Raw genomic sequence first — 115343 nt, 5'->3', positions numbered from 1 at the left:
GATCGAGCGGGGCGACGTCGTGGTCTTCACCGACCCCGACAACTGGCTGGATGTCACCGAGCCCACCGGCCTGCGCGGCCTGCTCCAGGACACCCTCGAGCTCGTCCGGCTCCTGCCCCAGGACACCGGGCACCACCTCATCAAGCGCGTCATCGGCGTGGGCGGAGACCACATCGTGGCCGATGGACAGGGCTCCCTGAGCGTCAACGGCGTCCCCGTGGACGAGTCCTACCTCAAGCCCGGCACTCTGGCCTCCGAGGTGCCCTTCGACGTCGTCGTGCCCGAGGGGCATGTGTGGGTCATGGGGGACAACCGCTCCAACTCCGCCGACTCCCGCTTCCACCGCACCGACGCCCACGGCGGCTTCGTGCCCCGGGAGAACATCGTGGGCGTGGCCAAGTCCGTCATCTGGCCCATCGATCGATGGGAGGGCCTGGGCGAGGGCCGCGAGATCTTCGCCCAGGTGGACCAGCAGGCCCAGGACGCCGATCCGGCGGCCCAGGAGGGCCAGTGAGCGGGGGCCGGTGAGCCCGCGGGCCCGCCTCCTGCCCGACCGGGCCCTGGAGACCGAGCTGCTGGCGGGCACCGATCTGGTCGCCGGCATGGACGAGGTGGGGCGCGGTGCGCTGGCCGGCCCGGTCAGTGTGGGACTCGCGGTGGTCTCCCGGTCCACCCCCGCCCAGATGCCCCCGGGCCTGGCCGACTCCAAGCAGCTGACCGCCCGGCGCCGCCAGGCCCTGGTGGCCCCGGTGCGCCAGTGGGTGGTGGACTGCGCGGTGGCCCACGCCTGGCCCCAGGAGATCGACGGGCTGGGGATCATGGGCGCGCTCAGGCTCGCAGGCCTGCGGGCCCTGGAGGAGGTCGGCCGGCGCGGGCACCGGCCCGGTGCCATCATCCTGGACGGCACCGCCAACTGGCTGGCCCCACCGTCCGCGGATCTGCTGGAGGGCCTTGATCCCGCCCACGCCCCGCAGGCCGCTGCGCCCGGCGTGCCGCGGGCGGGGCGGGACGACGGCGGTGACGCTGGTGGTGCGCTGCCGCCGGTGCGCATGGAGGTCAAGGCCGATGCGCGCTGCGCCGTCGTGGCCGCGGCCTCCGTCCTGGCCAAGGTCGAGCGCGACGGGCTCATGGAGGAGCTGGCCGACCCCGGCTACGGGTGGGCCTCCAACAAGGGCTACGCCAGCCCCGCCCACATCCGTGCCCTGGCGCGCCTGGGTGCCGGTGAGCAGCACCGCCGCAGCTGGCGCCTGCCCGGCCTGGACGGCCCCTCCCGCTGAGGCCGGGCACTGCTCTCGGGAGGGCGGCGGGACGGGCATGCCGACTCGCCCGAGCAGCCTCGCAGCGGCGGGGCGGCGGGGCGGGCATGATGGCCCGGTGAGCGCTGAAGACCTCGAGGCCTATGAGAACGAGCTGGAGCTCTCCCTGTACCGGGAGTACCGCGACGTCGTCTCGCTGTTCTCCTATGTGGTGGAGACCGAGCGCCGCTTCTACCTGGCCAATGCCGTGGACGTCCAGGTGCGGGGCAACGGCGAGGAGGTCTTCTTCGAGCTGACCCTGGAGGACGCCTGGGTGTGGGACATCTACCGCACTTCCCGGTTCGTCAAGTCCGTGCACGTGGTCACCTTCAAGGACGTCAACGTCGAGGAGCTGACCAAGCTGGAGATGGACATCCCCTCCTAGACCGAGGCCCGGGGCGGGCGCCTGGGGCGCCACTACCGGATTGGCGGTATCCCGCGGTGAGCCGGTCACCCCAGGTCGGCCTGCTGCACCCTTCCTCCACAGGGCCGCTGTCGTCCACGGCACGAGCCGGCGGCCGCGGCCCATCCTGGTGGCGGAGGTGATCACCGTGCCCCTGACCATCGCGGAAACCGTAGAGCCCCGCAGTGCCGAGCGGGCCCGCACCGGGCGCCACGGCGAGGACCTGGCCGCCGCCTACCTCGCCGATATCGGCTGGCGGGTCCTGGATCGCAACTGGCGGCCCGGCAGCGGGCTGCGCGGCGAGCTCGATCTCATCGCCCTGGAGACGAGTCCCCACGGCGCCCGACCATCCCTGGTGGTGGTCGAGGTCAAGACCCGCCGCTGCCTGCGCCAGGGCCCACCGGCGGCCGCGGTGGACGGGCGCAAGCTCGCCCGCCTGCGGGCGCTGGCCGCGGCCTGGGCCGCTGCGCACCGGGTCGACCACTCGGGGCTGCGCATCGATGTCATCTCGGTGCTGCTGCCCGAGACGGGCCCCGCCCAGCTGCGCCACCACCGGGGAGTGGGGCTGTGATGGGCCTGGCACGCACTCTGGCCATCACCCTGACCGGTCTGCGCGGGCACGTGGTCGAGGTCGAGGCCCACTGCGCCCAGGGGCTGCCCGGCTTCACCCTCGTGGGCCTGCCCGACGCCGCCGTGCGAGAGTCGCGCGAGCGGGTGCGCGCCGCCCTGAGCAGCTGCGGCGTCACCTGGGGGGAGCACCGCCTGACCGTCAACCTCTCACCGGCGGACCTGCGCAAGAGCGGCACCGGACTGGACCTGGCCCTGGCTCTGGCGGTGCTGGGCGCCCGCGGCAGGCTCGGTGCGGGGGCCGCCGCGCAGCTGGGGCGGACGGTCTACATCGGCGAGCTCGGCCTGGACGGCTCGGTCCACCCGGTGCGCGGCGTGCTGCCCTGCGTCCAGGCGGCCGTGAGCGCCGGGATCGAGGAGATCGTCGTCGCCCAGGGCGCCGCGGCCGAGGCCGGGCTCGTGCCGGGGGCCCGGGTGACGGCGGTGTCCCATGTGGGCCAGCTCGTGGAGCGCTACGGCGGCCGGCTGCCCGCAGCGCTGGCCTCCACCGTGGCCCGGATCGGGGAGCAGGCGCGGGCCTGTCCGCAGGAGGAATCGGGGCAGCCGGCACCTGAGCAGCCCGATCTCGCCGACGTCGTCGGCCAGGCCGGGGCCCGCCACGCCCTGGAGGTGGCCGCCGCCGGGGGCCACCACCTGCTCATGGTGGGGCCCCCGGGCGCCGGCAAGACGATGCTGGCCGAGCGCCTGCCCTCCATCCTGCCGCCCTTGGAGCAGGCCGACGCCGTGACAGTCACGGCCATCCACTCCGTGGCCGGGACCTTCAACCCCGATGCGGGCCTCATCACCGCTCCTCCCCTGCGCAGCCCCCACCACACCGCCACCCGGGCGGCCGTGGTCGGCGGGGGATCGGGCATGCCCCGTCCCGGGGACATCTGCCTGGCCCACCGGGGGGTGCTCTTCCTGGATGAGGCCCCGGAGTTCAGCGCCGGGATCCTGGACTGCCTGCGCCAGCCGCTGGAGTCGGGGACCGTGACCATCGACCGCGCGGGCGGACGGGCCACCTACCCTGCCGCCTTCCAACTGGTCCTGGCGGCCAACCCGTGCCCCTGTGGGAAGGCGGGGGGACGGGGCCTGGAGTGCACCTGCACCTCCCTGCAACGGCGCCGCTACTTCTCCCGCCTGTCCGGCCCGCTGCTGGACCGGGTGGACATCCAGGTGGAGGTCGAGGCGGTCACCATCGCCGACCTCACCAGGGCCGGCGCGGCCGAGCCCAGCGCCGTCGTCGCCCAGCGCGTGGCCCAGGCGCGCGAGCGCACCAGGCGCCGCCTCGCGGGCACTCCCTGGGCGCTCAATGCGGAGGTACCCGGCTCCTACCTGCGCGGCCCCGACGGCGGCCTGCCGGATGCGCTGGGCAAGCGCCTCATCGCGGCCATGGAGCGCGGCGACCTGTCCCTGCGCGGGGTGGACCGCGTCCTGCGGCTGACCTGGACGCTGGCCGACCTCGAAGGGACCACCACCCCCACTCTCACCCACCTCGGGACCGCCCTGGCCCTGCGAACCTCAGGAGCACGACCATGAACCAGGTACCAGCCGACCTGCCTGACGCCCACCCTTCCGGAATGCCGGTTGGACAGCCTGCCGGGCCGACCGGCGACGATGCGCCGCCCGGTCGGGGTGCGCCGGCCCATCGCGCGGCTCGCCTGCCCTACGACCACCACGATCCCGCCCTGGCCTGTGCCACCTGGTCCCGCCTGGCCGAGCCCGCCGACCAGGCCGCCAGCGCCCTGGTCGGCGCCCTGGGGGCCGCAGGGGCCTTGGACTGGCTGCTGGCCGAGGCCCTGGACGCCCGGGGAGAGCCTCGCAGTGCTCCTCCTCCGCCCCTGCCCGCCGGTGGGGAGGGGGCCCGGGCCAGTGCGCACTGGGCCCAGGCGGTCTCCCGGTGGGCGCCGCGCCTGGAGGGCCTGGACATCCGTCGCGAGCTCGACATCCTCGACAGGCTGGCCGGGAGCCTCATCATCCCCGGTGACCCGTGGTGGCCCCCGGGTCTCGATGAGCTGGAGCACCCGCCCTTCTGCCTGTGGCTGCGCGGAGACCCGGCCCTCCTGGTCAGCGCCCGGGACCTCAGGGCCGCCTCCGGTATCGGAGGGCCCTCCACTGGCGGCCCCGGTTGCGAGGGCACTGATGGCGCCGAGGGCCCCGGGAGTCCCGGGAGCGCGGAGAGTCCTGGGGGTGCCGGGGGCGGTGCTGGTGGCCAGCCGGCCGGCGGCAGTGGTGGAGGCCGGGGCCACGGCACTCCCATGCGGGAGGGCCGTATGCCTGCGGGCCCGGCCAGCGGCAGCAGTATTGCGCTGGTCGGCGCCCGCGCCTCGACGCGCTACGGGGATGAGGCCGCCAGTGCCCTGGCCTCGGGCGTGACGGCGCGCGGCGCCCTGGTCATCTCCGGCGGGGCCTTCGGCGTGGATGCCCGCGCCCACTGCGGCGCCCTGGCGGCGGGGCCCACGCTGTCAGTGGCGGCCGGGGGAGTGGACCGCCTCTACCCGGCCGGCAATGCCGAGCTCCTCCAGGCGGTCATCGCCGACGGCGCCCTGGTGGCCGAGGTCCCGCCCGGCTGCCAGCCGGCCCGGCACCGCTTCCTCACCCGCAATCGGCTCATCGCCGCCATGGCCGGGGCCACGATTGTCGTGGAGGCCGCCTGGCGCTCCGGGGCACTGTCCACCGCCCATCACGCGATGGAGCTGGGCAGGCCCGTGGGCGCTGTGCCGGGCCCCATCACGTCGATGGCCTCGGTGGGGTGCCACCGCCTCCTGCGCAAAGGCGCCGTCTGCATCACCGACGTCGATGACGCCCTGGAGCTCGTGGGCCCCCTGGGCGCCGTCGACGCCGACGCCGCCAGGGCCGAGGACCCGCGCCTGGCGGGGGACGGGCTGTTGGACGGGCTGGACCCTGCCAGCGCCGTCGTCCTGGATGCCCTGCCCGCACGGGCCTCCACCACTGCTGAGGCCGTGGCCCGGGCCAGTGGGCTCTCCGTGCGCGAGGCCACCGCGGCCCTGGGCATCCTCGAGCTCGCGGGACGGGCGGAGCGCGGCGGCAAGGGCTGGAGGCGCCGATCCCCGTGAGGGGCTGCGCCAGCCCCTGGTCGAGGAGCATGAGAAGCATGCGGCCGCCGCGGTCCGCAGATCTCTCCCCGGCACAGCCGCCGCGGCCAGAATGCTGTGATCGGCCCCGCAAGCCCTATACAGCCCGACAGGAGGGTGGGGCGGAGCAACGCCCGGGCCTCGGCGGCGCTGAGCCCCACCGCGGCTATGGTGGGCGCATGACGTCATCCGCCGGCCGGGTGCCAGCCGCTGGCGTGCGCGCCCCCGGCACGCGCGGGCAGCTCCTGGCCGCCTACCAGCGGCACATGTCCCTCCAGCGCGGCATGTCCAAGCACACCGTGCGCGCCTACCTCGGCGACCTGGCGGACCTGCTCGGCTTCCTCGGCGTCGGGCGCCAGGACGAGGAGCCCACCGGCCCCGCCCTAGCCAGCATCGACCTGGCCGACCTGCGCGCCTGGCTGGCCCAGCTCGCCGCCGACGGCCAGGCCCGCGCCACACTGGCCCGCCGCGCCGCCTCCGTGCGCGCCTTCTGCGCCTGGGCCCACCGCGAGGGACTGTTGCCCACCGACCCCTCCACCCGGCTGCGAGCGCCGCGCCCCGACAACCGCCTGCCCAGCGTGCTGAGCACCGACCAGGCCTCCCGGCTCATGGAGACCGCCGCCCGCCTCGCCCGCGACAGTGACCCCGAGACCAGGCCCCTGGCCGTGCGCGACGCCGCCATCCTGGAGACCCTCTACGCCACCGGGGTGCGGGTCTCCGAGCTCGTGGGCCTGGACATCGGCGACCTCGACGAGGGCCAGCGCACCCTGCGCGTCCTGGGCAAAGGAGGCAAGGAGCGCACCGTCCCCTACGGCCTGCCCGCCTCCCGAGCACTGGAGGCCTGGCTGGCCGTGCGCGGCGGGCTGCGCGCCGACGACGCCGGGCCCGCGCTCTTCCTGGGCGCTCGCGGGCGCCGCATCGACCCGCGCATCGTGCGCGAGGTCATCCACCGGCTGTGCACCGCGGCGGGCGTGCCCGACCTGGGGCCCCACGGCCTGCGCCACAGCGCCGCCACCCATGTGCTCGGCGGGGGAGCGGACCTGCGCAGCGTCCAGGAGATCCTGGGCCACTCCTCCCTGGCCACCACTCAGCGCTACACCCACGTCTCGGCCGAGCGCCTGCGCTCCGTCTACGACCAGGCCTTCCCCCGGGCCTGAGGCGGCGGCCAGCCGCCGTCCGGTGGAACTCACCCCTGTTGCCTGGCCAAGCGCCGGGCGATGGACAGGTGGACGGCGAAGGAGCGCCGCATCTGCGCCGTCGAGTGGAAGTTCATCACCACATGGGTGCGCTGCCTGGGGTAGTAGAAGCAGTGCGCGGCTGACAGGCCGATGCCTCCTACCGGTTCGGGCAGGCCCCGCAGGATGAGCGGCATGAACTCGCTGAAGCGGATCGTGGCCAGGCCGGTGCCGTAGTGGATACCCGGGCGCAGCCGCGACAATGGCCGGGCCATGCGCGCCAGGTGCGGGGCGTCGACCAGCCCCTTCTCATGCAGCGCTACCTGGAAGCGTGCCAGATCCTCGGCTGTGGACACAGCGCCCCCGTCTGCCGAGCCCACGGTCAGGGCCCGCATTCGGCTGACCTCATGTCCGCCGATCCACATGGGCGCGATATCCAGGCGGCCCAGCTCCTCATCCGTGGCGGTGGTATGCGGCTGGCCGGTGCGCTCCATGCCCGCCGGCTTGAACACGTGCCTGCTCAGGAGCTCGGTGAAGGGGGCGGCGGCAATCCGCTCCAGGGTGCACAGGATCAGGGCGTAATTGGCATCCGAATAGCTGAAGCGCTCACCCGGCCTGCCTGTGGGTGGCAGGCCGGCGGTCTGCTCCAGGACCTGGGCGGGGCTCCAGTGGCGGTCCGGTGCGTCGATGAAGCGGGACAGGGAGCACTCGGTGCTGTGCCGACGTGGAGGCATGAGCGGATCGGGAAGGCCGGAGCGGTGACTGAGCAGGTGGGCCACGGTCACATCCCGGTGCAGGTTGACGCCGGGGGCCGCGGGCAGCGTGCGGAGGTCGAGCCCGGGCGCGAGGTCGCCAACGGGGGAGTCCAGGGTCAGCAGGCCCTTGTGGGCCAGCCTGGCTGTCAGGGCGGCCACGAAGGTCTTGCCGATGCTTGCGGTGTGGAAGGGCTGGTCGATGGCGCCGAAGGAGAAGCGCACCCCTGGCGCCGCCACCAGCACCTGCGGTGGTGGTAGCCCGCGCCTGCGGGCGGTGGCCTTGACCAGTGCCGAGTGCAGCGAGGTCTCGCACCAGTGCTGGAAGGAACGGTGGGAGTCCGGGTCGGAGCTCATGGTCACCTCTCAAAGACATGTCTATGAGAGATAATATGAACGATCCTTGTCCTCGGGTCAAGGCTCCTGTGGCGAGCTCGGGTTTCGTGGGATGCCGGGGGCGTGCAGGGCCGGTGCCGATTGCAGGTTGTCGGTGGGCCCGGTGATACGCGGACAGGCCGCTGACGTCGTCGGCCGCGCTTAGGATCGCCCCATGGCGAATGTGATCCTGGGGCTGCTCCTCCTGCGCACCATGAGCCTGTACGACCTCGTGCGCGCCTTCGAGGCCGGCGTCTCGCTCTTCTACTCCGCCAGCTCCGGCAGCATCAAGCGCGCCCTGGACGACCTGCTGTCCCGAGGCCTGGTGGAGGCCGAGCCGGTCCGCCCCGGCACCAGGGGCCGCAAGGCCTACCGCGTCACCAAGGCGGGACGGCATGCCTTCGAGCAGTGGATGCTCAGCGCCCCCGCCGAGTCCGACGCCGAGCGGGCCATGCTCTCCCGCCTCTACTTCCTGGGCCTGCTGAAGGCCCCGGAGCGCAGCAGGGTCATCAGCGCAATCCGTACCCGATTGGAGGCGGACCTGGCCCGGCTGGAGGCGGTCAGCCGCCAGGTCGACGACGTACAGGTACCCGCCGACATGGAGGAGGTGGCCCGCTACCAGCGGGCCACCCTGGACTACGGCCTGGCCTCCTACCGCCACGCCCTGGAGTGGGCCCGGAACCACCTCGCGCCCTGAGCGCCCTGCCCGGATACGCGCCGGGCGCAGTGCATCAGAGCCCGAGCCGCCTCACTCCCTGGCTCGTGTGGCCCGCCCCGCTCATCCCTCCGCCGGCTTGAGTCGGATGACCGGGGGCTGGAGCAGTCGCAGGGGATTGACATAGGTCTTGGGACCGGTGCGCGCGCCCCAGTGCAGGGCGCTCACCCCATCGTCTCGGTGCCCGGCCAGCAGGGTCCCGATCACCTCCCCGCGGGCCACTGCCCGGCCTGCGCTCACCGCCGGCTCCACCGGCTCATAGGTGGTGCGGATCCCATCGGCGTGGTCCACCGAGACCACCGGCCGTCCGGCCACCACCCCGGCGAAGGCCACCACGCCGTCGCCCGCGCTGCGCACCTGCGAGCCCTCCGGCGCCGCCAGGTCCACGCCGCGATGGCCGCGCCCCCACACCACCGCCGGAGGGTCGAAGCCCTCCACCACCGGGGCCGGCCCGCCCGTGGGCCAGGAGTAGCGCCCCCGGCCGCGCGGCGCACCGCCCGCGGGAGCCGCCGCCATCGGCCCGCCGGTGCCTGCCACCGCCCGGGTGTGCCACGAGGGCGCGACCTCGCGCATGACGGCGCCGGTCTCCCAGGTCGCGGATGCCGTGAGCGCTGCCGGGGCTGCTGGGGCGCCAGAGGCCGCCAGGGAGCCAAGGGCCGCCGGGGCGTCCGCAGGGGCGGCGCCCGCTGGTGTCATGCCCGCGCAGGCCGCGACCACCAGGGCGACGAGCACGCCCGCTGCGGCTCTGGCGGCTCTGTGCGCCCTGGCCGGACTGGCAGCGCTGGTCGCCCTGAAGGCCGGGGCGCCCCGATGCGCCGGTGCGCGGTGAGGGGGCGGAGCGGAGCTCGGTGCGGCCAGGGGCCGGGCGAGGAGCCCGAGGCGCATCAGCGCAACGGAGAGCAGCGGTAGGACTGGCACGGGGATGATGGAGGTCATGGGCCCACCATCGAGCGCACAGGGCCCGGGTGCACGCCGGCCGATCAGCCCTGTGGACAAGGAGTGCAGGAGTGCCGCCTGTGGTGACCGGGACGACTCCGTATTCCGCGGAAGAGGCCTCCTGATGGCGCCGTGCCCTGTGGTAGCCTCGCCCCCGCAGCTTTCTGCGGGTCGCGCCGGAACTGAATCGGCCGTGGGCCGCAGGGGCTGACTTCGCGTGCCCGCACCCGAGCCCTCGGGATGTCCCTTCCGGATGACGCAGCCGCGGTCCCGCCCTCCCCGGAGGACGGGCGGTTGCGCGTCGCGGGCACCAGGCCCCGCAGCCACCGGGCAGGCCCAGCCTGCCACCGGCGCACCACGCGGGGGCAACCAGAAAACACACCACATGGGACGCCGCCGCTCCGGCGGATCACGTCCCCCGAATGACACGCGCGCCGAGCAACCTCTCGGCACGCACGGAAGGACCGTCATGGCCGTCGTCACCATGCGCCAGCTCCTGGACAGCGGTGTCCACTTCGGGCACCAGACCCGCCGCTGGAACCCCAAGATGAAGCGCTTCATCCTCACCGAGCGCAACGGCATCTACATCATCGACCTCCAGCAGTCCATCGAGGGCATCAACACCGCCTACGACTTCATCAAGGAGATCGTCGCCCGCGGCGGGAACATCCTGTTCGTCGGCACCAAGAAGCAGGCGCAGGCCGCCGTGGCCGAGCAGGCCCAGCGCGTGGGCATGCCCTACGTCAACCAGCGCTGGCTGGGCGGCATGCTCACCAACTTCTCCACCGTGCGCGCCCGCCTGGACCGCATGAAGGAGCTCGAGCAGATCGACTTCGACGATGTGGCCGGCTCGGGCCGCACCAAGAAGGAGCTGCTCATGATGCGCCGCGAGAAGGACAAGCTCCAGCGCACCCTGGGCGGAATCCGCGACATGAACAAGCTCCCCGCCGCCGTGTGGGTGGTGGACACCAAGAAGGAGCACCTGGCCATCTCCGAGGCCCAGAAGCTCGGCATCCCCGTCATCGCCATCCTCGACACCAACTGCGACCCCGACGAGGCCACCTACGGCATTCCCGGCAACGACGACGCCATCCGCGCCGTGAGCCTGCTGACCCGCGTCGTCGCCGACGCCACCGCCGAGGGCCTGCTGGCCCGCTCCGGGGGCCGCGTGCGCACCGGTGAGGAGGCCGAGGTCGCCGCCCCCGAGGCCGAGCCGCTGCCCGAGTGGGAGGCCGAGCTCCTCGCCGGTGCTGAGGCCGCCGACGCCGCTGCCGCCCAGGCCCCCGCCGCCGAGCCGGTCGCTGCTGCTGAGGCTCCCGCCGCCGAGGCCCCCGCCGCGGGCGCCGAGCAGGCCTGAGCGCCTCCCACGCACACCATCCCCGTCACAGATTCTCCAGGAGACATACATGGCGAACTACACCACCGCTGACATCAAGGCGCTGCGCGAGCAGACCGGCGCCGGCATGCTCGACGTCAAGAAGGCCCTCGACGAGGCCGGCGGCGACACCGAGAAGGCCATCGAGATCATCCGCGTCAAGGGACTCAAGGGCATCGCCAAGCGCGAGGGCCGCAGCGCCTCGGCCGGCCTCATCGCCGCCCGCGTCGTGGACACCGACAAGGGCCAGGTCGGCGTCCTGGTCGAGATCAACGCCGAGACCGACTTCGTGGCCAAGAACCAGAAGTTCCTCGACTACGCCGAGCAGGTCCTCACCGCCGCCCTGGACTCCGGTGCCCAGGACGCCGAGGCCCTGGCCGAGGTCGAGGTCGACGGCTCGAGCGTCAAGGACCTCACCGACGGCATGCAGGCCGTCATCGGCGAGAAGATCGTCGTGCGCCGCGTGGGCCGCATCGAGGCCCCCAAGGTCGAGCTCTACCTGCACCGCACCAACCCCGACCTGCCCGCCCAGGTCGGCGTGCTCGTGGGCACCGACGAGGCGGCCGCTGAGGCCGCCCACGACGTGGCCATGCACATCGCCGCCTACTCCCCGGCCTACGCCACCCGCGAGGACGTTCCCGCCGAGGTCGTGGACAAGGAGCGCGCCATCGCCGAGGAGACCACCCGCGCCGAGGGCAAGCCCGAGAAGGCCATCCCCAAGATCGTCGAGGGGCGCCTGGGCGGCTTCTTCAAGGAGAACGTGCTGGTCGAGCAGGCCTTCGCCAAGGACCCCAAGACCACCGTCGGCAAGGTGGTCGAGGCCACTGGCGGCGAGCTCATCGGCTTCGTGCGCTTCCGCGTCGGCGCCTGATCCCAGCCGGTTCCTGACAGGAGCGGGTGAGCACACCTGTGCTCACCCGCTCCTTCAGTCAATGAGGCGTTCTCGCCGAGGGCCCGGCCGCCCGCAGCGCTGGGCCGGTCGAGCGCGTCGGGTGCGGTCGGGCCCCGCGGGGGCGTTCGGCGGCGGCCGAACGCGGTAGGCTGTCCCGAGCGCCTGAGCACCACAGCAACCAGACCCAGGAGGCCCCGCCCATGAGTGAGTCCCCGGAACGCGACGACCGCGTTGCTCACGGACAGCATCCCCGCCGAGTGCTCCTCAAGCTCTCCGGCGAGGTCTTCGGAGGCGGGGCGGTGGGACTCGACCCCGACGTTGTGGCCGACGCCGCCCAGCAGATCGCCCAGGCCGTGGCCCAGGGGGTCCAGGTCTCCGTCGTCGTGGGCGGGGGCAACTTCTTCCGCGGCGCCGAGCTCTCCGCCCGCGGCATGGACCGGGCCCGGGCCGACTACATGGGCATGCTCGGCACCGTCATGAACGCCCTGGCCCTCCAGGACTTCATCGAGAAGGCCGGGACCCCCGCCCGGGTCCAGACGGCTATCGCCATGGGCCAGGTCGCTGAGAGCTACGTGCCGCTGCGCGCCATCCGACACATGGAGAAGGGGCGCGTCGTGGTCTTCGGGGCCGGCGCCGGCCTGCCCTACTTCTCCACCGACACCGTCTCGGCCCAGCGCGCCCTGGAGACCCACTGCGACGAGCTCCTCGTGGGCAAGAACGGCGTCGACGGCGTCTACACCGCCGACCCCCGCAAGGACCCCAGCGCCGAGCTCCTGGACTACCTGACCTACGAGCGGGCCCTGGTCGAGGGCCTCCAGGTGGTCGACGCCTCCGCCTTCGCCCTGTGCCGCGACAACGGCCTGTCCATGCGCGTCTTCGGCATGGGGGAGCCGGGCAACATCACCCGCGCCCTGCTGGGTGAGAGGATCGGCACGCTCGTCAGCAAGGACTGAGGGCCCCGCCCCCACCACCACCAGCCACCACCCACGCGAACAAGGAAGCACCATGATCGACGACGTCATGCTCGAGGCAGAGGACAAGATGGACAAGGCCCTGGAGGCCGCCGTCCGCGAACTGGCCTCCATCCGCACCGGCCGCGCCAACCCCTCCATGTTCAACGGGATCATGGTGGACTACTACGGCGCCCCCACCCCGCTCCAGCAGCTGGCCTCCATCACCATCCCCGAGGCCCGCACCGTCCTGGTCAGCCCCTTCGACCGCTCCGCCATGAAGGACGTCGTCACCGCGATCCGCGAGTCCGACCTGGGCGTCAACCCCACCGACGACGGCACCGTCATCCGCGTCAACCTCCCGGCCCTGACCGAGGAGCGGCGCAAGGACTACGTCAAGCTCGCCCGCTCCCGGGCCGAGGACTCCCGCGTCCAGGTCCGCGGCATCCGCGGCAAGGCCAAGAAGGAGCTGGAGGCCATCAAGAAGGACGGCGAGGCCGGGGAGGATGAGGTCAAGCGCGCCGAGGGCGAACTGGACGCCCTGACCAAGCGCTTCGTGGAGCAGATCGACGCCGCCCTGGCCACCAAGGAGGGCGAGCTGCTGGAGGTCTGAGCCCACCGGCCCGCCAGCACCGAGCACCACCCGCACCCCTGACGATCAGCCCGTGAGCACCATGCTGAGCCCGCGCCCCACGCGCAACCGCGACCCCCTGCCCGCCACCGGCAGGGCCGGGCGCAACCTGCCCGCCGCCCTGGCGGTCTCCGCCCTCCTCATCGCCCTGGTGGTGGTGCCGCTCATGGTCGACACGATCCTCTTCGTCCTGGTCGCGGTCATCGCCGTCTGCGGGGCGCTGTGGGAGCTGGCCGCCGCCTTCGCCCGCAAGGGCATCCGCCTGCCCCTGGCCCCTCTGTGGCTGGGAACCCTGGGGATCGCGGTGAGCGCCTGGCAGGTGGGGGCCGAGGCGGCCTTCGGCGCCTACGCGGCCACCGCCGGGGCCTGCGTGCTGTGGAGCTTCATGGACCAGGCCGAGGCCGACACCGGCACCGCCCTGGAGGAGGCGGGCGTGGACGTGCCGCGCACCGACGCCCACGACGTCGTGCGCCGCTCCCGCTCGGCCTCCGCCGTCGCCTCCGTCTTCGCCGCCACCTACCTGCCCTTCCTGGCCGGCTACGCCGTCCTGCTGACCGCCCAGGACCAGGGGATGGCCAAGGTCCTCCTGCTCATCGGCCTGCCGGTGGCCAACGACACCGGGGGATGGCTGGTGGGGGTGACCCTGGGGCGCCACCCGATGGCCCCCTCCGTGTCGCCCAAGAAGTCCTGGGAGGGATTCATCGGCTCCCTGCTGGCCACCGTGGGCGCCGGGGTGGGAGCCATGCACCTCATGGGCGGGCCCCTGTGGGCCGGCGCCGCCCTGGGCGCCGGCATCGTGGTGGTCTCCACCCTGGGGGACCTGGGCGAGTCGCTGCTCAAACGTGACCTGGGCCTGAAGGACATGGGTACCCTCCTGCCGGGGCACGGGGGCATCATGGACAGGCTGGACTCCATCCTGGTGGCGGCCCCCGTCGTCTACGTCTTCAGCCTCCTGGTCCTTTAGGCCTCCTGGCGGCGCGGGCGCAGGAGCCGCTGGCACCGCGGCCCTGCCCGCCCACCACGACCCCATCCGCAACGGAAAGGAAGCGCCCGTGAGCCCCGCCCGCACTCCGCGCACCGGCCGCCCCGAGCCCGTGGCCATCCGGCGCGCCCCGGCGCGGCCGCGCCCCGGTGAGGTGCAGGTGCTGCCCACCGACCAGCCCCCCGAGGGCGCCACCAGCCCCGACGCCCGCCCCCGCCTGTCCTTCGCGGTCCCCCCGGCACGGGGCAAGGCCCCCCGCCACCTGGCCGACCTCGACCTGGCCGGGCGCAAGGCCGCCCTGAAGGACTCCGGGCTGCCGGGCTTCCGCGCCGACCAGCTCTCACGCCACTACTTCACCCACCTGACCCGCGACGCCGCCGAGATGACCGACCTGCCCGCCGGCCAGCGCGAGCAGCTGTGCGCCGAGCTCCTGCCCGAGCTCATCCACGAGGTGCGGGCCCTGCGCGCCGACGGCGGGCGCACCATCAAGCACCTGTGGGAGCTGCACGACGGCGTGCGCGTGGAGTCGGTCCTCATGCGCTACAAGGACCGCACCACCCTGTGCGTCTCCTCCCAGGCCGGCTGCGGCATGGCCTGCCCCTTCTGCGCCACCGGCCAGATGGGGCTGACCCGCAACCTGTCCACCGCCGAGATCATCGAGCAGGTGCGCCATGCCGCCCGCCTGTCCGCCGACGGCGGCCTGACGGGAGGACCGGCGCGCCTGTCCAACGTGGTCTTCATGGGCATGGGCGAGCCGATGATCAACTACAAGAGCGTCGTGGCCGCCCTCCACCGGCTCATTGACCCCGCCCCCCACGGCTTCGGCCTGTCCGCCCGCGGCGTGACCGTCTCCACCGTGGGCCTGGTGCCCCTCATCCGCAGGCTGGCCGGCGAGGGCATGCCCGTCACCCTGGCCGTCTCGCTGCACGCCCCCGACGACGAGCTGCGCGACGAGCTCATCCCGGTCAACTCCAAGTGGAAGGTCGGTGAGCTGCTCGACGCCGCCCACGACTACTTCCGCACCACCGGCAGGCGCGTGTCCATCGAGTACGCCCTCATCAAGGACATGAACGACCACGCCTGGCGCGCCCAGATGCTCGCCGATGAGCTCAATCGGCGGGGCAGCGGATGGGCCCACGTCAACCCCATCCCGCTCAATCCCACACCGGGCTCCATCTGGACCTGCTCCGAGCCCGGGGTCCAGGATACTTTTGTCGATACGCTGCGTCGTGCAGGCATCACCACCACGGTGCGGGACACTCGTGGCAGTGACATCGACGGCGCCTGCGGCCAGTTGGCGACCGAGGTACTCAACCAGGAGAAGGCTAAGACGCGATGAGCAGCATGTTCCCCAAGTCGGCGCTCCTGCGACCGGGCTACCGCCCCGAGCAGGTCGACCGCTACTTCGAGACGGCCCGTGAGATCTACGACGCCGGTGAGCTCAACGAGATGGACTCTGAGGGCGTGCGCACGGTCGCCTTCGACGTCGTGCCCGGCGGTTACCAGCCGGTGGCGGTCGACGCCGCCCTGGACCGCCTCGAGGCCGCCTTCCTCCAGCGCCGACGCGCCAGCTTCGTGGCCCAGCACGGCCGCCAGGCCTGGATGGACCAGGTCACCCAGCTGGCCACCACCCTCTACCCGCGCCTGCTGCGCCCCATCGGCGAGCGCTTCGCCCCCGCGGGCCGCCAGGGCTACTCCAAGGCCGACGTCGATGCCCTCATGGACCGCATCGCCGGCTACTTCGACTCCGACACCACCCTGACCTCCGCCGAGGTGCGCGGGGCGGTCTTCCGCGCCGCCCGCGGCTCCAAGGCCTACGAGGAGTCCAGTGTGGACCGCTACCTGGCCCGCGTCGTCGAGGTGCTGCTGTCCGTTGAGTGATCCGGCCCCCCACTGTATGACCGATCCCGGCCGCCTGGTTCTGCTGGGCTCCACCGGCTCCATCGGCACCCAGGCCCTGGAGGTCCTCACCCGCCTGGGCGACCGGGCCCCGGCCCTGGCCGCCCTGGCCGCCGGGGGAGGACGCCTCGACCTCCTGGCCGAGCAGGCCGTGCGCTTCGGCGTCCCCCTGGTGGCCATCAGCGCCCCGGGGGGCCCGGCCCAGACGGCAGGGACGGCTGGGGCGGCGGAGGGGGACCTGCGCCGCGCCCTGGCGGCGGCCTCCCAGCGCCTGGGCCGCCCCGACCCGGTCACCACCATCCTCACCGGCCCGAGCGCCGCCACCCAGATCATCGAGGCCGCCGCCCTGGGCGAGGGCGACACCGTCCTCAACGGCATCACCGGCTCCGTGGGGCTCCTGCCGACCCTGGCGGCCCTGCGCACCGGCGCCCGCCTGGCCCTGGCCAACAAGGAGTCCCTCGTCGTGGGCGGGGCCCTGGTGCGCGCCGCGCTCAGGCGCCCGGGCCAGGTGGTCCCGGTGGACTCCGAGCACTCCGCCATCGCCCAGGCCCTGGCCAGTGGGCGCCACGAGAAGGGCCTGACCAGCCCGGTGCTCTCGGGCCGCAGCGAGGTGCGCCGCCTCATCCTGACCGCCTCGGGGGGCCCCTTCCGCGGCCGCAGCCGCCAGGAGCTGGTGGGTGTGGGCGCCGACGCGGCCCTGGCCCACCCCACCTGGGCCATGGGGCCGGTGGTCACCATCAACTCCTCCACCCTCATCAACAAGGGCCTGGAGCTCATCGAGGCCCACCTGCTCTTCGACGTCGACCCCGCCGACATCGAGGTCGTCGTCCACCCCCAGTCCGTCATCCACTCCATGGTGGAGTTCCGCGACGGGGCCACCATCGCCCAGGCCTCCCCGCCTGATATGCGACTGCCCATCGCCCTGGGCCTGACCTGGCCCCAGCGCCCCGACCTGTCCGGCCTCGTGGCCCCCAACGACTGGAGCACGCCACTGGCCTGGGACTTCGAGCCCCTCGACGACGCCGCCTTCCCCGCCGTGGCCCTGGCCCGCCGCGCCGTGGAGGCCTCGGCCACCCACCCCGCGGTGCTCAACGCCGCCAACGAGCAGGCCGTGGCCGCCTTCCTGGCCGGGGGCCTGGAGTGGCTGGACATCGTGGAGATCAGCGCCCAGGTCCTCCAGGAGCACGAGGGCCTGGCCGCCCCGGGCCTTGAGGAGGTCCTGGAGGCGGAGCAGTGGGCGCGCGCCCGCGCCGAGGAGCTCATCGCCCGCACCCGCACGCAAGGAGCCTCATGACCCAGACCCTGGCCTACGCCCTGGGCATCGTCATCCTCATCATCGGCATCGGCCTGTCCGTGGCCCTGCACGAGCTGGGGCACATGATCCCCGCCAAGCGCTTCGGGGTGAAGGTGACCGAGTACTTCATCGGCTTCGGCCCCCGGGTCTGGTCGATCAGGCGCGGGGAGACCGAGTACGGCGTCAAGGCCATCTGGCTGGGCGGCTACGTCAAGCTCGTGGGCATGCTCCCCCCGGAGAACCCCGCGCGCCCCGACAAGCGCGACAAGAACGGCGAGCTGGGAGCGGTGGGCCAGGCCCGCGCCGAGGCCCTGGAGGAGATCGAGCCCGGCCAGGAGCACCGCGCCTTCTACCGGCTCAGTGTTCCGCGCAAGCTCGTGGTCATGGCCGGGGGGATCCTGACCAACCTGGTCCTGGGGGTCGTGCTCCTGACCATCGCCTTCGCCGTCGTGGGCCCACCGGCCCGCACCTCTACCCTGTCCACTGTCGCGCCCTGCGTGACGGCCCATGCCGGGGCCGAGTGCTCCGAGGAGGACCCGGCCTCACCGGCCGCGCAGGCGGGCTTGAGGGCCGGGGACACCATCCGCGCCTGGAACGGCACCCCGGTGACCACCTGGGCCCAGGTCCAGCAGGCCATCGCCGATGGCGGCACCCGGCCCGCGCAGGTCGACATCGAGCGCGACGGCCGCCGGCAGAGCGTGAGCCTCACCCCGGTGGAGGTCGAGCGCCCCCTCCGCGATGACCAGGGCATGCCGGTCACCGACGACTCGGGCGCCGTCGTCACCGAGAAGCGGCCCTTCGTGGGCGTCAGCCCCGTCATCGGCACCCAGCGCCTGCCCGCCTCCCAGGTGCCCGCCGTCGTGGGCCAGGCCGTGGGCGGCACCCTCAAGGCCATCGCCACCCTCCCCGTGGGCCTCTACCACGCCGTCGCGGCGGGCCTGGGCCTGGAGGAGCGCAACGCGGAGGGCCTCATCGGCCTGGTGGGCCTGGGGCGCGTGGCGGGCCAGGCCTCCAGCGCGGAGGCCGGGCAGGGCACGGTGGCCTTCTCCGTGCGCGTCTTCCTCATGCTCAGCCTCCTGGGCGGGCTCAACCTGGCGCTGTTCGCCTTCAACCTCATCCCCCTGCTGCCCCTGGACGGGGGGCATGTGGCCGGAGCCTGCTGGGAGGGCCTGCGCCGCGCCATCGCCAGGGCCAAGGGCCGCCCCGACCCCGGCCCGGTGGACACCGCCCGGCTCATCCCCGTGGGCCAGGTGGTCTTCGGCCTGCTCATCGTCATGGCGCTCATCCTGGTCTGGGTCGATATCGTCGCGCCCCTGTGAGGAGGACTCATGAGCACTGGTAGCGCCCCCACTCCCGGGGAGGCCCCCACTTCCAGGGCTTCCGAGCGCGTCGAGGCCCCGCTCCCGCCCGGCGGTCAGGAGGAGGGCGGTGCCGCCGATGCGGACCGCAGGCCGTCCTGGGCCGAGCGGACGCGCAGCCTGGAGAGATCCCTGTACCTCCTCCAGCTCCCCATGGTGATCCTTCTCGCCATATGGACCGCCGTGGTCCGCGCCGCCATCCCCGGCTGGCTCTCCATCTTCTACATCGGCCTCTTCCTGCCGATGATCGTGGCGGGCCAGCTCCTCATCTGGGCGGTGTCGGCATGGGCCAACCGACGCAAGACGGCCAAGCGGATGAACGCCTCGGCGGCCTGGGGCTACCTGGTCTTCCTCATCTGCTTCTTCCTCCTGCCGCTCATCCTGCCTGACGGCGACGATCAGAGGATGGTGGACTCCGTGCTCACCGCCGTGGGCGTGGACGACGTCGTGGCGTTCAACATCTCCCTGATCGTCATGGCTGCAGGCATCGCGGCTGGGGCGGTAGCCCTGTTCTGCTCCCTGGCCCCTGTCGAGGACCGACCCGAGCCCTCCACGGACCAGTAGCCGGGCCCGCCCGGGGCGCGGGCCGTGGGGACCGATGCCACAGTGTGGTCGCGCCCAGCGGTGCCATGACCCCAGCGCCCTGATGCCATACTGGGGTGCGTGACTGACGCGATCGCTCTTGGCATCCCCACCGTGCGCGCCCAGGCCCCCGTCCTGGCCCCGCGCCGCCCCACCCGCAAGATCCAGGTGGGCCCCCTGGAGGTGGGGGGCGATGCCCCCATCACCGTGCAGTCGATGACCACCACCAAGACCCACGACATCGGAGCCACCCTCCAGCAGATCGCCGAGCTGACCGCGGCGGGCTGCGACATCGTGCGCGTGGCCTGCCCCACGGACAAGGACGCCGCCGCCCTGCCGATCATCGCCAAGCAGTCCCGCATCCCCGTCATCGCCGACATCCACTTCAACCCCAAGTACGTCTTCGCCGCCATCGAGGCCGGCTGCGGTGCGGTGCGCGTCAACCCCGGCAATATCCGCAAGTTCGACGACCAGGTCGCCGAGATCTGCAAGGCCGCCTCCGACCACGGGGTGAGCCTGCGCATCGGCGTCAACGCCGGCAGCCTGGACCCGCGCCTGCTCAAGAAGTACGGCAAGGCCACCCCCGAGGCCCTCGTGGAGTCCGCCACTTGGGAGGCCGGGCTGTTCGAGGAGAACGACTTCCACGACTTCAAGATCTCCGTCAAGCACCACGACGTGGTCACCATGGTCCAGGCCTACCAGCTGCTCTCCGAGGCGGGGGACTGGCCCCTGCACCTGGGCGTGACCGAGGCCGGCCCCGCCTTCCAGGGCACCATCAAGTCCTGCGCCGCCTTCGGCACCCTGCTGTCCCAGGGCATCGGTGACACCATCCGCGTCTCCCTGTCCGCCCCGCCGGTGGAGGAGGTCAAGGTCGGCACCAAGCTCCTGGAGTTCATGGGGCTGCGCCAGCGCCAGCTCGAGATCGTCTCCTGCCCCTCCTGCGGGCGCGCCCAGGTGGATGTGTGGACGCTGGCCGACCAGGTCGAGGAGGGCCTCAAGGGCATCACCGCGCCCCTGCGCGTGGCCGTCATGGGATGCGTGGTCAACGGCCCGGGGGAGGCCCGCGAGGCGGACCTGGGCTGCGCCTCGGGCAACGGCAAGGGCCAGATCTTCGTGCGCGGCAAGGTCGTGGAGACGGTGCCCGAGGACCAGGTCGTGGAGACCCTCCTGCGCCACGCCCAGGACATGGCCGCCCAGATGGCCGAGGAACTTGGCGAGGACGCCCTGGCGGGGACCTCGCCCATGGTCTCGGCGGCGGGCTGAGCCATGAAGGCGCCCCACAGCGGGCCGGCCGGTCGGGCATGACACTGCTGCGGCGCCGTCGGGCCCGGGTGATCCCCGCGGGCCCCGAGCGGCTCCCCGGGCTGCTGGGCCTGTGCTCGGCCGATCCGGTGGCCGCCGTGCCCCTGGCCCACCAGATGCTGCGCTGGAGGAGCTGGGGCCGGGGCGACCTGGTGGCCGTGGGCGATCTGGTCCGGCCCCGGGCGGCGGCCTGGACCACCAGCGGCGTCATGCCCTTCGGCCTGGCGGCGCGCGCGGGCCTGCCCGGGATGAGCCAGGCGGAGGTCATGGCCATGGCCGAGCACTGCCGTCCCCGGCTTGCCCGGCGCGGCTCCATCATGGGGCCGCTGCAGGATGTGGCCCCCCTGTGGCGGCGCCTTGAGGGCATGGGCGCCGCGGCCCGCGAGGAGCGCTGGAACCAGCCCCTGCTGTGTGCCGCCCACGGGCCCGGCGGCCAGGGGCTCCTGGCCGAGCAGCTGCGCCGCCGCCCCGGCCTGGAGTGGGTGGGCAGAGGCCTGCGCCCGGCGGCCGTCGGCGAGGATGAGCAGGTCCTGGCTGCCTCCATCGCCATGTTCACCGGCGAGCTCGGCTACGACCCCACCGAGACCGGGCCCTCCTACGCCCGCCACGTCAGCTGGCTGGTGGCCTCGGGGCGCAGCTACGTGGTCATGGACGACGGCGCTGGTGGCCCCGCGCAGGGGCCCGGTGCCCAGGTGGCCTTCAAGGCCGACGTCGGGGCCCTATGGCCCCATCCCGCCGAGCCCATCGCCCAGATCACCGGGGTGTGGACCCGCCCCGACCTGCGCGGCAGGGGAGTGGGCGCCGTGGCCCTGGCCGCCGCCGTCGACGCCGTGCGGCGCGACCACCTGGGCGGGCGCGGCACCGTGAGCCTCTACGTCAACGACTTCAACGACGCCGCCCTCGCCCTCTACCGCTCGGTGGGCTTCCACCAGGTGGGCACCTTCGCCACCATCCTGCTGTAGACCAGTAGCGCCTCCGGGAGCGGGAGGCCGGCGCCGGGAGACAGCAGGTAGCATGATCAACCCATGGAACCGCAGATCATCAAGCGCTCGGGGAAGAAGGTCATCTGGAGGACCGTGGGCTGCCTCCTGCTCACCGCCGCGTGCCTCTGGGTCCTGCTCCTGGGGGTTCAGCGGGTGCAGGCCGGCGATACGCAGGGCTGGATCACGTTCCTGGCAGGACTCCTGGGCGCCGTGGTCTTCGGCTTCTTCACCCTGACCTGGTTCAGGCTCATCCAGCGCCCGGCCCTGGTCATCGACGATCGGGGGGGGGGGGGGGTGAACGACTCCAGCTGGTTGAACTCCCTCGGCTTCTTCCCCTGGGAGCAGGCGGTGGGCTTCCTGCCCAATGAGGATCGCAGCACCGGGGCCCGGGTCAGCTCCGTCCTCATCGTCTTCGCCGATCCCGCCTGGCCCTGGAGCCGCCTGCGCGGCATTAACCGCCTGTTCAACAAGGCCAATGCCGGCCTGGGGTACGCCCCGGGGCAGATCGGCGTGGACACCATCGGGATGACGGGGCTGGAGCTGGCCGCCCTCCTGGTGGAGCAGCGGCGAGCGCGCCGGCCCGACCTGCCCGTGGCGGCAGGTCCCGTGCCCGGCACCCAGCCGGGCACCTGGGAGGTGGCCGACCCCAACGGCTACCTGGAGCGACTGGGGCCGCAAGCCTCGCCGCCGGCCTGAGCCACGCGCCCGGCCCCGGACAGCGGCGCGGGGGAGCGCGGCGTGGGGGAGCAGGGAGGGGCTCGCCCGACTGGGCGGACCCAGCGCAACGGCGCGTCAGCAAACCTATGGTGAACAGCATCTAGTTGTACTTCCTCGGGAGGTTGTGAACGGGGTGGGTGGTGAGTGAAGGCCTCCGGCAGGATGTGGGTTGACACACTCGCATCACTGACCGGAGGCCTTCATGACCCACGCTAACGCACCACTGACCCCTGAGGGGCGTCGTCGTCTTGCTGTCCTGGTGGTCGAGCAGGGATGGCCCGTGCGCCGGGCGGCTGAGCGCTTCCAGGTCTCGCCGGCCACCGCCAGCCGGTGGGTGGGCCGGTACCGGGCCGGCCAGCCCATGGAGGACCGCTCCGCCCGTCCCCACCACAGCCCAGGGCGGCTGGCAAGGCGCACTGAGCGGCGCATCATCGCCTTGAGGTTCAACCGCCGGTGGGGGCCCCACCGCATCGCCTACCACCTGGGCCTGGCACGCTCCACAGTAGGGCGGGTCCTGGAGCGCTACCGCATGCCCCGCCTGGCCGAGGTGGACCGGGCCACCGGGCTGGCGGTGCGCCGCCCTGCGCCGGTGCGTTACGAAAAGAGTGCCCCGGGCCAGTTGGTGCATGTCGATATCAAGAAGCTCGGCCGCATCCCCGACGGCGGGGGCTGGCGCGCTCACGGACGTGGCTCAGCGCCCGCCCTGGCCGCGGACCGCGCCAAGACCCGCACCCGCCGCCGGGGCGGCCCGGTCGGAGGCTACCGGTACATCCACCACGCGATAGACGACTACTCGCGTGTGGTCTACTCCGAGATCCTGGCCGACCAGACCCAGGAAAGTGCCGCGGGGTTCTTTCAGCGCGCCAAGGCGTTCTTCGAGGACCTGGGCATCACTGTCGGCGCTGTCATGACAGATAACGGGGCCTGCTACCGCTCACGGGCCTTTAACCAGGTCCTGTCCGCAGCCGGCATCAAGCACCGCTACACCCGTCCCTACCAGCCGCAGACCAACGGCAAGGTCGAGCGCTTCAACCGCACCCTGCAAGACGAGTGGGCCTACGCCCACACCTACACCAGCCAGACCCAGCGCGAGACCGCCTACCAGGCCTGGCTCCACCACTACAATCACCACCGACCCCACACCGCCATCAACGGCCAAACCCCCGCCAGCCGCGTTCACAACCTCACAGGGAAGTACATCTAGTGCCCTGCTGGCCACTGGCCTACGATCGCCGAACGTGCACGAATCTGCCCACACAGGCTCCGACAGCACGGAGCGTCAGAACAATATCGAGGTCTGGAACGACCTCGTCTCGCCCAGGGACCTCATCATCTGCCTGGCCGTCTCCGCCGCCTGCGCCGTGGCCGCCGTCCTCCTGTCCTTGCGGGTCGGGGGTGCCCCGCTCTTCTGGGGTCTGGGCGCCTCCGTGGCCGGCTTCGCCGTCAACTGCCTCCTGGTGACCCCCAAGCGCGAGGTCATCATCGTCGACGAGGAGCCGGGCTGCCTCGAGACGGCCGAGGGGAGCGCACGATGACTCTGGAGCTCATCGGCCTCATGCTCGCCGCGGTGCTCGGCGCCGTCGTCCTCTACACCTTCATCGGCTTCATCCCGGGAACCGACGAGACCAGCGTGCTGGCCCCCGTCACCCTGGCGATCATCCTGGCCGACGCCCCGCCCGAGGTGGTGCTCGCCTTCTTCATCTCCGCCGTGGTCACCCTCAACCTCATGAACGGCATCCCCACCGCCCTGGTGGGGCTGCCGGGCGGGGTGATGTCGGCCCCGCTCATGGAGCACTCCATCCTGCTGCGCCAGGAGGGCCTGGCCTCCCAGACCATCCGCAAGATGGCCGTGGGATCGACCATTGGCACCCTCATCGCCATCCCGCTGAGCTTCGCCCTGGCCTTCCTGCTGGCGCCCATCGCCCAGCCCATCAAGGACCAGACGCCCATCGTCCTTGCCGCCGGCGCCGTCCTCCTGGCGCTGCTGGGAGGCAACCGGATCCTCTCGCTGCTGTCCATCATCCCCATGGCACTGCTCTTCCGGGGCCTTCCCGCGCTTTATGAGTCCACCGGCATCATCCCGCCCGGCGCCAAGGTCAGTATCTCCTTCTTCCTGGGCATCACCGTGGGCCCCATGCTGCTGACCCTCCTGGAGCTGCTCAACGCCAAGCGCCGCGCCGCCCTGCCGCACGGGAGCCGGACGGTCTCCCGGCTCTCGCGCTCCGGCTTCGGCCTCCAGCGCCTCCTGCCGGGCGATCTCGTCACCCGCTCCGAGGGCCTGTGGAGCGCGGCCATGGCGGCACTGTCCACGCCCCTGTTCGTGCTCAGCCCTGTGGGCCTGACCTTCCTGCTGGGAGAGGCCTCGGCGAGCCGTATCTCCCACGACCGCGTGCGCCGCTCCCAGCGGGCCGTGACCGTCATGAGCGCGCTGACCCACTCGACCTACCTGGCCGGCGCCATCATCCCGCTGGTGGCGCTGGGCATCCCCATCTCCGGGGTCTCGGCCGGGCCCGCAGGCCCCCTGTTCAACGCCGGGGAGGTCTACACCGATGAGCACAACCTGCACCACCTGCTCAAACTGGAGGGGGCCATCATCCCGGTCACCGTGGGGGCGCTCATCTCGGTGGCCATCACCTACGTCATCGCGGTGCGCTGGTCCTCCCACATCACCTCCTTCGTCATGCGGCGCATCCCCCACGAGGCGGTCCTGGGCCTGTTCACGGCCTTCATCCTGCTGCTGGCCTACCTGGATGCCGGCATCCCCAACATCTTCGGGGTGCTGCTCATCGGCGTGGTCTGCGGATCGCTCAACCGCCTCGGGGTGGGCTACGGCGTGCAGTTCATGACGCTCTACGCCGCCCCGGGCATCGTCACCTGGCTCAGCGCCCTGGCCTGAGGAGCGTCTGAGCCGCTGCTCATCCCTCCGGAGCGCCACCGATCCCCTCGGTGGCGCTCCGACGGCGTCCCGATAGCGGTGCCTCGCCGCCGGGTGGGGCCGGTCGCGGGACGGTGGCGCGACCGCCGGCTGCTCAGGTCGAGCGGCGGGCCAGGGCCCCCAGGTCGATGCCCAGCAGGCGCGCCTGCTCGGCAGTGCGCCCCGTGACCAGCACATCGGTGCGGCGCAGCGCCTCGACGTCGTCGGCCCCCAGCAGGGCCATGAGCGAGCGCAGGTGCTCGCCCCAGGCATCCAGCTCGCGGCGCAGCGCCTCGGGGCCCCCACCGGTCAGGGTGCGCAGGAAGTGCCCCGAGGCCCCCACCGCGCGGGCCCCCAGGGCCAGGGCGCGCACGACGTCGAGGGGATGGCGCACGCCCCCCGAGGCCAGGAGCTCCAGCCCCCGCGGAGCCGCCGTCGCCCGGCCGGTGCCCCGCATGCGGGCCAGATGGACCCTGCCCTCCACGGCGCCCGGCACCATGCTGCCTGTGCCGCCTGAGCCGGCCTTGACGCCCGGGCTGCTGGGGCCGTGCAGCGCCTCCAGCAGGCACAGGACGGCCGACTGCCCCCAGCCCGAGAGGTAGGAGTAGCCGCGCTCGGGGCGGCGCTCATTCTCGATGGCGATGAAATCGGTGCCGCCGCTGCCGGCCACATCCGCGCCGGCCACGCCCAGCTGGGCCAGGGCGGCGATGGTGCGCGCCGAGAGCCCGAAGCCCACCTCCTTGACGATCACCGGCACCGCCACGGCCTCGGCGATCGCCGCGACCTGCTGCGGCCAATCCCGGAAGTCCCGGTCGCCCTCGGGCATGACGATCTCCTGGGCCGCGTTGAGGTGGATCTGCAGGGCGTCGGCCTCCAGCATCTCCACCGCGCGCACCGCCTGGTCGGGGGCCAGCGCGGGCCCCACATTGGCCAGGATGAAGGCGCGGGGGGCCTGGCGGCGGATGACGCGGAAGCCTTCGGCGCGCTCGGGGTCGCTCAGGGCGATGTGCTGGGAGCCGCAGGCGATCGCCACGCCCGACTCGGCGGCGGCCGCGGCCAGGTCGGCGTTGATGCGCGTGGTGGCCGGGGTGCCACCGGTCATGGCATTGATGTAGAAGGGCAGCTCCCAGCGGGCGCCGCACACCGTGGTACTGGTATCCGCCTCCGCGGTGGCCGTGCCCGCCAGGGCGTGGTGCATGAAGGACAGGTCGTCGAAGGCATTGGGACGGTCCTGGCCGTGCAGGCGCAGGGCCAGCTCGACATGCTCGTCCTTGCGGGCCGCGCGCACCGGTGCCTCCTGCGACGCCGGAGCCCCGGGCGGTGCGCCTCCGCCCTGTTCACCGCCCCGTTCGCCACTGCGCCCGGCGCCCGGCAGCGAGCCCTCCCGGGGCCGGTCGGGTCCTGGAGCCCGTGAGCTCATGCCGCATCCCTCCGATCGCCGTCGCCGGGGTGACCGCCCCCGCCGCCCCCATCATGGCAGTGGACCGCCAGGTCCAGGGGCTCGATGCCCCCGGCACGCCAGCGCGCGCGCATGGCGCCGGTGTCGGTGCCCGGCGGGCACAGGGCGATGCCGCAGTCCCCACCGCCGGCGCCCGAGCTCTTGGCCGCCGCCCCGTGATCCTGGGCGATCTCCACCAGGCGCCGCAGGCCCGGGGTCTCGATGGTGATGCCGCTGGCACGGCCCAGGTCGGCCAGCAGCCCCCGGTTGCGGTGGATCTGCGCGCCGATCCCCTCATGGTCGCCCTTACCAACCGCCCGCACCAGGGCGCTGACGCAGTCCTGGCTGGCGGCGAGGAAGGCCGCGTAGTGCGGGCTGTGGGCGGCCCTGGCCCGCACCCCGGCCACCAGGCGGGGGGAGGAGGCCGGGGTGCCGGTCCAGCCCACTTGCAGGCGCAGGCCCGGGGGCTCCAGCCGGCGGATGCTCAGGCAGGGCCAGGGCGTGGTCAGCAGCTCGCCGGTGCTGCGGCGCCGGCGCTCCTGGCGCAGCCAGCCGCGGTCGGGGGAGGAGTAGGCCACCCAGCCGGTGAGGGCGCTGGCGGCGATGTCCCCGCCCGAGCCGATCGGCTCGACGTCCTCACAGGCCAGCAGCGCCAGGCGGTAGACCTCCATGTCATCGAGTTCCAGCCCGTAGAGGCGGGCCACGGCCCGGACAGTGGCCACGGTCACCGCCGAGGAGGAGCCCAGGCCGAGCTTGCGCCCGCTGCCGTGATCGACCAGCTCGCTGACGACCTCCAGGTCGAAGACGACCGGCCTGCCGCCGCGCTCGCGCACGAGCTCCTCCACCACGCGGATCGCGCTGATCACATAGTCCGCGCCCCGCCCATCGACCTGCGCCGCGCCGTCCTGGCGGCGGTGCCAGGTCAGCGCCCGCCCCCCGTAGAGGGCCGAGCGGATCCGGCCCACCTGTTGGGCTGCGGTGATCCTCACCGTGATGAAGCGGTCCACAGCCACCAGTATCGCCTGATGGCCCGGCTCGACGACGGCGTACTCGCCCGCGATGTAGAGCTTGCCCGGGGCGCTGGCGGAGGCCGAGGGGGCCTCGGGGCGGCTCACCGCGCGGCCTGCCCGGCCGGTGGGGCGGCCTGGGGGCCGGTGGGAGCGTCCTCCGCGCAGGATGGAGCCGCCGTCTCGAAGCGCACCCCCGCGCCAGGGCGGTGGACGCAGACCTGCGCCCCGGGCAGGCGCTCGCCCAGGGCCCGGGCGACCTGCTCGGCGCTTCCTCCCGGGGTCAGGACCTTGACATTGGCCCCGGCGTCGATGGTGGCCCAGGCGGGCATGCCCTCCTCGCGCAGGGCCCGCACCGTGTGGAGCGCCTCCACGGTGCGCGGCATCCAGTACATGACGGCGGGCCTGCTGGCCAGCATGGTGGCGTGCATGCCCAGGGCATTGGCCTCCACCACCTCCCCGAGGCCCTGGACATCACCGCGGCGCACCGCGGCCAGGGCCTCGCGCAGGTCCTGGGCGCTGGCCCGGACCCAGGAGGGGTAGAGCGGGGAGGTGGCCATGGTGTGGCGCATGGCCTGCGTGGAGCCGATGGACTTGCTCCTGTCGCTGAGCACGACCACCACCATGGCCAGGTCCGGATCACCGCCGGTGGCGCCGTCGGGCCCGCCACCGGCCAGGCCGGCGGCCTCGACGGGCTCGGCGTAGGAGGACTCCTCGTCGCTGCCGGCCCGCCACAGCACCAGGCCCCCGAAGACCGAGCGCGAGGCGGACCCCGAGCCGCGCCGGGCCAGGCGCGACAGGGCCCGTCCATCGAGCTCCAGGCCGGCCGCGCGCGAGGCCGCGGCGGCCAGGGCTGCGAAGCCCGCGGCCGAGCTGGCCAGGCCCGCGGCCAGCGGCACCGTGGAGGATGATGTCACCGTGGCGGCCCGGCTCAGGCCCGAGCGGCTGCGCACCAGGTCCAGGAAGTGGGTTACCCGGCCCAGGGCGCCCTGGCCGGGCGCGGCGCCGTTGATGGTCACCGCATCGCGGCCCCGGTCCCCGCCGTCGAAGGAGACCGTGGTGGTGGTCCGGGTGCCGCCCAGGGTCAGGGACAGGCTGGAGGTGGTGGGGATCGTCAGCGATTCATCGGCCTTGCCCCAGTACTTGATGAGGGCGATGTTGGTGTTGGCGCTGGCTGTCGCCGTCGGCGCCGCGGGACTTACTGCCACCGCTCGGCCTCCCTGATCTCACTGGTGCGCATCCGATAGGTCCATGTGGTGGCGGCGCCCGCCTGCCGCAGGGCCGAGCCGATGCGGCCCGCCGCGCCCGGATCGCCGGCCAGGGCGATGATGCAGCCGCCCAGGCCCCCGCCGGTGAGCTTGGCGCCCAGGGCGCCGGCCCCACGGGCGGCCGCCGTGAGCCGGTCCAGGACCGGTAGGCTCAACTCGAGCTCGGCCAGGATCGCGTGGGCCTGGTCCATGGCCGCCCCCAGAGCCGGCGCCTCGCCCTCATCGAGGGCCACCTCCGCCGTGGTCGTCAGCTCCCCGAGACGGCCGATGAGCGCGCCGATGCCCTGGGCATCCTGCTCGTAGCGGGCCCGCAGGCCCTCGACCGCCTGGCGGGTCGAGCCGTGGACCCCGGAGTCGGCGATGACCAGGCAGGCCCCCTCGATGCGCTGGCTCAGCGGGGTCATCCGCCCGCCCTGGAAGCGGATGGGCCCCGGGGCGCAGGTGGCCGCCGCATCCAGCCCCGAGGGCCTGCCGTGGGCCACCTGCTCGGCCATCTGGGTCAGGGCGAAGAGCTCCTCAGCGCTGGCGCTGCGGCCGCAGGCATCGAGCACGGCGCGGATGATCGCGCCCGAGGCGGCCGCCGAGGAGCCCAGGCCGCGCTCGTGGGGGAAGTCGCTGCGCGTGGCGATGGCGAAGGACTGGTCCATGCGCCCGGCGAACTCGCGCGCCGCCTCGAAGGCCCGGGCCACGCAGGCGAAGCCCTGGGGGCTGGAGGCCAGGGGGCCGCTGTAGCCCAGGCTCGCCAGGTGCGAGGGGCCGGTGATGGGGGTGGCGGTGGCCTCCATGCGCAGATCGTGCAGGGCCACGGCGATGGCGGGGTGCCCGTAGACCACCGAGTGCTCGCCCAGGAGGATGGCCTTGGCCCAGGTGCGGCCGTGGCCCTCGCGGCCGGGTGCGGAGTGGGGGTCCATGTCTTCGTGCACGACTTCCTTGCCTGGGACCCACGGCCCTGAGAGGCAGTGCCCTGAGCCGGGGGAGGGATCGCGGTTGAGGGTATCGGCCCTGCTCACCCGCCCGCAAGGCGGCCTGGGCGGCCCCGACGGCGGCCGGCGGCGGCTGGCGGCGGACAGTGGCCGAGAGCCGATTCAGGACGCTGCCGGCTCATCGGCGCAGGCGAGCGGCCGGTTCAGGGCGCTGCTCAGGGCGCCGTCAGCCGGCACTGCGCCACGACGACGGCCAGCTGCACCCGATTCCTGACGCCGAACTTCTCCAGCAGTGCCGAGACATGGGTCTTGACCGTTGCGGGGCCGATGCCCAGTTGCTCGGCGATCTCGCTGTTGACCAGCCCCTGCGCCACCAGGATCGCCACCTCGCGCTCGCGCCCGGTCAGGGTGGTGGGCGCCTGGCGCGACGGCGCCGTCATGGCGGTGGTCGTCACCAGCTGCTCCAGCACGGCCGGGGAGAAGGGCCGCTGACCGTGGGCGGCGCTGCGCACCGCCTGGAGGATCTGCTCCGGGGAGCTGTCCTTGAGCAGGAAGCCGACCGCACCGGCCCGCAGGGCCGAGGACACGAGACGATCGGTGTCGAAGGCTGTGAGCACCAGCACCCTGACCTCGGGCGCGAGCTCGCGGATCCGCTGGCAGGCCCACACCCCGTCGCGGCCGGGCATGTGGAGGTCCAGCAGGAGGACGTCGGGGCGCAGGCGGCGAGCCGCGTCCAGTGCCCCCTGGCCGTCGGCCGCCTCGCCCAGGACGCTCAGGTCCGCATCCCCCTCCAGGATCAGGCGCAGGGCGGAGCGGACGAGGGCCTGGTCATCGGCGATGACGACGCGGACCCGGTCGGTCATGGAGGCGGTCATGGGGTCGGTCATGGATCAGCTCCTTCACCAGCCTCGGCCCTGTGGGCCTGTGGGCAGCTCGGCCCGCAGGATGAACCGCCCCGTGGCTCGATGGGTGCTCAGCCGTCCTCCTAGGAGCCGCACCCGCTCGTGCAGGCCGGGCAGGCCCAGGCCGTGGCCGGGCTGCGGGAAGGAGGCCCGCGCCACCGGATTGATGCATTCCACCGCCAGGGCGGTCGCTCCCACCTGGAGACCCAGGTGCGCCGAGTCCTGCGAGCCATGGTGGCGGGCATTGGCCAGCGCCTCCTCGATGATGCGCAGGAGTGCGTGGCGCACGGCCGTGCCCGCCCCGTCGAATGCGCTCCGCCATCCGTGATCGGCACTGACCAGGATCTCCAGACCGGCGTCGCGGTACTGGTCGATGACATGGGTGACGTCCTCCCAGGCGACGGCGGCCTCGTCGCCAGAGCCGTCGTCGTGGAGCACGTGGAGGATCTGGCGCAGCTCGCTGCCGGCCTCGGCCGCCATGGCCCGGATCGTGCCGGCGGTGCGGGCGGCCTGCTGCGCATCGAGATCGGGCCGGCTGGCCAGTGCGGCGGCATGCAGGGAGATCAGGGAGATGCGCTGGGCCAGGGAGTCATGCATCTCGCGCGAGATATGGGCCCGCTCCTGCGACCGGGCGCGCGCCACACGGGCCTCGGTGAGCTCCTGGTGACTGGTGAGCAGGATGCCCAGCAGCACGAAGGCGGCGGTGTAGACCAGGCCCGGCAGCGTCGTCCACCAGCTGGCCCGGTGCTCCGGGAACGGGCTGATGGCCATCCCCAGTGCCGTCCCCACGACCTGCGCCCCCAGGGCGATGGGCAGGGAGCGCGTCTTGGAGCGGGTGCCCAGAAGCGCCGCGGCCAGGCAGGTGGGCCCCTGGACGGTGCCCGGCAGCAGCACGCTGAGGAGCAGGCTGATGGTGGGGCGGACCAGTCCTCCTCCGCCCAGGGCCGGCAGCAGCAGGAGCTGGGCGATCACTGGTGAGGCGATCTGCGTCCACAGCCAGGCGGTCTGCCACCAGCCCTGCTCGTGGTTGAGGCTGCGCAGATCCTGGATGAGGAGGAGGGGCATGTTGATCGTGATGATCGCCGTCGCCGCCGCTGAAGCGCCCCAGAGCAGCCAGTGGATGCGTTGTGCCAGGTCAGGGGTGCTCACGCGCCGGAACTCTACCCATCCTCCCCCGGCGCGCATCCGCCACCTGGGGGAGCGCGCCTCCCCCAGGTGCCCGGTGCGCCCGGATCGGGGGCCGCCTAGCGTCCGGGGCGATCTGAGGAGGTTCCATGCCCACTGATATGCCCACTGACATGCCCACTGAGTCGTCCCCAGAGCTGCCCTTCGGGCCGGCCACTGGGGTATCCACCGAGGCATCCGCTCGGAGTGCCGCGCCCACGAGGAGGCGCAGACGCCGACGCAGGATGAGGAGATGGCTGATCGGCTCGCTGTGCGCTCTCCTCGTGCTCGTCCTCCTGGCCGGGGCGGCGCTGACCGTCGTCATCCGGGCCCCACTGCCGCGCTACGACGGCGCGATCACCTTGAGCGGCCCCAGTGATGAGATCACCGTGAGCCGCGATGGCCGGGGCGTGCCTCACATCTACGCCTCCAGTGACCACGACCTGTTCTTCGCCCAGGGCTATGTCCAGGCCCAGGACCGCTTCTTCCAGATGGATATGAGCCGCCACCTGACTGCCGGAAGGCTCTCCGAGATGGTCGGCGAGGCGGGCAAGGAGTCGGATATCGCGATGCGCACCATGGGCCTGCGGCGCGTGGCCGAGCAGGAGTGGGAGCTCATATCCGAGGAGTCCCGCGGCTTCTACCAGGCCTATGCCGATGGGGTCAACGCCTACCTGGAGGGCAAGGCCCGCTGGCAGGTGGCCAATGAGTATGCGGTCATGGGCCTGAGCCTGCCGGTGGGGGATATCGAGCCGTGGAGCGGCGTCGACTCCCTGTCCTGGTTCAAGATGCTGTCGTCCCAGGGCCTGAGCAGTACACACGTGGACGAGGCCTGGAACATGCAGATGCTCCAGACGCTGGGCAGTCCGGCCGCCGTCGAGCAGTTGAGCCCCGCTCCCGACGAGGCCGCCCGCCGGCCGATCCTGCTCGACGACGGCGCGAGCAACCTGCGGCCGCGCTCCGACTACCCCGTGGCCGACCCGCTGCCGGTGCCCGAGCATGACGCTGAGGTCGTCGACTGCCCCGAGCCCGCCGATGGCTCCGCACCCGGCGAGGCTGCATCGGCGGCCGAGTCCGCCGTCGAGCACAGCGCGCAGGAGAGCACCGCATCCCCGGTCTCCCCGGCCTCCATGGACGCCTTGGGCGGGGCCTCGGGCGCGCTCCAGGAGGCGCGGCGGACCCTCGACGCTGTTCCGGCGATCCTGGGGCAGGGCCCGGGCATCGGCTCGAACTCCTTCGTCGTCTCCGGGAGCCGCACGGCCTCGGGCAGTCCCATCATCGGCAACGACCCGCACCTGCAGATCAGCTACCCGTCGGTGTGGTCGCAGGTGGGGCTGCACTGCACGGCCCTCGATGAGGACTGCACCTTCGACGTCGAGGGCTTCTCCTTCGCGGGCATGCCCGGCGTCGTCATCGGGCGCAACCCGCAGCTGGCCTGGGCCTTCACCAATCTCAGTGGTGATCCGAGCGATCTGGTGGTGGAGCAGAATGCCGGGGATGGCACCTACCGGCGTGATGGGGCCTGCCTGGCCTACACCACCCGCACCGAGTCCTTCGAGGTGGCCGGTGGTGAGCCCTTCGAGGTGGAGGTTCGCGAGTCCGTGCACGGCCCCATCGTCTCGGGACTCTTCGCACCTGATGAGAGCTTCGAGCAGCTGCCCGGGGTGACCGGGGACTTCTCGGTGGCCGTCCAGTGGACGGCGCTGATGCCCAACAGGTCGGGTGAGGCGTGGTTCGCGCTCAACCGTTCCACCGGCGCCGAGGGCATTGCCGCGGCGGCGGCGCTTCTCGCGGATCCGGCTCAGAACATCCTCTTCGCCACTGCCGACGGCGACATCGGCTACCAGGCCTCCGGGAGGTACCCGATCCGTCCCATCAAGGCCCCGGCTGACCAGCAGGCCACGATGACCCATGAGACGGAGAACCTGGGCGCCGATGGCCGCTGGCCGCGTCCGGGCTGGGACTCCAGCTACGACTGGCAGGGCTTCTACGCGCCTGAGGATATGCCCGCGGTGCTCAACCCGCCCGATGGGATCATCGCGCCTGCCAACCAGCCGGTGACCCCTGAGGCCAGCGGCCCGTACCTCGGTCTTGGCCACTACGCCCCCGGGTACCGCTCGCAGCAGATCTATGACGCCCTGGCTCAGATGACCGCCGAGGGGCCGATCACGGTGGAGCAGGCCGGGCAGGCGATGCTCCTGGACCACTCCCCGCAGGCCGATGAGCTGGCCCCGGCCCTGACGGCCGTGGAGCTGAGCGAGCCCAGGCTGCAGGAGCTCCAGCAGGCCCTCGCCACCTGGTACGCCGATGGCGCCCACATGTCCACCGAGTCCCGGGGCGCCGCGATCATGGCGGCGCTGTACTCCCACCTCGGGCACGCCGCCCTCGGCGATGAGATGGGGGATCAGTACGCAACGGATAGCCGGATGCTGGGGAGCCTGGTCGCTGATCCGGGCAGTCCCCTGTGGGACGACACCGCCACCCCTGAGGTGGAGGACGCCGAGACGATCATGCGGCGCGCCTGGGCCGCCGCCGACGCCGATCTCACTGCGCAGATGGGCCTGGACCACACGACGTGGGCCTGGGGCAGGATCCATGTGCAGAAGCAGGCGCACCAGATCCTGGGGGGCGAGGGCGTGCCCTCTTTGGTGCAACGGCTCTTCAATGCCGACTCGCGCCCGGTCTCAGGTGCCGGGGAGATCCCCAACGCCTCCTGGTACGACAGCACCGTCAAGGACGGCCGGGTGGACTACCAGGTGGTCGCCGGAGCCTCCATGCGCATGGCCGTGGACATGGCCGACGTCGACGGCGCGCTGTGGGTGATCTCCTCGGGGATCTCCGGGCATCCGCTCTCACCCCACGTCAACGACCAGTTCGAGGCCTGGGCCGAGGGACGGATGCACCCCTGGCCCTTCAGCCGCCGGGCCATCGAGGCCTCCGCGCTCCACACGCTGAGGCTGCGCCCGGCCTGAGTGCGGCGCTGGCGGGGCGGCGCGGCCCGCACTCAGGTCGCGCCGCCCCGCCCGACCGGATCGCCCACCGGGTCGACGACGTCGGGGAGGCGCGCCGCCAGCGCCGGGTCGAAGGCGATCAGGCCCTCCTGCTCCAGAGCGCTCATCCAGGACTCAGCCGCAGCATGATGCTCGTGATCGGGCACCATCAGGGCGATCGATGAGCACCAGGTGGGTGCTCATTCGCTGTCCGCCAGGAAGTCAGCGGCCTCATCGGCGGTGATGGGGCGTCCTGCGCGCAACTGGGGGAGGCCGGTGACCGGCCACGATGCTGCGGCGTGACCGTCCTTGTTTCCCGCCGGTTGCCCGCCGGTTGCAGCGCGCCGATGCGCAGCACGTAGCATGTGCCCGTGCTGCACAGACTCTCCACCGCCTTCATCCGCACCCTGCGCGAGGACCCGGCCGACGCCGAGGTCGCCAGCCACAAGCTCCTCGTGCGCGCCTGCTACGTGCGCCGGGCCGCCCCCGGCATCTACACCTGGCTGCCCCTGGGCCTGCGCACCCTGCGCAAGATCGAGGCCATCGTGCGCGAGGAGATGGACGCCATCGGCGGCCAGGAGGTCCACTTCCCGGGCCTGCTGCCCGCCGAGCCCTACCAGGCCTCCGGCCGCTGGGAGGATTACGGCCCCACGCTGTTCACCCTCAAGGACCGCAAGGGCGGCGACTACCTCCTGGCCCCCACCCACGAGGAGATGTTCACCCTGGCGGTCAAGGACATGTACTCCTCGTACAAGGACCTGCCCGCCATCGTCTACCAGATCCAGACCAAGTACCGCGACGAGGCCCGACCCCGCGCCGGCATCATCCGCGGCCGGGAGTTCGTCATGAAGGACTCCTACTCCTTCGACATCGACGACCAGGCCCTGGAGGCCTCCTACCGCAAGCACCGCGACGCCTACGAGCGGCTCTTCACCCGCCTGGGCCTGGACTACGTCATCGTCAACGCCATGGCCGGGGCCATGGGCGGCTCCCACTCCGAGGAGTTCCTCCACCCCTCGCCCATCGGCGAGGACACCTTCGTGCGCTCCGAGGGCGGGTACGCCGCCAACGCCGAGGCCGTGACCACCGTGGTCCCAGATCCAGTCGACGCCTCGGGGGTGGGGCCGGCCCGCGTCGTCGACACCCCCGACACCCCCACCATCGAGACCCTCGTGGCCCTGTGCAACGAGGCCTACCCCCGCTCCGACGGGCGCGCCTGGACGGCGGCCGACACCCTGAAGAATGTCGTCGTGGTCCTGACCCACCCCGGTGGGCGGCGCGAGCTGCTCGTCGTCGGCGTGCCCGGCGACCGTGAGGTGGACATGAAGCGCCTGGAGGCAGCCGTGGCCCCCGCCGAGGTGGAGATGGCCGCCGAGGAGGACTTCACGGGCCACCCCGAGCTCGTGCCCGGCTACATCGGCCCCGAGGCCATCGGCCCCAACTCGCCGCTGCGCCGCGTGGAGGTCGATGAGGAGGGCAACGAGCGCCTGGCCGGCTCCGTGCGCTACCTGGTGGACCCGCGCATCGTGGAGGGCACCAGCTGGGTCACCGGCGCCAATGCCGATAAGAAGCACGTCCTGGACCTGGTCATGGGGCGCGACTTCACCGCCGATGGCACCATCGAGGCCGCTGAGGTCCGCGATGGCGACCCCGCCCCCGACGGCTCGGGCCCCCTGAGCCTGGCGCGCGGCATCGAGGTGGGCCACATCTTCGCCCTGGGGCGCAAGTACTCCCGGGCCCTGGGGCTGAGTGTGCTCGATGAGAACGGAAAGGCCCAGGTGGTGACCATGGGCTCCTACGGCGTGGGCGTCAGCCGCGTCATGGCCGCCCTGGCCGAGGCCAACCACGATGAGCACGGCCTGGCCTGGCCCATTGCCGTGGCCCCCTACCACGTCCAGGTGCTGGCCACCGGCAAGGACGAGGAGGTCTTCTCCACCGCCGAGGGGATCGCCGCCGCCCTGGACGCCCAGGGCGTGGAGGTCCTCTACGACGACCGCCGCAAGGTCAGCGCCGGGGTGAAGTTCGCCGACTCCGAGCTGCTGGGGCTGCCCTACACCCTGGTGGTGGGGCGGGATCTGGCCAAGCAGGGGACGGTGGAGATCCGCGACCGCCGCAGCGGTGAGCGCCGCAGCGTGCCGGCCGACCAGGCCGCCCAGGAGGTCGCCGCCCTCGTGCGCGCCGCCCTGAGCGCCTAACCCCTTCCTTTCGACAATTTGCATGAGATCGGCCTTTTCCGGGCCTGGAGAAGTACGATCTCATGCAAATTGTCGAAGGTTAGGCGGTGTAGCCGGGCAGGGCGGGTAGCTGGGCGCCCCAGTCGGCGGCGCGCAGCCCGGCGTCGATGGCCGCCTCGACGGCGGCCCGGCGCTCAGGCGTGGAGGCCTGGGACTCACCGACCTGCTGCACCTCCGCAGCCGCCACATCCGACCAGGCCGACGCCGCCCAGGCGCGATCGGGATCGCCGGCCTGGGCCGCCTGCTCCGGCGGGGCATAGGCCGCCAGCCGCGCATCCTGGCCTCCCGCGGCGATCGAGGCGTTGACCACGATCGTCGCCGTGCGCGCATCGGCGATGGCCTGCTCGCGCACCCCCTCATCCTCGGCACGCGCCCCGACCTCCTCACAGGCGTAGCGGGCGGCGTCGTAGAGCGTGAGCAGCGGGCCGCCCAGCGCCGTCCCGCCCGGGCTCGACGACGCCCCGGCCGTCGCCGGGCTCGGCGGGGCCTGCTGGTCCTGACCCTCCCCGCTGCGCGGCACTCCCTGGAGCGCGCCGGGGGAGACCTCGTCGAGGTAGACGCCCCAGGACACCGCCAAGGCGGCGTAGAGCTGGGCCTCCTGGGCCGAGCCCGCCGACAGTGCCGCCTCGCGCGCCATGCCCACACCCTGCTCCAGGGCGGCTCGCAGATCATCCCCGGTGGCATCCGGTGCCGCCGTCGCGATCGGCGTGGCCGTGGGGTAGGTCGTGGGCACCGCCGTCGCCCACGGCTCCCACACCCCGCCCAGGACCTGGGCCTGGTTGTGGGCATCGGCCTGCAACTGCGCGGGCACGGCGCCCGAGCCCTGGTCACCGGAGGCGACCACCTCCGCGGTGGAGGAGATGAGCACGGCCTGGCGGGCCAGGGAGTCGCGCGTCACCTCGGCCTGGGGCGCCGTCTCCAGGGAGGCCGGCGAGCCCTCACCCAGGCGCAGGCCGCACCCGCCACTGGCCACCAGCGCGGCGGCCAGGGCCGCCGCGCCCGCTGCGCGCAGGAGCCGTGCGGGCCGGCCGGCCCCGGCACGCCGGGCACGGGCCGGTGGCGCCAGGCCGGGCCTGAGGGGGCGTCGGACAAGGCGCGCTGCGGCCCCCGGGCCTGAGCGGCAGGAGGCCGGGGAGCCGGGTGCTCCGGGGCATGGCGGGGGAGGGCTGAGGGTCATCACCCGCCGATCCTCCCACGGCAGGTAGCATGTTCCCGACCTGACCACGCCCCCACGGGCCAGAGGGGAGGAGCCCCCACCATGCCGGAGAAGCCGGAGAAGGCGGACAAGCCCGACGCGCTCGCCGGGCGCCTGACCGAGCTCCTGGAGCCCGTGGTCGACGGCGCCGGCCTCTTCCTGGAGCGGATCGAGACCACCCGGGCCGGGAAGTACTCGGTGGTACGGGTCGTCGTCGACCTGCCCGACGGGCCCGGGGACCTGGACCTGGACCGCCTGGGCGAGGTCACTGCCGCCGTCTCCCAGGCGCTGGACGAGGCCGATCCGGTCAAGGGCCAGTACACCCTGGAGGTCTCCACCCCCGGGGCCGAGCGCGAGCTGCGCACCGCCCGGCACTTCCGCCGCGCCGTCGGGCACGGTGCCCAGGTGAGCACGGATGAGGAGGAGCTCAGCGGCACCATCACCGCCGTTGACGACCAGGTCCTGACCCTCCAGACCGACGCCGGTCCCAGGACCGTGCCGCTGGAGCAGGTCCGCCAGGCCCGGATGGTGGTCTCCGGCCCGTGAGCCGGGGCCCGGCCGCCGCCACCCACGTACCCACCGGTACCCGCACGACCACCACATGTGACCGCAGGGCCGCCTCCGCGGAGGACAGGACCAGAGAGGACCACCCATGGATATCAACATGCCCGAGCTCAGAGGCGCCGCCGATGAGCTGGGAATCGACCTGGACAACCTCCTGCCCGCCATCGAGGACGCCATCCTGGGTGCCTATTCCAAGGTGCCCGGCGCCATCCGCGGCGCCCATGTGGAGATCGACCGGCGCACCGGCCACATGAGCGTCCTGGCGCCGGAGGTCGACGAGGAGGACCAGCCCACGGGGGAGTACTTCGACGACACCCCCGACGACTTCGGCCGCATCGCCCAGGCCACCGCCCGCTCCGTCATCGTCCAGCGCATCCAGGACCGCCGCGACTTCGAGGTCCTGGGGGCCTTCAAGGACAAGACCGGCGAGCTCATCTCGGGCACGGTGGAGCAGGGCCGCGACCCCCGGGTGGTCCATGTGCGCCTCGATGAGGAGCACGAGGGGATCATGCCACCCCACGAGCAGGTCCCCGGGGAGCGCTACCGCCACGGGGACCGGGTGCGCGCCTATGTCACGGAGGTCTCGCGCGGCCTCAAGGGCGCCCAGATCGTGCTCTCGCGCACCCACCCCGGGCTGGTGCGCAAGCTCTTCGAGCGCGAGGTCCCCGAGATCACCTCCGGGGACGTCGAGATCGTCTCGGTGGCCCGCGAGGCCGGCCACCGCACCAAGATGGCGGTGCGCGCCCGCACGCGCGGGGTCAACGCCAAGGGCGCCTGCATCGGCCCCATGGGCCAGCGCGTGCGCGCGGTGATGACCGAGCTCGGCGGGGAGAAGATCGACATCGTGGACTACTCCGAGGACCCCGCGCGCTTCGTAGCCAACGCCCTGTCCCCGGCCCGGGTCTCCTCGGTGCAGGTCATCGACGCCGAGGAGCGCACCGCCCGCGCCGTCGTCCCCGACTTCCAGCTGTCCCTGGCCATCGGCAAGGAGGGGCAGAACGCCCGCCTGGCCGCGCGCCTGACGGGCTGGAAGATCGACATCCACGCCGACGCCGAGACCGGCGAGGTCGCCCCCGGTCGCGTCTCCCGGGCCGACGACGTGACAGGTCCCTCAGAAACCGCGGAGTGATGCGGCCCGCGGCGAGCGGTAGACTTCTCGGCGGACCATAGCGGGGCCGTCACGCCAAGGCGCTCCCGCGGATGCGGCTGAGGACACGGAAGGACGCCTCGACGGTGGTAACCACCCTGCACGTGCCCCAGCGCACCTGCATCGGCTGCCGTGGGAAGGCTCCCCGATCCCAGTTGCTGCGACTGGTCCTGGCCCCGGGCCCCGTGCTCGAGGTCGATGCCCGGGCCACCCGGCCCGGGCGTGGTGCCTGGATCCACCCGGATCCGGGGTGCCTCTCCCTTGCTGAGCGACGGCGCGCCCTCGGGCGGGCCCTGCGCACCAGTGCACCGCTTGATGCGGCGCCGGTGCGCCGATGGCTTGAGCAGAGCCCCTCACCCGGCCGGGTGAGGGATTGATCGATTGCGAAGGCGGGTAGGAAGCCGATGGGCACCCGATGAGTACCCAGCGATGAGCTGCCTCTAGAAGCACCCACCCCTGTCCGGGGTGGGTAACCGGACAGGAGAAAAGTGGCTAAACCACGCGTACATGAGCTCGCCAAGGAGCTCGACCCCTCTGGCAAGAAGGTCACCTCCAAGGTGATTCTGGCCTGGCTCAAGGACCAGGGAGAGTTCGTCAAGGCGGCCTCCTCCACGGTCGAGCCCCCCGTGGCCCGCAGGGTCCGCGAGCACTTCGCCGCCGTGGCGGAGGGCGCGGCCCCCGGCGGCGCCAAGAAGGCTGAGAAGACTGACAAGGCGGCCGGGGCTGCCGACGGCGCTGCGGCGCAGCCCGCGGCCCCCACTCCGGGCCCCAGGCCCGGGGCCAAGCCCGCCGCTCCGGCCGCCAAGCCCGCTGCGCCGGGCGGGGAGCAGCGCCCAGCGCCCAAGCCCGGAGCCCGGGCCCCCCAGGCCGCCGCCCCCACGGCACCGTCGGCCCCCTCCAAGGCCGCCCCCAAGCCGGGAGCCCGGGCCCCCCAGGCCCCGGCCGCCCCCGAGGCGCCCCGCGCGGCGGCCCCGCAGGCGCCCCGGCCCTCCGCCCCGGCTGAGCAGGCCCCCGCGGCCCCGGCGCCGACCCCCGGCCCGCGTCCGGGTGCTCCGCGCCCGGGCAACAACCCCTTCGCCACCTCCCAGGGCATGCCCCGCCCCGGAGGGCGCGGTGGACGCTCGGGGGGGCAGGGCCCGCGTCCGGGTGCCCCGCGCCCGGGCAACAACCCCTTCGCCACCTCCCAGGGCATGCCCCGCCCCGGTGGGCAGGGCGGTCCGCGTCCCGGTGGCCCCCGCCCGCAGGCGGCCGGCTCCGGCGGCCCGCGTCCGGGTGCGCCGCGGCCCGGTGGTCCGCGCCCCTCGGGTCCCCGCCCCAACCCGGGCATGATGCCCGGCCAGTCCTCCATCGGCCGTCCCGGGGCCCCGGCGCGCGGTGGTGGAGGAGGCCGTGGCGGTCGCCCCGGCGGCGGTGGTCGTCCCGGTGGTGGCGGCGGTGGCGGTCGCCCCGGCGGCTTCGGCGGCCCCCGTGGCGGTCGTGGTGGTCGCGGCTCGACGCAGGGCGCCTTCGGGCGCGGTGGCGGCGCTCCGCGCGGGCGCAAGTCCAAGCGGGCCAAGCGCCAGGAGTTCGAGCAGCAGAGCGCGCCGTCGATCGGCGGTGTCATCGTCCCGCGCGGTGACGGCTCCACCCCGGTGCGCGTGCGCCAGGGCGCCACGCTGACCGACCTGGCCGAGAAGATCAACGCCAACCCCGCGGCCCTGGTGACCGTCCTGTTCCACCTGGGGGAGATGGCCACGGCCACCCAGTCCCTGGATGAGGACACCTTCGGCCTGCTGGGCGCCGAGCTGGGCTACGACGTCCAGATCGTCTCCCCCGAGGACGAGGACCGCGAACTGCTGGAGTCCTTCGACATCGACCTCGACCCCGAGGAGGATGAGGAGAACCTGGCGCCCCGGCCCCCGGTGGTCACCGTCATGGGCCACGTCGACCACGGTAAGACCAAGCTGCTGGACGCCATCCGCTCCACCGACGTCGTGGCTGCCGAGGCCGGCGGCATCACCCAGTCCATCGGCGCCTACCAGGTGCGCGTGGAGCTGGGCGGGGAGACCCGGCCGATCACCTTCATCGACACCCCCGGTCACGAGGCCTTCACGGCCATGCGCGCCCGCGGTGCCGAGGTCACCGATATCGCCATCCTCGTGGTGGCGGCCGACGACGGCGTCATGCCCCAGACGGTCGAGGCCCTCAACCACGCCCAGGCGGCCAATGTGCCCATCGTGGTGGCGGTCAACAAGATCGACCGGGAGGGCGCCAACCCGGACAAGATCCGCGGCCAGCTCACCGAGTACGGCCTGGTGCCCGAGGAGTACGGCGGCGACACCATGTTCGTGGACATCTCGGCCAAGCAGCGCCTGCACATCGACGACCTCCTGGAGGCCGTCCTGCTGACGGCCGATGCGGCCCTGGACCTGCGTGCCAACCCCGAGACCGAGGCCCGCGGCGTGACCATCGAGGCCAAGCTCGACAAGGGCCGCGGTGCGGTGTCCACCATCCTGGTGGAGCGCGGCACCCTGCGGGTGGGGGACCCGATCGTGGCGGGGAGCGCCTACGGGCGCGTGCGCGCCATGTTCAACGAGCACGGCGAGGCCCTCCAGGAGGCGGGCCCGGCCCGTCCGGCCCTGGTGCTGGGCCTGACCAATGTGCCCAGCGCCGGCGACTCCTTCATCGTGGCCCCCGACGACCGCACCGCCCGCCAGATCGCGGACAAGCGCGAGGCCGCCGAGCGCGCCGCCCTGCTGGCCAAGCGCCGCAAGCGGGTCTCCCTGGAGAACCTCACCGACGTCCTCAAGGAGGGCAAGGTCGACACTCTCAACCTCATCCTCAAGGGCGACTCCTCGGGTGCGGTCGAGGCCCTGGAGGACTCCCTGCTCAAGATCGATGTGGGCGAGGAGGTCGCGCTGCGCGTCATCCACCGCGGCGTGGGCGCCATCACCCAAAACGATGTCAACCTGGCCACGGTGGACTCCGCCGTCATCATCGGCTTCAACGTCCGGCCGGCCGAGCGGGTGGCGGAGATCGCCGACCGCGAGGGCGTGGACATGAAGTTCTACTCGGTCATCTACAACGCGATCGAGGACGTCGAGGCCGCCATGAAGGGCATGCTCAAGCCCATCTACGAGGAGGTGGAGCTGGGCAGCGCCGAGATCCGCCAGGTCTTCCGCTCCTCGAAGTTCGGCTCCATCGCCGGCTCGATCGTCCGCTCTGGGATCATCAAGCGGGGCGCCAAGGCCCGCCTGGTGCGCGACGGCGTCGTGGTCAACGGCGAGTTGTCCATCGAGACGCTGCGCCGCGAGAAGGACGATGTCACCGAGGTCCGCGAGGGCTACGAGTGCGGTATCAACCTGGGCTTCAAGGACATCACCGAGGGCGATGTCATCGAGACCTGGGAGATGCGCGAGAAGCCGCGCGCCTGATCCGGCGCTCACGGCGCATGACGGCGGCCGGTCACCATCCTGTAGGAGGTGGCCGGCCACCGTCATGCGGTGCCGGGGACGCGGAGGCAGGGCGATGGGGCGGGGCAGGAAGGAGGCGGTCAGACGACGTCGTAGCCGATGCCCGGGGCGATCTCGTGCAGGAGGGCGTGGATCGTGGGGTCAGCCAGGGGTGCGCTCTCCTCGGGCAGGGTGGGGATGGAGTCGGCGGCGGGCGTCAGCAGGACCGTCATGGCCCGCCCGGTCATGGTCGAGCGCACCCAGAGCCCGTCGAGGCCGGGGAGCTGGTCGTGGATGGCCCGCGCCCAGGAGCGGCAGGTGGCGCGCTCCGCGCTGTCCAGGCTCACCGAGGCGCCGTGGCGCAGCGCCCACGGGCCGGTCATGTCCAGCAGCCGCAGGGGCCGGGTGGGCCGCCAGACCTGGAGCACCGGGGCGTCGCTGCGGGTGTCGATGAGCCGGGTGCCGGCGAAGACCTCGGCGGCGCAGGTCGCCAGGTCGCAGGCGGCGTACAGGACCCCGTGGCCGGGGTGCTCCCCGGGTGGGGGAGGGTGGGGGTCCCAGCGGCAATGGCGCACCGGGCCCCAGGTGCGCAGCCGCCCCCAGGCCAGGGCGTGGGGGCTGGTGGTCGGGGCGATGCGCGCCAGGGGCTGGCCGGCCAGGGTGTGGATCTCCTCCTCGTGCAGGTCCAGGGGCCCCGGGGGAGAGGCGGGGTTCTTCGGGCGGGGGCTCACCGGTGGTCGGCCTCGTCCAGGAGCCGGAGGACCTCGGCGGGGTCCCCGCCCTGGGCGAGCCACTGGACGGGGCTGAGGCCGTCGAGGAGCTCGGGGTCCGCCGTGGTCATGCGGGCCTCCACCGTTGTCGGGCTCAGGGTGGTCCGGATGGCGGGGACGACTGTCTCCAGCCCGGGCAGGGGGCGGGCGCCGTCGAGCTGCCAGGTGGGGAAGCGCAGGGAGCGGCCGCGGTGGTAGGCGTAGAGGGAGCGGCCCGCCGCGCGCGTGATGGTGGAGGGGCTGCGGCCCAGGAGGTCCGCCAGCTCCCTGGTGGACAGGGAGCGCGCCAGGTCCCGTGCGGCGCCCAGGGCGCGGTGCTGGGCCGAGAGCTGCTCGGCGTAGGAGCGGTCCTGAAGGATGCGGGCCGCCTGGCGCCCCCGTGCCCCTGTGGGCAGCCCGCGCGACAGGAAGTCCGACATCCCGGAGGTCAGGGGGGCTGCGCCCGCGCGCTCACGAGCCGCCGACTCGCGCAACAGGATCTCGGCCAGATCCTGGGGGGTCAGGGACAGGTCGGCCAGGACGTCGTGCAGGTCCACCGCAGTCATGCCCCCAGGGTAGCGCATCGAGAATGCATGAGCGTGCGTCATCGATGCGCTACCTATGGGGAGGGCGCGTGGGGCGGGCGCGGCAGCCTCAGCCCCTCAGGTGGGGCCGGCGGGCCAGCTGGTGTGCGGCGTCGAGGATGAAGAGGATGACCGCGGCCCACACCAGTACCATGGCGGCCCACCGGGCCGGTGGGATCTCCTCGTGGAAGACCGCCCAGGCCAGGATGAACTGGATGATGGGGCCCAGGTACTGGCTGATGCCCACCACCGACAGCGCCACCCGGCGGGCGCCGGCGGCGAAGAGCAGCAGGGGCACCGCCGTCACCGGTCCGGCCACCACCAGCAGCACGCCCAGCAGCGGTGAGGCCTGGGGGCCCTGCATGACCGAGGCCCCCTGCCAGGCCAGCCACCCCAGGTATCCCAGGGCCAGGGGCACGACCGTCAGCGTCTCGGCGCACAGGCCCGTCAGGGCGTCGACCTGCGCCGCCACCCGCTTCTTGACCAGCCCGTAGAGGCCGAAGGTGAGGGCCAGCGCCAGGGAGATCCAGGGCAGGGAGCCCTGCGCGAGCACCAGCACTGCGACTCCCGCTGCGGCCAGGGCGATGCACAGCACCTGGGCGCGGCGCAGCCGCTCGCCCAGGACCAGGGCCGCCAGGGCCACGGTCACCAGCGGGTTAATGAAGTAGCCCAGGGCGGCGTCGGCGGTGCGCTCGGTGCTGACCCCGTAGACGTAGACCAGCCAGTTGAGGGAGACCAGGAGGCCGCAGGCCGCCAGGGGCGCCAGGAGGCGGGGCGTGCGCAGGACCCCCGCCAGGGCCCTCCACCGGTGGGAGGCGGCGATGAGCGCCAGGCAGGTGATCAGGGTCCACACGATGCGGTGCCCGATGATCTCCACGCTGCCGGCCGCGGAGAGCAGCCGGAAGTAGAGGGGGAAGAAGCCCCACAGCAGGTAGCAGCCCAGCACCATCGCCAGGCCCGGGGCGGTGGAGCCGCCCGCGGCGGGGCTCCCGGCGGGCGTCGGGGTGGAGGGCTGGGCGGCGGGGGAGGGGGCGCTGTGGGGCTCGGGTCGGGGCATGCGGTCTCGGCTCTGTGTCGGCTGGTGTCGGCTCGGTGTCGGTCCAGTGTCGGTCGGGTGCCGCTCCGGGACTCGGCCCGGTGGAGCGGGGCCCGGGGGTGCGCCTGAGATGCTAGCGCTGCCCCGGTGCCGGCCGTGGAAGCCGTCACCCGGGGGCGGGGGCGAGTATGTCGAGGAGGGCCTTGGCCGCCGGCGCGGGGTTGAATGCGCTCCATGCGAGGTACTCGACGCGGGTGGGGCCCGCCGTGACGGGGATTGTTCGCAGGCCCTCGCTGTTGGTGGGGACCACGGCAGGTGAGAGGAGGGCGACGACGAGCCCCTGCCTGACCAGATCAAGGATGAGTCTGGTGCTCATCACCTCGAAGGCGACGTCGCGATGGAGGCCGGCGGCTTGGAATGCGAGGTCGGAGGGCATCCTGCCCGGCGTGCCCGCGGGGAAGTCGACGAACTTCTCCTCCGCCAGGTCGTCCAGCCGCAGCCGGCGCCGGCCGGAGAGTGGATGATCGGAGGCGACGACGGCGACGAGCTGCTCTCTTGCCATGACCCGTGTGCTGATGCCTGTCGGTGGTGCGCCATCTGGCAGGCCGAGGACGGCGACATCCATGGTGCCCGCGGCGATCGCGGCGATGAACTCGTTACTGCCGCCGTCTCTGAGTCGGATGGTCACCGCCGGGTAGGCGGCGTGGAAGCGGCCGAGGCTGGCGGGGATGTCGATGGTGGTCACCGTCGGGATGACACCGATCGTGAGCGTGCCGCGGACCTGGCCGTCCGCCGCCGCGGCGTCAGTAAGAGCGCGCTCGGCAGCGTCCAGGCTCACCCGGGCCTGCGCGACGAATGCCTCACCGGCAGTGGTGAGCTCGACTCTACGGCTGCTGCGGGCGACAAGGGTGACGCCGAGCTCGCGCTCGAGCGCCTTGACCTGGTGGCTGAGCGAGGACTGCACGACGAAGCAGCGCTGGGCCGCGCGGGTGAAGCTCTTCTCCTCGGCGATGGCGACGATGTAGCGCATCTGCTGCAGTTCCATAGGTCTATGGTGACAGTGCATCCGTACTATGGGAACAATCTGTTGGACTCATGGAACAAGGCGGTCCGACGATGGCGTCATGACCGCCTCGACCATCAGGACGCCCGCGACGAGCACGCCACCGCCTGCATCTCGTTGGACGCCGACGCCCACCCTCAGCCGTGCGGGGTGGACGGTGCTGACGGCAGTCGTGCCGATGGTGTGGGGGAGCACCTACATCGTCACCACACACGCACTTCCCCAGGGCCATCCTCTCTTCGCCGCGATGATGCGATGCCTGCCCGCGGGCCTCATCGCACTGCTCATCGCCCGTCAGGTGCCGCATGGGTCGTGGTGGTGGAAGAGCCTGGTGCTCGGCACCTTGAACATGGGCCTCTTCTTCCCCCTGCTGTTCATCGCTGCGCAGCAGCTCCCCGGTGGTGTCGCCGCCACCCTCGGGGCCGTGCAGCCGATCATCGTGGCCCTCCTCGCCGTAGTGATTCTGCGGGAGATCCTGTCCCTCTGGAGGGTCGGATGGGGTGCCCTGGGCATGATCGGTGTCGGGCTCGTTGTTCTCGGCCCCGATGCAGCCCTGTCCCCTGGAGGAGTCGTCGCCGGCCTTGCCGGAGCGGCATCGATGGGCACGGGAGTCGTACTCACGAAGAAATGGGGGTGCCCCGAAGGGGCCAGCCCGGTCGGCCTTGCCGCGTGGCAGCTGACCGCAGCCGGTCTCGTGCTCCTGCTGCCCGCCGTGCTCCTCGACGGGGCCCCGAGCGGCATTGATCACGCGGCCGTGGTCGGCTACGCCTGGCTGGGCCTGATCGGAGGGCTGCTGGCCTACACCGTCTGGTTCGCCGGCATCCGCCGTCTGTCCGTGACAGCCACGGCGCTGCTCGGACTCCTCTCCCCGGTCACGGCAGCCATTCTCGGGGCGGTCCTCGCCGGTGAAAGGCCCACGTGGGCTCAGATGCTCGGCCTCGCCGCCGCCCTGACCGCCATGGTCGCCGGCCAACTCCCCTCCCCGGCCCAGAGGACCACAGCACAGACAGGAAGGACCACATGATGAGAGTCGCAGTCTTCGGTGCCACCGGCATGGCGGGCAGCGCCATCGTCTCCGAGGCCTTGAGCCGAGGGCATCGGGTTATCGCCGCATCGCGGCACCCCTGCAGCACAGCCTCCGGCGATGACCGTCTCATAGTGCGCGCTGTCGATCTCTCCCATCCCGACGAGGCGGGTCCGCTGCTGGCTGACAGTGACGCCGCGATCCTCACGATTCGTCTTGTTCCAGGCCAGGAGCACCGGCTCGCACCGATGACGCAGGGATTCCTCGACGTGGCTGCACGGCACTGCAGGCCAGTGATCATCATTGGAGGCGCCGCGCCACTGCGCCTACCGAACCACCCCGACCGGCTGCTGATCGACGATCCCGCCTATGTTCCTCAGGCGTGGAAGACGATCGCGCGGGCCAGCCTTGAGCAGTACCGAGTCTGCCAGCTGCACCCCTACTCCGGGTGGGTGTATCTCAGCCCACCTGCCGTCTTCGAGTCAGGGGAGCGCAGTGGCCGCTACCGGCGGGGCACCACCACCCTGCTCACCGACGCCCAGGGCATCTCACGGATCTCCGCACCGGACCTGGCCATCGCCGTGCTCGATGAGCTCGAGCGGCCCAGTGGAGACCGCCACATCACGGTCTGCCAGGAGTCCGCCCCTGAGGACGCGAGGTCCTGAAAAGCGCCCTCATGGCAGCCCGGCCACCGCTGTGCTGCTCGTGGAGCGATGCCGTGGGGCGAGGTGCGGTGCGCCATCGTGGCGCCCAGGGCGGGCTGCACGTCTTCAGCGGTGCGCGGCGCGCCGGCTGCGGGCGCATCGGCGTGATGACGCGGATGCGCCCGCAGGCCGGTCGGTGAAGATGTGCAGCGTCGTGCACAATGGTGGCTGCTTCTCGCCCCGACGAACCCAGGAGGCCCCCATGGCTGACGCCGCACGCGCCCGCAAGGTCGCCGAACGCATCCACGAGACCGTCGCCCGACTCCTGGGCGGCCGTATCAAGGACCCCCGCCTGGGCTTCGTCACGGTCACCGATGTGCGCGTCACCGGGGACCTGCAGCAGGCCACCGTCTTCTACACCGTCTACGGATCCCAGGAGGAGCGGGAGAGCTCGGCCAAGGCTCTGGCCTCCGCCAAGGGGCTCATCCGCTCCGAGGTGGGCAAGGCCCTGGGCATCCGCCTGACCCCGACCATCTCCTTCCAGCTCGACGCCCTGCCCACCACCGCCAGGACCTTCGAGGACGCCCTGGCCCAGGCCCGGGCCCGCGACGAGCAGATCGCCCGCAGCGCCCAGGGCGCCACCTACGCGGGCGAGGCCGACCCCTACCGGCACGACGACGACCCGCAGGAGGAGGTGCAGGAGGACTCGCCAGAGGACCCTGCCCCGGGTGCCGGGAGTGAGGCCGATGCCACCGGCGCTCCTGAGGCGCACTCCGGTACCGTGCCCGGCTCCCAGAGCTCCGAGGATCGGTGACCCGCGCCGGGAGGCGCGGCCAGGAAGGTCAGCGCGGCCAGGAAGGCCAGGATCGCGCGCGGCCCCGGGTGGCGCGCGCTGCGGTCAGCGCCGCGGACGGGCTGCTCCTGGTGGATAAGCCCGCGGGGATCTCCAGCCACGACGTCGTGGCCGCCGCCCGCCGACTGGCAGCCACCCGCAAGGTCGGGCACGCCGGCACCCTGGATCCGATGGCCACCGGCCTGCTTGTGCTGGGAATCGGGCGGGCCACCCGACTGCTGACCTACCTGGTGGGCGCCGATAAGGACTACGAGGCCACCCTCCGCCTGGGCCAGGAGACCCTCACCGAGGACGCCGAGGGGGAGATCACGGCCGGCGCCGGCTGCCGCCCCGAGGACCTGACCGAGGTGCGGCTGGGCACCGCCCTGGCGCGCCTCACCGGCGAGATCATGCAGGTGCCCAGCGCGGTCTCGGCCATCAAGGTCGGCGGAGTGCGCTCCTACGCCCGGGTGCGCCAGGGCGAGGCCGTCGAGCTCGCCGCCCGCCCGGTGACCATCAGCGCACTGGAGCTGCGCGGGCAGCCGCGCGCGGCCACGGCGGCGGACGGCACCGCGGTGGTCGACATGGACCTGGGCGTGTCCTGCTCCTCGGGCACCTACGTGCGCGCCATCGCCCGCGACCTGGGCGCGGCCCTGGGCTGCGGCGCCCACCTGACCGCCCTGCGCCGCACGCGCGTGGGGCCCTTCGACGTCGGGGAGGCGGCGACCCTGGAGGCGCTGAGCGCCCAGGTGGAGGCCGACGCCGCCAGCACCCGGCCCCGTGGCCTCAGGGTCCTGGGCCTGAGCGAGGCGGCCCGCCGCTGCTTCCCGGCCGTGGAGCTCACCGGGGCCGAGGCCGGGGCGGTCAGCCACGGCCAGGCCCTTCCCGCCTCCACCCTGGAGCGGGCCCAGGCCCCCGCCCGACCCATCGCACCGAAGGCCGCGGCCGCCAAGGGCGCCGAGGAGGTAGAGGGCACCGGCCCGCAGCCGGTGGTGGCCGCCTTCGCCCCCGACGGCGCCGTGGTGGCCCTGCTGGCGGCCAAGGGCTCACGCGCCCGCCCGGTACTGGTCCTGGCGCCGGCCTGAGGCGCGTTGCACATCAGGGGGACCAGGAGTTCAGGAATCCAGGAATACAGGGGCCCGGCAGATGCTTGATACTGGCGACGACTGTCAGGGACCGGCCACCGCGGCCACGACCACTGCGGCCACGAGCGGGGAAGACCCCGCGCCAGGACCACAGTCCACCCGATCTCAGTCCACCCCTCCATGGAGACCAGGGCACAACCAGGGGAGCCCTCCTGCGCTCAGCGCGGGCGAGGACCCCGAAAGGCGGCATCAGTGAGCCAGACGAGCACCGAGACCACCCAGCAGACCACCCAGCCCACCGGCGAGGCCGGCGGACGCCCCCGCAGCGGTGGCTGCCGCTGCGGCTGCCGCGGGCACGGCCGGGCCCGCGACGACGAGAGGCTCCCTGCCCCCACTGTGGCCCAGCCCATGGCCCCCGGCAGCGCCGCGGCCACGGAGGCGACGGCGTCGCAGGCCCAGACCGGCGGTACCGGTGCCGGAGCCCCCGGCCTGAGCGAGGCTGCGGCCATTGGTGCCGCGGTCGGCGCCGCCATGGGCGCACCGCTCACGGCACAGGACCAGCCCAGTGGTCGGCCCAGTGGCCAGTCCAGCAGCCGGAGTGCCGCCGACGCCGGGGTCGTGCCCGGGCACAAGGCCGGCAACGCCCTGGGGCTCAGGGACGTCTCGGCCCGGCCCACCGGGGGCTGCGGCTGCGGCTCCCACTGACCGCCGCTCCCACTGACCGCCTCCAGCCCGGGCTGGGCGCCCCACTCACCCCACCCGGGCCGGCAGTCTCACACCGACTGGCGCTGGAGGGCCTGGGAGACGACGGACAGGCGCTCAGCGGCCTGGGCGCGCTCGTAGCGCCCTAGGGCCAGGTCCTCGACCACCGCCCCGTCGACGAGCACCAGGACCCGGTCGGCCCGCACCGCCACATGGGCGTCGTGGGTGACCACCATGAGGGTCGTGCCCGAGGCGTGGACCTCCCCGAGCAGGTCGAGGATCTGGGCGGCGGAGGAGGAGTTGAGCGCCCCGGTGGGCTCATCGGCGAAGACGATGCCCGGGTCGTTGATCAGGGCGCGGCAGATCCCGGCGCGCTGGAGCTGGCCCCCGGAGACCTCCGTGACATCGCTGCCCGCCAGCCCGCCGATGCCCATGCGCTCCATGAGCTCGCGCCCGCGGGCCTCGACCTGCGGGCGGGGGCGCTCACCGGCCAGGAACCCCGGCAGGACGATGTTGTCGAGCAGGCACAGCGTGGACAGCAGGTGGGCCTGCTGGAAGACGAAGCCGAAGCGGCGCAGGCGCAGTGCCGCCAGCTCGCGCTCATCCAGGGCGGCCAGATCCACCGTCCGCTGCCCGGGCGCCGCCTGAGCACCCGGGCCATCGGCCTCATCCCCTAGGAGCAGCACCTGGCCGCCCGAGGGCCGGTCCATGCCGCTCAGGCAGTGCAGGAGCGTGGACTTCCCCGAGCCCGAGGGCCCCATGACCGCCACGAACTGGCCGCGCCCGATCTCCAGATCCAGGCCCTCGAGCACCGCGGCGCCCTGGGCGTCATAGGCCTTGCTCAGGCCCCGGGCCTGCAGCACCGGCGGGGTCGACGCCGTCCCCTGCGAACCGGGGGCGGGCGCCGCAGGTGCCTGAGCCGCCGGCTCCGCCGTCACCGGTGCCCGGAGCGCTCCTGCTGCCACCGGGGTGCTGTCACTGCTCCTCATTGCGCGTTCTCCTTACCGTCAGTGTGCTCGTGGTGCTCGTGCTGCTGATCGTCGTGCTTGTGATGCGGATGGTGACTGGGCCCCGGGGCAGTGCCCGGGTCGGGGCCCGTGGCTGTGGTCCTGGGCCGGATGCTCGGCGGCGGGCTGCCCCGCCCACTGCCCAGTCCGATGGGTGACGTCATGGCGGGCCCCCTCACAGCGGACTCGATCCGCGGGAGCGGGGCAGGGCCAGGACGACCGCCCCGGCCACGGCCGCTACCAGGGCTGCGGGAAGGACCAGGCCCACCAGCCACGGATCGGCCAGCAGCTCGACCGTGGGCGCCCCGCGCGAGCCCAGGACCGCGCCGATGGCGGCCTCGCCCAGGGTGAAGGCCAGGACCATGCCCGCGGCCAGGCCCACCGCCGTGATCACCCCGAAGCGGGCGAGGTACTGCGCGGCGATGGCCCGGCGCGTGCAGCCCAGGGCGCGCAGCACCCCCACCGCCGTGCGCTCGCGGGCCAGGACCAGCACCGCGAAGAGCACCGTGATGAGGAAGGACAGTCCCAGCGCGATGATGCAGGCCATGGTGGCGATGAGGCGCACCTGGGAGCCGGTGGCGCCGAAGAACTGGGAGGCGTACTGGCTCATGGCCGTGACCTGCACGCCCTCCAGGCCCGAGCCAAGGTCCTCGGCCACGGCCTGCTCCTGCTGCCCCTGGCCCAGGTCGGCGTAGATGAGCTGCCACAGGGCGGGGGCGCCGTCGTCGAAGGTGGCCTTGGCGGTCAGTCCATTGTTGGTGATGTCCTGGTAGATGCCGGTCACGCTCAGGGAGCGCTCCCCCTCAGTGGTGGTGATGGTCACCGTGGAGCCGACCTGGGCGCCGGCGGCCTGCGCCTGGTTGTAGGACAGCGAGATCTCCTGCGGCCCGGTGGGGGCGCGGCCCGAGAGGTAGGTCATGGGGAAGGCCGTGTGATCCCCGATGTCGATGAGCACCGGCTCCCACTGTCCGCCGCTGGTCTCCATGGTGTACTGGCGGCGCAGCACCGTGGTGTGGCGCGAGATGCGGGGGTCGGCGGCGACCCGCTCCTCCACCGCCCCGAGGTCCTGGACGCCGGCGCGCACGTCGATGCGCAGATCCGCCTGGCCCGAGCCCAGGTAGGTGGCGATCCGGGGGTCGTCCAGGGTGGTGGCCACATTGACCGGCAGCACCATGGTGAAGGTGCACAGCGTCAGCACCCCCACCAGCAGTGCGTTGGAGGGGCGCATCGCCTCGCGCATCCCGAGCCACAGCTGGACGGGAAGGCGCCGGGAGGACGACAGGCGCCAGCGGTGGCGCCGAGGGCGCAGTGCCCCACTGGTCCCGCTGCGCAGCGCCTCGACGGCGGAGATCCTGCCCACGCGCCGCAGCGTCATCAGGGTGAAGCCGATGATGGATCCCGCCAGGGACAGCGTGGCCGCCAGGGGGAGGCCCAGGCTCCAGGCCGTGGTGGGGGGCTCACCCAGGTAGAGGACCGCCGGGGCCTCCAGGGCCCCCGCCAGGGGGATGGCGGCGGCGTAGCCCACCACCGAGCCGACCAGGGCCAGCACCGTGTACTTCAGTGCGTACAGCCGGCGGATCCTCTTCTGGGGCGCTCCGATGGCCTTGAGCACCGCGATCTGGGGCAGGTCAGCCTCGATGGCGGCCAGGACGGTGTAGCGCAGTGCCAGGACGGCCACCACCGCCAGCACCAGGGCCACCACCAGGGCCACCGCGGCGATGAGCATGGTGCTCAGGGCATTGATGAGGCTGATCATCGAGCCGTCGATGGCGATGCCCGTGGCGGGCAGGCCAGCAGCCTTGTAGGCCTCGGTGACCGAGCCGGGACGGGCGGAGTCGGCCAGGTCGAACTCGATGAGGTACTCGGGCTCGGTGATGCGCTCGGCCAGGGCGGAGAAGTCCTGGGGGCTGACCACCAGGCGCTTGGAGGGGACCATGGGGGCGTTCATCTGGGCATCGCGCACGAAGCCCACCACCTCCAGGTCCATGCGCCAGCCCTGGCTCTCCACCGTGATCGTGTCCCCGACCTCGGCCATGCCCACCGCCTGGTAGTGGATGGGCAGGAAGACCTCGCCCGGGCCCGGATCCGCCGGCTCGCCGTGGTCATCGAGCAGCAGGTCGATGCGGCTGGGGGCCGTGACGAAGGCGGGCTCGTAGTAGGAGTCGGCCTGATTGGCCCCGTCGATCCACAGCTCGTGGCGGGGAACCGGCAGGGTGGTGATGACCTCGTGCTCGAGGATCTCGCTGCGGCCATCGGCCCAGGCCTCGATGGCTGCGGGATCGGCCTCGCCGGTGTGCATCTGGATCAGGTCGGGGACCCTGGCGCGCTCGGCCAGCCGGTTGGTGGCCGCCGTGGTGTCCACGATGAGCCAGGTGCTGGCCGAGGCCAGGGCGGCGGCCAGGGCGATGAGGGCGGCCAGCGTCACCGCGACGACGGGGCTGGTGGCCAGGTCGGCACGGAGCAGTCGTCTCACCATGAGGGCGCCTCCTGTGGGATGGGCCGCTCCGCGGGGCGGATGCGGCGCGGCGCGTGCCCGGAGCGGGTCTCGCCGTGGTGGTGGGCCCCGGGGAGCGTCCCGGGGGATGTCTGCGGGGTGGCGGCGGGGGCCAGGGCCCCGCGGCGCACGTGGATGAGGAGGGCCAGGACGATGGTGCCCAGGCCCGCCAGGGCCACCATGAGGGCGGCCCCACGGCCCTGCCCGGTGCCCAGGAGCGCCCCGATACTGGGCGCCAGGGCCCCGGTGGGCCGCAGGAGCGGTTCGAGGACGGCGTCGGACAGGGCGCCCACGCTGAGGTAGGCGGCCAGGTAGCCGAGCTGTGTCACCAGGCTGATGACCCCCCAGACCCGGGCCTGGTGGTCGGCGGCGACGCTGCGTCGCACCAGGGTCTCGGCCCCGGCCTGGCACAGTGACAGGGCGGCGAAGACGGCGAAGCCGCTGAGCGCCACCCACCAGGTCCACGACCGCAGCGAGAGAAGGACCATGGCCGCGCCCGTGGCCGCGGTGCCCGCGCTGAGCAGGGTGGTGGGCTGGGCCCGCGACAGCAGGGTGACCAGGGCGGCGCCGGCCAGGATGCCGGTGGCGGCCAGGGTCTCGACCCGGCCCATGGCGGCGGCGTCCACATGCGGCAGGAGGATCGGCTTGAGCAGGACCTGCACGGTGCCGATGGCCAGGGTCATCACCGTCATGAGGCTCACGATCGTGCGCAGGCCGGGGTGGTGGAGCACCGCGCGCCATCCGCCCAGTAGGTGCCCGGCCGCTCCCTCGGGCTCCGCCGGAGTGCCGGCGCTGGCCCCGGCGGAGCCCGAGGCGGTGGCGGCGCGCAGGGTGCGCATGACCACCACGGAGCAGGTGACGGTGACCAGGCAGGTGGCCGCGTCCATGACCACCAGGGCGCGCAGCCCCACCAGGGGCAGGAGAGCCCCGGCCAGGAAGGGGGAGACGAGGTAGCGCGCGGCGGTGGCGGCCTGGAGCAGCCCGGCGCTGCGCACATGGTCCTCGGCGGGGACCAGGTCGGTGATCGAGGCGCGCAGGGCGGGCTCGGTCAGTGCCGCCAGGCAGGAGGATGCGGTCACCCCCGCCAGGATGACCTCCAGGCGGGGCGAGGGCGAGCTCAGCGCGGCCAGTACCACCCCCAGGCCCAGGACCGATCCGCCGTCGCCGATGGCCATCATGAGCCGGCGGTCGAAGCGGTCGGCCAGGGCGCCGGCCAGTGGGGCCAGCAGGATGATCGGCGCGAAGGCGCACAGCTGGACCAGGGCCACGGCCGTGGCGGTGCCCTGGAGCTGGTAGGCGAAGACCCCCAGGCCGAAGGCCGTCATCCCGGTGCCCACGGAGTTGATGAGTACCCCGATGAGCAGGATCGTCAGGCTTCTCATGGCTGGGCCTCCTCAGATGCTGCCTCCTCAGATGCGGCCTCCTCGGTTGGGGGCTGACCGCCGGCTCGGGCCCCTGGCGGGTCGCCCTCGGGCGCCTCGGCATCGGGGGCGGCGGGGGCCAGCGCGCCGGGTGCGCAGCCCAGCAGGACCTCCGCGGCATGCACGATCGCGGCGGCACGGCGCGGGGCCTCCTGGGCCTCTCCGGTGAAGATCCCCTCATCGAGGAGCATGCCGGCGCTGGTCAGGAGGATCTCGATCATCTCGCGGGGCCGGCGGGCATCGAAGGTGCCCTCGGCGTTGCCCTGCTCGACGATCCCGGTGAGCACGGGGGTGAGATGGCGGACCATCTCCACAATGCTCAGGAGGTGGAACTCGGCGTTGCCCGGGGCGTGGAGCTGCTCGGCCAGGTCCCGCTCGGGCTGCTCGACGCGCGCGGAGGCCAGGACGGCCAGGAACCTGTCCACGGCGGTGCCCGGGCCCTCGGCGATGGCACGGGCCCGGGTGACGATCCCGTCGGTGGTGCGCGCGATGAGGGCGGTGAGGATCTCCTCCTTGGAGGAGAAGTGGTAGTAGAGGGTGCCCTTGGCGATGCCGACCTCGGTGAGGATGTCCTGCACGGAGGTGGCCTGGACGCCCTTGGCGATGAACAGCCGCTGGGCGGCGTCGAGGATCTCGGTGCGGCGCTGCGGGGCCGGCTTGGCGGTGCGTGGGCTGGTCGTGGGGGAGTGGCCCCCTGGTTTCGGTGGCGTGTGTGGCATCGGTGGCCCTCAATCGTGGTGCTGTGCGGCTCTGGTCGGGTCGGCGAGGGTGCGGTAGGAGGTGGTCGGCACTGGCCGGAGGCCCGTGCATCTGCGGCTCGGTGTTCCTGGATGGTTCCTGGATGTCACTGGGCTCCCGGATGCCACTGGCCCTTGTATCGACCGACCGTCGGTCGATACAAGGGTAACCCTGCTCTCACCAGGCGGTCAAACGCTCGGCGGGTCGCGCTGCGAGGCCGGATCGTGGCAGTGTTTGACCCGCAAGAGCGGCAGGACCTCCGACCTGCCGGGTGGATCGAGAACAGGACGTCCGTAGTGCAGGTCTGGTATGGCGCCGAGCAGGTGCCGGAGGCTCTTAGCTCGCCGGCGGGACCGGGCAGCGTGGTGAGCATCGGTGTTTTCGACGGTGTCCACCGCGGTCATCAGGCCATCCTGGAGCGGGTGGTCCAGCGGGCGCAGCAGATGGGCGCCCGGGATGAGGCCGGCGCCCGGCCGCTGGCTGTGGCGATGACCTTCGACCCCCATCCCCGCCACGTCCACCAGCCCGACCAGCGCTTCCCCCTGGTCACCTCCCTGACCGACCGCCTGGCCTCGCTGGAGGCCGTTGGCCTGGACGCCGTCCTCGTGGTGCCCTACGACCTCGACTTCGCCGCCCAGGGGCCCGAGGACTTCATCCGCACCTGGCTGCACGATCTGCTGGGGGCCAGGGCCGTCGTCGTGGGCCATGACGTGCGCTTCGGGCGCGGCAACAGCGGGGACGCCCGCGTCCTGGAGCGCATCGGCGCACGCCTGGGCATCGAGGTCGAGATCCTCACCGAGGTCTGCTCGGGGCGGGGGCGGCGGTGGTCCTCGACCTGGATCCGCCAGTGCCTCAAGGACGGCAGGGTGCGCGAGGCCGCCGATGTCCTTGGCCGTCCCCATCGTCTGCGCGGCACCGTCGTCCACGGGCTGCGCCGCGGGCGCGAGCTCGGCTTCCCCACGGCCAATCTGGAGGCCGCCACCGCCGGAGTGGTCCCGCCCGACGGCGTCTACGCCGGCTGGCTGGTGCGCGACCAGGGGGCCGGGTCGGGTGAGCGCCTGCCCGCCGCCATCTCGATCGGCACCAACCCCACCTTCGACGACGTCCCCCAGCGCACGGTCGAGGCCCATGTGCTGGGCCGGGCTGACCTCAACCTCTACGGCGAGGAGATCGGCGTCGAGCTCGTCGAGCACCTGCGCCCCATGCTCGCCTTCGACGGCCTGGACCCCCTCCTGGCCCAGATGCGCACCGATATCCAGGACACCGCCCGGATCCTGGGCGTCCCCGAGCCCGGCCCCATCCGCCCCGAGGACGTCACCGCTCACTAGCGGTGCCGCCCTGGGGCCCGGAATGCGGCCGGCGGGGCGGGTCTGGGGGCGGCGGGTCTGAGGGGCGGTGAGGTTGGCCTGGGGCGCCTGGGGTGCGTGCGGGGCTGGTGGAGTTCACGTTGGGCGTCGTTTGGCGGCTTGTGCGTCGCTTCGCGACATGGACGCCCCCTACAGGTGTCGCCTGCGTCGCGAAGTGACGCACCCGTCGCGATGTGGGGCTCAACGTGACCGCCGCTTGCGCCGCCGGGCGCCTCGCCTTCGCCTGCCGCTGCTACGGCTGGCGGGGGCTGGTGCGTGCGGGGCGGCCGCAGGCGCTCCGGGGCCACGTGCTGTGGCCGGTGGGGCTCGCCCCGGCTCACCGGGCCCCAAGTCGCCGGCGCCGGAGGCTGATATGGGCAGGATGCTCGCGCGCTCTCCGGGGACCACCTGCTGCGGTCCGCCGGGCCGGGCCCCCAGTGCGCCGGGGCCGGTTGTGTTTTGCGGGGTTGTCTGCAGATCGCCGGGGTCGTCAGTGATTCGGGCCCCCAGGACCCCACCGATCTACCGACATCCCCGGAGATCCACCGACAACCCCGCGATCTGCAGACGGTCCCGGTGCTCTCGCCCCTCCCGCCGCTTGCCGGCCGGGTGGGGCCTGCGAGCTTCGGGCCGTCCCAGTCATGGCCAGGCGACGACGTCGCCGCTGCCCGACGTGGCTCGCCGGTGCTTGGCGGGGGCCGTAGTACCGTCATGTGCTGGCGATCCTCGTGAGGTGCCGGCTGAGTCGTTCACTGCTGAGGGTCCCCGCGCCTCACCCGAGATCCCCGAGGGGCCGCTGAGGGAAGGCTGTGCCTGTTCCCACAGCAGGATCCCTGGTCCGTGGGGGCCGGGGCGGTGGTAGCGCTGGTAGTGTTATCGGGCCGTCGATCGGCCACGGATGAGTCATGCCCGGGAGAACCAGCCCCGGCGCTCCGTGCAACGAGACCAAGGAGCCCGCATGTCGGTCACCCCGCAGCGCAAGCAGGAGATCATCGCCGAGTACGCCACCCACGAGGGTGACACGGGCTCGCCGGAGGTGCAGGTCGCCGTCCTGACCGAGCGCATCACCAACCTCACCGAGCACTTCAAGGGCCACACCCACGACCACCACTCGCGCCGTGGCCTCTATCTGCTCATCGGTAAGCGCCGCCGCCTCCTGGACTACCTCATGAAGGAGGACATCGAGCGCTACCGCTCCCTCATCGCCCGCCTGGGCATCCGCCGCTGAGACCAGCGCGCAGAGCCTAAGGGCGGCAGTGCCGGGTCCCGGCGCACCGCGTCATCGCCTCGGCCCCGCACCCATCACCGGGTGCGGGGCCGAGGCGCATCCCGGCGCCTCCGACGCATCCCCTGAGGCGACTGCCGAGCACTCCGGGAGGCCTGAGGGCCCCACCCCGCTGGCGCGGCCGATCTCACGTGGACGCGAGCCGTCGCAACCGTCGCGATCATGCGTCCCAGGGTAAGATTCGGCGCGGCTGCCTCTAGGCGGAGCACCGCTGGGTGCCTCCCGGGGCGGCCCTCGCGCACAGGCAGACCCCTGAGGCGCAGCCGGCCCCGTCGGTTTTCGGTGGTGGCCTCCGGAGCCGCGCCGCGTCGTCGTACGACGTGGCCGACGCCGCTCCGTGGGCCTCGATCGAAGGCCACGGCCCCGGCTCTTCGACCGAGAGAAAGAGACTCCTCACAGATGTTCATCGATGACCCCGAGGTCACGGCCGCCGAGGCCGTGATCGACAACGGCCCCTTCGGCAAGCGCGTCGTGCGCTTCGAGACGGGCCGCCTGGCCAAGCAGGCCGCCGGCAGCGCCATGGCCTACCTCGACGGCGAGACCGCGGTGCTGTCGGCCACCACCGTGGGCAAGCACCCCAAGGACCAGTTCGACTTCTTCCCCCTGACCGTCGACGTCGAGGAGCGCCAGTACGCCGCCGGCCGCATCCCCGGCTCCTTCTTCCGCCGCGAGGGCCGCGCGGGCACCGCCGCCGTCCTGGCCTGCCGCCTTATCGACCGCCCCCTGCGCCCCTCCTTCGTCAAGGGCCTGCGCAACGAGGTCCAGGTCGTCGAGACCGTCCTGGCCATCCACCCCGACGACGACTACGACGTGCTGGCCATCAACGCCGCCTCCATGTCCACCCAGATCGCGGGCCTGCCCTTCTCCGGGCCGGTGGCCGGCACCCGCCTGGCCCTCATCGACGGCCAGTGGGTGGCCTTCCCCCGCTACTCCGAGCAGCGGCGCGCCACCTTCCAGATGGTCGTGGCCGGGCGTGTCCTGGAGGGCGGCGACGTGGCCATCATGATGGTCGAGGCCGGTGCCACCGAGGGCGCCTGGGACCTCATCCAGGCCGGCGCCGTGGCCCCCACCGAGGCCGTCGTCGCCGAGGGGCTGGAGGCCGCCAAGCCCCACATCAAGGCCCTGTGCCAGGCCCAGATGGAGGTTGCCGCCCACGCCTCCAAGCCCACCGCCGACTTCCCGCTCTACCTGGACTACTCCGATGAGCAGTACGACGCCGTGGACAAGGCCGCCACCGCCCACGGGCTGGCCGCCGCGATCGCCACGGAGGGCAAGCAGGAGCGCGACCTGGCCATCGAGGCCGTGCGCGAGGCGGTCCTCGGCGAGCTCGCCGAGTCCTTCCCCGCCGAGGAGGACGCCAAGGCTCTCAAGGCCGCCTTCCGCTCGGTGACCAAGGGGCTCGTGCGCCACCGCACCCTGACCGAGGGCGTGCGCATGGACGGACGCGGCCTGAAGGACATCCGCACCCTGGCCGCCGAGGTCGAGGTGCTGCCCCGCGTCCACGGCTCGGCGATCTTCGAGCGCGGCGAGACCCAGATCCTGGGTGTGACCACCCTCAACATGCTGCGCATGGAGCAGCAGATCGACGACCTCTCGCCGATCACGCACAAGCGCTACATGCACAACTACAACTTCCCGCCCTTCTCCACCGGCGAGACCGGGCGAGTGGGCGCCCCCAAGCGCCGCGAGATCGGCCACGGCAACCTGGCCGAGCGGGCCCTGGTGCCGGTGCTGCCCAGCCGTGAGGACTTCCCCTACGCCATCCGCCAGGTCTCCGAGGCCCTGGGCTCCAACGGCTCGACCTCCATGGGCTCGGTGTGCGCCTCCACTCTGGCCCTGCTCAACGCCGGCGTGCCGCTGCGTGCCCCGGTGGCGGGCATCGCCATGGGCCTCATGCACGACGAGATCGACGGCGAGACCACCTGGGCCACCCTCACCGACATCCTGGGCAGTGAGGACGCCTTCGGCGACATGGACTTCAAGGTCGCCGGCACCCGCGACTTCATCACCGCCCTCCAGCTGGACACCAAGCTCGACGGCCTGCCCTCCGAGGTCCTGGCCGGGGCCCTGGGCCAGGCGCGCGACGCCCGCCTGTTCATCCTCGACGTCCTGGCCCAGGCCATCGACGCCCCCGACGAGATGGCCCCCACCGCCCCGCGCGTGCTGACCGTGCGCATCCCCGTGGACAAGATCGGCGAGGTCATCGGCCCCAAGGGCAAGATGATCAACCAGATCCAGGAGGACACCGGCGCGGACCTGACGGTGGAGGACGACGGCACCGTCTACATCGGCGCCTCCGACGGCCCCTCGGCCGAGGCCGCCCGCGACGCCGTCAACGCCATCGCCAACCCGCAGATGCCCGAGATCGGCGAGCGCTTCGTGGGCACCGTGGTCAAGACCACCACCTTCGGCGCCTTCGTGGCCCTGTCCCCGGGCAAGGACGGCCTGCTGCACATCTCCCAGATCCGCCGCCTCGTGGGCGGCAAGCGCGTGGAGAACGTCGAGGACGTCCTGGGCGTGGGCGACAAGGTCCAGGTCGAGCTCGCCGAGATCGACCAGCGCGGCAAGCTCAGCCTGCACGCGGTGCTCTCCGAGGAGCAGTTGGCCGCCGAGGAGCAGGGTGAGGCCTCCCGCAAGGCGGGCCGCTCCGAGCGCGGCGAGGGGGAGGGCGAGCGCCGTGAGCGCCGTCCGCGCCGTCGTCGCCTGCGCACCATGGAGGACGAGCGCGAGGACTGAGAAGGGCTGCCAGCCGCGCCTGAGCTGAGCGCGGCGCCCGGGCTTGAGGGCCCGGGGCTACCCACGCACTGACTCATAGGCAGTGTCCGTGGGCGGCCCCGGGCCTTTGCGCGTCTGTTATTTCGCAAGACGGGAGTGCTGTATCGCACCTGTGCCGGATGCTTGAGGGCAGGGGCGAGGCCTCGCGCTCCGGGCGTGTTTCTTCAGGCGCCCGCGCGCTTTCGCGCTGCTCGCATTCTCCTGGGGCGTGGCGCCCTTGCCATTGACCTCCACTCGTGATCTCATCAGGCGCGACCTAGAAAAAGGAGGAAACATGTCAGAGAAGCCAATCAATCCGGGTGACGACTCTGGGTCGACCATGCTCAACGGGGCCCCCGCGGCCAGCGACCGCCAGAGCATCACACTCGGACCCGATGGCCCCCTGCTCCTTCACGACCACCACCTGGTCAACTCCCTGGCCCACTTCAACCGGGAGAACATCCCCGACCGCAAGCCGCACGCCAAGGGCGCAGGAGCCTTCGGCGAGCTGGTCATCACCCACGACATCAGCAAGTACACCAAGGCCGCCCTCTTCCAGCCCGGGGCGCGCACCCGCGCCCTGCTGCGCTTCTCCACCGTCGCCGGTGAGGCCGGCTCCCCGGACACCTGGCGCGATGTGCGCGGCTTCGCCCTGAAGTTCTACACCACCGAGGGCAACTGGGACCTGGTGGGCAACAACACGCCCATCTTCTTCCTGCGCGACCCCATGAAGTTCCCGCACTTCATCCGCAGCCAGAAGCGCCTGGGGGACAAGGGCCTGCGCGACCAGACCATGCAGTGGGACTTCTGGACCCTGTCCCCGGAGACCGCCCACCAGGTCACCTACCTCATGGGGGACCGGGGCCTGCCGCGCACCTGGCGGCACATGAACGGCTACGGCTCCCACACCTACATGCTCATCAATGAGGCGGGGGAGCGCTTCTGGGCCAAGTTCCACTTCCACACCAACCAGGGCGTGGAGAACTGGTCGGGCCAGGACGCCGAGGAGATCGCCGGCCAGGACGCCGACTTCCACCGCCGCGACCTGTTCGACGCCATCGAGCGCGGGGACTACCCCAGTTGGAAGCTGTCCATCCAGGTCATGCCCTACGAGGAGGCCAAGACCTACCGGATCAACCCCTTCGACCTGACCAAGACCTGGCCCCACGCCGACTACCCGCTCATCGAGGTCGGCACGCTGACCCTCAACGAGAACCCGGAGAACTTCTTCGCCCAGATCGACCAGGCGAGCTTCGCGCCGTCGAACATCGTCCCGGGCATCGGGTTCTCCCCCGACCGCATGCTGCTGGCCCGCGTCTTCGCCTACGCCGACGCCCAGCGCGCACGCCTGGGGGTCAACCATGACCAGATCCCGGTCAACCAGCCCCTGCCCGAGGTGCGCGAGGCCTCCAACACCTACACCTTCGACGGGCCGATGCGCTACTTCCACTCCGGGGCCCAGCCCACCTACGCCGCGAACTCCGGCGGGCGGCCCTACGCTGATGAGCAGGGCCGCCTGGAGAACGGGTGGGAGGCTGACGGCGAGATGGTCCTGGCCGCCCAGACCCTGCGCGAGGACGACGACGACTTCTCCCAGGCCGGGATCCTCGTGCGCGAGGTCTTCACCGAGGCCCAGCGCCAGCGCCTGGTCGACACCGTCGCGGGCGGCCTGGCCCAGATCGAGCGCCCCGAGGTGCTCGAGCGCGCCCTGTGGTACTGGAAGAGCATCGATGAGGCGGTGGGCTCCCGCATCGAGGAGACCGTGAACCGACTCACCAGCGAGGCCGCCGGCTCCGCCGGCGAGCGCACGCCCCTGCGCGAGGGCGACTCCGCCTGATCCCGGGCCCGATCCCGCTCAGCCCCTGCGCCGGCTCCACCCCGAGCCGGCGCAGGGGCTGAGCCGTTAGGCTCTGCCGGTGACCAACTCAGCCAGCGACTCCCGTCCCGGGGCCGGCGCGCCCCTGCGCGCCCCCGGCACCGCCTCCTCCACCGACTACGCCGAGGTGGAGCTGCCCCGCGCCGCCTCAGGCGATCCGGCCGCGGAGCTCTCGCTCATCGACGACGGCGCCCTGACCCGCCGCTCCATCCTGCCCGGAGGGGTGAGGGTCATCACCGAGTCGGTGCCGGGGCTGCGCTCGACGGCGATCGGCCTGTGGCTGGGGGTGGGGTCGCGTGATGAGGCCCCGGGCCAGGAGGGCTCCACCCACTTCCTGGAGCACCTGCTGTTCAAGGGCACCCCCACGCGGAGCGCCCACGCCATCGCCGAGGCCTTCGACATGATCGGCGGGGAGTCCAACGCCGCCACCTCCAAGGAGCACACCTCCTACTACGCCCGCGTCCTGGCCCCCGACGCCATGGAGGCCCTCGACGTCGTCACCGACATGGTCACCTCCTCCCTCCTGGACCCCCAGGAGGTCGAGACCGAGCGCGGCGTCATCATCTCCGAGCTGGCCGACGCCGCTGACGATCCTGCCGACGTGGCCCAGGAGGCCTTCGCGCGGGCCGCCTTCGGCGCCGGAACGCCCCTGGGCCGGCCCATCGGCGGCACCCCTGAGACGGTGGCCGCCGTGCCCCGCCAGGCCGTGTGGGAGCACTACCGGCGCACCTACGCCTCCGATGCCCTGGTGGTGGCGGTGGCCGGGGCGGTGGACCATGACGAGGTCTGCGAGCGGGTGGCCGCCGACCTGGCTGCGGGGGGCTGGGATGTGGCCTCACTGGTAGCGCCCCGTCCCCGGCGCTTCGAGGTCGAGCCTCCGGCGCCCCTGAGCGTGGAGGATGTCACCGTTGAGCGGGACGCCGAGCAGTCCCACCTCTACCTGACCTGCCAGGGGATCGCGGTGCGCGATGAGCGGCGCTGGGCGATGAGCGTGCTCACCACGATCCTGGGCGGGGGCATGTCCTCGCGCCTGTTCCAGGAGGTGCGCGAGAAGCGGGGCCTGGCCTACACCACCTATGCCTTCGACACCTCCTATGCCGGGGCGGGCGCCTTCGGCCTGTATGCCGGGTGTGCGCCCCATCATGTCGATGAGGTCGCGGCCGTGATGATCGGGGAGTTCGAGAAGCTGGCCGAGCAGGGTCCCACCGACCGGGAGATGGCCCGTGCCCGTGGGCAGATCCGGGGTGCCATGGTGCTGGGCGGGGAGGACTCCCTGGCGCGCATGGGCCGCCTGGGCCGTGCCGAGGTGGTCACCGGGCGCCTGCGCTCCATGGAGGAGAATCTGCGCCTGCTGGGGGAGGTCACCGCCCAGGAGGTGCGCGAGCTCGCCGCCTGGCTGGTGGCCCAGAGGCGCGCCCGGGTCCTGGTGGGGCCGGCCGCCTGAGGCGCGGGCCGGCGCCCGCCCGGCGGCTCCTGAGCGGTGGCCGCCCTCGGGCAGGACAACAGCGGCACCCCGACGACCGTCCCGTGGATGATCGGGCGGCCTGGGCGGGGCGGGCGGCTAGGGTGGAGCCATGAGCATTCGCGTAGCCGTGCTGGGCGCCGCCGGGCGCATGGGATCGACCGTCTGCCGGGCCGTGGAGGAGGCCGAGGGCCTGGAGCTCGTCGCCCGCCTGGACGCCGGCGACCCCATCGACGCCGAGCACCTGGGCGGCGCCCAGGTGGCCGTGGACTTCACCGTGCCCGACGTCACCGAGGCCAACGTCCGCGCCGCCGTCGACGCCGGATGCGACGTGGTGGTGGGCACCACCGGCTGGGACGAGGAGTCCTACGGGCGCATCCGCACCCACCTGGAGCGCCCCGAGGCCCGCGGCCGGGCCGTGCTCATCGCCCCCAACTTCGCCCTGTCCGCAGTCCTGGCGATGAGCCTGGCCGCCAAGGCGGCCCGCTACTTCGAGTCCGCCGAGATCATCGAGCTCCACCACCCCGGCAAGGTCGACGCCCCCTCGGGCACGGCCGTGGCCACCGCCCAGCGCCTGGCCGCCGCCCGCGCCGAGGCCGGCCTGGGGCCCGTGCCCGACGCCACCCGGGTCGATCCCGACGGGGCGCGCGGCGCCGTCATCGACGGCATCCACGTCCACGCGGTGCGCCTGCGGGGACTGACGGCGCATGAGGAGGTCGTCCTGGGCAATCCCGGGGAGCAGCTGACCATCCGCACCGACTCCTTCGACCGCGCCAGCTTCATGCCCGGGGTGGTCCTGGCCGTGCGCGAGGTGGGCCGCCGCCCCGGCCTGACCATCGGGCTGGACGCCCTGCTTGACCTGTAGCCCGCCGGGGTACGCCCTACAGGGAGGCGGCCCAGCAGTCCTCGGTCACGCCCTGGCCCACGGGCAGCCGGCGGTGGGCGCCGGTGGGCGCCATGCCCACGGCCTGGAGCAGGCGGGTCAGGGACTCATCCCCCCGCACCGACCAGGCCACCAGGGCGCTGGCCCCGTCCTGGCGGGCCAGGTCCACCGCCGCGGCCAGGAGGCGGGAGCCGTGCCCGTGCAGCTGGTGCTCGGGGGCGACCCCCAGGGCCGTGATCTCCGCCGCCGTCTCCTGCGCCTCCTGAGCCCCACCCGGATTGGCGCCGTCGTCACCTGCCCCGGTAGGCGCGCCGGGCCTGGGCTCCTCGCCGTCGGCGGCCCGGGTGGGGGCCATCCCCAGCAGCCCGACGACCTGACCGTCCTGGGTCGCCACGAGCACCCGGTGCTGCGGGGTTGGCGGGGAGGTGACCGCCTCGCGCCACCCCTCGGTGATGACCGGGGCGCTGATCATGGCGCGCACCCCCTCGGGCAGGGGTGAGCCATGCGCCGAGTCGTGGGCGGCCTCCAGGCTGGCCCGCATCGTCACCGCATGGATCTTGCCGATCTGCGGCAGGTCCTCGTTGCGGGCCGGGCGCACGAAGCCCCCGGCCGAGGACCTCCCCGCACCGGGCTCCCCGTGCTCGTGGGCGCCGCGGCTGGGGCTCTCCAGGCCCCCGGTGCGGGCATCGAGCCCGGCGATGGGGTCGGCGTCGAAGACGGAGGGTCGCTCCTGCGGATCGGGCGTGGAGGTCATGGTGCGAGCCTAACCGGGGCGCAGCCCTCCGGGGCCGGCCTGCGCGGACAGGCCTCTGCCCCAGGGGAGGAGCGGGCTTCGCCACTGGCTGGCGCTGCTCCGCACCAGGCCGCTCCGGCACGACCACTGTGATGAAGGCCATGGGGTGCATCCGTTGCTCCATGGGGTAGAAGAAGGGGCGGAGGCGTCCCGATGGGTGGGCCGGAGTCCCGAGTTCCCCGCATGGAAGCACGGGGCGGTGCAAAGAAGGGTGAGGTGACGTGCGGCAGTCCGCATACCCGATCAAGAGCCGAGCAGCCGTGCCCGGTGCGGTGGCCCAGGTGCTCAGTGGTGCCGCTTGTGGGGCCCCACCCGTGCGAGTCGGCGGCGAGGAGGCCGCAGCCCTCGGGGCGAGCACGCCCACCCTCCCCTGTCCGGGACGCGAGCAGGAGCTCCACGAGGGCTCACACGAGGGCTCATGGGAGAAGGCATGAGCACTCCGCCGATCGCGTGGGCCCGGGCGCACCAGGCCGGCGCGCCTCAACTGCTCGCGTGCCATGGCGTCACCGACAACGCCGCCTCGCTATCGGGGGTGCTCCGGCGCTGGAGGGGCGTCTACGACGTCACCTGCCTGGATGCCCGTGGGCATGGCCTATCCCCGCGCTTCACCCCTGAGCAGCTGGTCGACCCGATGTCCACCATGGTCGACGACCTCATCCGCCTACTGGAGTCCCGTCGAGTCCACGAGCCCCACGCCTTCCGCACTCTCATGGGGCATTCGATGGGTGGGGCGGTGTGCGCCGCTGTGGCGGCTGCCCGTCCGGACCTTGTGGATGCCCTCATTGTGGAGGATCCGGCGTGGCTCGATGCCCAGCAGGAGGAGGACTACCGGCGCGGCGCCGAGGCGATGGTCGAGCGCATGGAGCGGATCGCCGCCGATCCGGCTCGCGCCCTGGCCGAGAACCGCAGGTCCTACCCGGGCTGGGAGATCGACGAGGCCTGTGGGTGGCTGCAGGGCAAGATCCAGGTCGATCGGGATTTCCTCCGCACCGGAGAGGTAGCGCCGCGTGGCTCGTGGAGGGGGACCGCCAGCACCCTGAGTGTGCCCACCCTGGTCCTCACCTCTGATGGCCGGGATGCGCTGCTCGGCAAGGGGGGCCTGGCCTCGGTCCGGGCCCTGGGAAACGCTCGCCTCCGTACCGTCCTCGTGCCTGGGGCCTCGCATTGCGTGCGCCGCGATCAGGCGGGCGGCTTCTACCGGTCCTGTGAGGCCTTCCTGCGGGAGGTGGTGTCATGATCGCGGCTGACCGGGCCCTTCCGCCCCCGCTGGACGCGCAGGTGGCCGAGGCTCTCGCCTCGGCACCCCCGCAGACGGCCTGGGATCCGGTGGCGATGAGGGAGGCCGGCGCGCACCTCCTCGACCAGGAGGCCGAGCCGCCCCGGGGCGTGACCCGCACTGTCCTGCATGTGCCGACCCCGCCTGGCTCTGCGGGCTCGGCGGGGCCGGATGATCTGGAGCTGAGGATCCACACCCCTGACACGCCTGCCGGCGCTGTGGTCGTGTCCATCCATGGGGGAGGCTTCGTGGCGGGCCGAGCCAGGTATGACGATGCCTGGAACGCCCGGATGGCCGCACGCACCGGGGCGGTGGTTGTCAGCCCTGACTATCGGCTGGCTCCTGAGCACCCCTACCCTGCGCCAATGGAGGACTGCCTGACTGCCTGGAGGTGGGCGGCGGAGCGCTACCCCGAGGCGCGCCGCGTGATCTACGGGGATTCTGCGGGTGGCTGCCTGGCTGCGGGAGTGGTCCTGCGCTGCCGCGATGCGCGGGAGGCGCTGCCTGACCGGGTGGTTCTTGTGGAGCCGGTCCTGGATGACCGCCTGGACACCGTCTCGATGCGCGGTGCTGCGCATACCCCCGTCTGGGATCTGCCCAACGCCACCGCGTCGTGGGCCGCCTACCTCGGTGGCGCACGGGCCGATACCTACGCTGCCCCGGGCCGGCAGGCCGACCTGGTGGGCTTCCCGCCCACTTTTCTCCTCGTCAACCAGTGCGACCCGCTCATGGATGAGGCTCTGGCCTTCGCCCAGGCCCTGACGCGCAGCGGGGTGCCCACGGAGGCCGCGCTCCTCGCCGGCTCCTGCCACGGCATCCTCGGCCTGGAGGGACCCCGGCTGGCCCGGCGTGCTCGAGAGCTCGTCCTGGAGCGCCTCATGGCCGCATGCTCAACGGGATGCTCGGCCTAGCGAGGACAACCTGCGCCTGCGTCGCATGGAGGCGGACTGCTCACCGGGCGTCATGACGGTGCCCGCACCTCCACTCCAGCCGTCCTCTCCCGCGGGGTCGCCGGCTCATGAGGGGCGCACGGGGGGAGTTGCGCCGTTAGGCTGGAGCCATGAGCGCAGTCCCCTCCCGCAGCTTCGGATCCGTCGGCGTGGCCATGGTCACGCCCTTCACCCCTGATGGTGAGCTGGACATCCCCGCCGCCCAGGCCCTGGCCCTCAGCCTCGTGGAGGACGGCGCGGACATGATCCTGCTGTCGGGCACCACCGGCGAGGCACCCACCACCCACCTTCCCGAGAAGCAGGAGCTCATCCGGGAGGTCAAGGACGCGCTGGCCGGGCGCGCCATGGTCATGGCCGGGGCCGGCTCCAACGACACCGCCCACGCGGTGCGCAACGGGGTGGGCTCCCAGGAGGCCGGCGCCGAGGGCCTGCTCATCAACGCCCCCTACTACAACCGCCCCAGCCAGGAGGGCGTCTACCGGCACATCATGGCGGTGGTCGAGGCCACCGACCTGCCGGTGATGGTCTACGACATCCCCGGGCGCACCGGGGTGCGCATCGAGGACGGCACCCTGGCCCGCATGGCCGAGCACGAGCGCATCCTGGCCGTCAAGGACGCCACGGGCGATGTCGAGCAGGGCTTCGAGCGCATGGAGGCCACCGGCCTGGAGTACTACTCGGGCGACGACGGGCTGAACTTCGCCTGGCTGGCCCACGGCGCCTCCGGCGTCGTCTCGGTGGCCGCCCACGCCGACGCCCACTCCTGGCGGGAGATGATCGCCGAGGTCGACGACGGGGACCTGGCCGGGGCCCGGGCCGTGGCCCAGCGGATGCGCCCCCTGGTGCGCGCCCTCATGGGCGGGGGCCAGGGGGCGGTCATGGCCAAGGAGGCCCTCCTCCTCCAGGGCCGCATCCCCTGCGCCGAGCTGCGCCTGCCCCTGGTGCGGGCCGACGCCGAGGAGATCGAGGCGCTGCGCGCCACCCTGGAGGACTGCGGGCTGCTGTGAGGCCTCCTGTGAGCGCTGCTGCGAGGGTGCTGATGGTGCGAGCCGTGCCGGCCCGGCGTGGGGGAGCCCCGCCCCGGCCGTCGGCACCGGGCAGGAGGGGCGGGTGAGGATCCGGTGAGGATGTGGTCCCTGCACCCGGGTTATCTCGATCGGGCCGGGCTGGTGGCCTGCTGGCGCGAGTCGTTGCTGGCCCAGGCGGTCCTGGCCGGGCGCACCCGCGGCTACCGCAACCACCCCCAGTTGGACCGCTTCCGCGCAGCGGGGGAGCCCCGGGCGGCGATCGCCGCCTACCTGTGGGGGCTGCGCCAGGAGGCGGTGGGGCGCGGCTACCGCTTCGACCCGGCGCGCATCGACCTGCCCCAGGAGGAGTGCGGGGCCGTGGGCCTGACGGTCACCAGTGGGCAGATCGGCCTGGAGGCCGAGCACCTGCGTGCCAAGCTGGAGGCCCGAGCCCCCGAGCTCCTGCCCCTGCCTGTGAGTCCCGACCCCCATCCGATCTTCACCGTGGTCCCCGGGGCCATCGAGCCCTGGGAGCGCAGCACCTCCTGAGGGCAGGCGCAGCGGGGGCACGGGCCGCAGTGTTGGCGAACTGAGACTCCGGCGTGCTTGACCGGCATGGGCGCGATGGTGATCCTCTGAGGGGCTGCGCCCGGTTCCCCCGGGTGATGGCCTGCCTGATTCCTACTCTGATCAAGGATCGTCATGAGACTGACCCATGCCCTCAGCGCCCTGGGCGCTTTCGCGGTCGCCGCTGCCGGTGCGGCCGCCCCCGCCTCTGCTGCGCTCCCCAACCCATCGGACGAGCGCTGTCTCAGCTCGGGTGAGGCATGCGAGTTGGCGGGCTTCACCGTCGACCCCTCTGCCGTCCTGGAGGCCGGCCGGACCGCCACCCTCACGGGCACCGGCTGCGTCCTGCCCCCAGAGGTCGCGGCCCAGCACCCCCGGGCCCAGCGCGTCGCCTTTGGCGAGCTCGACTTCGGAGGCGGGCCGCGCGGCCAGGAGGGGGATCGCCCCATCGACATCGTCAAGGACATGACGGTCAAGGACGACGGCACCTGGACGCTCACCTTCGACATCCCCCAGGACATCGAGGCCGCCTACCCCGAGTCCGAGCCCAGCAACTCCCACCTGACCCTGGTGTGCGCCTACGAGTACGAGCCCGGGGGCCTGCCCCTGGTCAGTCGGACCATCTCCTACGTCCTGTCCATCGACAAGCCCGCCGACAAGCCCTCGGAGGAGCCGCCGGTCGCGCCTGCGGCCCCCGGCTGGTCCAAGAGCGGCAGCACCTGGTACCACACCGGCGCCACCGGGCAGCGGACCACCGGCTGGTTCAAGGACGGCGCCTCGTGGTACTACCTCGACCCCGCCAAGGGCGGTGCGATGGCCACGGGTTGGGCGAAGGTCGGTGGGGTGTGGTACCACCTGTCGGGCTCGGGTGCGATGACCACGGGCTGGCTCAAGGACGGCGCCTCGTGGTACTACCTCGACCCCGCCAAGGGCGGTGCGATGGCCACGGGTTGGGCGAAGGTCGGTGGGGTGTGGTACCACCTGTCGGGCTCGGGTGCGATGACCACGGGCTGGCTCAAGGACGGGGCGTCGTGGTACTACCTCCAGCCCAGCGGTGCGATGGCCACGGGTTGGGCGAAGGTCGGTGGGGTGTGGTACCACCTGTCGGGCTCGGGTGCGATGACCACGGGCTGGCTCAAGGACGGGGCGTCGTGGTACTACCTCCAGCCCAGCGGCGCCATGGCGGCCGACGGCGTGGTGAGGGTCGGCGCTGAGCTCCACCGCTTCGACGCCTCGGGCCGCTGGATCGGCCGGATCGGCTGAGGCGCGGCGCTGAGCGCGCCGTCGGGCCGGCTCCCGTGCCCCTGGGACGCGGGAGCCGGCCCGACGGCCCATGGCCCGGCGCAGCGTCCTGATGGGCGGCCCGGAGGGACGAATCGCGCTGAGGGGCTCACCGGGGCGGGACGGGCCTTTGAGGAGGGCACCTTACGGGCTCGGCAACAACCTCCGGCCGCCTCGGTCGTACCGGGCTCATCCCATGCCGGCGCCCAGGAGCTCTGGTCTGGCGGGCGGCTTGGTCGGGCGGGGCAGTCCTGCCTGCCCGGTCGGGGCGGGCCACCCGTCACCGTCCACAGTCTCACCGGGGACGGCTTCGTCGGGAATGCGTGTGCTGAATGAGGCGCCCGCGGGGCCGGGTCGCCCGCCCTCAGCGGGCGGTCAGTCCCTGTCCGCCTCGTGCCCGCCCGGGCCGGACGAGCCGGAGCCGCCCGAGGATCCCGAGGCTCCCGGCAGGTGCTCGATGATGCTGGCCGCGGCGCTCGTGGCCGCCTCGGAGGCCGCCCTCTGGGCCGCCAGGAGCTCCTCGCGTACCACCCGGCGCAGCACCTTGCCGATCTGGGAGCGGGGCATCTCGGACAGGATCGCGATCTGGCGGGGCAGGGCGTAGTGGGACAGGGTCGTGGCCGCCCACTCGCGCACCTGCTCCAGGGTCACGCTCTGGCCCTCCTTGGGCAGGATCGCCGCCACCACGGACTCGTTGCCCGCCTCGGCGGGCAGGCCCACGACGGCGACATCCTCGACCTGGGGCATGGAGCGCACCGCCGCCTCGACCTCCGTGGGGTAGATGTTGAAGCCCCCCGAGATGATGAGCTCCTTGCGGCGATCGGCGATGACGTAGAAGCCGTCCTCCTCCAGGCGCACCAGGTCCCCGGTGCGCAGCCAGCCGCCCTCCAGGAGCACCTCGGCGCTCTCCTCGGGCTCGTTCCAGTACCCGGAGAAGACCTGGGGGCCGCGGGCCACCAGCTCGCCGACCTGCCCGGGGGCGACCTCGCGGGAGGGGTCCTCGGGGTCCACCAGGCGCACCTCGGTGGAGGGGTAGGGGATCCCCAGGGTCCCGGGCCGGCGCTCGGGGGAGATGGGGTTGCCCAGGATGATGGGGGAGGACTCGGTCATCCCATAGCCCTCGATGATGACGCCTCCCGTGGCCTCCTCCCAGGCCTGCGCCACCTGGCGGGGGTTGGGGGCGGCCCCGCACACCGCGATGGTGCAGGAGGACAGGTCGGCCCCGGTGGCCCGGGCGCGGGTGATCAGGCGGTCGAACATCACCGGCACGCCGGGGAAGAAGGTCGCCGGGCGGCGCCTCCAGGCCGCCAGCACCAGATCCGCCCCGAACTTGGGCAGCACCACCTGGGTGGCGGCCAGGCCCACCGCGCACAGCAGCGACAGGGACAGCCCGAAGGCGTGGAAGAAGGGCAGGACCGCGTAGAAGGTCTCCCGGCCCGGCCGGGTGGACTGCGAGGCCCAGGCCAGGCTCATCTCCGCATTGGAGCGCAGATTGGCATGCGTCAGGCCCACCGCCTTGGGCGTGCCCGTCGTGCCCCCGGTGTAGAGCAGCACCGCAGTGTCATCCACCCCCGGCAGGGGCGTGGCTGCATCCAGCGGGGGGCAGGAGGAGGCCAGGTCGTCCCAGGAGTCCACCCCGGCGGGGACGGTGCCGCGCAGCTCTCGGCGGCGTGTGCGGGCCGCGGCCACCGGGAGCCTCAGGGCCAGGCGGCTGCGCAGGGGCAGGCCCCGGGACAGGTCCACCGACAGCACTCGCAGCCCGCCCAGGCCCGCCTCCTCAAGGGAGCCGGTGGCCGCCACCAGGCGCTCCAGGGTCTTCTCCCAGGCGATGATGACGCGCCCGCCGTGGATGTGGAACTGCTCGCGCAGCTGGGCGGCGGGGGCCAGGGGGTTGTGCTCGGCGACGATCGCCCCCAGGCGCCAGGCCGCATAGGCCAGCACGGCGTGCTGAGGGCAGTTGGGAAGGATGAGCCCCACCACGTCGCCAGCGCCCACACCCAGGGAGCGCAGCGCCTCAGCGGCGCGGTCCGCCTGCCCGGCGAACTGGGCGTAGGTGGTGGTCGCACCCAGGAAGTCCAGGGCCACCCGGTCGGGGAAGGCTCGGGCGGCGTCGTCGAGCATGCATGACAGGGGCTCGGTGACCGGCGCGATAGCGGCGGGAACGCCGGGGGCGTAGTGCGGGCGGGCGAGACGCCCCTGCGGTGCGCCGGCGGCCTGCCCTGCGCCGTCCCCTGCCGTGTCCACTGCCTCCACTGAGTCCTCCCGGTCCTATGGCCGATGATGCTGATCGTGGCTCCTGACCGCCCCGCGCTGGAGCCCGGCGGCTAAGCCGGGAAGGAGCGCGAGGGCCTCGGGCAGGCACCGTAACCTACGGTAGCGTAGCCTCCTGCGCCGGTTCGGGGGGAGCCCCCGCCTCCAGGGCCTCATCGGACCCGGGCGCCGTACCGGCAGCGCGGTCCACCATGCCCGCACGGGCCGTGGGCTCCCCGGGTCCGGGCACCAGGCCCTGGGGCAGGGGGGAGCGGCTGACCACCCGCAGGCGCCGGGTGGGCCGGGTCATCGCCACATACAGGTCCCCCGCGCTGCGGGCGCCCACGAGGGCCGGATCGACCAGGACGACGACGTCGAACTCCAGGCCCTTGGAGGCCACCGGCCCCATGACCGCCAGGCGGGCGCGCAGCAGATCCCCACCGGGGGCCTCCATGGCCGCGGCCAGCCGGGGCTCGGCGCCCAGCAGGGCCGCTACCTGCCCGGCGTCCGGGGCGATGACGGCCAGGCGGCCGGCGCCGGGGCCCAGCTCGGCCTCCATCCCCTCGAGCTCCTCGATGACGGCGCGGCGCAGCGCCCGGGCCCAGGCCTCCTGAGCCGGGTCCGGCCCGTCCTGCGTATCGTCCCGCCCCTCCGGGCGTCCCAGCCGGCCGCCGGCGCCCTCCACGAGCTCCACGCTCAGGCACTCGGGCAGGTCGCGCACCGAGCGCACCGGGTAGACCGGGGGATGGCCCAGGGCTGTGACCACACGGTCGGCCGCATCCATGATCGTGGCCGGAGTGCGGTAGCACACGCTGAGCACCTCCTCGCGCAGCGGGGTCGAGCCCCCGGCGCGCCGGGCCCCCCGGGCGCCCGCCGCGCCAGAGCCGCGGGCCCGCCCCGAGCCGCGCCCCGCCGCGGCTCCGGCCGTTCCCTCTGCACTCGTGCCCAGGGGCTGGAGCACCTGGCCCCAGCTGGAGGGGGCCCGCAGGCCCGAGTACTGGGCGAGGTCGCCCACGATGGTGAAGGAGCGCTGGGGGCAGCGGCGCGCCAGGGCGCGCCAGGCCATAGCCCCCAGCTCCTGGGCTTCATCGACCACCACATGCCCGTAGGTCCAGGTGCGGTCGGCCCGCGCCCGCTCGGCCAGGGTCAGGGAGGGGCCGGAGTCCAGGACCCGGTCGGCCAGCATCTCGGCCGAGACCATCCCCGCGCCCAGCTCCTGGGACTCGATGGCCTGGGCGGCGTAGGCCACCAGCTCCTCGCGGCGCCGGGCCTCCAGGCGGGCCCGGCGCGCCTGGGCGTCCTCACTGGGGCCCAGCAGCTCGGCCAGCTCGTCGATGAGGGGGATATCGGCGCTGGTCAGCTCTGAGCCCACCGGTCTGGCCACCGCCGCGCGCGCCTGCTCATCGAGCTCGGGGGCCAGCCGCTCCAGCAGTCGGGGGCGCGCCCACAGCCTCTCCAGCAGGCCCGCCGGTGTCATCGGCATCCAGCACAGGTTGATCTCGCGGCGCGCATCACGGCTGGTGCGGATGTCCTCGCGGATCCAGGCGCGGGTATCGGCGTCGGAGGCATCCTGCCGGGTGGCCGCGGCGAACTGGTCGGTCAGGCGCTCCAGGAGCCACAGCACGAAGGGCTCGCGCGCCAGGTTGTGGGGCTTGCCGCTGCGGCGCGCCCGCGCGATCGCCTCGCGCACATCCCGGGGCTCCAGGCGCAGCCGCGTGCCCTGGACCTCGATGGTCCGGGGCTGGTCGGGCACGCGCTGAAGATCCCGCACGGCTCGGGACAGGATCTGCGCCCAGATGGCATCGCCCTTGATCTCGGCGACGGCGGCGGGCTCGACACCCCGGGCCCGCACCCCCGGCACCAGATCCGCGATCGTGGTGGAGACCACCCCGGTCTCGCCCAGGGAGGGCAGGACCTGCTCGACATAGCGCAGGAAGGTGCGCGAGGGCCCCACCAGGAGCACCCCGGAGCGCTCCAGGCGCTCCCGCTCGGCGTAGAAGAGGTAGGCCACCCGGTGCAGGGCCACCGCCGTCTTGCCGGTGCCCGGGCCGCCCTGGACCACCAGCACGCCCGTGCCCGGGGCGGTGACGATGCGGTCCTGCTCGGCCTGGATCGTGGCCACGATGTCGCCCATGCGGCCCTCCCGCGCCGCCGACATGGCGGCGATGAGCGCCCCCTCGCCCTGGAGGCCGGTGCCCGATGCCTGGCCCGCCGCGGCCAGGGAGTCCAGGGCGCCGACGTCGATGAGTTCGTCCTCCAGGCCGATGACGCGCCGGGCCCGGGTGTCGATATGGCGACGGCGCACCAGCCCCATGGGCTGGGAGGCGGTGGCCTGGTAGAAGGCGCGCGCCAGGGGGGCGCGCCAGTCCAGGACGACCTCGCGGTGCGACTCGTCCTGGAGCCCGATGCGGCCCACGTAGTGGCGCCTGCCCCCATCGGTGACCGGGGAGGAGGAGGCCCCACCGGCCTCCAGGGACTCCGGGCTCATGTCCATCCGTCCGAAGACGAGCCGGTCCTCCACCCCCTCCAGGGAGGAGATCTGGGTGGAGTAGTGGATCGCGTAGGCGTCCCGCTCCCCGCGGGACTGGTGGGTTCCGCTGACCCCCCGGGCCTCGATCTCAGCCAGGGAGCGGCGGGCCTGGGCCAGCTGGCGGTCCAGCTCGCTGTAGGCCAGGTCCACCACCTGCTGCTCGGCGCCGAGCTCGCGCTCCCGGTCCTGCGGCCCGTGGGGTGGCGTCGGGGTCTGCGGCGCGCTGCTGCGGGTGGTCTCATCGCGGTCGGATGCACCGACGGGGGGAGTCGTCTGATTCACTCGGCCTCACTGGTGGCTCGGGGAGGGCGGCGCGCGTGGCGGCCCGCCTCCCGCCGGCGTTCATCGGTCTGCTTCTTCGTCGTCATGCTCGTCACTCGTGGCCCGCCCTGACCGCGCACGGTGGCCATGGGCGCGCCGCGCAGGCCGGTCCATTATTCTCCTGTCCAAGGCGCCGTGGGGAAGCCCATGGCGAACACGGCGCCCCGGCCGGCGCTGACGGGAACAGCCCGGAGCGGTCGGCTGTTGGTCCAGTCAGCACCGGCCCGTGCCCCGCTCTCCACGATAGGCACTTGACGACGCACGACGACCGACCACTCCGAACGACTGACGAACCGACCCACCGGCCCATCACCCTCGCACAGGTCCCCGCTCAGGCGGCAACCGCCGGATATCACAGGAAAGGAGGCGGCTCCATGAGACCACTGTTCACCGTGCAGCACCCCGCGGGCCGTCCCGTCTCCCCGCGTGTGCTCATCCACCACTTCGACGGCGCCATGGACGCGGGCAGTGCAGGAGCCCTCGCCGTCGAGCAGCTGCTCATGACCCTGCCCCATGAGCGCCTGGCCACCTTCGACATCGACTCCCTGGTGGACTACCGGGCCCGGCGCCCGGTGATGACCTACTCCCACAACACCTACTCCTCGGTGGAGATGCCCGAGCTCGTCCTGGACCTGCTCCAGGACGACGACGGCGAGGACCTCCTGCTCCTGCACGGCAGTGAGCCGGACTTCCGGTGGGACGACTTCGTGGCAGCGGTGGCCCATCTGGTGGTGTCCATGGGCGTGGGCCAGGCCATCGGCATCAGCGGCATCCCCATGGCGGTGCCCCACACCCGCCCCACCTACGTCCACCTCCACGGCAGCCGCCCCGAGCTGCTGCCCGCCCAGCCCGAGCTCTTCGGCCACGTCGAGCTGCCCGGCTCGATGGCCGCCTACCTGGAGCTGAGGCTGGGCGAGATGGGCCTGGACTCCCGGGGGGCCTCGGCCGCCATCCCCCACTACCTGGCGCGAGACGAGTTCCCCCAGGGGGCCTCGGCCCTGCTGGCCGCCGTCGTCCAGGCCACGGGCCTGGCCCTGCCCGTGGGCGACCTGGAGGCCGCCGCGAACGTCAACCGCGCCGAGATCGACGCCGAGGCCTCCCAGCAGCCCGAGGTCTCCGCCGTCGTCTCGGCCCTGGAGGCCCAGTACGACGCGCTGGCCCCCCGCATGGCGCCGCAGGATCACAGAGCGGCGGCGCCCGCACTGGACCTGCCCAGCGCCGATGAGATCGGCGCCCGCCTGGAGGCCTTCCTGGAGTCCAAGGACTCCGGGGAGCTGGGACCTCGGTGGGGCGGGGGCCCCGGGGCCTGAGACGCGGGCTCCCAGGCCCTGGCACTCGCCGATCTCGTACCCTCGCCTTCCATCTCGTCAGTTGAAGGTACGAGATCGGGGGCAGGGGTACGAGATGGTGCGGGCTCCGGGGCCCGCAAGGCCTCACCCTCGGGGCAGGGCGCGGTCCTGGGGCGACCAGGTGCGCACCGGCAGCGGCAGGCGGCGCACAGCCCGCTCGAGCTCCTGGCGCTGCTCGGGGGTGAAGGGCTCGCGCCGGCAGACCAGCACCAGGTTGCCGGGCCTGGCGCCCCGGGCCACCGGCGGGTCCGCCACGATCAGCAGCCCGCCGAAGATCCCGCGCAGCAGGCCCAGCTCGGCCCCCAGCTCCACGCGGGGAGGCGAGACGGTGTTGATCAGCGCGATCCCGCCAGGGCGCAGGGCCCTCAGGCAGGCGGTCAGGAAGGCCTCGTCACGGCACGAGCCCGGGACCGCCGCCCGGGTGAAGACATCGCGCACCACCACATCCCACTGGCCGGGCCTCAGCTCGGGCAGCACCTGGGCGGCGTCGCCCACCCGGATGCGCAGGCGCGGTGAGCGCGGCAGGTCGAACCACTGGCGCGCATAGCGGGCCAGGGCCTCATCGATCTCCACCGCCAGCTGGGTCGAGCCGGGGCGGGTGCGGTCCCAGGCCCGGGCCAGCGCGCAGCCGGCGCCGCCCAGGTGCAGGGCGCGCACCGGGGTGCCCCGGCCCAGCAGCACCTCGGCGACAGCATCCATCTGCTGGTGGTACTCGAAGTCCAGGCGCGCCGGGTCGCGCAGGTCCAGGTAGGAGGACTCGGTGCCGTCGAGCAGCAGGAGGATTCCGTCCTCGCGCTGCAGCAGCTCGGCGGTGGCCAGGGAGGTGGGCACCGGCCCGACCGGCAGATGGGCCAGGGAAGCGCCGGTGGGGGAGGAGGCCGCGGATCGGCCCGAGGAGCGCCGCGCGCCGCGGCCCGACCTGCTCATGCCACGGCCCCCCCCCGCCCTGATGTCGCCTCAGTTGTCACAGGAGCACGTTAGCCTGGACGTGGCCCCGGCCCCCGCAGGCAGCCCGTGCCATCCCCAGCCGGCAGCCTCAGGACGGGGGCCGCCGTCGGCCGCGCAGCGATGTGAGTGTGAGGAGCAGGTCCCTGGCAGCAGTGTTGATCCCGGCGATCCCGGCAATGCGCGGGCCCATGTCGGCCGCGCCGGTAGTGATGGCATCGACCCCGCCCAACGGCTGGGCCGGTGCCCGCCTGCTGCGCCCCCAATGCGGTGGGACCAGGGGGATCGGGGGGACCATGGGGCCTCGGGGCGGGGGAGTGCCATGAGCCGGGCCCCGCGCTCCCAGGCGGCGCGGCGCTCCTGGGGCCAGGACGACTCGGCCACCCCCATCCTCCATGTGGACATGGATGCCTTCTTCGCCTCCGTCGAGCTCCTGGAGCACCCCGAGCTGGCCGGGCGACCGGTGATCGTCGGCGGCCAGGACGGGCGCGGCGTGGTCTCGGCCGCCTCCTATGAGGCCCGCGCCTACGGCGTGGCCTCGGCCATGTCCATGGCCGAGGCCACCCGGCGCTGCCCGCAGGCCGTCGTCCTACCCGTGCGCCACCGCCTCTACTCCCAGGTCTCGGCCCGCATCATGGCGGTCCTGGACGAGGTCACGCCCCTGGTCGAGCGGCTCAGCGTCGACGAGGCCTTCCTGGATGTCAGCGGCTCCAGGAGGCGCATGGGCAGTCCTCTCCGGATCGCCGCGTGGATCCGGGCCCAGGTGCGCCAGCGCATCGGGGTCCCCGCCTCGGTGGGGATCGCCTCGACCAAGTTCGTCGCCAAGCTCGCCTCGGCCCACGCCAAGCCCGACGGCGTCCTGCTCATCCCCGCCCAGGCCACCCAGGACTTCCTCAACATCCTGCCCGTGGAGGCCCTGTGGGGGGTGGGGGCCCGCAGCGCCGAGCGGCTGGCCCGCTGGGGCATCACCGACGTGCGCACCCTGGCCGCCACCGATGTGCGCCGCCTGGAGCGGATCCTGGGGGCCGCCGCGGGCAGGCACCTGCACGACCTGGCCCACGGCATCGACCCGCGCCCGGTCAGCCCCGGGCGCGAGGAGAAGTCGGTGGGCACGGAGTCCACCTTCTACACCACGCTGACCGACCGCGAACATGCCCGCACGATCCTTCTGGACCAGACCCACCAGTGCGCCGCCCGCCTGCGCGCCGGCGACCTGCGCTGCCGGGTGGTCGTCCTCAAGGCCCGCGGCGCCGACTTCACCACGGTCACCCGCTCGCGCACCCTGTCGGTCCCCACCGACCTGGCGCGCGACATCTGGCAGACCGTCAGCGCCCTGTTCGAGGCCCTGCCCACTCCCGGGGGAGGCTTCCGGCTCCTGGGGGTGCGGGTGGAGGGACTGTCCCGTGGGGACGACGGCGTCCAGCTCCTCCTGGACGACGATCCCCGCCGCGGGGCGCCTGAGCGGGCCGCCGACGAGGTGCGCCGGCGCTGGGGCCGGCAGGCACTGGCCCCGGCCAGTCTGCTGGGCAGGCCCCGCCCGCCCTCCGGGTGAGCCCCCTGACCCGGTGGGCCGCTGGGAGCAGGCGCCGCCCGAGCCCCTGGGAAGTGCAGGGCCAGGTTTTCCCCCGGGGCGCATAACGCCTATTGTTGAAGGAGGGTCCCTGAGCCCGGACGGCCGTCGCCGACCGCCCGGAGCGCACCGGGCAGGAGCCCGCGTACGGCTCACAGAAAATGAGGAGCACCATGGCACTGTCAGAGCGAGAGCAGCAGGTTCTACGTGACCTGGAATCCCAGCTGCATCAGGAGGATCCCGCCCTGGCCGACACCCTTGAGCGCGACGAGCGCCGCCTGTCGCGCCCCTCCCCCCGCCATGTCGGCGCCGGGGTGGCCCTGGTCCTGGTGGGCCTGAGCCTCCTGGTCGGGGGAGTCTCCGTAGGTCACGGTCTGGTCTCGATCCTGCTGGGGGTCGCGGGCTTCGCCGTCGCGGTCTGGGGGGTGAGCCTGGCGCTGACCCGCGTCAGCAGTGGGCCCAAGGACCCGGGCTCCTCCTCGCCCCGCCGGGGGCCCAAGCGGCCCTCCGGCCCTCGGGCCTCGGGCTCCTCCTTCATGGACCGCCAGTCCGAGCGCTGGGACCGGCGCCGCGATTCCCAGGGCTGATCCCCCGCCCCTCCACACTCCTCCACCGCAGCCGCTCCACCCGATCCCGCCGTCGCATCCTCCGACGGCGGGATCGTCGTCCTTCGATGCCCGCCACCGCGCTCCACCTCCCACCCCGCCCGGATCCGCGCGGCCGATGCCAGTGCCCGGCATCGGCCCACCGCACCCCATTCCTGTGCTGCACCTGCAACGGCCCTGTCTGAGGCCTGGAAGCGGAGGTGGGGTGGGAGGGTGCACCACGCCGTGGCCGCCAGGCTCCTCCACTTCACACCACCCCGAGAATCCCTTGCAACGGCGGGGAGCAGAGATGCAGTTGTGATCCCGCCGCGGGGCACGCTAGGGATAAAGGGGAGGAAAGTGGAGTAAGGTGGGGCGCACGGGTAGCCGAGGGGAAGGAGGTGCCCGATGTTCCTGGGCACGCATGCCCCGAAGCTGGATGAGAAAGGCCGTCTCATCCTCCCGGCCAAGTTCCGTGAGGAGCTGGCAGGCGGAATCGTCCTGACCCGGGGTCAGGAGCACTGCCTGTACGCCTTCACCACTGCCGAGTTCGAGCGCATGTACGCCCAGCTGCGTGAGGCGCCCCTGGCGCAGAAGCAGGCGCGCGACTACATCCGCGTCATGCTCTCGGGCGCCGACTCGCAGATCCCGGACAAGCAGGGCCGCATCACGCTGCCCGCTCCGCTGAGGGCCTACGCCGGCCTGACCCGCGACCTCGCGGTCATCGGCGCCGGTGCCCGCGTGGAGATCTGGGACGCCACCGCATGGAGCGACTACCTGACCGCTCAGGAGCAGGTCTTCGCCGAAACCGCCGAGGAGATCATCCCCGGCTTCTTCTGAGACACAACCGAGACAGCCAGCTATCGGCGACCCGCCTCGTGAGGTCTCCGCCCGATGCCGAGTCCGACGCCTCTTCCCCGGCGCCGGAACCACGGGAGGAGTCCTGGCGGTGCGGATCCCCGACGCCGCCCCACCCCTCGGCCCTCCCTGAACCCTTCGTGGGTTCAGTGTCGGCGCAGACGGGAATCGGGGCCCGCCGGCACCACCGGACAGCAACCAGGCAACAACCAGACAGCAATCGGACAGCAACCGGACCGCGCAGGAAGGAGGCAGGGTCATGACGGCGAGGGCAGGTACCCCGGGCGCAGCGCCGGGGGCGGCGCAGCGGCACACCCCCGTGCTGCTCGAGCGCTGCCTGGACCTCCTGGCCCCCGCCCTCCAGGACGTGCCGGCCCCGGTGATGATCGACGGCACGCTGGGCATGGGCGGCCACACCGAGGCCGCCCTGGAGCGCTTCGAGCGCCTCACCGTCATCGGCATCGATCGCGATGCCCAGGCGATCGCCCTGGCCACCGAGCGACTGGCGCGCTTCGGTCCGCGCTTCCAGGCCGTGCACACCACTTACGACCGCATCGACGAGGTCGCCTGGAGCCATGCCGGGCAGGCCCGCGATGGCGGCCCGGGGGGTGTGGACGCGGTCCTCATGGACCTGGGCGTCTCCTCCCTCCAGCTCGACGAGGTCGAGCGGGGCTTCTCCTATGCGCGGCCCGCACCCCTGGACATGCGCATGGACCAGGGCAGTGGCACCACCGCTCAGGAGCTGCTGGAGCAGGCCAGTCAGGAGGAGCTGGTCTGGATCCTGCGCACCTACGGCGAGGAGCGCTTCGCCCCGCGGATCGCCGCCGCCCTGGTGCGCCGCCGCGAGGAGGGCCGGGCCGTGGGCAGCACCGCCGAGCTGGCCGAGCTGGTGCGCGCATCGGTGCCCGCCGCCGCCCGGCGCAGCGGGGGGCACCCGGCCAAGCGCACCTTCCAGGCCCTGCGCATCGCGGTCAACTCCGAGCTCGACGTCCTCCAGCGGGCCCTGCCCCGCGCGCTGGACGCCCTGCGCGTGGGTGGGCGCCTGGTGGTGGAGTCCTACCAGTCCCTGGAGGACCGCATCGTCAAGCAGGTCCTGGCCGCCGGGGCCGCCTCGCGCGCCCCCGAGGGCCTTCCCCTCATCCCGGAGGCCGACCAGCCCTACCTCGAGCTCCTCACCCACGGCGCCATCAAGGCCGACGCCCAGGAGATCGAGTCCAATCCGCGCTCGGCCAGCGTGCGCCTGCGCGCCGCCATGCGCACCCGCGAGGCCCTCCGGGCCCCTGCACTGGGGGTGGAGCGGCCCACCGGCCCCGCACCGGGGCCCCACTCGCCGCGCCAGCCGCGCCGAGCACCACGATCACCACGAGCCCAACGACACACACGCAACCCAGGAGGGGCACACCGATGAGCGCCACCGCCACTGCCCGTGCCACACGGCCCGCCGGGGCCCGCCGCGCCGCGACGAGCTGGAGCGCCGCGGCCGGGGCCGGCGCGTCCACCGCGCGTGCCCGCAGCCAGGCGCCCGCCACCCGGCCGAACCTGCGCGTCATCCGCGCGGCCGCCCCGGCGCGCTCCACCCTGCCCTTCCTGGCGATGAACATCATCATCCTGGCCGGGGCCCTGGTGGCCTCCATGCTCCTCAACGCCCAGATGGCCTCCACCGCCTACCGGATGAAGGAGGTGCAGGTCGAGGTCAACATCATGAACGACCACGTCGAGACGCTGCGCACGCAGGTCCAGGAGGCCTCGGCCCCCGACACCCTGGCCGCCAAGGCCACCGAGCTGGGCATGGTCCCGGCCGGCGCCCCCGGAGTGGTGGACCTCAACGGCAACCGGCTCACCAACGGCACCGCCGCTCAGGCAGAGTAGGCGCCCGTGAACCCCTCGCGTCGTCAGGTGCTGCAGCTCGGGGGTGCCGGGCTCTTCGGCATCCTCGCCGTGCGCACCACCTACCTCCAGGTGGTCGCCGGCCCCGAGCTGGCGGACAAGGCCAAGGCCGAGCGCACCGTGTCCTGGGTCAACCGCGCCCCGCGCGGCGACATCACCGGCCGTGACGGCACCGTCCTGGCCTCCTCGGCGGTGACCTACGACATCGGGGTCAACCAGGTCCTGGTCGCCCAGTACGAGCACACCGAGGACCGGCCCGAGCAGGCCGGCCAGGCCGCCAACGTCGTCGTGGGCTACGGCGCCGCGGCTGCGGCCGCCCAGCTCGCCCCCATCCTGGACCTGGACCGCCTGGAGCTGGGGGCGGCCCTGGTGGGGGACTCGACCTACACGATCATCGCCGAGCGGGTCAACCCCGATACCTGGCGCAAGATCAAGGCCCTGGGCATCCCGGGCATCGAGCCGGACCAGCGCACCACCCGCACCTACCCCGCCGGGAGGGTGGCCGGCAATGTCCTGGGCTTCACCAGCGAGGGCGAGGGCCGCCGGCTCCACGGGGCCGCCGGACTGGAGCTGACCCAGGATGAGCTGCTCACCGGCACCGACGGGCGGGGCAGCGAGGAGATCGGGCGCACCGGCGTCATCATCCCCACCGGGGAGCAGGAGGACACCGAGGCCATCCCCGGCTCCACGGTGCGCACCACCCTCAACCCCGACCTGCAGTCGATCGCCCAGGGCGCCATCGACAAGGTCGTGGCCGCCGAGGGCGCCCTGTGGGGCGCGGTGGTGGCCATGGAGCCCGACACCGGCAAGGTCGTCGTCCTGGCCGACTCCGACTCCGTGGACCCCTCCGACCCCGCGGCCTCCTCGGAGGACAACCGCGCCGCCCGCTCGGTCCAGGCCGTCTTCGAGCCCGGCAGTGTGGGCAAGGTCGTCACCTTCGCCACCGCCATCGAGGAGGGGACCATCACCCCCGAGGACACCTGGAGCGTGCCCTACACCTGGACCACCGCCAACGGGCAGTCCTTCCACGACGCCCACCACCACGAGGACCAGGTGCTCACCACCGCCCAGGTGCTGGCCGAGTCCTCCAATGTGGGAACCATCCAGGTCGGCGAGACCCTGAGCGATGAGGTGCGCCACTCCTACATGGAGAGGTTCGGCTGGGGCACGGCCACCGGCATCGAGATGCCCGCGGAGTCCTCCGGCATCATCACCACCCCCGACCAGTGGGACGACCGCACCCGCTACACCACCATGTTCGGCCAGGGCCTGGCCACCACCACCCTCCAGGCCGTCCAGTCCCTGGCGGCCATCGCCAACAAGGGCGTGCGCGTGGCCCCCCGCATCGTGGACGCCTGGATCGACGCCGAGGGCCGAGTCACCCCCCAGGAGCAGCCCGAGGGCGTGCGGGTCGTCACCGAGGCCACGGCCGCCACCATGACCGAGATGCTCATCGGCGTCACCCAGGAGGGGGGCACCGCCGAGGCCGCCTCCATCGACGGCTACCTGGTGGCCGGCAAGACCGGTACCACCGAGATCCTCACCGAGGACGGCACCGTGGCCTCCTTCGTCGGCTTCCTGCCCGCGCGCGCCCCCGCCCTGGCCATCGCCGTCATCATCTACCGCCCCAACGGCGTCTACGGCGGGACCGTGGCCGCCCCCGTCTTCCGGGAGGTCGCCCTGGCCGCCATGCAGTCCATGGGCATCGCGCCGGACCCCTCGGTCATCGCGGCAGCCGCCGCCCGGCAGGCCGAGGAGGAGCAGGGACTCTGAGGCGCGGCAACGGCCGGCGGCCACCACCGCGGCCGGCCGTCATCGTCACCGACCATGGAATACCGAAAAGGACAGTGATCACCAGCACGCGCCCAACCGCCCCTGGAGCCCTCCTGTGGGAGATCCACAGTCAGCGCCCGCGATAGATTGAGGAACCATGACCAACCAGGCCTACCAGTCGGCAGCAGCACTGCGGCCGCAGCACAATGCTCCTGTCGCCCTGAGCACCCTGGCGGCAGCACACTCCCTGACGCCCCACCCCTCCGCCCAGGGGGCGGCCCTGGAGGACCTCGCCGTCACCGGTGTGAGCATGGACTCCGGCGACGTCGCCCCCGGCGAGATCTTCGTGGCCCTGCCCGGCTTCACCGTGCACGGCGCCCGCTACGCCGCCCAGGCCGTCGAGGCCGGCGCCGTGGCAGTGGTCACCGACGCCGAGGGGGCCTCCATCGTCGCCAGCACCTGCCCCGGCGTGGCGGTGCTCACCTGCCCCGACCCGCGCCAGGTCGCCGGCCCCCTGGCCGCCGAGGTCTACCACCACCCCTCGCGGCGCCTCATCACCACCGCGGTGACCGGAACCAATGGCAAGACCACCACCTCCTACTTCCTCGACGCGATCATGCGCGCCCACACCGGGGCGACCATGGTGGCCGGCACCGTCGAGCTGCGGGTGGGCGCCACCTCCGTGGAGTCGCCCCGCACCACCGTGGAGGCCCCCGTCCTCCAGCGACTGCTGGCCATGGCCGTGGAGGAGGGCGTGGGAGCCGCCTGCCTGGAGGCCTCCAGCCACGCCATCGTCCTGCACCGCCTGGACGCCACCGAGATCGACGTCGCCGGCTTCACCAACCTCCAGCGCGACCACCTGGACTTCCACCACACCATGGAGGAGTACCTGGAGGCCAAGGCCCAGCTGTTCACCCCCGCCCACGCGCGCCGCGGCGTGGTCTGCGTCGACGACCAGTGGGGCCGGCGCCTGGCCGAGACCAGCGCCATCCCCGTCGAGACCCTGCGCGCCTACCCCGGCTCCACCCCCGCCGACTGGTGGGTCGACGACGCCGAGGTCTCCCTGGAGGCCGCCGCCACCACCTTCACCCTCCACGGGCCCGACGGCGAGGAGCTGGCCGCCTCCTGCCCGCTGCCCGGCCTGGTCAACGTCCAGAACGCCGCCCTGGCCCTGGTGATGGCCATCCGCGCCGGCGTCCCGGCCGACACCGCCGTGACCGCCCTGGCCGGCGCCCACAACATCCCCGGGCGCATGCAGCGCATCAACAACCGCGAGAACGGCCGCGGGCTGTGCATCGTGGACTTCGCCCACACCCCCGACGCCATGGAGCTGGCCCTCCAGGCGGTGCGGCCCATCACCCCCGGTCGCCTCATCGTCGTCTTCGGCTCCGACGGGGACCGCGACCAGGGCAAGCGGCCCATGCTGGGCCAGGTCTGCGCCAGGCTGGCCGACGTCCTGGTGGTCACCGACGAGAACCCCCGCAGTGAGGACCCCCAGCTCATCCGCGACGCCATCCTGGAGGGGGTGCGCCAGGTGCGCCCCACGATGGAGGACGTCGAGGAGATCACCACCTGGCGGGGCGACGCCGTGCGCCGCGGTGTGGAGCTGTGCGGCCCCCAGGACACCGTCATCGTCACCGGCAAGGGCCATGAGCCCTTCCTGGAGGCTGCCGGGGAGTTCATCCGCTACAACGACGCCCCCGTCATGGCCCAGGCCGTCGAGGCGAAGTGGGGTCGGGCATGATCCGCACCCTCAGCCAGGCCGCCCAGGCCGTCGGCGGCACCCTCATCGGCCCTGACGCGCCCCTGGAGGGCCCCGTCGTCACCGACTCGCGCCAGGCCGCCCCGGGCTCCCTGTTCGTGGCCGTGGCCGGGGAGCGCACCGATGGCCACGCCCACCTGGCCTCCGCGGCCGCCCTGGGCGCCGTGGGCGCACTGGTCAGTGACCTGGATGCGGCCCGCCAGGGGCTGGCAGGCCAGGACTCCCCGGATTCCCAGGAGTCCCGGGCCGGGGACGAGCCGCCCCTGGGCCTGATCCTGGTCAGCGACACCGTCGAGGCCCTGGGGGCGCTGGCCCGCACCCATCTGGCCCGGCTGCGGGCCGCCGCCAGGGACCGTGGCAGCGACCTGAGCGTGGTGGCCATGACCGGCTCGGTGGGCAAGACCACCACCAAGGACCTCACCCGCCAGCTCCTGGCGGCAGCCGGCCCCACCGTGGCGCCCCGCGCCAGCTTCAACAACGAGATCGGCCTGCCGCTGACCGTCCTGGAGGCCGATGAGTCCACCCGCTACCTGGTCCTGGAGATGGGCGCCTCCGGCCCCGGCCACATCGCCTACCTCACCGACATCGCGCCCCTGGACGCCGCCGCCATCCTCATGATCGGCCACGCCCATATGGGCGGCTTCGGCTCCATCGAGGGCGTGGCCCAGGCCAAGGCCGAGATCCTCGACGGGCTGGAGCCCCATGGCACCGCCCTGCTCAACGCCGACGACCCGCGTACCGCCGCCCTGGCCGATCGCGCCCCGGGAGAGGTGCTCACCTTCTCCCGCCAGGGCCCGGCCGACATCCGCGCCCAGGGGGTCGAGCTCGGCCGGGGGGCCCGCGCCTCCTTCGACCTGATCCTGCCCGGCCTGGAGGGCCCCCGCCGCGTCACCCTGGCCGTGGCCGGGGAGCACAACGTCTCCAATGCCCTGGCAGCCGCCGGGCTGGCACTGTCCGCGGGCGTGCCCGCAGACCTCATCGCCGAGCAGCTCGCAGCGGTGAGCATTGAGAGCCCCCACCGCATGGATATCCAGACCCTGGGCGGGGACCTGCTCCTCATCGATGACTCCTACAACGCCAATATCGACTCCATGACCGCCGCCCTGGCCGCCCTGCCCGACCTGGCTGCCCAGCGGCGCCGCGTCGTCGTCGTCTCGGAGATGCTGGAGCTGGGGGAGAGCTCACAGGCCGACCACCGCCGCACCGGCGAGCTCGCCCACCAGGCCGGAGCCGCCCTGCTCATCGGCATCGGCGAGGGCACCGCCCCCGCCCTCAAGGCCGCCGGCGCCCTGGGGACCCGGACACTCGCCTTCCCCGACGCGGCCACCGCCATCGACCAGATCGGTACGCTGCTCCAGGACGGCGATGCCGTCCTGGTCAAGGGATCCAACGGCTCAGGCGCCTGGCGGCTGGCCGACCACCTCAAGGAGGCTCGCCCCCGATGACTGCCATCCTCATCTCCGGCGTGATCGGACTCGTCGGCACACTCCTGGGCACACCACTGCTCATCCGCTACCTCCAGGTCAGGGAGTACGGGCAGTTCATCCGCCAGGACGGTCCCCAGGGACACTTCACCAAGCGCGGCACGCCCACCATGGGCGGTGTGGTCATCATCGCCTCCACGGTCCTGGGCTACGCAGTGGCCAACCTCAGCCAGCAGCGCGTCCCGGGCGCCTCGGGGGTCCTCCTGCTCCTGCTGGTGGTGGGGCTGGCCCTCATCGGATTCCTCGACGACTTCTCCAAGATCTCCAAGCAGCGATCCCTGGGACTGCGCGCCTGGCAGAAGATCGCCGGCCAGGCCTTCATCGGCATCCTCTTCTCCGTCCTGGCCCTCAACTACGCCGATCGCAACGGGCTGACCCCCGCCTCCACCAGGCTGTCCTTCGCCCGCGACTCCAGCATCGACCTGGCCTTCGCGGGGGCGGCGGTGGGACTGGTCCTGTTCATCATCTGGGCCAACTTCCTCATCACCGCCTGGTCCAATGCCGTCAACCTCACCGACGGCCTGGACGGTCTGGCGGCCGGGGCCAGCGCCATGGTCTTCGGCGCCTACACCCTCATCGGGGTCTGGCAGATCAACCAGTCCTGCCTCTACGGCCACTCCGAGGTGGTGGCCACCACCTGCTACCAGGTGCGCGACCCCCGGGACCTGGCCATGATCTCGGTGGCCCTCATGGGGGCCTGCTTCGGCTTCCTGTGGTGGAACGCCTCCCCGGCCAAGATCTTCATGGGCGACACCGGCTCCCTGGCCCTGGGCGGGGCCCTGGCGGGCCTGTCGATCCTGACCCGCACCGAGTTCCTCGCCGTCATCCTGGGCGGGCTGTTCCTGGCCGAGGTCCTCAGCGATGTCATCCAGATCGGCTCGTTCAAGATCACAGGTAAGCGTGTCTTCCGCATGGCTCCCCTCCATCACCACTTCGAACTGGGAGGATGGAGCGAGGTCAATGTGGTGATCCGCTTCTGGATCATCGCGGGCCTGTGCGTCATTGTGGGCCTGGGCCTGTTCTACGCCGAGTACCTCGTGGCCTGAGGCTGCGGCGGCCCGGGCGCGCACGGCGCCCACCGAGACCACAAGAGCAGTGGAAGAGCGGACCCACCGTCCCCGACCAGGAGCGTGAGCCACAACCGTGAGCAGTAACGAGGAGCCAGTGCCCGCCATGGGCGCCGCCGCCCCGGCCCGCCCGGGCCTGGCCGACCAGCTCCGGGGTGCCAGGGTCGGCGTCGTCGGGCTGGGGCGCACCGGTCAGGCCGTCATCGAGGCGCTGGAGACCCTGGGCGCCCGGGTCCACGCCTTCGACACCCGCGCCGCCGGCCTCGATGCCCTCACCCGGCCCGTGGCCAGGGCCACCGCCGGTACCGCCGAGGAGATCGCCGGCGCCCTGGAGGAGGCCGACCTGGGACTGCTCATCGTCTCCCCGGGGGTGCCCGCCACCGGCCCGGTCCTCACCCGGGCCGCGGGCCTGGGCCTGGAGACCTGGAGCGAGGTCGAGCTCGCCTGGAGGCTCCAGGGGTCCGCGGCCTCCGGCCAGGCGCCCTGGCTGACCCTGACCGGCACCGACGGCAAGACCACGACGGTGACCATGCTCGCGCAGATCCTTCAGGCCGCGGGGCTGCGAGCCCCGGCCGTGGGCAATATCGGCACCCCCGTCATCGAGGCCGTCCTGTCCGGGGGCGCCCAGGCGCTGGCCGTGGAGCTCTCCAGCTTCCAGCTGCACACCACCCACAGCCTCTCGCCCCTGGCCTCGGCCTGCCTCAACCTGGCCGCCGACCACCTCGACTGGCACGGAGGCATGGAGGCCTACGCCGCCGACAAGGCGCGCATCTACCAGGGCACGCGCCGCGCGGCGGTCTACAGCACCGCCGATGCGGCCACCGAGCGGATGGTCCGCGACGCCGATGTGGTCGAGGGCTGCCGCGCCGTCGGCTTCACCCTGGGCGTGCCCGGCCTGGGGCAGGTGGGCATGGTCGAGGACCTCCTGGTCGACCGCGCCTTCCACGACCGGCGCGCCGATCACGGCGTCGAGCTGGCCACCACCGCCGACCTGGCCCACCTGGCGCCCACGGGCCGGGCCGAGGATCTGCCCGCCCACCTCCTGGCCGACGCCCTGGCCGCAGCGGCTCTGGCTCGGGCCGCCGGCGTCCACGCCCAGGCGGTGGCCCAGGGCCTGCGGGCCTTCACCCCGGGCGCCCACCGCAGCGCCACCGCCGCCCAGGGCGGGGGAGTGACCTGGGTCAACGACTCCAAGGCCACCAACCCCCATGCGGCCCAGGCGGCCCTCAGCGCCCTGCCCGAGGGCCGCGGGGTGTGGATCGTGGGAGGCGACACCAAGGGCGCCAGCCTCCACGAGCTCGTCGGGGCCGTGCGCTCACGCCTGCGCGGCGCCGTCGTCATCGGCAAGGACCAGAGCCAGGCCCTGGCGGCGCTGGAGGCCCAGGCCCCCGGCCTGCCCGTGACCACCATCGCCGACGCCGAGCCTCAGGCCCTCATGGAGGCGGCCGTGCGTGCCGCCGCGGCGATGGCCCGCCCCGGCGACACCGTGCTGCTCGCCCCGGCCTGCGCCTCCTGGGACCAGTTCTCCTCCTACGCCCAGCGCGGCGACCTGTTCGCCGAGGCCGCCCGTGCCGCGGCCCAGCGGGCGGAGCAGAGGACAGCGCAGGTCCCCGGGGCCGGCGGGGGGCAGGAGGCGTGAGGACGCCGGCAGTCATGGGGCTCAGGGGCCAGGAGGCGGGCGGCGACGGCTCCCGGCGCCGGTCGCGCTGGCGCCTGCCGCATCTGGCCCGCCGCCCGGAGGCCTCGACGGCCCAGGAGGCCGCGCAGGCGCGCCGCAGCACCGAGCCGGCCACCCTGACCTACTACGTGCTGCTGCTGTCCACGCTGCTGCTGCTGACCCTGGGGCTCATCATGGTCTTCTCGGTGCAGTCCGTCGTCGTGGCGGCCACCGGCGGCAACGCGTTCACCGACTTCGCCAAGTACCTCGGCTTCGCCGTGGTGGGGGTGCTGGGGATGCTGGCCGTCTCGCGCATGCCCCTGCGGTGGTTCCCCCGCATGGCCTGGGTGCTGCTGGTGGCCAGCCTGGCCCTCCAGGCTCTCGTCTTCACCCCCATCGGGGTCAATGTCTACGGCAACCGCAACTGGATCCTCATCCCGGGCATCGGCACCGCCCAGCCCTCGGAGTTCATCAAGCTGGCCCTGGCCCTGGTGCTGGGCACCCTCATCACCTGGTATGCGGCGGGGCGCCGAGGTGCCGCCTACACCGTGGGCTGGGGCGCGGTGTGCCTGGCGATCGTTACCGTCCTGGCGGGCCAGGACCTGGGCACGGTCATCATCCTCGTGCTCATCGTGGCCGGGGCCCTGTGGGTGGGCGGCCTGCGCCCGGGCTGGTTCGCGGGCCTGGGCGTCCTGGGCGTCCTGGGCTTCCTGGGTGCCTCGATGCTCTCGTCCAACCGGCGAGCCCGCATCATCGCCTGGCTCCACCCCGAGGCCGCCGACCCCACCGGGGTGGGCTACCAGCCCATGCATGCGCGCTGGGCCCTGGGCACCGGGGGCTGGTTCGGCGTGGGCCCCGGCTCCTCGCGCCAGAAGTGGGGCTACCTCACCCAGGCCGACTCCGACTACATCTTCGCCGTCCTGGGCGAGGAGTTCGGCCTTATCGGCGCCCTGGTGGTCATCGCCCTGTTCGCCGCCATCGGCGCCTGCTGCCTGCGCCTCATGCGCCGCCACACCCAGACCCACGTCATCGCCACCACCTCGGCCATCGGTGCGTGGATCGTGGGCCAGGCCCTCATCAATATGATGGTGGTCACCGGGATCCTGCCCGTCCTGGGCGTGCCCCTGCCCCTGATCAGCCGCGGTGGTACCGCCCTGGTCTCCGTGCTGCTGGCCGTGGGCGTCCTGCTGGCCTTCGCACGCCACGAGCCGGGGGCCCAGGAGGCGCTGACCTCCAGCCCCGGCGCCCTGCGCCGCACCCTGGCGGTCATCGTCCCAAGGAGGAACCGTGCCTGAGACCCCCGACCACCCCGCCACCCCGGGCGGTCCCGCGCCGGCGGGCCCCGGCAGCCACGAGGCCGCCCAGAGCCCGGATCCGGCGCCCAGCGGGCAGCAGCCGCCCGCCACCGCCGGTGCGCCGCTGCGCGTGCTCCTGGCCGGTGGCGGTACCGCCGGGCATATCAACCCCCTGCTGGCCACCGCCGCGATCCTGCGCGACCCGGATGCGGGCGGGGATCCCGAAACGCAGATCCTCGTGCTGGGAACGGCCGAGGGCCTGGAGCAGCGCCTGGTGCCCGAGGCGGGCCACGAGCTGGCGCATGTGCCGCGCGTGCCGCTGCCCCGCCGCCCCAGCGGCGACCTGCTGCGCCTGCCCCAGCGCCTGGGGCGGGCCATCAGCGCGGCGACCGAGGCCATCGAGGCGGTCCAGGCCGACGTCGTCGTGGGCTTCGGCGGCTATGTCTCGACCCCCGCCTACCTGGCCGCCCGCAAGGCCGGGGTGCCGGTGGTCATCCATGAGCAGAACGCCCGCCCGGGGCTGGCCAACCGGTTGGGCGCCTCCTGGGCCAAGGCGGTGGCCCTGACCTTCCCCTCCACCCGCCTGACCGCCTCCAAGGGCCGCACCGAGGTCACCGGCCTGCCCCTGCGCCCCGACATCGCCGCCCTGGTCCGGGCCCGCTCCACCCCGGCCGGGGCCCGGCGCGCCCGGCAGGAGGGGGCTGCCGCCCTGGGGCTGGACCCCGAGCGGCCCACCCTCCTGGTCACCGGGGGGTCGCTCGGGGCCCAGCGCCTCAACGAGGTCCTGGGCTCGGTGCTCGACCGCCTGCCTGCCGCTCTCCAGGTCCTCCACCTCACCGGGCGGGACAAGGACGCCCCCGTGCGCGCGGCCCTGAGCGCCGCCATCGAGGCCGGGGCGCCGGCGGACCTGGCCGAGCGCTACCACATCCTGGACTACCTCACCGCCATGGAGCAGGCCTACGCCTGCGCCGACGGCGTGCTGTGCCGCTCCGGGGCGGGCACCGTGGCCGAGCTGACCGCCCTGGGCCTGCCCGCCCTGTACGTTCCCCTGCCCATCGGCAACGGCGAGCAGCGGCTCAACGCCGCCGATGTCCTGGCCGCCGGTGGTGGGCGCATGGTGCTGGACGCCGAGCTGGAGGGCGGCGACGTCCTGGACTTCACCGCCCTCATCACTGATCCCCAGGAGCAGCAGTCCATGGCCCGGGCGGCTGCGGCCACGGGCGTGCAGGACGCCGCCGCCCGCCTGGGCGCCCTCATCCGCCAGTGCGCCGGCCGGCAGCCCGAGCCGGACCAGGAGGATGAGCGATGACAACGACACCCGCACAGCGCCCACAGGAGCACCGATGAGCCCGACCCACGACCACCCGCAGGCCCCCGCACCGGAGCGGGCCCAGGATGAGGCCCCGGCCCCCGCAGCGCCAGCCCGGGCGGCCTCAGGCCCGGGTGCCGAGCCGGCCCGGGCACTGGCGGGCCGCGCCTTCCACCTCATCGGTGTGGGTGGGGCGGGGATGAGCGTGGTCGCCCAGCTGCTCGAGGCCCGCGGCGCGCGGGTCTCGGGCTCCGACGCCGTCGGGGGCCCGGCCTTCGAGCGCCTGGCCGGCCTCGGCCTGCCGGTCCACCGGGGGCACGAGGCCCACCAGGTGCCGCCCGAGGCCACCGTCGTGGTCTCCACCGCGATCCGGCAGGACAACCCCGAGCTGGTCGTCGCCCGCCGGCGCGGCCAGGAGGTCATCCACCGCTCCCAGGCCCTGGCCCTGGCCGCCCAGGGCCTCGACTTCGTGGCGGTGGCCGGGGCCCACGGCAAGACCACCACCTCGGGCATGCTCGCCCAGGCCCTCAGGGTCGCCGGGCAGGACCCCTCCTTCGCCATCGGCGGCACGGTGCGCGCCCTGGGGACCGGGGCGCATCTGGGCGGCGGCAGCGCCTTCGTGGCCGAGGCGGACGAGTCCGACCGCTCCTTCCTGAACTACAGCCCCCGAGTCGAGATCGTCACCAATGTCGAGCCCGACCACCTGGACAACTACGGCACCACCGAGGCCTTCGAGCAGGCCTTCGTCGACTTCGCCCACCGGCTGCGGCCCGGTGGCCTGCTCGTGGCCTGCGCCCAGGACGCCGGCTCGCTGCGGCTGGCCCGGCGCGCCGCCCAGGACGGCCTGCGGGTGGTCACCTTCTCCTTCCACCGCCCCCAGGACCTGCCCGGAGGCGCAGCGGTGGGGGAGGGGCACGTCCATCTGGAGATCCTCCAGCGCGGCGCGGCCTCGACCCGGGCGGTGCTGACCCTGAGCCGGTGGGAGCCGCAGGGCGTGCCCCAGCAGGTCGCGCAGGCGACCCTGGAGCTGGCGGTCCCGGCCGACCACGTGGCCCTGGACGCGGCCGGCGCCTGGGCGGCCGGTATCGAGCTGGGCGTCGAGCCCGAGGCCATGGCGCGAGCCCTGGGGGCCTTCGGCGGCACCGGGCGCCGCTTCGAGCAGCGGGGCGAGGCCGACGGCGTGCTCGTCATCGACGACTACGCCCACCACCCCACCGAGATCGAAGCCCTGCTGTCCTCGGCCCGCCAGGTCGCCCAGGGCAGGGGCGGGCGGATCCTCGTGCTCTTCCAGCCCCACCTGTTCTCCCGCACCCAGGCCTTCGCCGACCGCTTCGCCACGGCCCTCAGCGGCGCCGAGGTGGTCGTGGTCACCGACATCTACCCCGCCCGCGAGGCTCAGGCCGACTTCCCCGGGATCACCGGTCAGACCATCACCGGGCGCATGAGTGCTCAGGGGGTGCACTTCGTGCCCCAGCGCCTTGAGGCGGCCCGCACCATCGCCGACCTGGCCCGCCCCGGGGACCTCGTGCTCACCGTGGGCGCCGGGGATGTCACCGAGCTGGGCGCCGAGGTGCTCCAGGCCCTGGCCCGGCGCGAGCCCGGCGGACCGGCCCAGGGCCTGCCCCGCCCAGCGGGCGCCGCCGAGACTGGGGAGCGGCAGGATCGATGAGGAAGCCCAGGGCCCCCAGGCGCCAGCCCGACCCCCCGGAGGAGGACCCGCTGCCCCCCAGCGTGCCTCCGGCCTCCGCCGGCGGGCGGCGAGGGGGCGCCGGCCGGCGGGCGGCCGGCTCACGATCCGCGCAGGGAGGGACCGGCGCGCCCACGCGCGGAGGGCGGCCCCGACGCACCGCCGCCCAGAGCTCAGGGGGCCACGCGTCCACCGGCCGCGGGGGCGCCGGTGCCGGCAGCTCCTCGACCCGCCCCGAGAAGGGCTCGCACCCGGCCACGGGCCCGGAGCGCGAGGAGGGGCCCCAGGAACGCACGGAGCACTCCTCGGAGCTGACCGTCTTCAGCCGGCGGCCCGCCATCGAGCTGCGCCGTGAGGGCCGCGCCGACCGCGTGGTCTCCACCGGCCTGGCGGACCGCCTGGCCGAGCGCCGCCGTGCCCTGATGAGACTGCGGATGCGCTGGGTGCTGGCCTGCCTGCTGGTGGTGGCCCTGGTGGCGGCCCTGGGCTGGGGGCTGCTGTTCTCCCCCCTGCTGGCGCTGCGCACCGCCGGCATCGGGGTCACGGGATCGGATGGCAGCGTCCAGGACAGTCAGGTGCGCCAGATCCTGGCCCCCTATGAGGGGCGCTCCCTGCTGCGCCTGGACATGGCCGAGCTCTCCGAGAAGGTCGGGGACGGCCTGGTGCGGGTCCGCTCGGCCCAGGTAACCCGCTCCTGGCCCCATGGGCTGAGTGTCGAGCTGAGCATGAGGGTCCCGGTGGCCGCCCGCCACACCGATGCGGGCGTGGAGGTCCTCGATGATCAGGCCGTGGTCCTGGAGGTCGCGCCCGAGGCCCCCCAGGGCCTGGTGACGATCGTCGCCGAGGGGCAGGGCCCGGGGCAGGCCGGCACCGGCGGGGAGCTCAGCGCCGCGCAGGTCTCCGCCGTCGCCGAGGTGGCCGGGGCCCTGGACCCCCAGGTGCTGGCCCGCGTCGTCAGCGGCTCGGCCACCACCACGGGGCAGGTGACCCTGACCCTGAGCGACGGCGCCACCGTCGTGTGGGGGGAGAGCAAGGACAATGCGCGCAAGTCCAAGGTCCTGACCGTCCTGCTCCAGACGCCCGCCGCGGTCTACGACGTGTCCTCCAAGTCGCCCACGACCTCCCAGACGCCCGCGGCCCAGAGCCCGGCTGCCCCGGGCACGGCAGGGACGGCGGATGACGGCGCCCAGCCGGCCTCCCCGGAGCAGGCGCCGGACTCCACGCCCGCCGATCCCGGCCCGGAGGGCGCTGAGCCCGGAGTCGAGCCCGGCGCTGAGCCCGGCGCGGTGCCGGACCAGCAGGAGCCCGCGGCCCCACCGCAGGACGGGGCGCCCCAGGAGCCCTCGGAGTCGGCGACGCCGGCGCCGTGAGCCCCGTGGCCGGTGCTCGGCGGTGGGCGCCGTCGGTGTGGGGCGCAGACGCAGGCCGTCAAGGGCGAACACGCCGGAGTGTCAATGCGCAGGCGAGGCCCGTGCGTCTCATAGCGTTGACCTTGTCATTCGGAGAATGACATAAGTATGAACCTCAACTTGAGGTTGAGGGTTGAGGGGAGTCCCTGGGGACTCATGACGAACTCGCGGAGGGGACGCCAGTGGCGGAGAGCATGGCTGTGGACGACACACAGCACTACCAGGCGGAGATCAAGGTCGTCGGCGTCGGCGGCGGCGGCGTCAATGCCGTCAACCGGATGATCGAGGCCGACCTGCGGGGCGTGGAGTTCATTGCTGTGAACACCGACGCCCAGGCCCTGCTCATGTCCGATGCGGATGTCAAGCTCGACGTCGGCCGCGACCTCACCCGCGGGCTGGGCGCGGGCGCGGACCCGGCCATCGGCCGCAAGGCCGCCGAGGACCACGAGGAGGAGATCAGCGAGGCCCTCGAGGGCTCGGACATGGTCTTCGTCACCGCCGGTGAGGGTGGCGGCACCGGCACCGGTGCCGCCCCGGTCGTCGCGCGCCTGGCCAAGGCCATCGGCGCCCTGACCATCGGCGTGGTCACCCGCCCCTTCTCCTTCGAGGGGCGGCGCCGCTCGGCCCAGGCCGAGGACGGCGTCCAGGCGCTCCGGGAGGAGGTCGACACCCTCATCGTCATCCCCAACGACCGACTCCTCCAGATCGCCGACAAGAACATCTCCGTGGTCGACGCCTTCAAGCAGGCCGACCAGGTGCTCCTCCAGGGCGTCCAGGGCATCACCGAGCTCATCACCACCCCGGGCCTCATCAACGTCGACTTCAACGACGTCAAGTCCGTCATGCAGGGCGCCGGCAGCGCCCTCATGGGCATCGGCTCGGCCACCGGCGACGGCCGCGCGATCGCCGCCACCGAGGAGGCCATCGCCTCCCCGCTGCTGGAGACCTCCATCGACGGCGCCCACGGCGTGCTGCTCTTCTTCCAGGGCGGCTCCGACCTGGGCCTGTTCGAGATGAACGAGGCCGCCAACCTCGTGCGCGAGGCCGTCCACCCCGAGGCCAACATCATCGTGGGCAACGTCGTGGACGGGGCCCTGGGCGACGAGGTGCGCGTGACCGTCATCGCCGCGGGCTTCGACGCCGAGCCGGTCAGCGTCCGCGAGCCCGCCGCCCGCCACACGCGCGTGCCCCCGGTGCCCTCCACCGTGGAGGACCTGCCCCCGGCCAGCGCCCCCTCCCGCGGCGCCCACGCGGCCGAGAACCCGGTGACCCGGCCCGAGCCCGCGCGTCTGTCGGAGGTCTCGGCCGCCGAGGCCCTCACCGGGGAGGTGCCCTCCCGTGTGGAGGAGCCGGCCGCGCACAGCGCCACCTACGGCATCCACAGCGCGCACAGCGCCCCCTCGGGCTTCGAGGTCCCCCAGGTCATCGGCGTGGACGCCGAGGACGACGGGATCGACCTGCCCGACTTCCTGCGCTGAGGCGGGCCATGAGCCTGACCCACGGAGGCGGAGGCCTCCTGGAGGCCGACCTGGGCCCCGGCACCCGCGGGTACTTCACCACCCGCGGCGCCGGGGCCCAGGCGCATCCCGGCACGGATGCGCAGCAGCCCGGCCCCTACGCGGGATGGAACCTGGCCCAGCACGTGGGCGACGACCCCCAGCGGGTCGAGGCCCACCGCCGCGGGCTGGAGCGGGCCCTGGGACTGGGTGAGGGCCGCCGCCTGGCCTGGATGAACCAGGTCCACTCCGCCGTGGTGGCGCAGGCGGCCACGGGCGCCACCCCTACGGCCGACGCCCTGCTGCTGCGAGCCGGTCCCGGGGCGCCGGCCGGGGTCTGCGTCATGGTCGCCGACTGCGTCCCCCTGCTGCTGGCCTCCCGTGACGGCGCCACCGTGTGCGCCGTGCACGCGGGGCGCCGGGGCATGCTCGACGGCGTCGTGACCGCCGCGGTCCAGGCCATGGTCCAGGCGGGGGTGCGGCCCGTGGACCTGTGGGCGGCCGTGGGCCCGAGCATCTGCGGCTCCTGCTACGAGGTTCCCGAGCAGATGCTCGATGAGTCCGCGCAGCGCGAACCGGCGTGTGCCTCACAGACGCGCTGGGGAACACCGGGTCTGGATGTGGCCGCCGGCGTCCTGGCCCAGCTCGAGCGCGCCGGGGTGACCCACCTCCAGGTCGGCGGCTGGTGCACCATGGAGGACCCGCGTTTCTTCTCCTATCGGCGCGATGGGGTGACGGGCCGGCATGCCGCGGTGGCCCTCGCGGCGCGATAGCCCCGCCTTCGGGCCTGCGCCGGGCATGTCCGGGCGTCGCCTGTGAGAGCGGGACAAATGCGGGGCACAATGCCGGTCAGGGCCGCCGGGAATGGTGCGGCGGCCACTAAGCGCTAAGAAATGAAAGCAACCTGGACGTGACCTTTCTGGAACCTGGGGGAGGGTGACACGCCGGGAAGAGGTCCGTCGCGCAGTTGTCGCAGGCCGATACCGTCGGCTCACATCCGGAACGCAGGGGACCGGACGGAACAAGGAGCGAATCATGGGCGCGCTGCGCAGTATGAGCAACTTCCTCGGCTACTCCGAGCCGGCGGAGGAGACCTACGAGGACGAGTACGAGCAGGCCGACACCGGCTACGCCGCGCCGGAGGCCGAGGAGTTCGTCGACAACGACTTCCACGACTACGCCAGCCCCGAGCCCGAGGCGCAGATCGCTCCCGACCTGCGCCGCATCGTCACGGTGCACCCCTCGACCTACAACGAGGCCCGCATCATCGGCGAGGCCTTCCGCGACGGCGTGCCCGTCATCGTCAACCTCACCGGGATGAGCGAGTCCGACGCCCGCCGCATGGTGGACTTCTCCGCCGGGCTGGTCTTCGGCCTGCACGGGGCCATCGAGCGCGTCACGCCGCGGGTCTTCCTGCTGACCCCCGTCAGCGTGGAGATCGACGGCGGCGAGGCCGCCGAGTTGCGGGGCCGCTTCTTCAACCAGAGCTGAGCCCCGCCCCGTGATCATCCCTGCCCTCCTCGCCCGGATCCTCTCCAGCGTCCTGAGCTTGTACGTCCTGGTACTCCTCATCAGGGTGGTGCTCGACTGGGTCCAGCTCTTCGCCCGCCAGTGGCGGCCCACCGGCGCCGTCCTGGTCGTGGCGAATCTCATCTACGCCCTGACCGATCCGCCGCTGAGGTGGATCCGCAGGGTGCTGCCCATGGTGCGTATGGGCGGACTCGGGATCGACCTGAGTTTCCTGGTCCTCATCCTGGGGATCATGATCGTTCAGCGCCTGCTCGCACTCCTGTTCTGATGACGGGGGCGGCTCAGAGCCGCTAGTGTGCTGTCCTCATATCAACGTGAGATACCGCGCTTGATGTGGCCTGGACCTCGAGTTCAGGTACTCTGTCCGCATGAGTGACCGGGAGCCCGGTGCTCGTGACCTTTTCCGTAACGACACCGAGGTGACGACCATGACGCTGCTGACAGCAGACGACGTCCTCAACAAGAAGTTCCAGGCGACCAAGTTCCGTGAGGGCTACGAGCAGGACGAGGTCGACGAGTTCCTCGACGAGGTGGTCGAGGCCATGCGTCAGCTGGAGGCTGAGAACGCTGACCTCAAGGCCAAGCTGGAGGCCGCCAACCGCCGTATCGCCGAGCTCGGCGAGGGTGGTGCGGTGCCCGCCGCGGCGCCGGTCTCTCCCGTTGCGGCTCCCGCCGAGCCCGCCATGGCCGTGCCCTCCCTGGCCGGTGGCGACGGCGCCCAGGGCCCTGCGGCCGCGTCCGGCATGCTCGAGCTGGCCCAGCGCCTGCACGACGAGCACGTGGCCAACGGCAAGGCCGAGGGCGAGCGGATCGTCACCGAGGCCCGCTCCACCGGTGAGCAGATCGTCCGCGAGGCCGAGGACCAGCGCAACCGCACCCTGGCCCAGCTCGAGAAGGAGCGCTCCGGCCTGGAGCACAAGATCGACGAGCTGCGCCGCTTCGAGTCCGACTACCGCACCCGCCTCAAGAGCTACCTGCAGAACCTCCTGACCAATGTGGAGGACGGCAGCGAGAACGCAACCGCGGGTCTGTAGCACTCCCGGGGCTACGGCAGCAGACGGACCTGCCGCTGCGGCCCCCACCCGCACCGTGCCCCCGAGGGCGGCGCCCCAGCCGGGCGCCGCCCTCGATGCATGGGCGCACGGCCCTCATCCCGCTCCTCCTACGAGGACCACACCAGGACGTCCGTCCGGAGAAGGACCCATGCACGAACACTCCGCATCCCAGGACCCGGGATCCCCCGCCGACGCCGAGGACGGCGGCCGCGTTCTGCGGCTCAGGCCCGTGCGGACCACGCAGGCCACGCAGGCCGTGGAGGCCGACGTCCCCCGGGAGCCCTCGCCGGAGGGCTCCTCCACCGCCCAGGACCACCGGCCCGCCGCCGGCGCGAGCCGCCTGCCGCTGGCACTGCTGTGGGCCGTGGCCCTTGTGGTGGTGCTCCTTGACCAGGTCACCAAGGTCTGGGCACTGGCCTCCCTGGAGGCCGGTCACCGGGTGGCCCTGCTGGGGCGGGTCCTGGGCCTGACCCTGGTGCGCAATCCCGGTGCGGCCTTCTCCATCGCCTCGGGGCAGACCTGGGTCTTCTCCCTCATCGCGATCATCGTGACCGTGGTGGTCATCCGCGTCTCACAGCGCCTGGCCTCTCGCGCCTGGGCGGTGGCGCTGGGACTGGTCCTGGGCGGAGCCGTGGGCAACCTCATCGACCGCCTCGTGCGCTCCCCGGGCTTCCTGCGGGGCCATGTCATCGACTTCATCGACTACGCCGGCTACTTCGTGGGCAATGTCGCGGACATCGCCATCGTGGCGGCGGCGGGAACGATCATCGTGCTGTCCCTGGGCGGATGGGAGATGGACGGCACCCGCTCCACCGGCCGTGAGGGGGATCAGGCCCAGGAGCCCGATCTCAGCACCCTGGGCCCGCGGCGCCGGGCCCGCCTGCGCGGCACCGATGAGGCCCAGCAGGACCATCAGGCTCCGCGGGACGGGCAGGAGCAGAAGGGGGCGCAGCCCACGGGAGCCGAGCGGCGGCCACAGGCGGCGCCGTCGGCCCCGGGCGAGCCCGGACAGGGGACGCAGCGGTGAGCCTGCGCCTGCTGCCGGTGCCCGAGGGCCTGGTGGGCGAGCGAGTCGACGCCGCCCTGGCCCGCATGACGGGCCTGTCGCGCACCCGGATCGGGGAGATGTGCCAGGACGGGGCGGTGCGCCGCGGTGGGCTGGTCCTGGGCAAGTCCGAGCGCCTCGTCGAGGGCGACCTGCTGGAGGTCGACCTGCCAGACCCCCGCCCCGCCGAGCCCGTTCCCACACCCGTGGAGGGCATGGGGCTGATCTACGAGGACGAGGACATCGTCGTCGTCGACAAGCCCGCCGGTATCGCCGCCCACCCCTCCATGGGATGGGACGGTCCCGACGTCCTGGGTGCGCTGGCGGCGATGCGCATCCGCGTGGCCACCTCCGGGGCCGCCGAGCGCCAGGGCATCGTCTCGCGCCTGGATGTGGGCACCTCGGGGGCCATGATTGTGGCCAAGGGGGAGCGGGCCTACTCGGTGCTCAAGCGGGCCTTCCGCGAGCACCGGGTGGACAAGACCTACCACGCCCTGGTCCAGGGCCACCTGGACCCCTCCTCGGGCACCATTGATGCACCAATCGGCCGCCACCCCAGCAGGGAGTGGAAGATGGCGATCATCAATGGGGGCCGGGAATCGATCACCCACTACGACGTCATCGAGGCCATGCCTGGCGCCTGCCTGGCGCGGGTGCGCCTGGAGACCGGGCGCACCCACCAGATCCGCGTCCATATGTCCGCCGTGGGCCACCCCTGCGTGGGCGACGAGACCTACGGGGCCGATCCGGCCATGGCGCAGCGCACCGGCCTGGTCCGCCAGTGGCTCCACGCCCGTCACCTGGGCCTGGCCCACCCGATCACGGGGGAGGAGATGGTCTTCTCCTCGGAGTACCCCGACGATCTCGTCCACGCCCTGGAGACCCTGCGCGCCTGAGGAGGAGCAGTGACGACCGCACCCCAGCCCCCACGCCCGTGCGAGCCCGTATCCCCCGTTGAGCCCGGCGGCGGTCCCGCGCTGCGGATCGAGCCGGCCCGCGCAGTGGTCGAGCCGATCTCCTTCGAGACCGCCGGGGGTGATGAGGCCTCGGCCCGGGCCGAGGCAGTGCGCCGGGGGGTGGCCGATGTCCGGCTGGAGGTCTTCGTCGTCGAGCAGCAGGTCCCCGTCATCCTGGAGATCGACGCGCGCGATGAGGAGGCCACGACCGTGCACGTCCTGGCCCGCGGCGCCGACGGCACGCCGCTGGCAGCGGGCAGGCTGCTGAGCGATCCGGCCCATCCCGGCGAGGTCCACCTGGGCCGCCTGGCGGTGCGCCTCATCGCGCGGGGCACCGGGCTGGGGGCGAGCATGGTGGCCGCCATCGAGGCCGAGGCCCTGGCGCGCCACGGCTCGGGAGTGCGGGTGGTGCTCTCGGCCCAGGAGCAGGCCATGGGCTTCTACGAGCGCTGCGGCTACCGGGCCGTCAGCGGTGAGCGCTACATGGATGCCGGCATCCCTCACCAGGACATGGCCCGCACCCTCACGCGCGCCTCCCGCTAGCCTTCCCTCGTCGGGGCGGCGGCGCCACGGACGCCCCCGGGGCCTTACGCCACGAGGTGAACCGGCGGCTCACAGTGGTGGTACGGATGCAGGGCGGCCCCGGATCCCACGGCGATCGGCGTCATGGCGGGCAGGCGCCCGCCGCCCGCGTGACGGGCCGCACCCCCGCGCCGCGCCCCGCCCTGGCAGGCCCGGCCGACCGGAGCCCTAGGATGCCCTCATGGGGCACACGAGCAGCGATGAGGCAGGGCAGGAGCAGGCGGCCAGGGACGACTTCGTCCACCTCCACGTCCACACCGACTACTCCATGCTCGATGGGGCGGGCAAGATCAAGGACTACGTGGCCGAGGCCAAGCGCCTGGGCCAGCCGGCCCTGGCCATCACCGACCACGGCTACATGTTCGGCGCCTACGAGTTCTACTCCGCCGCCAAGGCCGCCGGCATCAAGCCGATCATCGGGGTCGAGGCCTACATGACCCCCGGGACCTCCCGCCTGGACAAGACCCGCGTGTTCTGGGGCGATGAGTCCCAGCGCAGCGACGATGTCTCGGCCCGCGGCTCCTACACCCACATGACCCTGCTCTCGCGCAACGACGAGGGCCTGCACAACCTCATGCGCATGGACTCCCTGGCCTCCCTGGAGGGCCAGTGGGGCAAGGCCCCGCGCATGGACCGCGAGCTGCTGGGGCGCTACGCCTCCGGCCTCATCGGCACCACCGGCTGCCCCTCCTCGGAGGTCCAGACGCGCCTGCGCCTGGGCCAGTGGGACGAGGCGCTGCGCTGCGCCGGGGAGCTCCAGGACATCTTCGGGCGCGATTTCTTCTACGTCGAGCTCATGGACCACGGCCTGGAGATCGAGCGGCGCGTGACCAAGGACCTGCTGCGCCTGGCCGAGACCATCGGCGCCCCCCTGCTTGCCACCAACGACTCACACTACGTGCGCCCTGAGGACCATGAGGTCCAGGACGCCATGCTGTGCATCAACTCCGGCTCGGTGCTCTCCGACCCCGACCGCTTCAAGTTCGACGGCAACACCTACTACCTGCGCCCGGGCCGTGAGATGCGCCAGCTCTTCTCCGAGATGCCCGGGGCCTGCGACAACACCCTCCTGGTGGCCGAGCAGTGCGAGGTGCAGTTCAAGACCGTCGACGAGGGCGCCTCCTTCATGCCCGTCTTCCCCGTGCCCGAGGGCGAGACCATGGAGTCCTGGTTCGTCAAGGAGTGCTGGCGCGGCATGGAGCGCCGCTTCCACGGCTCCATCCCCGAGGACTGCCGCAAGCAGGCCGAGTACGAGATCAGCGTCATCGTCCAGATGGGCTTCCCCGGCTATTTCCTGGTGGTGGCCGACTACATCAACTGGGCCAAGGCCCAGGGCATCCGCGTGGGGCCGGGCCGTGGGTCGGGCCCCGGATCCATGGTGGCCTACGCCATGGGCATCACCGAGCTCAACCCCCTCAACCACGGGCTCATCTTCGAGCGCTTCCTCAACCCCGAGCGCATCTCCATGCCCGATATCGACGTCGACTTCGATGAGCGCCGGCGCGACGAGGTCATCGGCTACGTCCGCGACAAGTACGGGGCCGACCGCACCAGCCAGGTGGTGACCTACGGCGTCATCAAGGCCAAGCAGTCCCTGAAGGACTCCAGCCGGGTCCTGGGCTACCCCTACGCGGTGGGCGACCGCCTGACCAAGGCCATGCCCCCCACCATCATGGGCAAGGACATCACCATCAAGGGGATGTTCAACCCCGAGGACAAGCGCTACGGGGAGGCCGAGGAGTTCCGCAAGCTCCACTCCGAGGACGCCGACGCCCAGCGCATCGTGGACCTGGCCAAGGGCCTGGAGGGCATGACCCGCCAGTGGGGCGTGCACGCCTGCGCGGTCATCATGTCCTCCGACCCGCTCATCGACATCATCCCCATGATGCAGCGCCTCCAGGACGGGGCGGTCATCACCCAGTTCGACTACCCCACCTGCGAGCACCTGGGCCTGCTCAAGATGGACTTCCTGGGGCTGCGCAACCTCACGGTCATCTCCGATGCGCTGGACAACATCGTGGCCAACGGCAAGCCCGCCCTGGACATCGACCACATCGAGCTCGACGACGCCGCCACCTACCAGATGCTCTCGCGCGGGGAGACCCTGGGCGTCTTCCAGCTCGACGGCGGCGGCATGCGCACCCTGCTGCGCCTGATGAAGCCGGACAACTTCGAGGACATCTCCGCCGTCTCGGCCCTCTACCGCCCCGGGCCCATGGGGGCGGACTCCCACACCAACTACGCCCTGCGCAAGAACGGCCAGCAGGAGATCGTCCCCATCCACCCCGAGCTCCAGGAGGCACTGGAGCCCATCCTGGGCACCACCCACGGCCTCATCGTCTACCAGGAGCAGGTGATGAAGATCGCCCAGGAGCTCGCCGGCTTCTCCATGGGCAGCGCGGACAAGCTGCGCAAGGCCATGGGCAAGAAGAAGCCCGAGATCCTGGCCAAGGAGTACGTGGGCTTCCGCAAGGGGATGCGGGACAACGGCTTCTCCGAGGAGTCCATCAAGGCCCTGTGGGACGTGGTGGTGCCCTTCTCGGCCTACGCCTTCAACAAGGCCCACTCCGCGGCCTACGGCGTGGTCTCCTACTGGACGGCCTTCCTCAAGTGCCACTACCCCACGGAGTACATGGCCGCGGTCCTGACCTCCATGGGGGACAACAAGGACAAGATGGCCATCTACCTGGGCGAGTGCCGTCGCATGGGCATCACGGTGCTGCCCCCGGATGTCAACACCTCGGCGGTGCGCTTCTCCGCCGTGGGCGAGGACATCCGCTTCGGCATGGCGGCGGTGCGCAACGTGGGCGTCAACGTCGTGGAGGCCATCATCGCCGCCCGTGAGGAGAAGGGGGAGTTCACCAGCTTCGAGGACTTCCTGGACAAGGTGCCCGCGGTGGTGTGCAACAAGCGCACCATCGACTCCCTCATCAAGGCCGGGGCCTTCGACTCCCTGGGCTACTCCCGGCGCGCCCTGCAGGCCTGCCACGAGGACTTCGTGGATGAGGTCATCGGCGTCAAGCGCAACGAGGCCGCCGGCCAGTTCGACCTGTTCGGCTCGCTGCTCGACGATGGCGCGGACGGCGCCGGCCCCTTCGCCTCCGGCCCGGTCTTCTCCTCCGAGGTGCCCTCCCTGCCCGAATGGGACAAGAAGGACAAGCTGGCCTACGAGCGCGACATGCTCGGCCTCTATATCTCCGACCACCCGCTCATGGGACTGGAGGGCCTGCTGGGCAAGCTGGCCGATCGGGAGATCTCCGAGCTGCACGAGGATGACAAGCTGCCCGACGGCGCCATGGTCACCATCGCCGGCCTCATCACCTCCCTGACCCGCAAGACCACCAAGCAGGGCAACCTGTGGGCCATCGCCCAGGTCGAGGACCTGGCTGGAAGCGTGGAGGTCCTCTTCTTCCCGCAGACCTACCAGACGGTCTCGACCATGCTGGCCCCCGATACCGTGGTCACCGTGCGCGGGCGCCTGAGCCGCCGTGACGGGCAGACGGCCGTCTACGCCCAGGAGATGACGATCCCCGACGTCTCCAGCGCCACGAACGAAGCGGTATCGATCACACTTCCCACGAACCGGTGCACCGGACCGTTGGTGGAGCGATTCAAGGATGTGCTCCAGCGCCACCCGGGGACCTCCCCGGTGCGCCTGACGCTGACCAGCCCGGGCAGGGAGGTGCGCACCCAGTTGGGGTCTTCACTGCGAGTCCAGGCATCGGCGGCCTTCTACTCCGATATCAAGACGCTCCTGGGGCCGGGCTGCCTGCGCCGGTGAGCGGCCCGCCGGCGGCCGCCGCGGCCGCCGGGGGAGAGGCCTGAGTGAGGCGCACCTGATCGGCGCCTCGAAAGTGGTGGGTATCACGATTTCGGGGCTTGACGGCGGGGAGGACTCCCCGGCCCCCAGGAGTGCTCCATCACGACTTGGTATCGTGCCCGGTGCCCTTGGGCAGCACAGTGCTGCCAAGTCGATGAGGAATACTCCGAAATGAGTACCGAACCACCCAAGACATCTGCTTCAAGACCCGAAACGACTGCATCACAGACCTCGCCCGCGCAGGCCGCGGGCTCGGAGACCGCAACGGCCGCCTTCGAGACCTCCCCGGTCTCGGCCCATCGGCGCCAGCGGCACATGATCGACCGGTTGCGCAGCTCCCTGACCCGCCAATCGCCCCAGCCCCGTGAGGGCATGGACAAGGTGGTCTTCGGCGTCTCCAGTATCCTGACCATCGGATTCGTCGCCTGGGGCTTCCTGGGAACCCACAGCCTGAGCAGGGTCTCGTCAGCGGCCCTGGAGGGAACGATCCGCAACTTCGGCTGGCTGTTCGTCGTCTCGGCCAGCCTGTTCGTCATCTTCGTCGTCTTCATCGCCATGTCGCGGTTCGGGCAGATCCCCCTGGGCGGGGATGCCGAGGAGCCCGAGTACCGGACCAGCTCGTGGATCTCCATGATGTTCGCCACCGGGATGGGCATCGGGCTCATCTTCTACGGAGTGGGCGAGCCTCTGTGGTTCTACATGTCGCCCCCGCCCGGGACGGTCGACGCGCAGACCGCCGAGGCCGCGGCCACCGCGATGGGCACGGCCCTGTTCCACTGGACGATCTACCCCTGGGCGATGTACGCCCTGGTGGGGCTCGCCATGGCCTACTCCACCTACCGCCTGGGCCGCTCCCAGCTGTTCTCCGCGATGTTCACCTCCCTGTTCGGGCGGGCCGCCATCGATGGCATCGGTGGCCGAATCATCAACGTCCTGGCCATCGTGGCCACGCTGTTCGGCTCGGCCTGCTCCCTGGGCCTGGGCGCCCTGCAGATCGGGGGCGGGCTGGCGGCCGCCAACCTGGTGGACAGGGTCGGCTCGGGGCTCCTGGTGGGCATCATCGCCGTCCTGACGGCCTGCTTCGTGGCCTCGGCCATCTCGGGGATCGAGCGCGGCATCCAGTGGCTGTCCAATATCAACATGGTGCTGGCTGTGCTGCTGGCCATCATCGTCTTCCTGGGCGGCCCCACCCTGTTCATCCTCAACATCATCCCCTCGGCCGTGGGCGACTTCATCTTCGAGCTGCCGGAGATGGCCTCGCGCACCTCCGCCGTCGGTGATGAGGACATGGCCGCCTGGCTGGCCTCCTGGACCGTCTTCTACTGGGCCTGGTGGATCTCGTGGACCCCCTTCGTGGGCATGTTCATCGCCCGCATCTCGCGGGGCCGCACGGTGCGCCAGTTCGTCACCGGGGTCATGTTCATCCCCTCGGTGGTCTCGCTCATCTGGTTCGCCATCTTCGGCGGTGGGGCCATCGGCCTGCAGGAGCGCGCCGAGCGCGCCCAGGACACCGCCGGGATGCTGGTTCACCAGACCCCTGAGGGCCCGGACCTGGACTTCGACAAGATCCTCTTCCAGATGCTTGACGCCCTCCCCGTGCCCCACGTGGTCCTCATCATCCTCATGGCCCTGGCCGTGGTGCTCGTGGCGATCTTCTTCGTCACCGGCGCCGACTCGGCCTCCATCGTCATGGGCGGGCTCTCGGAGAACGGGGCGGAGGAGCCCTCCCGCTTCACGGTGGTGTTCTGGGGCGTGGCCACCGGCGCCGTCTCAGCGGCGATGCTCCTGGCCGGGGGCGATGATCCCGCCGAGGTGCTCACCGGGCTGCGCAACATCACCATCGTCTCGGCACTGCCCTTCGTCATCGTCATGCTGCTGCTGTGCGTCTCCATCTACAAGGACCTCAGCAATGACCCCCTGCTGCTGCGCCACCAGCTGGCCAGCCAGGTCCTCGTGGACTCCGTGACCACGGCCACCGAGGTCCATGGGGACGCCGAGGGCATCGGCCTGCATGCCAGCCCCATCGCCAGTCCGGCAGAGATCGGGCACGACGGCGCTGAGCCGACGGGGCACGGCGACGTCGCGGATGAGGGGGCGGAAGCGGCCCCGGACTCCGGTCCCCGCGAAGGCGATTGAGCGCCTGCGCGCCCCGACGCCGGTGCGGGCGGCCCTGGAGGCTGCCCGCACCGGCGTTCTCAATGCCTCAGTCGCGGTGTGCCGGCGCGCCTCGGCGCCCCCGGGGCGGTCATGGCCCGGGGTGCTTGACCGCCCGCCTGCTCGTCTGCTCTGCTGCTGCCCGCTCTGCGGCACCCGGCTCAGGCCCCGTCGTCGATCATGGCGACCACGGCGGTGACCACGGCGCCGGGAAGCTCGATGCTCACCGCATCGCCGTTGTCCAGATGGTGGCCCCGACGGGTCTCCACCTGGCCGTTGACCCGCACATCACCGGACTGGATGGCGATACGGGCCTCGCCCCCGTCCTCCACGAGGCCGGCGAGCTTGAGGAACTGTCCGAGTTTGATCTGTCCGCGAACGGGGATGGTGGTGGGGGTGGGGTCTGTCATGGGGGCGATCCTTCCAGAGAGTCGGTCAGGGGCGGATATCCCGCGAAGGGATGCAGATCCCGACTCATCCTGCCCGGTGGTCATTTGCTGAACGCCACCAAAGCAAAGGCTATGTCTTCGCTGTGGGCGAAGGGGTGGAGTGCCCATGGCTATTTCATCACGATAGGGTAACTGCGTCCGACGACATGAGGAGACCACAATGCGTCGATTCGTCGCCCAGATGGCGGTTCTTGTCCTAGGCCTCTCGGTGCCCTTCCTGGTGGCACCGCAGGCATCAGCGGCTCCTGAGGGGAGGGTGATCCATGTGGCGGCCTCAGGTGGCTCGGATGCTGGTGACGGGTCTGCTGCCAAGCCCTACCAGACGATTTCCACTGCTATCAGTGCTGCATCCACTGGCGACACCATTGAGTTGGCGGATGGGACCTATCGCGAAGGCGAGCTGACTGTGGACAAGGGGGTGACGATCCGTGCCGCCCAGGGAGCCACCCCGGTCATCTCTGGGGCTAAGGTTCCAAGTACCTGGAACAACGCTGGAAACGGGACCTGGTCCACGGGCCACGACATGGTTCGCTTCTGCACGGTGTGCACCACCAATGCCGACCCGGAGGTCGAGGGCATGGCCGCCCACCCCGAGCAGGTCTTCGTCGACGGCAAGCCGCTGACCCAGGTGGGCAGCCGCGCGGAGGTGAGCGCCTCGACCTTCTACGTCGATGATCCCGACCCGGTGACCCTCAAGGAGGCGGGCAACAACCGCGCCGGCTACAACGTCAAGCCCCACACCGGCGCCTCCTACGTCATCGGCGTCGACCCCGCCCAGCACGAGGTCGAGGTCGTCCAGCACCACCGGGCCCTGTCCTCCACGGCGGACAACGTGACCCTCTCGGGGGTCGTGGTGGAGAAGTACTCCGCGGTCCAGCGCTGGGACTACGCGGACCCTGAGATCGGCACTCTCACGGGTGGTGGCATGGTCGTCGCCTCCGGCAGCAATCTGCGCATCGAGGGCTCCACCTTCCGCTACTCCTCCTCCGCCACGGCGGTTCAGGTCATTGATGCCACGAGCGCGGTCGTCACGGGGAACCTCTTCGAGGACAATGGCTCCAACGGGTTCGGGATCAACAACTCCACGAACGTGACCGTGGAGCGCAACCTGTGGACCTCCAACAACACCGCCGATCACATCACCACCGGCTGCGGGGCCTACTGCACACTGGCCGATACCAAGGTCACCCATGCTGACGGCGTGCGCTTCGCCTTCAATACCGTGGACTACTCGGAGGCCGGCTACGACATCTCCGAGCCCGCGGTCTATGCGGATCAGCGCGGCGCCGGCGTGTGGTTCGACGAGGGCGTCATCAACTCCGAGATCGTCGGCAACTACTTCGTCAACACCCCGGTGGCGATGTTCAACGAGGTGTCCTCCAACAACCTCATCGCCTCCAATATCGTTGAGGGCGCGGGCGTGGGTATCCACGTCTCCGGCTCGGACAACACCAGGATCTGGAACAACACCATCTCCCACGCCCTGACCAGCGTCATGATCCAGGAGGACAGCCGCTCCGACGGCTGCAATGCGCGCCGCGCCGACGGCAGTTGCGCCCAGCTCCAGCCCTGGAGCGCCGAGCACGGCCTGTCCTGGGACACCACCGGTACGGTGATCAGCAACAACATCTTCTCCTCGGAGCAGACCCAGGCCAAGGAGGGCGACCCCTGGCGCTTCTCCGCCATGCTCCAGGTCACCGGAGGGGCCAACGACGACGGCTCGGGCGCTGTCTACGCCAACGACATGATCTCCTCCATCGACCACAACGTGTACTACCGGGCTCAGAACAACGGGAATCCCTCGACCACCGTGCTGTGGAACTGGGGCAAGGACCTGGGCACCCAGAGCATCAACGCCCCCGAGCTCTCCGAGTTCACCGCGGACTCGCACGTGACCGCCTCGGGCAAGGAGGCCAACGGCCTGGACCTGCGCGGCTCGCGCGCCCAGAACCCGTTCTTCGTCAGCGAGTCGGCCGACCCCACGGCCTTCAAGACCTCGGACTTCCACCTCAAGGCCGGCAGCCCCGCCTCGGGCACCGGTCAGGCCCTGCCCGCCGACGTCGCCAGTGAGCTCGGCGTCAACGCGGGGGTCGCGGTGGACCGCGGCGCGCTGGTCAACGTCGCCTGGGACAGTGCCAACGCCCAGGCCGGGGCGGGCAGCCCCGCGCCGGCGCCCGCCGACCCGCAGGCCGGTCAGCAGCCCGCCGCCAACGCGGGGGCCCAGCCCTCCGAGGCGCCCGCGGCCGACGCGCCCGCCACCCAGGACTCGGCCGGCCAGGCCAAGTCCGCCGCCGGGGCCGCCTCCGCGGCTCCTGAGGGCCAGTCCTCGGCGGCCGAGGCCTCCGCAGCCCAGGCCCCGGCGGACCAGGCTCCTGCGGCTGAGGCCCCCGCGCAGGGCTCGGATCCTGCCGCCCAGGCCTCGGCGGACCAGGGCGTCGCCGAGCAGGCCCCGGCGGACCAGGGTGCCGCCGACCAGGGCGCTGCCGGTCAGGCCCCCGCCGACGGCGCTGCCCCCGCTGCCCAGGGCTCGGCCGACCAGGCTCCGGCGGAGCAGGGTGCCGCCCCGGCTGACGGTGGAGCCCCGGCCGGTCAGCCCCCCGCGGCTCAGGCCCCGGCCGACGGCACTGCCCCGGCTGACCAGGCCCCCGCTGACGCCGCCCCGAACGGTGCCGCCGAGGCCCAGGGCGAGACCGGCTCCGCCGCGGGCGGCCAGGCGGCCACGGACGCCGCCGAGGCGGCCGCCCACGCCAGCAGCGCTGGGGTGACCATGGCCTCGGACTCCGTGCCCGGGGGTGCGGATGACGTTTCCCCGCTGGGGGTCCCGGCTCCCGCCCAGGCCCAGGAGGCCGCAGGGGGCTCGGCAACCCTGCCCAACACCGGAGCGATGGCGCCCGTGCTCATCATCGTCTCGGCGGCCGCGCTCGCCGTCGGGGCCGGGGTCCTGCTCGGCAGGCGCCGCCTGGGGCACGGCAGGTGAGCCGTAGGTGAGCGGCAGTGCCGGCTGAGGACCAGCCGGCGATCACCGTGGGTGCGCGCTACCCGGTCGGTCAGCGGAGGATCCGCCTGTCCGACCGGGTAGCGCGCATCCTGCTGCAATGCCGGCCCATCCTCATCGATGTGGCGACCCACGGCGAGGTCATCACCTATGGGGAGCTGAGTGAGGCCATCGACGGGGCAGTCCTGCCCCGTCACATGGGCCCGCTGCTGCACATGATCGCTCACGACTGCGCCGCCCGCGGCGAGCCGAGCCTGGCGGCCCTGGTGGTGCGTGCGGGCACTTGGGAGGTGGGCACCGCCGACACCTCCTGGGCCGCCCCCGAGCGCCGCGCCTGCTGGGAGCACTGGGGGTCCGGGGAGTGAGTTCGAGGAATCGTTGATGCGGTGACTGGCGGCTGCCGGCGTGGATGCCTCCCTCCAGCGCACCGGAGCGCAGGGGCCGGAGTCCTGGGAAGGCGGTACGGCTGCTGACCTGCAGTCTTCGACTCGGGAGGCTCTACCTCGGTGTCGTGCCAGAGGCGCCTCCCTGAGAGGTTGTCAATAGGGCGGGTGAGGAGTGAGGGCCTCGCACCGCCGTCGTCACTCATCCGGTCGCGGATTCGCCCCACAGGCCGCAGTTCTGCCCTTCAGGACGCGGATCTGACCCTCCTATCACGACCGATGTGCGTCCCGAAGGGAGGATCCGTGCTCCAAGGCCCCTGTCCGGTGGTCCACTGGCACCCCCGACCCCACCGGCCCCGCACCGTCATCGCAGGCTCAGTACCAGCCCACCGCCTTCACAACCTCCCAGACAACCTCCCAGGGAGGAACAGCTAGGGCGCCTCGGCATCAGAGGGAGACGTCGGTTGACGATCGCCCATCTTTTCGTCGGCTGGGGAGAGCTGCTGCGGCGGGTGCAGTCGCATGCACTGCAAACTTGGGTGATCTCGCAGGCCTGCCGCACCGAACCTGCTCCACACTGCGGCCACCGCGGCGAGGACCGCCGCCCCGCCCTCCAGGCGCAGTGGTGAGGTGGTCTCATACTCGGCGAAGAAAAGGCCGGCGGCGGGAAAGGGGTGCATGGAGACCATGGCGGAGTAGTAGAAGCTCAGCCATTGGGAGTCGGCGCGCTGCACAAGGATGCGCTGATCGGTCACAAGGCAGCGGACCTGCTGGTGCTCTCTCCACTG

96 protein-coding genes (2 of these 96 running past the window's edge) are annotated in these 115343 nt (G+C 72.7%); 73 read left to right on the top strand and 23 right to left on the bottom strand.

Going from position 1 to position 115343, the window contains the following annotated elements:
• The 7 genes from lepB to MANAM107_RS00940 all read left to right on the top strand — a co-directional run.
• Nucleotides 1-514: the 3' portion of a signal peptidase I gene (gene lepB, locus MANAM107_RS00970; RefSeq protein ID WP_223909971.1), read on the top strand. Its footprint begins 461 nt before the window's first position; 514 of the gene's 975 nt are visible here — the last part of the coding sequence; the start codon falls outside the window, past its left edge; its stop codon occupies nt 512-514.
• A gap of 10 nt (nt 515-524) precedes the next feature.
• Nucleotides 525-1277, top strand: a complete 753-nt coding sequence (gene rnhB, locus MANAM107_RS00965) for a ribonuclease HII (RefSeq protein ID WP_223909967.1) — start codon at nt 525-527, stop codon at nt 1275-1277.
• A gap of 97 nt (nt 1278-1374) precedes the next feature.
• On the top strand, nt 1375-1680 hold the full coding sequence (locus MANAM107_RS00960; protein WP_026426588.1) for a DUF2469 domain-containing protein: 306 nt from the start codon (nt 1375-1377) through the stop codon (nt 1678-1680).
• 166 nt (nt 1681-1846) lie between these two features.
• Nucleotides 1847-2269: a YraN family protein gene (locus MANAM107_RS00955; protein ID WP_223909963.1), complete on the top strand. Its 423-nt coding sequence runs from the start codon at nt 1847-1849 to the stop codon at nt 2267-2269.
• Nucleotides 2269-3843: a YifB family Mg chelatase-like AAA ATPase gene (locus MANAM107_RS00950; RefSeq protein ID WP_223912667.1), complete on the top strand. Its 1575-nt coding sequence runs from the start codon at nt 2269-2271 to the stop codon at nt 3841-3843. The genes MANAM107_RS00955 and MANAM107_RS00950 overlap by 1 nt, the downstream gene beginning before the upstream one ends.
• 41 nt (nt 3844-3884) lie before the next feature.
• Entirely contained in the window at nt 3885-5381 is a 1497-nt protein-coding gene (locus MANAM107_RS00945) for a DNA-processing protein DprA (RefSeq protein ID WP_223909959.1), read from the top strand.
• A 197-nt stretch (nt 5382-5578) separates the two neighbouring features.
• Nucleotides 5579-6556 carry a tyrosine recombinase XerC gene (locus MANAM107_RS00940; protein WP_223909956.1) on the top strand — a complete coding sequence of 326 codons (978 nt, stop codon included), beginning with the start codon at nt 5579-5581 and terminating at the stop codon, nt 6554-6556.
• Nucleotides 6557-6585: 29 nt separating this feature from the next.
• On the opposite strand, the gene MANAM107_RS00935 is transcribed toward MANAM107_RS00940, so the two are convergent.
• The gene (locus MANAM107_RS00935) at nt 6586-7683 is read right to left on the bottom strand and encodes a serine hydrolase domain-containing protein (protein WP_223909953.1); all 1098 of its coding nucleotides are present in this window, start codon (nt 7681-7683) and stop codon (nt 6586-6588) included.
• A 193-nt stretch (nt 7684-7876) separates the two neighbouring features.
• Between MANAM107_RS00935 and MANAM107_RS13000 the strand changes: the two genes are divergently transcribed.
• The gene (locus tag MANAM107_RS13000) at nt 7877-8398 is read left to right on the top strand and encodes a helix-turn-helix transcriptional regulator (RefSeq protein ID WP_263421908.1); all 522 of its coding nucleotides are present in this window, start codon (nt 7877-7879) and stop codon (nt 8396-8398) included.
• 81 nt (nt 8399-8479) lie between these two features.
• Here the strand turns inward: MANAM107_RS13000 and MANAM107_RS00920 are convergent, their stop codons facing one another.
• Complete coding sequence (locus MANAM107_RS00920; RefSeq protein ID WP_223909950.1) at nt 8480-9148, bottom strand: murein hydrolase activator EnvC family protein; 669 nt, start codon at nt 9146-9148, stop codon at nt 8480-8482.
• A gap of 673 nt (nt 9149-9821) precedes the next feature.
• On the opposite strand from MANAM107_RS00920, the gene rpsB reads away from it, so the two are divergent.
• From rpsB to MANAM107_RS00840, 16 genes are all read left to right on the top strand, one after another.
• Nucleotides 9822-10709 carry a 30S ribosomal protein S2 gene (rpsB, locus tag MANAM107_RS00915; protein WP_223909948.1) on the top strand — a complete coding sequence of 296 codons (888 nt, stop codon included), beginning with the start codon at nt 9822-9824 and terminating at the stop codon, nt 10707-10709.
• A 49-nt stretch (nt 10710-10758) separates the two neighbouring features.
• A complete protein-coding gene (gene tsf / locus MANAM107_RS00910) occupies nt 10759-11598 on the top strand; it encodes a translation elongation factor Ts (RefSeq protein ID WP_179900588.1) in 840 nt (279 codons plus the stop codon).
• Between the two features lie 221 nt (nt 11599-11819).
• Nucleotides 11820-12572 carry a UMP kinase gene (gene pyrH / locus MANAM107_RS00905; RefSeq protein WP_179900589.1) on the top strand — a complete coding sequence of 251 codons (753 nt, stop codon included), beginning with the start codon at nt 11820-11822 and terminating at the stop codon, nt 12570-12572.
• 52 nt (nt 12573-12624) lie between these two features.
• Nucleotides 12625-13182, top strand: a complete 558-nt coding sequence (gene frr, locus MANAM107_RS00900; protein WP_223909945.1) for a ribosome recycling factor — start codon at nt 12625-12627, stop codon at nt 13180-13182.
• Between the two features lie 52 nt (nt 13183-13234).
• Entirely contained in the window at nt 13235-14164 is a 930-nt protein-coding gene (locus MANAM107_RS00895) for a phosphatidate cytidylyltransferase (protein WP_223909943.1), read from the top strand.
• Between the two features lie 88 nt (nt 14165-14252).
• A complete protein-coding gene (gene rlmN, locus MANAM107_RS00890) occupies nt 14253-15521 on the top strand; it encodes a dual-specificity RNA methyltransferase RlmN (RefSeq protein ID WP_223909940.1) in 1269 nt (422 codons plus the stop codon).
• Nucleotides 15518-16063, top strand: a complete 546-nt coding sequence (locus tag MANAM107_RS00885) for a DivIVA domain-containing protein (protein WP_179901352.1) — start codon at nt 15518-15520, stop codon at nt 16061-16063. Before rlmN ends, MANAM107_RS00885 begins: the two co-directional genes overlap by 4 nt.
• 16 nt (nt 16064-16079) lie before the next feature.
• A complete protein-coding gene (gene dxr / locus MANAM107_RS00880; RefSeq protein WP_223909927.1) occupies nt 16080-17375 on the top strand; it encodes a 1-deoxy-D-xylulose-5-phosphate reductoisomerase in 1296 nt (431 codons plus the stop codon).
• Complete coding sequence (locus MANAM107_RS00875) at nt 17372-18694, top strand: M50 family metallopeptidase (RefSeq protein WP_223909924.1); 1323 nt, start codon at nt 17372-17374, stop codon at nt 18692-18694. The genes dxr and MANAM107_RS00875 overlap by 4 nt, the downstream gene beginning before the upstream one ends.
• Before the next feature lie 9 nt (nt 18695-18703).
• On the top strand, nt 18704-19297 hold the full coding sequence (locus MANAM107_RS00870; protein ID WP_223909921.1) for a hypothetical protein: 594 nt from the start codon (nt 18704-18706) through the stop codon (nt 19295-19297).
• 99 nt (nt 19298-19396) lie between these two features.
• Nucleotides 19397-20578 (top strand): flavodoxin-dependent (E)-4-hydroxy-3-methylbut-2-enyl-diphosphate synthase, encoded by a 1182-nt coding sequence (gene ispG, locus MANAM107_RS00865; RefSeq protein WP_223909918.1) that lies wholly within the window; start codon nt 19397-19399, stop codon nt 20576-20578.
• Nucleotides 20579-20616: 38 nt separating this feature from the next.
• Nucleotides 20617-21579 carry a GNAT family N-acetyltransferase gene (locus tag MANAM107_RS00860; protein WP_223909916.1) on the top strand — a complete coding sequence of 321 codons (963 nt, stop codon included), beginning with the start codon at nt 20617-20619 and terminating at the stop codon, nt 21577-21579.
• A 63-nt stretch (nt 21580-21642) separates the two neighbouring features.
• Nucleotides 21643-22296 (top strand): STM3941 family protein, encoded by a 654-nt coding sequence (locus MANAM107_RS00855; protein WP_223909914.1) that lies wholly within the window; start codon nt 21643-21645, stop codon nt 22294-22296.
• 223 nt (nt 22297-22519) lie between these two features.
• The gene (locus tag MANAM107_RS00850; RefSeq protein ID WP_223909911.1) at nt 22520-23521 is read left to right on the top strand and encodes an IS481 family transposase; all 1002 of its coding nucleotides are present in this window, start codon (nt 22520-22522) and stop codon (nt 23519-23521) included.
• 34 nt (nt 23522-23555) lie between these two features.
• Nucleotides 23556-23852 (top strand): hypothetical protein, encoded by a 297-nt coding sequence (locus MANAM107_RS00845; RefSeq protein ID WP_223909908.1) that lies wholly within the window; start codon nt 23556-23558, stop codon nt 23850-23852.
• On the top strand, nt 23849-25213 hold the full coding sequence (locus tag MANAM107_RS00840) for a tripartite tricarboxylate transporter permease (protein WP_223909905.1): 1365 nt from the start codon (nt 23849-23851) through the stop codon (nt 25211-25213). The genes MANAM107_RS00845 and MANAM107_RS00840 overlap by 4 nt, the downstream gene beginning before the upstream one ends.
• Before the next feature lie 133 nt (nt 25214-25346).
• Here the strand turns inward: MANAM107_RS00840 and fni are convergent, their stop codons facing one another.
• From fni to MANAM107_RS00810, 6 genes are all read right to left on the bottom strand, one after another.
• On the bottom strand, nt 25347-26519 hold the full coding sequence (gene fni, locus MANAM107_RS00835; protein WP_223909902.1) for a type 2 isopentenyl-diphosphate Delta-isomerase: 1173 nt from the start codon (nt 26517-26519) through the stop codon (nt 25347-25349).
• Between the two features lie 128 nt (nt 26520-26647).
• A complete protein-coding gene (locus MANAM107_RS00830) occupies nt 26648-27784 on the bottom strand; it encodes a phosphomevalonate kinase (RefSeq protein WP_223909885.1) in 1137 nt (378 codons plus the stop codon).
• On the bottom strand, nt 27781-28884 hold the full coding sequence (mvaD, locus tag MANAM107_RS00825; RefSeq protein ID WP_223909883.1) for a diphosphomevalonate decarboxylase: 1104 nt from the start codon (nt 28882-28884) through the stop codon (nt 27781-27783). Before mvaD ends, MANAM107_RS00830 begins: the two co-directional genes overlap by 4 nt.
• Nucleotides 28875-29867 (bottom strand): mevalonate kinase, encoded by a 993-nt coding sequence (gene mvk, locus MANAM107_RS00820; RefSeq protein ID WP_223909881.1) that lies wholly within the window; start codon nt 29865-29867, stop codon nt 28875-28877. Before mvk ends, mvaD begins: the two co-directional genes overlap by 10 nt.
• A 215-nt stretch (nt 29868-30082) precedes the next feature.
• Complete coding sequence (locus tag MANAM107_RS00815; protein WP_223912661.1) at nt 30083-30730, bottom strand: response regulator; 648 nt, start codon at nt 30728-30730, stop codon at nt 30083-30085.
• A 36-nt stretch (nt 30731-30766) separates the two neighbouring features.
• Nucleotides 30767-31918 (bottom strand): sensor histidine kinase, encoded by a 1152-nt coding sequence (locus tag MANAM107_RS00810; protein WP_223909878.1) that lies wholly within the window; start codon nt 31916-31918, stop codon nt 30767-30769.
• Between the two features lie 260 nt (nt 31919-32178).
• Here MANAM107_RS00810 and MANAM107_RS00805 point away from each other — a divergent pair, with 260 nt between their 5' ends.
• Entirely contained in the window at nt 32179-34905 is a 2727-nt protein-coding gene (locus MANAM107_RS00805) for a penicillin acylase family protein (protein WP_223909875.1), read from the top strand.
• Nucleotides 34906-35294: 389 nt separating this feature from the next.
• A complete protein-coding gene (locus tag MANAM107_RS00800) occupies nt 35295-37118 on the top strand; it encodes a proline--tRNA ligase (RefSeq protein WP_223909872.1) in 1824 nt (607 codons plus the stop codon).
• Nucleotides 37119-37197: 79 nt separating this feature from the next.
• Here the strand turns inward: MANAM107_RS00800 and MANAM107_RS00795 are convergent, their stop codons facing one another.
• Entirely contained in the window at nt 37198-38334 is a 1137-nt protein-coding gene (locus MANAM107_RS00795; protein ID WP_223912658.1) for a Tat pathway signal protein, read from the bottom strand.
• A gap of 81 nt (nt 38335-38415) precedes the next feature.
• Between MANAM107_RS00795 and rimP the strand changes: the two genes are divergently transcribed.
• From rimP to infB, 4 genes are all read left to right on the top strand, one after another.
• Nucleotides 38416-38898: a ribosome maturation factor RimP gene (gene rimP, locus MANAM107_RS00790; protein ID WP_223909869.1), complete on the top strand. Its 483-nt coding sequence runs from the start codon at nt 38416-38418 to the stop codon at nt 38896-38898.
• Nucleotides 38899-39004: 106 nt separating this feature from the next.
• Nucleotides 39005-40045 (top strand): transcription termination factor NusA, encoded by a 1041-nt coding sequence (gene nusA / locus MANAM107_RS00785; RefSeq protein ID WP_223909866.1) that lies wholly within the window; start codon nt 39005-39007, stop codon nt 40043-40045.
• A gap of 104 nt (nt 40046-40149) precedes the next feature.
• A complete protein-coding gene (locus MANAM107_RS00780; protein ID WP_223909863.1) occupies nt 40150-40440 on the top strand; it encodes a YlxR family protein in 291 nt (96 codons plus the stop codon).
• 111 nt (nt 40441-40551) lie between these two features.
• Nucleotides 40552-43476 carry a translation initiation factor IF-2 gene (gene infB, locus MANAM107_RS00775; protein ID WP_223909860.1) on the top strand — a complete coding sequence of 975 codons (2925 nt, stop codon included), beginning with the start codon at nt 40552-40554 and terminating at the stop codon, nt 43474-43476.
• A gap of 119 nt (nt 43477-43595) precedes the next feature.
• On the opposite strand, the gene MANAM107_RS00770 is transcribed toward infB, so the two are convergent.
• The 4 genes from MANAM107_RS00770 to MANAM107_RS00755 all read right to left on the bottom strand — a co-directional run bounded on the left by MANAM107_RS00770 (nt 43596) and on the right by MANAM107_RS00755 (nt 46908).
• Entirely contained in the window at nt 43596-44225 is a 630-nt protein-coding gene (locus MANAM107_RS00770; protein WP_223909857.1) for an RES family NAD+ phosphorylase, read from the bottom strand.
• A complete protein-coding gene (locus MANAM107_RS00765) occupies nt 44222-44809 on the bottom strand; it encodes a hypothetical protein (protein ID WP_223909853.1) in 588 nt (195 codons plus the stop codon). The genes MANAM107_RS00770 and MANAM107_RS00765 overlap by 4 nt, the downstream gene beginning before the upstream one ends.
• 88 nt (nt 44810-44897) lie before the next feature.
• On the bottom strand, nt 44898-45884 hold the full coding sequence (gene rarD, locus MANAM107_RS00760; RefSeq protein ID WP_223909850.1) for an EamA family transporter RarD: 987 nt from the start codon (nt 45882-45884) through the stop codon (nt 44898-44900).
• A gap of 145 nt (nt 45885-46029) precedes the next feature.
• On the bottom strand, nt 46030-46908 hold the full coding sequence (locus MANAM107_RS00755; protein WP_223909846.1) for a LysR family transcriptional regulator: 879 nt from the start codon (nt 46906-46908) through the stop codon (nt 46030-46032).
• A 79-nt stretch (nt 46909-46987) separates the two neighbouring features.
• Between MANAM107_RS00755 and MANAM107_RS00750 the strand changes: the two genes are divergently transcribed.
• The 5 genes from MANAM107_RS00750 (at nt 46988) to MANAM107_RS00730 (ending at nt 51216) form a co-directional block, all read left to right on the top strand.
• The gene (locus tag MANAM107_RS00750; RefSeq protein ID WP_223909843.1) at nt 46988-47950 is read left to right on the top strand and encodes an EamA family transporter; all 963 of its coding nucleotides are present in this window, start codon (nt 46988-46990) and stop codon (nt 47948-47950) included.
• Entirely contained in the window at nt 47947-48615 is a 669-nt protein-coding gene (locus tag MANAM107_RS00745; RefSeq protein ID WP_308443627.1) for an NAD(P)-dependent oxidoreductase, read from the top strand. Before MANAM107_RS00750 ends, MANAM107_RS00745 begins: the two co-directional genes overlap by 4 nt.
• Nucleotides 48616-48856: 241 nt before the next feature.
• Nucleotides 48857-49408 (top strand): 30S ribosome-binding factor RbfA, encoded by a 552-nt coding sequence (gene rbfA / locus MANAM107_RS00740; RefSeq protein WP_223909840.1) that lies wholly within the window; start codon nt 48857-48859, stop codon nt 49406-49408.
• Nucleotides 49405-50511: a tRNA pseudouridine(55) synthase TruB gene (truB, locus tag MANAM107_RS00735; RefSeq protein WP_223909837.1), complete on the top strand. Its 1107-nt coding sequence runs from the start codon at nt 49405-49407 to the stop codon at nt 50509-50511. The genes rbfA and truB overlap by 4 nt, the downstream gene beginning before the upstream one ends.
• A 252-nt stretch (nt 50512-50763) precedes the next feature.
• Entirely contained in the window at nt 50764-51216 is a 453-nt protein-coding gene (locus tag MANAM107_RS00730; RefSeq protein WP_223909834.1) for a hypothetical protein, read from the top strand.
• Between the two features lie 68 nt (nt 51217-51284).
• On the opposite strand, the gene MANAM107_RS00725 is transcribed toward MANAM107_RS00730, so the two are convergent.
• The 4 genes from MANAM107_RS00725 to MANAM107_RS00710 form a co-directional block, all read right to left on the bottom strand.
• Complete coding sequence (locus MANAM107_RS00725) at nt 51285-52202, bottom strand: ABC transporter ATP-binding protein (protein ID WP_223909831.1); 918 nt, start codon at nt 52200-52202, stop codon at nt 51285-51287.
• 193 nt (nt 52203-52395) lie between these two features.
• Complete coding sequence (locus MANAM107_RS00720) at nt 52396-54696, bottom strand: FtsX-like permease family protein (protein ID WP_223909828.1); 2301 nt, start codon at nt 54694-54696, stop codon at nt 52396-52398.
• The gene (locus MANAM107_RS00715; protein ID WP_223909825.1) at nt 54690-56096 is read right to left on the bottom strand and encodes an MFS transporter; all 1407 of its coding nucleotides are present in this window, start codon (nt 56094-56096) and stop codon (nt 54690-54692) included. Before MANAM107_RS00715 ends, MANAM107_RS00720 begins: the two co-directional genes overlap by 7 nt.
• Nucleotides 56093-56854, bottom strand: a complete 762-nt coding sequence (locus tag MANAM107_RS00710; RefSeq protein ID WP_223909820.1) for a TetR/AcrR family transcriptional regulator — start codon at nt 56852-56854, stop codon at nt 56093-56095. Before MANAM107_RS00710 ends, MANAM107_RS00715 begins: the two co-directional genes overlap by 4 nt.
• Before the next feature lie 315 nt (nt 56855-57169).
• On the opposite strand from MANAM107_RS00710, the gene MANAM107_RS00705 reads away from it, so the two are divergent.
• The 6 genes from MANAM107_RS00705 (at nt 57170) to dapB (ending at nt 66461) form a co-directional block, all read left to right on the top strand.
• Complete coding sequence (locus MANAM107_RS00705) at nt 57170-58201, top strand: bifunctional riboflavin kinase/FAD synthetase (RefSeq protein WP_223909817.1); 1032 nt, start codon at nt 57170-57172, stop codon at nt 58199-58201.
• A gap of 976 nt (nt 58202-59177) precedes the next feature.
• Complete coding sequence (gene rpsO, locus MANAM107_RS00700; protein ID WP_124933351.1) at nt 59178-59447, top strand: 30S ribosomal protein S15; 270 nt, start codon at nt 59178-59180, stop codon at nt 59445-59447.
• 456 nt (nt 59448-59903) lie between these two features.
• Complete coding sequence (locus MANAM107_RS00695) at nt 59904-62240, top strand: polyribonucleotide nucleotidyltransferase (protein WP_223909814.1); 2337 nt, start codon at nt 59904-59906, stop codon at nt 62238-62240.
• A gap of 313 nt (nt 62241-62553) precedes the next feature.
• Nucleotides 62554-64095, top strand: coding sequence for a catalase (locus MANAM107_RS00690; protein WP_223909810.1), 1542 nt, complete (start codon nt 62554-62556; stop codon nt 64093-64095).
• 79 nt (nt 64096-64174) lie between these two features.
• Nucleotides 64175-65578, top strand: coding sequence for a M16 family metallopeptidase (locus MANAM107_RS00685; RefSeq protein ID WP_373314062.1), 1404 nt, complete (start codon nt 64175-64177; stop codon nt 65576-65578).
• A gap of 130 nt (nt 65579-65708) precedes the next feature.
• Nucleotides 65709-66461: a 4-hydroxy-tetrahydrodipicolinate reductase gene (dapB, locus tag MANAM107_RS00680; RefSeq protein WP_223909807.1), complete on the top strand. Its 753-nt coding sequence runs from the start codon at nt 65709-65711 to the stop codon at nt 66459-66461.
• A gap of 16 nt (nt 66462-66477) precedes the next feature.
• On the opposite strand, the gene MANAM107_RS00675 is transcribed toward dapB, so the two are convergent.
• Nucleotides 66478-67233 (bottom strand): GNAT family N-acetyltransferase, encoded by a 756-nt coding sequence (locus MANAM107_RS00675; protein WP_223909804.1) that lies wholly within the window; start codon nt 67231-67233, stop codon nt 66478-66480.
• Nucleotides 67234-67702: 469 nt separating this feature from the next.
• Here MANAM107_RS00675 and MANAM107_RS00670 point away from each other — a divergent pair, with 469 nt between their 5' ends.
• The 5 genes from MANAM107_RS00670 to MANAM107_RS13145 all read left to right on the top strand — a co-directional run bounded on the left by MANAM107_RS00670 (nt 67703) and on the right by MANAM107_RS13145 (nt 72335).
• Nucleotides 67703-68509: an alpha/beta fold hydrolase gene (locus MANAM107_RS00670; protein ID WP_223909802.1), complete on the top strand. Its 807-nt coding sequence runs from the start codon at nt 67703-67705 to the stop codon at nt 68507-68509.
• Nucleotides 68506-69459, top strand: a complete 954-nt coding sequence (locus tag MANAM107_RS00665) for an alpha/beta hydrolase (RefSeq protein WP_223909800.1) — start codon at nt 68506-68508, stop codon at nt 69457-69459. Before MANAM107_RS00670 ends, MANAM107_RS00665 begins: the two co-directional genes overlap by 4 nt.
• Before the next feature lie 149 nt (nt 69460-69608).
• Nucleotides 69609-70505: a 4-hydroxy-tetrahydrodipicolinate synthase gene (gene dapA, locus MANAM107_RS00660; RefSeq protein WP_223909798.1), complete on the top strand. Its 897-nt coding sequence runs from the start codon at nt 69609-69611 to the stop codon at nt 70503-70505.
• A gap of 114 nt (nt 70506-70619) precedes the next feature.
• Nucleotides 70620-71054, top strand: a complete 435-nt coding sequence (locus tag MANAM107_RS00655; RefSeq protein ID WP_223909796.1) for a pyrimidine dimer DNA glycosylase/endonuclease V — start codon at nt 70620-70622, stop codon at nt 71052-71054.
• Nucleotides 71055-71207: 153 nt separating this feature from the next.
• Nucleotides 71208-72335, top strand: a complete 1128-nt coding sequence (locus MANAM107_RS13145) for a PspC-like choline-binding domain-containing protein (RefSeq protein WP_308443626.1) — start codon at nt 71208-71210, stop codon at nt 72333-72335.
• 393 nt (nt 72336-72728) lie between these two features.
• On the opposite strand, the gene MANAM107_RS00645 is transcribed toward MANAM107_RS13145, so the two are convergent.
• Both MANAM107_RS00645 and MANAM107_RS00640 read right to left on the bottom strand, forming a co-directional pair.
• Nucleotides 72729-74597, bottom strand: coding sequence for an AMP-binding protein (locus MANAM107_RS00645; protein WP_373314078.1), 1869 nt, complete (start codon nt 74595-74597; stop codon nt 72729-72731).
• Nucleotides 74598-74721: 124 nt separating this feature from the next.
• Nucleotides 74722-77415 carry a HelD family protein gene (locus MANAM107_RS00640; RefSeq protein WP_373314061.1) on the bottom strand — a complete coding sequence of 898 codons (2694 nt, stop codon included), beginning with the start codon at nt 77413-77415 and terminating at the stop codon, nt 74722-74724.
• A gap of 413 nt (nt 77416-77828) precedes the next feature.
• Here MANAM107_RS00640 and MANAM107_RS00635 point away from each other — a divergent pair, with 413 nt between their 5' ends.
• Nucleotides 77829-78764 carry a proteasome assembly chaperone family protein gene (locus MANAM107_RS00635; protein ID WP_179899660.1) on the top strand — a complete coding sequence of 312 codons (936 nt, stop codon included), beginning with the start codon at nt 77829-77831 and terminating at the stop codon, nt 78762-78764.
• Nucleotides 78765-78887: 123 nt separating this feature from the next.
• Here MANAM107_RS00635 and MANAM107_RS00630 read toward each other — a convergent pair whose 3' ends face one another.
• On the bottom strand, nt 78888-79730 hold the full coding sequence (locus MANAM107_RS00630; RefSeq protein ID WP_373314060.1) for a spermidine synthase: 843 nt from the start codon (nt 79728-79730) through the stop codon (nt 78888-78890).
• A gap of 340 nt (nt 79731-80070) precedes the next feature.
• On the opposite strand from MANAM107_RS00630, the gene MANAM107_RS00625 reads away from it, so the two are divergent.
• The 24 genes from MANAM107_RS00625 to MANAM107_RS00510 all read left to right on the top strand — a co-directional run bounded on the left by MANAM107_RS00625 (nt 80071) and on the right by MANAM107_RS00510 (nt 110710).
• Nucleotides 80071-81300 carry a DNA polymerase IV gene (locus MANAM107_RS00625; protein WP_223909793.1) on the top strand — a complete coding sequence of 410 codons (1230 nt, stop codon included), beginning with the start codon at nt 80071-80073 and terminating at the stop codon, nt 81298-81300.
• Between the two features lie 191 nt (nt 81301-81491).
• Entirely contained in the window at nt 81492-81905 is a 414-nt protein-coding gene (locus tag MANAM107_RS00620) for an SCO2097 family morphological protein (RefSeq protein WP_179900154.1), read from the top strand.
• A gap of 405 nt (nt 81906-82310) precedes the next feature.
• Nucleotides 82311-82742 (top strand): division/cell wall cluster transcriptional repressor MraZ, encoded by a 432-nt coding sequence (mraZ, locus tag MANAM107_RS00615; RefSeq protein ID WP_179900153.1) that lies wholly within the window; start codon nt 82311-82313, stop codon nt 82740-82742.
• A 277-nt stretch (nt 82743-83019) separates the two neighbouring features.
• Nucleotides 83020-84168, top strand: coding sequence for a 16S rRNA (cytosine(1402)-N(4))-methyltransferase RsmH (rsmH, locus tag MANAM107_RS00610; RefSeq protein WP_223909788.1), 1149 nt, complete (start codon nt 83020-83022; stop codon nt 84166-84168).
• Nucleotides 84165-84629: a cell division protein FtsL gene (gene ftsL / locus MANAM107_RS00605; protein WP_179900151.1), complete on the top strand. Its 465-nt coding sequence runs from the start codon at nt 84165-84167 to the stop codon at nt 84627-84629. Before rsmH ends, ftsL begins: the two co-directional genes overlap by 4 nt.
• Before the next feature lie 6 nt (nt 84630-84635).
• Complete coding sequence (locus MANAM107_RS00600; protein WP_223909781.1) at nt 84636-86420, top strand: peptidoglycan D,D-transpeptidase FtsI family protein; 1785 nt, start codon at nt 84636-84638, stop codon at nt 86418-86420.
• A 157-nt stretch (nt 86421-86577) separates the two neighbouring features.
• On the top strand, nt 86578-88164 hold the full coding sequence (locus tag MANAM107_RS00595; protein WP_223909779.1) for a UDP-N-acetylmuramoyl-L-alanyl-D-glutamate--2,6-diaminopimelate ligase: 1587 nt from the start codon (nt 86578-86580) through the stop codon (nt 88162-88164).
• Nucleotides 88149-89627, top strand: coding sequence for a UDP-N-acetylmuramoyl-tripeptide--D-alanyl-D-alanine ligase (locus MANAM107_RS00590; RefSeq protein ID WP_223909776.1), 1479 nt, complete (start codon nt 88149-88151; stop codon nt 89625-89627). The genes MANAM107_RS00595 and MANAM107_RS00590 overlap by 16 nt, the downstream gene beginning before the upstream one ends.
• Complete coding sequence (gene mraY / locus MANAM107_RS00585; RefSeq protein WP_179900147.1) at nt 89624-90712, top strand: phospho-N-acetylmuramoyl-pentapeptide-transferase; 1089 nt, start codon at nt 89624-89626, stop codon at nt 90710-90712. Before MANAM107_RS00590 ends, mraY begins: the two co-directional genes overlap by 4 nt.
• Nucleotides 90713-90839: 127 nt before the next feature.
• A complete protein-coding gene (gene murD, locus MANAM107_RS00580) occupies nt 90840-92372 on the top strand; it encodes a UDP-N-acetylmuramoyl-L-alanine--D-glutamate ligase (RefSeq protein ID WP_223912638.1) in 1533 nt (510 codons plus the stop codon).
• The gene (locus MANAM107_RS00575; protein WP_223909773.1) at nt 92369-93685 is read left to right on the top strand and encodes an FtsW/RodA/SpoVE family cell cycle protein; all 1317 of its coding nucleotides are present in this window, start codon (nt 92369-92371) and stop codon (nt 93683-93685) included. The genes murD and MANAM107_RS00575 overlap by 4 nt, the downstream gene beginning before the upstream one ends.
• A gap of 124 nt (nt 93686-93809) precedes the next feature.
• Nucleotides 93810-94994 carry an undecaprenyldiphospho-muramoylpentapeptide beta-N-acetylglucosaminyltransferase gene (gene murG / locus MANAM107_RS00570; RefSeq protein ID WP_223912634.1) on the top strand — a complete coding sequence of 395 codons (1185 nt, stop codon included), beginning with the start codon at nt 93810-93812 and terminating at the stop codon, nt 94992-94994.
• Between the two features lie 199 nt (nt 94995-95193).
• Entirely contained in the window at nt 95194-96663 is a 1470-nt protein-coding gene (murC, locus tag MANAM107_RS00565) for a UDP-N-acetylmuramate--L-alanine ligase (protein ID WP_263421938.1), read from the top strand.
• Nucleotides 96660-98051 carry a cell division protein FtsQ/DivIB gene (locus MANAM107_RS00560; RefSeq protein ID WP_223909768.1) on the top strand — a complete coding sequence of 464 codons (1392 nt, stop codon included), beginning with the start codon at nt 96660-96662 and terminating at the stop codon, nt 98049-98051. Before murC ends, MANAM107_RS00560 begins: the two co-directional genes overlap by 4 nt.
• A 233-nt stretch (nt 98052-98284) precedes the next feature.
• On the top strand, nt 98285-99568 hold the full coding sequence (ftsZ, locus tag MANAM107_RS00555; RefSeq protein ID WP_179899781.1) for a cell division protein FtsZ: 1284 nt from the start codon (nt 98285-98287) through the stop codon (nt 99566-99568).
• Between the two features lie 8 nt (nt 99569-99576).
• Nucleotides 99577-100359, top strand: a complete 783-nt coding sequence (locus tag MANAM107_RS00550; RefSeq protein ID WP_223909765.1) for a purine nucleoside phosphorylase YfiH/LACC1 family protein — start codon at nt 99577-99579, stop codon at nt 100357-100359.
• 262 nt (nt 100360-100621) lie between these two features.
• Entirely contained in the window at nt 100622-101077 is a 456-nt protein-coding gene (locus MANAM107_RS00545; protein WP_179899779.1) for a cell division protein SepF, read from the top strand.
• Nucleotides 101078-101087: 10 nt separating this feature from the next.
• Nucleotides 101088-101384, top strand: coding sequence for a YggT family protein (locus tag MANAM107_RS00540; protein WP_179899778.1), 297 nt, complete (start codon nt 101088-101090; stop codon nt 101382-101384).
• Nucleotides 101385-101544: 160 nt separating this feature from the next.
• Nucleotides 101545-102150, top strand: coding sequence for a DivIVA domain-containing protein (locus MANAM107_RS00535; RefSeq protein ID WP_179899783.1), 606 nt, complete (start codon nt 101545-101547; stop codon nt 102148-102150).
• Between the two features lie 169 nt (nt 102151-102319).
• Nucleotides 102320-103198, top strand: a complete 879-nt coding sequence (gene lspA / locus MANAM107_RS00530; RefSeq protein ID WP_223909762.1) for a signal peptidase II — start codon at nt 102320-102322, stop codon at nt 103196-103198.
• Entirely contained in the window at nt 103195-104112 is a 918-nt protein-coding gene (locus tag MANAM107_RS00525; RefSeq protein WP_223909758.1) for an RluA family pseudouridine synthase, read from the top strand. The genes lspA and MANAM107_RS00525 overlap by 4 nt, the downstream gene beginning before the upstream one ends.
• A 9-nt stretch (nt 104113-104121) precedes the next feature.
• Entirely contained in the window at nt 104122-104715 is a 594-nt protein-coding gene (locus MANAM107_RS00520) for a GNAT family N-acetyltransferase (protein WP_179899775.1), read from the top strand.
• A gap of 220 nt (nt 104716-104935) precedes the next feature.
• Entirely contained in the window at nt 104936-108535 is a 3600-nt protein-coding gene (gene dnaE / locus MANAM107_RS00515; protein WP_223909755.1) for a DNA polymerase III subunit alpha, read from the top strand.
• 366 nt (nt 108536-108901) lie between these two features.
• Nucleotides 108902-110710, top strand: coding sequence for a BCCT family transporter (locus tag MANAM107_RS00510; RefSeq protein ID WP_223909752.1), 1809 nt, complete (start codon nt 108902-108904; stop codon nt 110708-110710).
• 179 nt (nt 110711-110889) lie between these two features.
• Here MANAM107_RS00510 and MANAM107_RS00505 read toward each other — a convergent pair whose 3' ends face one another.
• Nucleotides 110890-111138, bottom strand: coding sequence for an RNA-binding S4 domain-containing protein (locus MANAM107_RS00505; protein WP_179899772.1), 249 nt, complete (start codon nt 111136-111138; stop codon nt 110890-110892).
• 199 nt (nt 111139-111337) lie between these two features.
• Here MANAM107_RS00505 and MANAM107_RS00500 point away from each other — a divergent pair, with 199 nt between their 5' ends.
• Nucleotides 111338-114154, top strand: a complete 2817-nt coding sequence (locus MANAM107_RS00500) for a right-handed parallel beta-helix repeat-containing protein (protein WP_223909749.1) — start codon at nt 111338-111340, stop codon at nt 114152-114154.
• A gap of 17 nt (nt 114155-114171) precedes the next feature.
• On the top strand, nt 114172-114537 hold the full coding sequence (locus MANAM107_RS00495) for a hypothetical protein (protein ID WP_223909746.1): 366 nt from the start codon (nt 114172-114174) through the stop codon (nt 114535-114537).
• A 449-nt stretch (nt 114538-114986) separates the two neighbouring features.
• Here MANAM107_RS00495 and MANAM107_RS00490 read toward each other — a convergent pair whose 3' ends face one another.
• Nucleotides 114987-115343, bottom strand: the 3' portion of a protein-coding gene (locus MANAM107_RS00490) for a hypothetical protein (RefSeq protein WP_223909743.1). 600 nt of this gene lie beyond the right edge of the window; 357 of the gene's 957 nt are visible here — the last part of the coding sequence; its start codon lies off the right edge, out of view; the stop codon is at nt 114987-114989.

It is taken from the genome of Actinomyces capricornis, from assembly GCF_019974135.1.
Taxonomy (GTDB): domain Bacteria; phylum Actinomycetota; class Actinomycetes; order Actinomycetales; family Actinomycetaceae; genus Actinomyces; species Actinomyces capricornis.
Note: the sequence above shows the minus strand (reverse complement) of the source record. Positions and strands in the feature narration are given on the sequence as shown.

Excerpts from the sequence above, each read along its gene's own strand:
- murC (WP_263421938.1), top strand. The coding sequence starts at position 95,194 with ATGAGCGTGGTCGCCCAGCTGCTCGAGGCCCGCGGCGCGCGGGTCTCG.
- MANAM107_RS00725 (WP_223909831.1), bottom strand. The coding sequence starts at position 52,202 with ATGAGGAGCAGTGACAGCACCCCGGTGGCAGCAGGAGCGCTCCGGGCA.
- rpsB (WP_223909948.1), top strand. The coding sequence starts at position 9,822 with ATGGCCGTCGTCACCATGCGCCAGCTCCTGGACAGCGGTGTCCACTTC.
- MANAM107_RS00505 (WP_179899772.1), bottom strand. The coding sequence starts at position 111,138 with ATGACAGACCCCACCCCCACCACCATCCCCGTTCGCGGACAGATCAAA.
- MANAM107_RS00805 (WP_223909875.1), top strand. The coding sequence starts at position 32,179 with ATGAGGAGATGGCTGATCGGCTCGCTGTGCGCTCTCCTCGTGCTCGTC.
- MANAM107_RS00550 (WP_223909765.1), top strand. The coding sequence starts at position 99,577 with ATGAGCCTGACCCACGGAGGCGGAGGCCTCCTGGAGGCCGACCTGGGC.
- MANAM107_RS00840 (WP_223909905.1), top strand. The coding sequence starts at position 23,849 with ATGACTCTGGAGCTCATCGGCCTCATGCTCGCCGCGGTGCTCGGCGCC.
- MANAM107_RS13145 (WP_308443626.1), top strand. The coding sequence starts at position 71,208 with ATGAGACTGACCCATGCCCTCAGCGCCCTGGGCGCTTTCGCGGTCGCC.
- ftsL (WP_179900151.1), top strand. The coding sequence starts at position 84,165 with ATGAGCGCCACCGCCACTGCCCGTGCCACACGGCCCGCCGGGGCCCGC.
- MANAM107_RS00690 (WP_223909810.1), top strand. The coding sequence starts at position 62,554 with ATGTCAGAGAAGCCAATCAATCCGGGTGACGACTCTGGGTCGACCATG.
- MANAM107_RS00625 (WP_223909793.1), top strand. The coding sequence starts at position 80,071 with ATGAGCCGGGCCCCGCGCTCCCAGGCGGCGCGGCGCTCCTGGGGCCAG.
- MANAM107_RS00860 (WP_223909916.1), top strand. The coding sequence starts at position 20,617 with ATGACACTGCTGCGGCGCCGTCGGGCCCGGGTGATCCCCGCGGGCCCC.
- MANAM107_RS00710 (WP_223909820.1), bottom strand. The coding sequence starts at position 56,854 with ATGCCACACACGCCACCGAAACCAGGGGGCCACTCCCCCACGACCAGC.
- MANAM107_RS00670 (WP_223909802.1), top strand. The coding sequence starts at position 67,703 with ATGAGCACTCCGCCGATCGCGTGGGCCCGGGCGCACCAGGCCGGCGCG.
- MANAM107_RS00720 (WP_223909828.1), bottom strand. The coding sequence starts at position 54,696 with ATGGTGAGACGACTGCTCCGTGCCGACCTGGCCACCAGCCCCGTCGTC.
- lspA (WP_223909762.1), top strand. The coding sequence starts at position 102,320 with ATGCACGAACACTCCGCATCCCAGGACCCGGGATCCCCCGCCGACGCC.
- MANAM107_RS00535 (WP_179899783.1), top strand. The coding sequence starts at position 101,545 with ATGACGCTGCTGACAGCAGACGACGTCCTCAACAAGAAGTTCCAGGCG.
- dapB (WP_223909807.1), top strand. The coding sequence starts at position 65,709 with ATGAGCATTCGCGTAGCCGTGCTGGGCGCCGCCGGGCGCATGGGATCG.
- MANAM107_RS00635 (WP_179899660.1), top strand. The coding sequence starts at position 77,829 with ATGAGACCACTGTTCACCGTGCAGCACCCCGCGGGCCGTCCCGTCTCC.
- MANAM107_RS00945 (WP_223909959.1), top strand. The coding sequence starts at position 3,885 with ATGCCGGTTGGACAGCCTGCCGGGCCGACCGGCGACGATGCGCCGCCC.
- MANAM107_RS00695 (WP_223909814.1), top strand. The coding sequence starts at position 59,904 with ATGTTCATCGATGACCCCGAGGTCACGGCCGCCGAGGCCGTGATCGAC.
- MANAM107_RS00875 (WP_223909924.1), top strand. The coding sequence starts at position 17,372 with ATGACCCAGACCCTGGCCTACGCCCTGGGCATCGTCATCCTCATCATC.
- MANAM107_RS13000 (WP_263421908.1), top strand. The coding sequence starts at position 7,877 with ATGGCGAATGTGATCCTGGGGCTGCTCCTCCTGCGCACCATGAGCCTG.
- mraZ (WP_179900153.1), top strand. The coding sequence starts at position 82,311 with ATGTTCCTGGGCACGCATGCCCCGAAGCTGGATGAGAAAGGCCGTCTC.
- frr (WP_223909945.1), top strand. The coding sequence starts at position 12,625 with ATGATCGACGACGTCATGCTCGAGGCAGAGGACAAGATGGACAAGGCC.
- MANAM107_RS00745 (WP_308443627.1), top strand. The coding sequence starts at position 47,947 with ATGATGAGAGTCGCAGTCTTCGGTGCCACCGGCATGGCGGGCAGCGCC.
- MANAM107_RS00620 (WP_179900154.1), top strand. The coding sequence starts at position 81,492 with ATGGCACTGTCAGAGCGAGAGCAGCAGGTTCTACGTGACCTGGAATCC.
- MANAM107_RS00500 (WP_223909749.1), top strand. The coding sequence starts at position 111,338 with ATGCGTCGATTCGTCGCCCAGATGGCGGTTCTTGTCCTAGGCCTCTCG.
- murD (WP_223912638.1), top strand. The coding sequence starts at position 90,840 with ATGGGCGCCGCCGCCCCGGCCCGCCCGGGCCTGGCCGACCAGCTCCGG.
- tsf (WP_179900588.1), top strand. The coding sequence starts at position 10,759 with ATGGCGAACTACACCACCGCTGACATCAAGGCGCTGCGCGAGCAGACC.
- MANAM107_RS00815 (WP_223912661.1), bottom strand. The coding sequence starts at position 30,730 with ATGACCGACCGGGTCCGCGTCGTCATCGCCGATGACCAGGCCCTCGTC.
- dnaE (WP_223909755.1), top strand. The coding sequence starts at position 104,936 with ATGGGGCACACGAGCAGCGATGAGGCAGGGCAGGAGCAGGCGGCCAGG.
- rpsO (WP_124933351.1), top strand. The coding sequence starts at position 59,178 with ATGTCGGTCACCCCGCAGCGCAAGCAGGAGATCATCGCCGAGTACGCC.
- MANAM107_RS00595 (WP_223909779.1), top strand. The coding sequence starts at position 86,578 with ATGACCAACCAGGCCTACCAGTCGGCAGCAGCACTGCGGCCGCAGCAC.
- MANAM107_RS00560 (WP_223909768.1), top strand. The coding sequence starts at position 96,660 with ATGAGGAAGCCCAGGGCCCCCAGGCGCCAGCCCGACCCCCCGGAGGAG.
- ftsZ (WP_179899781.1), top strand. The coding sequence starts at position 98,285 with ATGGCTGTGGACGACACACAGCACTACCAGGCGGAGATCAAGGTCGTC.
- MANAM107_RS00795 (WP_223912658.1), bottom strand. The coding sequence starts at position 38,334 with ATGACCCTCAGCCCTCCCCCGCCATGCCCCGGAGCACCCGGCTCCCCG.
- rarD (WP_223909850.1), bottom strand. The coding sequence starts at position 45,884 with ATGCCCCGACCCGAGCCCCACAGCGCCCCCTCCCCCGCCGCCCAGCCC.
- rsmH (WP_223909788.1), top strand. The coding sequence starts at position 83,020 with ATGACGGCGAGGGCAGGTACCCCGGGCGCAGCGCCGGGGGCGGCGCAG.
- MANAM107_RS00940 (WP_223909956.1), top strand. The coding sequence starts at position 5,579 with ATGACGTCATCCGCCGGCCGGGTGCCAGCCGCTGGCGTGCGCGCCCCC.
- MANAM107_RS00870 (WP_223909921.1), top strand. The coding sequence starts at position 18,704 with ATGAGCACTGGTAGCGCCCCCACTCCCGGGGAGGCCCCCACTTCCAGG.
- MANAM107_RS00850 (WP_223909911.1), top strand. The coding sequence starts at position 22,520 with ATGACCCACGCTAACGCACCACTGACCCCTGAGGGGCGTCGTCGTCTT.
- MANAM107_RS00675 (WP_223909804.1), bottom strand. The coding sequence starts at position 67,233 with ATGACCTCCACGCCCGATCCGCAGGAGCGACCCTCCGTCTTCGACGCC.
- MANAM107_RS00950 (WP_223912667.1), top strand. The coding sequence starts at position 2,269 with ATGGGCCTGGCACGCACTCTGGCCATCACCCTGACCGGTCTGCGCGGG.
- MANAM107_RS00665 (WP_223909800.1), top strand. The coding sequence starts at position 68,506 with ATGATCGCGGCTGACCGGGCCCTTCCGCCCCCGCTGGACGCGCAGGTG.
- MANAM107_RS00715 (WP_223909825.1), bottom strand. The coding sequence starts at position 56,096 with ATGAGAAGCCTGACGATCCTGCTCATCGGGGTACTCATCAACTCCGTG.
- MANAM107_RS00765 (WP_223909853.1), bottom strand. The coding sequence starts at position 44,809 with ATGACTGCGGTGGACCTGCACGACGTCCTGGCCGACCTGTCCCTGACC.
- dxr (WP_223909927.1), top strand. The coding sequence starts at position 16,080 with ATGACCGATCCCGGCCGCCTGGTTCTGCTGGGCTCCACCGGCTCCATC.
- MANAM107_RS00630 (WP_373314060.1), bottom strand. The coding sequence starts at position 79,730 with ATGAGCAGGTCGGGCCGCGGCGCGCGGCGCTCCTCGGGCCGATCCGCG.
- MANAM107_RS00755 (WP_223909846.1), bottom strand. The coding sequence starts at position 46,908 with ATGGAACTGCAGCAGATGCGCTACATCGTCGCCATCGCCGAGGAGAAG.
- MANAM107_RS00545 (WP_179899779.1), top strand. The coding sequence starts at position 100,622 with ATGGGCGCGCTGCGCAGTATGAGCAACTTCCTCGGCTACTCCGAGCCG.
- MANAM107_RS00935 (WP_223909953.1), bottom strand. The coding sequence starts at position 7,683 with ATGAGCTCCGACCCGGACTCCCACCGTTCCTTCCAGCACTGGTGCGAG.
- mraY (WP_179900147.1), top strand. The coding sequence starts at position 89,624 with ATGACTGCCATCCTCATCTCCGGCGTGATCGGACTCGTCGGCACACTC.
- dapA (WP_223909798.1), top strand. The coding sequence starts at position 69,609 with ATGAGCGCAGTCCCCTCCCGCAGCTTCGGATCCGTCGGCGTGGCCATG.
- nusA (WP_223909866.1), top strand. The coding sequence starts at position 39,005 with ATGGATATCAACATGCCCGAGCTCAGAGGCGCCGCCGATGAGCTGGGA.
- rimP (WP_223909869.1), top strand. The coding sequence starts at position 38,416 with ATGCCGGAGAAGCCGGAGAAGGCGGACAAGCCCGACGCGCTCGCCGGG.
- rbfA (WP_223909840.1), top strand. The coding sequence starts at position 48,857 with ATGGCTGACGCCGCACGCGCCCGCAAGGTCGCCGAACGCATCCACGAG.
- pyrH (WP_179900589.1), top strand. The coding sequence starts at position 11,820 with ATGAGTGAGTCCCCGGAACGCGACGACCGCGTTGCTCACGGACAGCAT.
- MANAM107_RS00885 (WP_179901352.1), top strand. The coding sequence starts at position 15,518 with ATGAGCAGCATGTTCCCCAAGTCGGCGCTCCTGCGACCGGGCTACCGC.
- MANAM107_RS00855 (WP_223909914.1), top strand. The coding sequence starts at position 21,643 with ATGGAACCGCAGATCATCAAGCGCTCGGGGAAGAAGGTCATCTGGAGG.
- MANAM107_RS00750 (WP_223909843.1), top strand. The coding sequence starts at position 46,988 with ATGACCGCCTCGACCATCAGGACGCCCGCGACGAGCACGCCACCGCCT.